This is a genomic window from Pseudomonas neuropathica (assembly GCF_051174785.1).
GTDB lineage: Bacteria > Pseudomonadota > Gammaproteobacteria > Pseudomonadales > Pseudomonadaceae > Aquipseudomonas > Aquipseudomonas neuropathica_A.
This window is the reverse complement of record NZ_CP195111.1, coordinates 1602640-1714636: the sequence shown is the minus strand read 5'-3', so window position 1 is coordinate 1714636 and position 111997 is coordinate 1602640. Positions and strand designations below refer to the sequence as shown.

The following is a 111997-nucleotide window of genomic DNA, read 5'->3' as shown; positions in this document are numbered from 1 at the left end:
GTGTGGCAGCGATCCGGCGGCAGTTCGTAAACGCCGCGCATGATCAGTTGCCATTCCTCGCCGTGGGGCTGAATGCGCTCCCCGAACAGCTGATGGGCGATCAGGTGCGCGACTTCGTGGGCCACGGTCTGCTTGAGGAAGTGTTCGGTGTTTTCCCGGTACAGCTGCGGATTGAAGCGCAGCAGATTCTCGTGCAGATGCGCGACACCAGCTTTTTGCCCGCGCAGCTTGAGACTGACGACAGGGCGTGGGAAAGAACGTTTGAAAAAGGATTCAGCGAGTTGGTAACAGTCTTCGACGCGGGTATTGAGTTGCTCGGGCATGCTTGATGGATCTCCAGAGGCGTCGAGTATGCCGCAACGCTGTGGACTTGCGAATCGTCGAGCTGCCGAATGGTCATTCTTGAAACGACAAGGCCGCCTTGCGGCGGCCTGTGATCAGCCTGTCGAGTCAGTTCGTATACACAGGCCCGACGCCCAGCCCCCAGACAATCACGGTGAATGCCATGATGGCCACCAGCACCACCAGACCCACCGCCAGCACCGAGCTGGAAAACAGGAAGCCCTCGTCCGACGGAATATTCATGAAAGTCGGCAGACCCACATACAGCAGATAAACCGTGTAACAGATGGCCGCCGTGCCGACGATCATCCCCAGCCACATATGTGGATACAGCGCCGCCAGCCCACCGACAAACAACGGTGTCGCGGTGTAGGTGGCGAAGGCCACGCAACGTGCCAGGCTTGGATTGGCGTCATAAGTGCGCGCCATCCAGTGCACGAAAGCGCCCATCACTGCGACCCCGCCGAGCATGGCCAGGTACGACATGATCGTCATCCACAGTGCGCTTTCAAAGGTCAGCATGACCGGCGCGCGATTACCGATCACCCAGCCGACCTGGGTGGTGCCGATAAACGCCGAGATTGCCGGAATCGCCGCCAGGATCAGCGTGTGGGTGAGGTACATGTGGCTGATGCTTTCCTCTTGGTCGCCACGGATTTCCTTCCATTCCTGATCGGGGTGGGTGAAAAGTCCCACTACGTGATGGATCATGCCAGTCACTCCTCTTGTTATTGCCATCGCCCCCCAGCGGAGCGCCTACGGGCCAAGGTGGCCGAGCAAATACAGGTCTTCAGATTGTGTGCGACCTTATGTCGCAGTATAGAAAGGTCTTACCCGCACAGGTATTAGGGGCTTAGAGCAAATCGCGCTGTAAACAGGGCGGGTAATCGCCTCGGGGTCTGTTAACGCGTCGTCGGCTGGCCGCGACAACCTGTGCCCACAACCCCGGGGTTTTTGCGTAAAATGCCGGCCTTTCGTCACACCTCACGGATTTCGCGTCATGGGCACTCTTACGGTCAACCAGAACAAACTGCAAAAGCGCCTGCGCCGTCTGGCCGGCGAAGCGGTCGCCGATTTCAACATGATTGAAGATGGCGACAAGGTGATGGTCTGCCTGTCCGGCGGCAAGGACAGTTACACCATGCTCGACGTGCTGCTGCACCTGCAGAAGGTTGCCCCGATCAAGTTCGAGATCGTCGCGGTGAACATGGACCAGAAGCAGCCGGGCTTCCCTGAGCATGTGCTGCCGGCCTATCTGAAAGAACTGGGCGTCGAGTATCACATCGTCGAGAAAGACACCTACTCGGTGGTCAAGGAACTGATCCCGGAAGGCAAGACCACTTGCTCTCTGTGCTCGCGCCTGCGTCGCGGCACGCTGTACACCTTCGCCGACGAAATCGGCGCGACCAAAATGGCCCTCGGTCACCACCGCGACGACATCGTCGAGACGTTCTTCCTCAACATGTTCTTCAACGGCAGCCTCAAAGCGATGCCGCCGAAGCTGCGCGCCGACGATGGTCGCAACGTGGTGATTCGTCCGCTGGCGTACTGCAACGAGAAAGACATTCAGGCTTACTCGGATTTGAAAGAATTCCCGATCATCCCGTGCAACCTCTGCGGTTCGCAGGAAAACCTGCAGCGTCAGGTGGTCAAGGAAATGCTTCTGGACTGGGAGCGCAAGACCCCCGGTCGAACTGAAAGCATCTTCCGCAGTCTGCAGAACGTGATCCCGTCGCAACTGGCCGACCGCAACCTGTTCGACTTCACCAGCCTGAAGATCGACGAGACCGCAGCTTCGCGCTTCGTCAACGTCGTCAATCTGTAAACCCGATCCATGTGGGGGCGAGCTTGCTCGCGAAGGCGTCGTGTCAGCCGACATCCGTGTTGAATGACAGACCGCTTTCGCGAGCAAGCTCGCTCCCACAGTGTTTTGTGTTCACAGGTAAAATTTCATTTTCAATTCCCAGGAGAGGGCATGCGCGATTACAAGTGGCTGCACGAATACTGTCTGAACCGCTTCGGTTCGGCGGCTGAACTGGAAGCCCATCTGCCCGTTCCCAAGACCCCGACGCAATTGCGCAAGATCAGCGACGACCGCTACCTCTCGACCATGGCCCTGCGCGTATTCCGCGCCGGCCTCAAGCACAGTCTGGTCGACGCCAAGTGGCCGGCCTTCGAGGAAGTGTTCTTCAAGTTCGACCCGGAAAAAGTCGTGCTGATGAGTGCCGAACACCTTGAGCGTCTGATGCAGGATGCGCGGATCATTCGTCATCTCGGCAAGCTGAAAAGCGTGCCGCGCAATGCGCAGTTCATGCTCGATGTGGAGAAGGAGAAGGGCAGTTTCGGCGCGCTGATCGCCGACTGGCCGGTGACTGATATCGTCGGTCTGTGGACGTACCTGAAAAAGCACGGTCATCAACTCGGCGGGCTGTCGGCGCCACGGTTTTTGCGCATGGTCGGCAAAGATACGTTCGTGCCGAGCTACGACGTGGTGGCGGCGCTGAACGCTCAGAAGATCGTCGACAAGGTGCCGACCAGTCTGCGTGATCTGGCGATCGTGCAGGATGCGTTCAACCAGTGGCATGAACAGAGCGGCGGCCGGGCAATGAGCCAGATTTCGATGATGCTCGCTTACACCGTCAACCATTAAGACCGCGTCGCCCCATTCGCGAGCAGGCTCGCTCCCACAGGGGAACACATTCCAAATGTGGGAGCGAGCTTGCTCCGGGCGGCGTTCCGACGAAGGCGTCCGTTTAGGCGACGGAGATCTCGCCTTCACCTGCCAACTTGCGATTCAACTGATACCGCCACCGCACATACAGCAGCGCCGAGCAGAACACCGCCAGGCTCGCAACCATCTCCAGCACGCCAAACCACTGTCGGTTCGGGTCATACGCCGCCAGTGCGCCCTTGATGAAATACAGATTCACCACAAAACACATCCACGAATGCCCACGGGCGCTGCCCATGATCATCGCCGGGGCAAGGACGATCCACGGGATCAACTCGACCAGCAGAATCACCCACGGCCGTGCACCGTGCAGGTCGGCGAAGACCAGATAGTATGCAGCGAGCAATCCGGCCAAAGCGAAAAAGCTCAGCAGGCTGACAACCCGCATCGCTTTCACGCGCGGCGCAAGCCACTCGACACTCGGCAGAATCTTCGGCTTCTTCGCCATCTCAGCCCACCAGTTTCTGAGCGGTTTTCGCCAGCCGCAGACCCAGCGCACGGCACAGCGCCACTTCGTGCTGATCGAGGCCTTTTTTACCGTCAGCCCCAGCGTGATGACTGGCACCGTAAGGCGTACCGCCGCCCTGGGTTTCCAGCAGCGCCGATTCGCTGTAAGGCAGACCGGTGATGAGCATGCCGTGGTGCAGCAACGGCAACATCATCGACAGCAGCGTGGTTTCCTGACCGCCGTGCAGGCTGGCGGTGGAGGTGAACACGCCGGCTGGTTTGCCGACCAGCGCGCCGGTCAGCCAGAGGTTGCTGGTGCCATCGAGGAAGTATTTCAGCGGTGCGGCCATGTTGCCAAAGCGCGTTGGGCTGCCGAGGGCCAGACCGGCGCAGTTCTTCAAATCATCGAGAGTGGCGTAGAGCGCGCCTTCGTCCGGTATGGCCGGGGCCACGGCTTCGCACTCGGTAGAGATTGCCGGCACGGTGCGCAAACGCGCTTCGAGACCGGCCTGCTCGACACCACGGGCAATCTGCCGGGCCATCTCGTTGGTCGAGCCATTGCGGCTGTAATACAGCACCAGAATGTACGGCGCGCTCACGGCAACAACTCCAGGATATTTTCCGGCGGACGACCGATGGCGGCTTTGTCGCCGACTTCGAGAATCGGTCGCTCCATCAGTTTCGGGTGCTGAGCGATGGCTTCGATCAACTCCGCTTCGCTGAGGCTTGCGTCAGCCAGCTGAAGCCTTTTGTATTCATCTTCCCCGGTGCGCAGCAACTGGCGTGCGCCGATCCCGAGCTTGCCGAGCAGGGCCTTGATTTGCGCCGCGCTCAAAGGGGTTTCGAGGTAACGCACGACGTTCGGGGTCAGGCCGCGGGCTTCAAGCAGCTCCAGCGCGCTGCGGGATTTCGAGCAGCGCGGATTGTGATAAAGCGTCAGATCGGTCATGGCGGGTCGCTTCTGGCGTAAAGTGGCGGCTATTCTAACTGTGCAGCGCGCAATCCAGAACCTTCGGAGGCAATGGGTCGCAGGCGCCTTCAAATTTTCACAAGGAACACGACATGACACGGCGATTGGCAGCGGCATTGACGATAATCGGGGCGTTGATGCTGGGGGGCTGCGGCAATGATTACGGTATCGACCAGAATGGTCAGAAAGTTGCGTCCGAGCGTTTGGACAAACAATGGGTAGTGCTCAACTACTGGGCCGAATGGTGCGGCCCGTGCCGGACCGAGATCCCGGAACTCAATCATTTGGCGGATGAGCTGAAGAGCAAGAACGTTGGCGTGTTCGGGGTGAACTTCGACAATGTGCAGGGCGTAGAGCTGAAAGACGCCAGTGAAAAACTGGGCATCAAGTTCACCGTGCTGGCGCAGGATCCGGCAGAGCTGTTCGAGTTGCCGCGCAGTGAAGCGCTGCCGGTGACGTACATCATCGACAACAAGGGCAAGGTGCGTGAACAGTTGATGGGGGAGCAGACGGCGGCTGGAGTGATGGCCAAGCTTGAGGCTCTGCAGGCGACCCAGTAACGTCAAAAGCCCCTCACCCCAGCCCTCTCCCGGGGGGAGAGGGGGCCGACCGAGGTGTCTGGCGAGTTACAGCGACCTGAGAGATCGAGTCGATTGTAGACTCGCCAAAGCAAGATCCAGTCGATTATGGATTCAATTGCACTCGTTCAAGTCGGTGTACCTCTCCAATATCCCCCAATCAGTCCCCTCTCCCCCTGGGAGAGGGTTAGAGTGAGGGCATCGGCGGACTCATCGACCTAAAAGATTCAGCCGATTACGGATTCGGTGAAGACCTTTCAGGTCGGCGTACCTCTCCAATATCCCCCAATCAGTCCCCTCTCCCCCTGGGAGAGGGCTAGGGTGAGGGCATCGGCGGACTAGCCAATCACCCCTCTTCCAGCCACCAGCGCAACGGCTTGCCTTCAGCCGGCCAGAAACGCATCTGCTCGATCGGCGAGATGTCCCAGCGCTCGACATGTTCCAGCGCCTGCAGGAAGCGTTGTTCCTGCTCCATCAGTGCCGGTGCACAAAGTTTGCGGGTCTTGCCGATCTTGCCGAAGCTCAACTTGTCGCCGTCCAGCGTATACGGCGCGAACCAATGGTTGCAGCCACCGTTGCCGTAGGCGCGGCCATCATCGCCCAGGGTCACGGTCAGATGGCTGTAATCCATCAACGGCCGCTCACCGATCCACTCCAGAATGTAGCTGCGGTTCTGTTGCAGTTGCACAGGTTCTGCGGCACAGCCCACCAGGCCGGCACCGACCAGCGCGGTCAGGGCAAGGCGTTTGATCATGCCGACACCTGGCATTTCGGGCACAAGTGCTTGTCGCCAACGGCTTTCCAGCCCAGTTCGGCGATGCGCGCGGTGGCTGCCGGTTTTTCTGCGGTTTTACCGAGTTTGGCGTCCACGGCGAATTCGAAGCTCAGCTCTTTGGCGCAGCTGTCGCAATTGACCTGCCAGGTGTGGATCGCCAGCTCACCGAACACCGGGCCCGTGGTCATCGCGGTCCATTGGCCCGGCGGATTGATCAGGTGGCGGACGGTTTCAACGGTCAGGCACATGGACAAGTCCTTGCTGCCTTTGAGGGTGACCAACAGCGCGTCACCGATGCGAATCGAGCCACCATTGCCGGTGACCTGATAGCGGCCCGGAACGAGGGCGCGGCATTCGGTGAGGGTGTGTTGCGGGTTCATCAGGGTGTAGCGGAAATCGTGTTCGACCATGGGTCCTCCAAATATGCGCGACATGCTAGCACGGGCTTGATTGCAGAATGATGCGCGCGTGCAACCTTCGATCCGGTTCAAATGCCGCGACACTCATGGCAAACTGCCGGCCTCGAATCTGAAGGAACGGAACATGGCGCTGATCGAATGTTATGAATGCAAGAGGAGCATTAGCTCAGTCGCCAGTGCGTGCATTCATTGTGGGGCTCCGATGCTGGAGCAAACCGCTCAAGCCCAAACGCAGACAGGCGCGGCACCCGCCCCGGCTCAGCCTTCGACGATTTCTTTCGGCAGTCTGCCGCGTAACAAGGCAGTGCCCGAAGTCAGTGCTCCAGCGCCTGAACCGCAACCTTTACCGAAAGTCATGCCGGCTGCTGCGCGGCGTCGGCGCCAACAACCAACCGAGCAACCGGCCACTGAGCAGGCCAATGCCGACGGCAGTCGCCCGGTGGAAGGCTGGCTGAAGATCATGATCTTCCTGCTGCCGATGGTTTTCGTCTGGTTCCTGCTGCGCTACGGCCACTCGATGAAACAGCGCTTCTTTGGCTTCGGTTGGCTGGCGTTGTTGATTCTGGCGTCTTCGCTTTCGCCGAAATAGGCCGCCAAACCGTCAACCCTCGACCTGGTTCTGTGGCGTTCCTGCCACCCAGGTCGCGATGTTGTGCAGTGTGGTTGCGGCAATCGCACCCAGTGCTTCACGGGTCAAAAAAGCCTGATGCGCAGTAATGATCACGTTGGGAAAGGTCAGCAATCGCGCCAGCACATCGTCCTGCAAGGGCAGGTCGGAACGATCCTCGAAAAACAGTTGCGCCTCTTCTTCATAGACATCCAGGCCCAGATAGCCGAGCTGGCCGTCCTTCAAGGCGTCAATCAGCGCCGGGGTGTCGACCAGACCACCGCGACCGGTATTGATGAGCATGGCGCCGGCTTGCATGTGTGCCAGCGAGTCGCGGTTGATCAGGTGTTTGCTCTGCCCGTTGAGCGGGCAGTGCAGGCTGATGATCCGCGACTGCGCGAGCAGTTCCGGCAGACTCAGATAGCGTGCGCCCAACGCCAGCACCTCCGGATTCGGGAATGGATCGCAGGCCAGCAACTCACAACCGAAGCCGTGCATGATTTTGGCGAAAGTCGCGCCGATCTGTCCGGTGCCGACAATCCCCACCGTTTTGCCGACCAGATCGAAACCGGTCAGGCCGTGCAGGCTGAAATCGCCCTCACGGGTGCGGTTATAGGCGCGGTGCAGGCGACGGTTGAGGGCGAGGATCAGCGCCACGGCATGTTCGGCCACCGCATGTGGCGAGTAGGCCGGTACACGCACCACGGCCAGTCCCAGACGTTTTGCCGCGAGCAGATCGACATGGTTGTAACCCGCCGAGCGCAGCGCAATCAGGCGCGTGCCACCAGCAGCCAGACGCTCCAGCACCGGTGCACTGAGGTCGTCGTTGATAAACGCGCAGACCACTTCATGGGCCTCGGCCAGCGCTGCCGTATCGAGGCTGAGCCGGGCCGGTTGAAATTGCAGCTCGATATCCGCCGGGCAATCGGCGGCGAGGAAGCTGTCGCGGTCGTAGGTCTGGCTACTGAAAACGAGCGTGCGCATGAAATCCTCCTGGAGCATCGACACGGATTGAATCACCCGAGACCACTTTAGCGTTGCCGGCGTTGGCCGGCATTGCCGTGGATCAGGCGCTGATCTTCGCTTGCGCGGCCAAGCGGTTGATTGCCCGTTCCAGTTCATCCAGCGCCAGCGTGGCTTTCGGATCGTCCTGTTTGAGCAGGGTTTCACTGCGCTGGCAGGCTGCGCGCAATTGCGGCACACCGCAGTAACGTGTGGCGCCGTGCAGGCGATGCACGCGTTCGAGCAAGGCATTCTGGTCGTGGCTGTCACGTGCTGCGCGGATGGCTTCGCGGTCGGCTTCCAGAGAGGCGAGGAGCATGGCCAGCATGTCCGCCGCCAGATCGGCCTTGCCGGCGGCCAGGCGCAAACCTTCCTCGTGATCGAGCACCGGCAGCTCATGGTTGCTCGCGGCACTGTCGCTGATCCGCTCCGGCCCTTGATTGCGCAAGGCCAGGCCGGTCCATTTCAGCACCACCTGCGCCAGTTGCCGCTCGCTGATCGGTTTGGTCAGGTAGTCGTCCATGCCGCTTTGCAGCAGTGCGCGTTTTTCGTTGGCCATGGCGTGGGCGGTGAGGGCGACGATCGGCAGCGGCGTGCAGTGCCGCTCGCTTTCCCACTGGCGAATGGTTTCGGTGCTCTGGCGGCCGTCCATGCCCGGCATTTGCACGTCCATCAGCACCAGATCGAAGGATTCGCTCTGCACCGCTTTGACCGCCGCGTAGCCGCTTTCTACCGCGAGCACCTTGGCGCCCATGTCTTCGAGCAGGGTTTGCACCAGCAGCAGGTTGGCCGGGTTGTCGTCGACACAGAGCACTTTCGGCGCGCGGCTCGACAGCGGTTCGCCCGGCTCATTGCGGGGCTGGCGCGGGTTGACCAGATCGGCCAGGGCGCGACGCAATTTACGCGTGCAGGCCGGTTTCGCTTGCAGTTGGCTGTGCGGATTCGGTACCGATAAATGGAACAACGTCTGTTCGGTGGTCGGGCACAGCACCAGCACTTTGCAGCCGAGGTGCTCGAGGTCCCAGATGTGCTGGTTCAAACGCTCGGGCAGCATGTCGTTGCTGGTGATGCCGATGACCGCCAGATCAATCGCCTGATCGGTCTGGTGGGCGCCGGTGACGCCATTGGTCAAACTTTCGAGGGTGTTGAACGGCGTGACATCGAGGCCACAGTCTTCCAGTTGGTGCTGCAAGGCCTGACGCGCCAGTTCGTGATTTTCCAGCACCGCCACGCGGCGCCCGAGCAGCGGCGCGGCCGGCAAGTCTTCGGCGTCGTCGCGGGTCTTGGGCAGGCTCAGGCTGATCCAGAATTCCGAGCCTTCGCCCGGCGTGCTGTCGACGCCGATTTCGCCGCCCATCTGTTCGATCAGGCGTTTGGAAATCACCAGCCCCAGACCGGTGCCACCTGGCTGGCGCGAAAGCGAATTGTCGGCCTGACTGAACGCCTGGAACAACGCGCGCACGTCCTGGTTCGACAAACCGATACCGGTGTCCTGAATGCTGATGCGCAGTTGCACGCTGTCTTCCTGTTCATCTTCAAGCATCGCGCGGGCGACGATGGTGCCTTCGCGGGTGAACTTGATCGCGTTGCTCACAAGATTGGTGAGGATCTGCTTCAGACGCAGCGGGTCACCGACCAGCGACAGCGGCGTGTCGCGATAGACCAGGCTGACCAGCTCCAGCTGTTTGGCGTGCGCGGCGGGGGCGAGGATGGTCAGGGTGTCCTGCAACAGGTCGCGCAGGTTGAACGGAATGTGGTCGAGCACCAGTTTGCCGGCCTCGATTTTCGAGAAGTCGAGGATCTCGTTGATAATTCCCAGCAGGCTGTCGGCGGACTTTTCGATGGTGCCCAGATAGTCGAGCTGACGCGGAGTCAGTTCGCTTTTCTGCAACAGATGGGTGAAGCCGAGAATGCCGTTGAGCGGCGTGCGGATCTCGTGGCTCATGTTGGCGAGGAATTCGGACTTGATCCGGCTCGCCTCCAGCGCTTCTTTGCGCGCCAGGTCCAGTTCGATGTTCTGGATCTCGATGGTTTCCAGATTCTGGCGGACGTCTTCGGTGGCCTGATCGACACTGTGCTGGAGTTCTTCGCGGGCGTTCTGCAGGGTGCCGGCCATGCGGTTGATGCCGGAGGCCAGCTCATCCAGTTCCTGACTGCCGAGCGGCGGCAGACGCGTTTCCAGATGACCATCCTTGAGCTGCGCGACAGCTTGTTTGATCTGGCTCAGCGGACGATTGATGGTGCGGCCCATGCGCAATGCCAGCAGCGCCGCGCCCGCCAGACCGGCGGCAATCAGCAGCAGGCTGGCAAACAGGCTGCGATAACCGCGCAGCAGCATGCCGTTGTGCGACAGTTCCAATTCGACCCAGCCGAGCAGTCGGTCGGACTCTTGCGGGATCAGTTCGCCGGCGAGGTTGCGATGTTTGCCGAAGACCGGCATCAGGTAACGGGTCGCGTCATTGCCACTGCGCCGTTGCAAAAGCGCGCTGTCGCCGCTGGGCGCCTGATTGAGCATGGTCGGGCCGGCGTGGGCCAGCGGCGAGCGGTCCGGGGCGAGGAAGGTCACCGCGCGCACGTCCGGTTGTTCAAGGGATTGCGTGGCGATGCGCTCAAGCAACTCGCTGTTGCCGTGACCCATGGCAGGGGCCACCAGCGGCGCCAGTTGCTCGGCGATCATTTCACCGCGTTGCATCAATTGGCTCTGCAAGTCGGACTGCTGCGTCCAGGTGAAATAACCACCCAGCACCAGCGCCATCAGGCTGGTCGGCAACAAGGTCAGCAACAACACGCGACCTTTGATTCCCAGTTTCTTGAGCACGCCTATCTCCTGCATCCCGCTGATCTGTTGACTCATGCGTGCATCCGGCACGCGACATGGGCGCAGTGTAGCGATTTGCTCGCGGGCAATCTCCGGAAAAATGCGCTCAGGGGGGGGAGGGCGCCAGTGCTCGTTTGTCAGAAAGGGCAGCCTTGTGTTGCCCGCTGTCCGACAATCTTGAATAATCGCACACAACTGAGAATTACTTGCAGATACTCATGACTCCTGTTTCCGTCAGCCAGCCACGCATTCTTTCTATCGAAGACGATCCGGTCCTCGGTGCCTATGTTCACGAACATCTGGGACGCAGCGGCTTTCAGGTGACCTGGTGCCAGAACGGTCAGGAAGGCCTGAGCATCGCCAAACGCCAGCCGTTCGACGTGGTGCTGATGGATATCCTGTTGCCTGGAATGGACGGTTTGAATGTATTGACGCAATTGCGCCAGAGCCATTCGACCCCGGTGCTGCTGATGTCGGCCCTTGGCGCGGAGGCGGATCGCATCAGTGGTTTCCGGCTGGGCGCCGACGATTATTTGCCCAAGCCGTTCAGCATGACCGAGTTGCATGTGCGCATCGAAGCGATCCTGCGCCGGGTTGCTCTTGATCGGCGTCCAGCCACTCTCGCGGTACCAGTCGCGGCTGGCACGCTGCGTTTTGACGATGAGCAATGCGATGTTTATTTTCGCGAGCACGCTGCCGGGCTGACTCGCAGCGAATACCGTCTGCTGGAAACCCTCAATCGCAATGACGAAGAAGTGCTGAGCAAAGCCTTTCTTTATCAGCACGTTTTGCAGCGTGGTTACGCGGCCCACGACCGCAGTCTCGACATGCACATCAGCCAGATCCGCCGCAAGCTCAAAGCCATCGGCTATACCGAGCGCGAAGTGCGCACGGTGTGGGGCAAGGGTTATGTCTTGAGCGCCTGCGATGAAAATCTCTGAACTGCCGGGCCGGCATTCGCTGTTCTGGAAACTGGCCTGCCTGTTGGTCGCATTCTGTCTGCTGATGATCTGGCTGAGCTGGTCGTGGGGCCGTTACATGGAGGAGCGCAATCAGTTCCTCTCCGACGAGGCTCGCGGGACGCTGACTCGTTACGCCGCGCAAGCGGAACAGGCGTGGCAGCATGGTGGACGCAACGGTGTCGATAGCTGGTTGCAGAGCATGGAATTGCGCGAAGCCAGCTGGGTCGGCGTGATCGGCGGCAACTTGCAGTCGTTGAGCAGTGAGCCGCTGAATGAGCAGGAAATCCAGCACCTGACGTTCTTGCGCGGCCTCGACTGGCCGATTCACAAAAAGAACCGGCCGTGGCTGCGTGTGCCGTTTCCCAAAGAGCCATCTGCCGGCAGCCTGGTGATTGAATTGCCCGAGCGCTTCGTGCCGGGGAAATACCGCGTGTTCTGGCGCGTCATCACTAACGGCGTGATTCCGGGCCTGTTCACCTTGTTGCTGTGTGTCGGTCTCTATCGTTTATTGGTGGTGCCGCTGAACAACCTTCGCGAACAGGCCAACGCCTGGCGCGCCGACCAATTGAATGTGCGGCTGTCGAGCGGTATCACCCAGCGCCCGGATGAACTCGGTGAACTGGCCCGGGCGTTCGACTCGATGTCCGAACGCCTGCAATCGACCGTTGCTCTGCAACAGCAACTGCTGCGTGATTTGTCCCACGAGTTGCGCACGCCGCTGAGCCGACTGCGCGTCGCCAGTGAAAGCGAACAGGGACTGGTGCAGCTACGCGAACGTATCGGTCGCGAAGTTGACGGTATGCAACGTCTGGTCGAAGACACCCTGCAACTGGCTTGGCTCGACACTGACCGCACGCCGCTGCCGGATGAAGCCATTCAAATTCAGGCGCTGTGGGAGATGCTCACGGATAACGCCTGTTATGAAAGCGGCTGGCCGAGTCTGCAATTGCAGTGCGCGGCCGAGTCCTCATGCTGGGTGCGTGGCAACCTGAATACGCTGGCGCAGGCGCTGGAGAACATTCTGCGTAACGCGATTCGGCATTCGCCGGCGGGTGGGATCGTGCGACTGGATGCACGCAGGGATGGCGATTACTGGCACCTGTGGCTGGAAGATCAGGGCGGCGGCGTAGCGGAAGGGGATCTGGAACGGATCTTCTCACCGTTCACCCGACTCGACGGCTCGCGGCCCGGCGACGGTGGATTCGGCTTGGGGCTGAGCATCGCGCGCAATGCCGTGCAGCGTCAGGGCGGAAGTATTTGGGCGGAGAACAGCGGGGCGGGGTTGCGCTTGAATTTGCGCTTGGTAGCGGATGACGGTGGTGCGGCGACTGACGCCTTCGCGAGCAGGCTCGCTCCCACATTGGATCTCGGTTCGCCGCAGATTGTCTGAGTGCCTCAGCGCTTCTGTAGGAGTGAGCCTGCTCGCGATGTAGTCCGCTCGGGCCGCCAATCCTCCGACTTTGCGGGAGCGCTCGCCTTTTTTTGTACGACATTTCCCAAGCTGCATCGGCGGTCATTTCAAGCTTCCTGAAGGGGTTAGGCTCGTGCTTCACCTGATCTTCAAGGAATTGCGCATGACTGTATCCAGCGTTACTGGCAGCCCGGATGGCGAACGTTTCAACGAAGTGCTCGCGCTGATTCACAGTTCCAGACATAAGGCCATGCAAGCGGTCAATACACAGCTGATTGAGCTTTATTGGCAGGTGGGGGCGCATATCAGTCGTAAGATTGAGCAGGCGGAGTGGGGCGATTCTGTTGTAGGTCAATTAGCCGAACATTTGGCTCTGACACAACCGGGATTGCGAGGTTTTACTCGTTCGAACTTGTTTCGTATGCGCCAGTTTTATGAGCTTTATCACGCCGAAGAAAAAGTCGCACCACTGGTGCGACAATTGTCCTGGTCGCACAATTTGACCATTTTCAGCCAATGCAAACGACCAGAGGAGCGCGAGTTCTACGTACGAATGGCCGTTCGAGAGCAATGGTCGAGACGTGAGTTGGAGCGGCAGCTCAAAGCAGCTTTGTTTGAGCGAAGCGTCACCGACCCGGCAAAAGCCTCCATGGCACTGCAGCAATCCCACCCCGAAGCTCTCGAGATATTCCGCGATTCCTACATGGTCGAATTTCTCGATCTGCCCGGCGCTCATTCTGAAACCGATCTGCATCAAGGCCTGCTATCTCGCCTCAAGGAATTCCTGATCGAACTTGGTCGCGACTTCTGCTTTGTCGGTTCCGAATATCCGTTGCAGGTAGGCGGTCGGGATTTCTCTCTCGACCTTCTGTTCTTCCACCGAGGGCTCAACTGCCTTGTAGCCATTGAACTCAAGGTCGGCCGTTTTGAGCCGGAATACCTCGGCAAGCTGGATTTCTATCTGGAGGCGCTGGACCGCAATGTCCGCAAGCCTCATGAAAGCCCGGCCATCGGTGTCCTGCTGTGTGCAAGCAAGGAAGATGAGGTAGTCGAGTACGCCCTCAATCGCAGTCTCTCGCCCGCATTGATAGCGGAATATCAAACCTCTCTGCCGGATAAGCAATTGCTGCAGGCCAAGTTGCATGAGTTTTATGCACTGGATACGGCGCACACAGAAAATAGCGACTAACCGCTGCTTATTCCCATAAACCATAAGCACCGCACTTTGCGTGATATGGCCTGCGCGGGTTTGCCGGTATGATAGGCGCCCCCGCACGTCTGGATTGCGAATACGCCATGACCCTGCAGTACCCAACCATCGCCGATTGCGTCGGCAACACTCCGCTGGTGCGTTTGCAGCGCCTGCCCGGTGCCACCAGCAACACCCTATTGCTCAAGCTCGAAGGGAATAACCCGGCGGGTTCGGTCAAGGACCGTCCGGCGCTGTCGATGATCACTCGCGCCGAGTTGCGCGGGCAGATCCATGCCGGCGATACGCTGATCGAAGCGACCTCGGGTAACACCGGCATCGCACTGGCCATGGCTGCCGCGATCAAAGGTTACAAAATGATCCTGATCATGCCGGACAACTCCAGCGCCGAGCGTAAAGCGGCAATGACCGCTTACGGCGCCGAGCTGATCCTGGTCAGCCAGGAAGAAGGCATGGAAGGCGCCCGCGATCTGGCGCAGCGTATGGAAGCCGAAGGCCGTGGCAAGGTGCTCGATCAATTCGCCAATGGCGACAATCCGGAAGCGCACTACACCACCACCGGCCCGGAAATCTGGCGCCAGACCCAGGGCAGCATCACGCACTTCGTCAGTTCGATGGGTACCACTGGCACCATCATGGGCGTTTCGCGCTACTTGAAAGAGCAGAGCGACAGCGTGCAGATCGTCGGTCTGCAACCGATGGAGGGCTCGGCCATTCCCGGTATCCGCCGCTGGCCGCAGGAATACCTGCCGAAGATCTATCAGGCCGACCGCGTCGACCGTATCGTCGACATGGCGCAAAGCGAGGCCGAGGACGTCACCCGTCGTCTGGCCCGTGAAGAAGGTATCTTCTGCGGCGTGTCCTCGGGCGGTGCGGTGGCAGCGATGCTGCGCCTGTCCAAAGAAGTTGAAAACGCGGTGATCGTCGCGATCATCTGCGACCGTGGCGACCGTTACTTGTCGACCGGCATTTTCGACGCGCCCAACTGATGGCCAAGCACGAGAGAGGCCTGCGCTTCCAGCCCACGGGTGGCAGCAAGGCGCCGCAAATCCCGACCGGCAAAAAGCAGCGTTTGAGCATCGAACGCCTGGCCAATGACGGTCGCGGTATCGCGTTTTTCGAAGGCAAAACCTGGTTCGTCCTCGGCGCCCTTGCCGGTGAAGAGGTCGAAGCGCGGGTGCTCGGCGCCCACGGCAAAGTGGTCGAGGCGCGCACCGAGCGCGTGTTCAAGGCCAGCGAACTGCGCCGCCCAGCACCGTGTCAGCACGCCGGCCGTTGCGGCGGCTGCAGCGTGCAGCATTTGCCCCACGGCGAACAGCTTGCCCTGAAACAGCGCATGCTCGCCGAGCAATTGTCGCGCGTTGCCGGTGTCGAACCTGAAGAGTGGGCAGCACCGCTGACCGGTCCCGAATTCGGCTATCGCCGTCGCGCCCGCATCGCCGTGCGCTGGGACATGAAAGCGAAGAAACTCGAGGTCGGTTTTCGCGCTGCCGGCAGTCAGGACATCGTCGCGATCAGCGAATGCCCGGTGCTGGTACAGCCCTTGCAACCGATCATGACCCGTTTGCCGGAGATGCTTCGTCGTTTGAGCAAGCCGCAAGCGCTGGGGCATGTCGAGTTGTTCAGTGGCTCGTCACTGGCGGTGTTGTTGCGGCACATGGCGCCGTTGTCCGAAGCGGATCTGACGATCCTCAAGGACTTCTGCCAGTTTCATGAAGCGCAATTATGGCTGCATGGTGAGGGCGAGCCACAACCGGTCGATGCGACCCAGTCGCTGGGCTATCGCCTGGAACAGTGGGATCTGGATCTGGCGTACCGCCCGGGTGACTTCATTCAGGTCAACGCCGGCGTCAACGAAGCCATGGTTGCGCAGGCGCTGGACTGGCTGAAACCGCAGGCTGATGAGCGCGTGCTGGACCTGTTCTGCGGCCTCGGCAACTTTGCCTTGCCGTTGGCCAAAAGCGTGCGTGAAGTGGTGGCGGTCGAAGGTGTGCAGACCATGGTCGATCGCGCCGAAGCCAACGCGGCCAGTAACAATTTGCATAACACAAAGTTTTTTCAAGCCGATTTATCCCAGCCTTTGACCGATGCCCAGTGGATCGGAAACGGCTTTTCTGCGGTACTCTTGGACCCACCGCGTGACGGTGCTTTCGAGGTGGTTCGCAAGCTGGCGACCCTGGGTGCCAAACGGTTGGTGTATGTGTCGTGCAACCCTGCAACTCTGGCGCGCGACACGGTCGAATTGATCAAGCAGGGCTACCGGTTAAAACGTGCCGGGATTCTCGATATGTTTCCTCAGACGGCACATGTCGAGGCCATGGCGTTATTTGAAGCGAGCCAGGATGGCTCGTCTGAATCCGCCTGATCTGTCCGCGCAGCGCTCGCTTTAGCCCCGCGAGCGCAAACGCACAATAAGGATCAGCGATTTGACGCATTGAATCTGCGTCGTAGGGAAGGTAAAGCAAGATGGTACAGGTGAGAGCACACCAGCCGATCAACACTGACGGCAGTATCAATCTCGAGGCTTGGCTCGATCACGCGGTCAGTGTCGATCTGGCACTGGATCGCGAAGCTTTGAAGGAAGCCTGCGAGTTCGCTCGCGAGGCCGAACAACAGTCCAATGCCAAGAAGAATCTGTGGGCCGAAGGCTCCGGCAGTTTCAGTACGGGCCTGGAAATCGCCGAGATTCTCGCCGACCTCAAGCTCGATCAGGATTCGCTGGTCGCAGCGGTACTTTATCGCGGCGTGCGCGAAGGCCAGATCGAACTCGCGGCCGTCGGTCAGCGCTTCGGCCCGGTGGTGGCCAAACTGATCGACGGCGTGCAGCGCATGGCGGCCATCAGCGCCAGCCTCAGCCCGCGTCAGTCGATGGTCATGGGCACGCAAGGGCAGGTGGAAAACCTGCGCAAGATGCTCGTGGCGATGGTCGACGACGTTCGCGTTGCGCTGATCAAACTGGCCGAACGCACATGTGCCATTCGTGCGGTGAAAACCGCCGACGACGAAAAGCGTAACCGTGTCGCCCGCGAAGTCTTCGATATCTATGCGCCGCTCGCGCACCGGCTCGGCATCGGTCATATCAAGTGGGAACTGGAGGACTTGTCCTTCCGTTATCTCGAACCCGATCAATACAAACAGATCGCCAAGTTGCTCCACGAGCGACGGCTTGATCGCGAGCGTTTCATCGCTGATGTGATGACTCAGCTCAAGGACGAATTGCAGGCCACCGGCGTCGATGCCGACATCAGCGGCCGGGCCAAACACATCTATTCGATCTGGCGCAAAATGCAGCGCAAGGGTCTGGAGTTCAGCCAGATCTACGATGTGCGCGCGGTACGCGTGCTGGTCCCGGAAATGCGCGACTGCTACACCGCGCTGGGCATCGTGCACACCTTGTGGCGGCACATCCCGAAAGAATTTGACGACTACATCGCCAACCCGAAAGAGAACGGCTACCGCTCGCTGCACACGGCAGTGATCGGCCCTGAGGGTAAAGTGCTTGAGGTGCAGATCCGTACGCACTCGATGCACGAAGAGGCCGAACTCGGCGTCTGCGCGCACTGGCGCTACAAAGGCACCGACGTCAAATCCGGTTCAAACCACTACGAAGAGAAAATCTCCTGGCTGCGTCAGGTGCTTGAGTGGCATGAAGAACTGGGCGACATCGGTGGTCTTGCCGAACAGTTGCGCGTCGATATCGAACCGGACCGGGTCTACATCTTCACCCCCGACGGTCACGCCATCGACTTGCCGAAAGGCGCGACGCCGCTGGACTTCGCTTACCGCGTGCACACCGAGATCGGCCACAACTGCCGTGGCGCGAAGATCAACGGGCGCATCGTGCCGCTCAACTACAGCCTGCAGACCGGTGAGCAGGTCGAGATCATCACCAGCAAACACGGCACGCCAAGCCGTGACTGGCTGAACTCGAACCTCGGTTACGTCACCACCTCGCGGGCGCGGGCGAAGATCGTTCACTGGTTCAAGTTGCAGGCGCGCGACCAGAACGTCGCGGCCGGTAAAACCCTGATCGAACGCGAACTGACGCGCCTCGGTCTGCCGGCGGTGGACTTCGACAAGCTGGCCGACAAGGCCAACATGAAAACCGCCGAGGACATGTTCGCCGCCCTCGGTGCCGGCGACTTGCGTCTGGCGCAACTGGTCAACCTCGCTCAGCAATTGGTCGAGCCGGAACGCGGTAACGAACAGCTGGAACTGATTCCGCGCAAAGCCACCGGTTACAAACCGGGCAAGCGCGGCGATATTCAGATCCAGGGTGTCGGCAACCTGATGACGCAGATGGCCGGCTGCTGCCAGCCGCTGCCGGGCGATGCGATTGTCGGTTACATCACCCAGGGCCGTGGCGTGAGCATTCACCGTCAGGACTGCGCCTCGGTGCTGCAACTGGGCGGGCGCGAGCCGGAGCGGATCATCCAGGTCAGTTGGGGGCCGGTGCCGGTGCTCACCTATCCGGTGGACATTGTCATTCGTGCCTACGACCGTTCCGGTTTGCTGCGCGACGTCTCGCAGGTGCTGCTCAACGAGCGCATCAACGTGCTGGCGGTCAACACCCGCTCGAACAAGGAAGACAACACCGCGCTGATGTCCCTGACTATCGAGATCCCGGGTCTGGATGCGCTGGGTCGTTTGCTGGGGCGGATTTCGCAGTTGCCGAACATCATCGAAACGCGGCGTAACCGTACCCCGTGAACATCGACGCCGATCAACTGTGGGAGCGAGCCTGCTCGCGAAGAGGGTGTGTCAGTCGACATCATTGTTGCAGACACACCGCTTTCGCGAGCAGGCTCGCTCCCACACGGGTTTTGTGGTGAGAGATAAATGATGTACAGCCTTGAAGACCTGCTCCACCTGATGAACCGTCTGCGCGATCCGCAGTACGGTTGCCCGTGGGACATCAAGCAAACCTACGCGACCATCGTTCCGCACACCCTCGAAGAAGCTTACGAAGTGGCCGATGCCATCGAACGCGGCGACTTCGATCATTTGCAGGGTGAACTCGGCGATCTGTTGTTTCAAGTCGTCTATTACAGCCAGTTGGCCAAGGAAGAAGGGCGTTTCGAGTTCGCCGGGGTGATCGACAGCATCACCCGCAAACTGATCCGACGTCATCCCCATGTGTTTCCTACCGGTGATCTGTATGCGCCGCTGGATGTGCCGCGCCTGAGCGAAGAGCAGGTCAAGCAGCGCTGGGAAGAGATCAAGGCCGAAGAGCGTGCGGAGAAATCCACAGCGCCCGAGCAGCTGTCATTGCTCGATGACGTGCCGGCGACGTTGCCGGCATTGTCGCGTTCGGCAAAGTTGCAGAAGCGCGCAGGCCAGGTCGGTTTCGACTGGCCGGATGCTTTGCCGGTGCTCGACAAGGTGCGCGAAGAACTCGATGAAGTCCTCGAAGCCATGTCCGAAAACGATCCCGTCGCCGTGGCTGACGAGATCGGCGACTTGCTGTTTTCCGTGGTCAACCTGGCCCGGCATCTGAAGGTCGACCCGGAAACCGCGCTGCGTGGCGCCAACGGCAAGTTCGAAAGACGTTTCCGATTTATCGAACAGGCATTGCGCGACACCCACCGTCCCATAGAAGATTGCACCCTCGAAGAGTTGGACGCCCTGTGGGGTGAAGCCAAACGTCAGGAAAAGAATGTGCCCGGCTGCGGCTGAGCAACTGCCCAAGTGAGTAAGTCCCATGAGTATTTCCCTTCGCGACCAGTTGCTCAAAGCAGGCCTGGTCAATCAAAAGCAGGCCAAGCAGGTCAGCAAGGACAAGCAGAAGCAGCAGCGTCTGGCGCACAAAGGCCAGATCGAGCTGGATGACTCGCAGCAGCGTGCCGCCCAGGAAGCCATGGCCGAGAAGGTCAAACGCGACCAGGAGCTGAACCGTCAGCAGAAAGAGAAAGCCGAAGCCAAGGCGCGTGCGGCGCAGGTCAAGCAGTTGATCGAAGTCTCGCGTCTACCGAAGCTGACCACCGAGGACTACTACAACTTCGTCGACGACAAGAAGGTCAAGCGCATCTCGGTCAACACGCTGATGCGCAACAAGCTCAGCAGCGGTTCACTGGCGATCGTCCACCATGCCGGCGGCTACGAAGTGATTCCGCGCGAAGCAGCCCTGAAGATCCAGGAGCGCGATCCGCAGCGCATCGTCCAGCTCAACGTGCAGACCGAAGAGGTCAGCACCGAAGATGATCCGTACGCGGCCTATCAGATCCCTGATGATCTGATGTGGTAAACCGATAAAGCTGTAACAACGACAAACCCCGCTCATGGCGGGGTTTGTCGTTTTCAATGCTGTGGTTGAATCAGGAGGAGCGGGCTTCGCGTTGTTGCTCTTGCACTTCGAGTTCGGCCTTGTAGTTGTGGGCATCGATCTCGTTGTGGAACATGCCGACCAGCAAGTCTTGTTGATGCACATCCCAGATGCGGATACCGGCGGCTACGCCTTCGTGGGACATGTGTGAATCGTCGCGTTCAGTTACTTTTACAGTCATCTGCTAGCTCCAAATCTCAAGTTATCTGCAGCAAGGCGTGTGCAGAACTCTGTTATAGAATTTGTTAGCCTGCTAAGTAAACGGCTGATTTGTGCAAGGTGTTGTTGCGTTTTTTGCAACAGTGCTGCAGCCCGCGTAATCCGCGACATTCGGTCGCAGGGGGCAAAGTTTCATGACAGAAGTTTCATTTTCAGAAGCGCCGAAACCCATTGTGGGAGCGAGCCTGCTCGCGAATTCGGTGGGTCAGACGACGATAGGGTGACTGAAATATCGCATTCGCGAGCAGGCTCGCTCCCACAGGGTTTTGCGGTGTACCTGCTATTTTGTTCAGGCAAAAAAAACGCCCCGAACCAGTCGGGGCGTTTTCATGTGTGGCTCAAGCCTGGGACATTACTTGCCTTCCCAGCGCTTCAGTACCAGCGTGGCGTTGGTGCCGCCGAAGCCGAAGCTGTTGCTCATCACGGTATTGATGGTGGCGTTCTCGCGGGTCTTGGTCAGCACCGGCAGATCGGCCACTTCAGGGTCCAGCTCGTCGATGTTGGCGGAGCCGGCAATGAAGTTGCCTTCCATCATCAGCATGCAGTAGATCGCTTCGTGAACGCCAGCGGCGCCCAGGGAGTGACCGGACAGGCTCTTGGTCGAGCTGATTGCAGGTGCCTTGTCGCCGAACACTTCGCGCACACCTTTCATTTCCGCAACGTCGCCGACCGGAGTCGAAGTGCCGTGGGTGTTCAGGTAGTCGATTGGCGTATCAACGGTGGACAGGGCCTGCTGCATGCAACGGATGGCGCCTTCGCCACTCGGGGCAACCATGTCGTAACCGTCGGAGGTTGCGCCGTAGCCAACGATTTCCGCGTAGATCTTGGCGCCACGGGCCAGAGCGTGTTCCAGCTCTTCAACCACGACCATGCCGCCACCGCCAGCGATGACAAAACCGTCACGGTCAGCGTCGTAGGCACGGGAAGCTTGTTCCGGGGTGTCGTTACGCTTGCTGGACAGAGCGCCCATCGCGTCGAACAGGAACGACTGGCTCCAGTGCTCTTCTTCACCGCCACCGGCGAAGACGATGTCCTGCTTGCCCATCTGGATCTGTTCCATGGCGGTACCGATGCAGTGAGCACTGGTGGCGCAGGCAGAAGCGATGGAGTAGTTCAGGCCCTTGATCTTGAATGGCGTGGCCAGGCAAGCGGAAACGGTGCTGCTCATGGTCCGCGTTACACGGTATGGGCCAACGCGCTTCACGCCTTTCTCGCGCAGGATGTCCAGCGCTTCCATCTGGTTCAGCGTGGAAGCACCACCGGAACCAGCGATCAGGCCGGTACGCGGATTGGACACTTGCTCTTCGGTCAGGCCGGAGTCAGCAATGGCGTCTTTCATGGCCAGGTAGGCGTAAGCCGCTGCGTGGCCGACGAAGCGATAGATCTTGCGATCGATCAGCTCTTCAAGGTTGAGGTCGATGGAGCCGGAAACCTGGCTACGCAGACCCATTTCGGCATATTCCGGGTTGAACCGGATGCCAGGGCGGCTTGCACGCAGGTTAGCGGAGACGGTCTCTTTGTCATTGCCCAGGCACGAAACGATGCCCAGACCAGTGATAACGACGCGGCGCATGCGAATAACCCTTAGAAGTTGTCAGTGGAGGTGAACACGCCGACGCGAAGGCCTTCGGCGGTGTAGATTTCGCGACCGTCGACAGTCACCGAACCATCGGCAATGGCCAGGTTCAGCTTGCCCTTGAGGACGCGTTTGATATGAATGTTGTAGGTGACTTTCTTGGCGGTCGGCAGCACCTGACCGAAGAATTTCACTTCGCCCGAACCCAGCGCACGGCCACGGCCCGGCAGGCCTTGCCAGCCCAGGAAGAAACCGACCAGTTGCCACATGGCGTCCAGACCGAGGCAGCCCGGCATCACCGGATCACCTTCGAAGTGGCACGCGAAGAACCACAGGTCAGGGTTGATATCCAGTTCGGCGACCAATTCACCTTTGCCGTACTTGCCACCTTCTTCGCTGATCAGGGTGATGCGATCGACCATCAGCATGTTCGGGGCGGGCAGTTGCGCGTTACCTGGGCCGAACAGCTCACCGCGACTGCAGCGCAGCAGATCTTCCCGAGTAAAGGCGTTTTGTTTGGTCATGCGAGCTCCTCAATAATCCCATGCGGCAGGTGGGGCAAATCTTCCCGACCGTTCGAAGCGTTCATGCCTCGAACCGGCAGCCTACTCATAGACTATTGCGTTGTGGTGAAAGTCACAGCACCAAGGACATGAATGTACACTTGTGCACTGAAATTTTTATTCAAGCCCCTTTTGAGGCTCGTTCGGGTGCCTAAGACTGCCGCACTTTCGCTTTTCACGCCAGTCGCAGATGGTTGAAAGGCCCACACTACGACACCCAGCGCTGCAGAATCTGCTGCAGATCATTACGTTTGAACGGCTTCGCCAGATAATCGTTCATGCCCGCCGACAAACAGGTTTCGCGGTCGCCCTGCAAGGCATTGGCGGTCAGCGCGATGATCGGCACGTCGCTGCGTCCGGGCAGGCGCCGGATCTGCCGGGTGGCCTCATAGCCGTCGATAACCGGCAACCGGCAATCCATCAGAATCACTTCAAAATCGCTGCCCTCGGCACTGCGCACCGCTTGTGCGCCATCGGTGGCGACACTGACAGTAAAGCCCAGACTGCGCAGCATCGCTTCGATAACCGTCTGGTTCACCGGATTGTCTTCCACCAGCAAGACATTGCGTCCTTCACCATGGCTCTTGCTGTTCAGCGCACGCGGCGCGGTTAGTGGTGGCAGCGCCTGCTTATAAAGTGCCAACGGGATTTCCAGGGTGAACACCGAGCCACGACCTTCCTCGCTCTGCGCGCGCAAGGTGCCGCCCATGCGTTCGGCCAGCGTACGGGCGATCGGCAAACCGAGGCCGGTGCCGCCGTAGCGTCGCGAGATCGAACTGTCGGCCTGCTGGAAGGCGTTGAACATCAACTCCAGACTTTCAGAAGAAATGCCGATGCCGCTGTCGCGCACCGAACAGGTGAACCACAGCAATTCGTGATCCAGCGACTGCCATTGCGCCTCGATGCTGACCCGACCCTGTTCAGTGAATTTCAGCGCATTGCCGACCAGGTTGACCAGAATCTGTCTGATCCGCGTCGGATCGCCCTGCACCTGCAAACCGCGCATGTCGTCCGGGATGCGCAGATCCAGCGCCAGCCCTCGCTGCACCGCGCTGTGCTGGAACGACTGCGCGCAGGCGCCAATCAGTTCGGCAAGATTGAACGGGATGTGCTCCAGTTCCAGCTCCGAACGCTCGATGCGCGAGAAATCGAGGATATCGTTGATGACTTTCAGCAAGTGCTCGGTGGACTCCGAGGCGAGCGCGGCGTATTCGACCTGCTCCTCGGTCATCTCGGTGGTTTCCAGCAATTGCAGCATGCCCAGCACGCCGTTCATGGGCGTGCGCAATTCATGGCTCATCATCGCCAGAAAGTCGGACTTGGCGTTGTTGGCTTTCTCCGCTTCCTCGCGGGTCTGGATCAGTTGCGCCATGGCTTGATGTTGCTCGCGGCTGGCCTGTTCCAGCGCCTGGGCGAGGTTATTGATGTGCTGCGACAACGCGCCCAGTTCGGTGTCATCGACGATCGGCAGCGGGGTTTTATAGTCGCCGTCCTGAATGGCCTTGACCGCATCACCGATATCGCGGATCGGCTGCGACAGGCTGCCGGCCAGGCGTCGCGCCAAGACAAAGGTGAAGAGCAGGGCGAACAGCGCGAGAATCCCGGCCTTGAGCAGAATCTCCTGCTGGCGCTGGCTGAACGCGTCGTTGGACAGACCGACGATCACCCGCCCCAGATAATCTTCGCCGGCCGCGCTATTGCTGACCTTGCCGTCCTGGAAGAAATCATTGTGCAGGGCGATGCGTTGCAGGCGTACCGGTGCCTGAAACACTTCGACCTGATGCGGACGACTGTGGGCTGCCGCCGGTTGTTCGACGTACACCAGAATCCGGTTGGCGCTGTCCTGTACTTCAAGAAAACGCACGTTGGGCGTGGCCAGTGTGGCTTTGAGCAGGCTTTCCAGCACTTCGTTGTTGCCGGAAATCACCCCGTATTCGGTGGCGGGCGCCAGTTGGTTGGCGATCAATTGGCCGGTGTGGTTCAGCTCCTGACGCAAATCCTGAATGCGCACGAAGGTAAAGAAGCTGATCAACAGCAAGGTCAGCAACAGCGCCGGGCCCAGGCTGATCAGCTGGGTGCGGGTGTTGATGTCCCAACGGCGACGGAAACTCATGGGCGGCGTTCTCCTTCAGCCAGTGCGCTGGCAACAGATGCGTCGTTCAGCGGTTCGATACCGAGTGAACGAGCGACCTGCGCATTACTTGAGACTTTAAAACGTGCGGGGTAGAGCGCCCGTGGCCAATTGGCCGGCGGTTGATCGAGCAATTGATCGAGGATTGCCAGCCAGTCGTTCTGGTCGCTGTAACTGCTGGCCAGGCTGCCAGCGCGGACGAACGCAATGTTGGGGCCGACCAGTGCGACTTGCCGTGAGTAGCTGCTGAGCAGCAGGTTTTTTGCGGTTTTCGGGTTGTACAGATCGGGGTCGTCGAGCCCCAGCAGCACATCGCTGTTCTTCAGCACGGCTTGCAGAGGGCGGCTGTCGTGGGTGTTGTCCCAGCGCTCGCTGACGATTTGCAGATTCAGCGGCGCGGCGGCGAGATTCAACTCCTTGAGGAGGAATTCGCTGTGCTCATCGAACAGCACGCCGATTCGCCGGGCCTGGGGCAGAATACGGCGGATCAACTGCAACTGGCGGCTCAGCGGCGGATCACTCCAGAGCAAACTCAGATGTGCCGGTTGCGTGCTGCCGAGACGCTGGCGGGCTTGCAGGCGACTGATGCGCAGCACCAGCGTTGGCGGGCCTTGGGTTTCTTGCAGACGCCAGTCGAGACTCGGCAGGTCGAGCAGAATCAGGCGCAGACTGGCGGGCAGTTTTCCCGGTGCAGGCAGGCTGGCCAGCGGCTGGAAACGCACGTTGTCGGTCGGGCGCAGTTCGCTCAGTGCCTGCACGAACGCCTGTACACCGGGGCTTTCCTCGGCACCGGTCAACAGAATATCGGCAGCCTGCACCGCCACGCCGTGCAGCCATGCGGTCAGAAACAGGCAGAACCCGGCCAGCCAGTGGCCAAGGGTTGGCATCTTCCGTGACGGCCAGTAGCTCATCCTAGAACTCCAGCTCGGCACTGAAGTACATCAACCGGCGCTCATCGTAATTGTTGTCGACGAAGGTGGTCGGCTCATGGTCGAGGCGCTGTTGCAGCACGCCAGCGAGTTGTAGCTGTGCTTTGCCCAACGCAATGCGTTTGGCGATGCGTGTGTCGACCCGTTCGAAACGGTAGCCGTTGAGCGCGTTGTCGCCGTAATAGAAGAGGGCACTGTTCCAGCCATGGCCCCAATCGCGTAGCCAACCGGCCGAACCACTGTTACGCGAAGTGAATTGCTGATCCAGCGGATTGCTCGCCTCGGCATCGACGAAGGCGTAAGTGAAACGCAAGCGGTCGGCCAGGCTCACGCGCCAGTCGAGCTGGGTTTCCGTGCCGCGAAAACGCGAGCTGTTGGCGTTGCTCGCAATGTATTGGTTGTTGCGCAGCGGCTCGCTGATCATCCCGGTAATTTCGTCGTAGAACAGCTTTACGTCGAGGGCCAGGCCGAGTTCGGCGAAATAGCCGTTGTAGCCCAGCTCCCGCGAGCGCATGTGTTCCTGGTCGAGATCGCCCGGGCCACGGGTCTTGACGAAGTAGCGCGCCGACGACTGGCCGTAGGCGGACGGGCGCAAGTTGCTGACCTGATAGCTCCAGTTGACATTGTTCTCGAACATGTCCGGCGAGCGGATCGCTTCCGAGTACACCGCGCGCAGGCTGTGGCGCGGGTTGATCAGATAATTGATGGCGAAGCGCGGAGTCAGCGAACTGCCGATCAGTTGCGTGTCTTCAAACATCGCACCGCCCTGCAGCAGCCAGTGTTCCGTGGCGCGCCATTCCAGTTGGCCGAACGCGCGCCACGTAGTGTCGTCCAGCGTGCCATTGAAGTAGGTCTCGGAGTCGGCGCGGTCGTAACGATAGTTCATGCCGCTGACCAGACGCAGGCTGTCGGACAGGCTGAGGGTGTCCTGCAGTTCGAGGTCGTAGCGCGATTCGCGGGCACTCTGGTCAATATCACCGCACAGGGTGCGGCTGGCACCGTTGCGCCATTGATCCAGCACCTGATTGGCCAGGGCCATTTCCTGCGGCGTGCCGGGCGCCGCGCCGGTGCCGGTGAACTGCGTGATATTGCGCGCCAGACGCTCGGTGTAATTCGGATTGAGCTGCCACAGTTGCGTCAGCTCGGGGCTGAATGACACCTCGGCATCGCAGGCGCGCCAGGTTTGCTGACGATCCCAGTGTTGCGCCGAGCCTTGTATATAAAGGCTGTGTTGCGGGTTGATGTCGAGGTTCCAGCGCACCGAGCCGGCGTAATCCTTGGCTACCACGTCGGAATTGTTCCCGGCGTCGGTAATTCCTGAGAACACCGGGCGGTAGGTGTACGGCCGCTGGTTGGTCCCGTCCTTGGCGTTGACCTGCCAGTCGAGGCTCTGGTTATCGCTGAGGGTGTGGCTGACCGCGAGACTGAAGCGATTCAAACGACGGCTGTCGCGGTAATCAGCACCGCTGCGATCGCTGTCGAAGCCATCATCTTCCTGGCCAGACAACGACAGGCGCAAATCACCGCCATTCCAGCCGGTGCCCTGGCTGGCATGGAAATCATTGATGCCGCGCTGACCACGGGTGTACTTCAACCGCGTGCCGTGGCTGTCCGCCGGGTGGCGGGTGATGATGTTGACCACCGCCATCAGCGCGTTGGCGCCGTAACTGACAGTGTTCGGGCCGCGAAATACTTCGATGCGCTCGATGTCTTCCATGGCCACCGGAATATCGCTCCAGTCCACCGTGGACAATCCGGCGCGATACACCGAACGGCCGTCGATCAGCACTTGCATGCGCCGCGCTTCAGTGGCGTTGGTGCCGTGGTAATTGACTGCCGCCTGATTGCCGCTGATGTTGCCGACCATCATTCCCGGCACCAGGCGCAGCAGTTCGCTGATGTCGCGGGCACCGCTGGCGTTGATCAGTTCGCTGTCGAGTACGGTCATGCTCCCCGGCACTTCCGCTGGCGTCTGTTTCAGGCGGGTGGCCGTCAGCACCTGCGGCAGCGCTTCGCTGTCGACAAACAGATCGTCCGCCTGCAAAGCCGGGCTGAGCAGCAGCGCCAGCAACAGAGACGAACGCGGGGGAAGAGTACCGACGGACACGACACAGCCTTGAAAGCAGAGAATTGGCGCGCATGTTAACCGAGGGCAGCGACTTTTCCAGTCACGTTGCAAGCATTTTCCTAGGTTTTATCGGTCTTCTTCCTACAAGTGTCGGTAATTGACGCAGGGGCTGGCCGCCATCGGGTCGCCCCGTATAATGCCGGCATCGCCACTGGTATGGATTAACGGATTGCATATGACTGAACAGCGCCCGATTGCGGTCCTGGGAGGCGGAAGTTTTGGTACCGCCGTGGCCAATCTTTTGGCCGAGAACGGCCATCAAGTCCGGCAGTGGATGCGTGACCCCGAGCAGGCCGAGGCCATCCGGGTCAATCGCGAAAACCCGCGCTACCTCAAAGGCATCAAGATTCTGCCGGGGGTGACCGCCGTCACCGACTTGCAGGCAACCCTCGAAGCCTGTGATTTGTGCTTTGTCGCGCTGCCATCCAGCGCGTTGCGCACGGTGCTCGCTGCCCACGCCGAGCGGTTGAGCGGCAAGATGCTGGTCAGCCTGACCAAGGGCATCGAAGCGCAGACCTTCAAGTTGATGAGCCAGATTCTCGAAGAGATCGCCCCGCAGGCGCGCATCGGCGTGCTGTCCGGGCCGAATCTGGCGCGCGAGATCGCCGAGCACGCGCTGACCGCCACCGTGGTCGCCAGTGAAGACGAAGAACTGTGCAAAGCCGTGCAAGCCGCGCTACACGGTCGCACCTTCCGTGTTTACGCCAGCGCCGACCGTTTCGGCGTCGAACTGGGCGGGGCGTTGAAAAACGTTTACGCGATCATCGCCGGTATGGCAGTGGCACTGGAGATGGGCGAGAACACCAAGAGCATGCTGATCACCCGCGCACTCGCGGAGATGACCCGGTTTGCGGTGAATCAGGGCGCCAACCCGATGACCTTCCTCGGTCTGGCCGGTGTCGGCGATCTGATCGTGACCTGTTCGTCGCCGAAGAGTCGCAACTATCAGGTCGGCTTCGCCCTCGGCCAGGGTTTGAGTCTCGAAGAAGCGGTGTCGCGCCTTGGTGAAGTCGCCGAAGGCGTCAACACCCTCAAGGTGCTCAAGGCCAAGTCTCAGGAAGTCGGCGTGTACATGCCGCTGGTCGCCGGGCTGCACGCGATCCTGTTTGAAGGACGCACGCTGGAGCAGGTGATCGGTCTACTGATGCGAGCCGAACCGAAAACCGACGTCGATTTTATTTCCACCAGCGGTTTCAACTGAAATCAGCACGGAGCAAGTCATGAACGATCCGAAAACCGAAGCCAAGTACGAATCCATCCTCCTGCGCGTGTTGTGGATGATCGTCTACGTGCTGGTCTGGCAAGTGGCACAGTTCATCCTCGGCGCGGTGGTGCTGGTGCAACTGATCTATCGTTTGATCTATGGCGCCCCGAGCGCCAGCCTGATGAACTTCGGCGACAGCCTGAGCCAGTTTCTGGCGCAGATCGGCCGCTTCGGCAGCTTCCACAGCGACCAGAAACCGTGGCCGTTCGCCGACTGGCCAGCGCCGCGTACCCCGGAAGGTGAAGCGCCACACGCCGTTGCCCCTGCACCGCATCCGGTGCGCGATGAGGAACCCAAACTATGAAACTCTGGGTATTGCGTCATGGTGAGGCCGTGCCTCACGGCTCGAAGATCGATTCCGAACGGGAACTGACCGAACACGGGCGTAAAGAAGTCTTGAACAGCGCCGCTCACTTGATGGGACAGCCGCTGACCGCGATCTACGCCAGCCCCTATCTGCGTGCGCAGCAAACCGCGCAGATTGTTCGCGAGGCGCTGGGCTTCGAGCCGGAGATTCGCACGGTCGAGTGGCTGACGCCGGAGGTTGATCCGGACAAGGTCACCGATCAGTTGGTGTCGGTGAGCAATGTGCTGCTGGTCAGCCATAACCCGTTGGTGGGCCATTTGCTCAGTTATCTGCAGCATGGCGCCGGGTATCCGCCGGAGAAGGTCTGCACGGCCGGTCTAGCTGAGCTGGAAAGCCCTGAACTGCTGATCGGCTCGATGACCCTCAACAGCCTCAAACACCCGTAACGCTGATCCCCTGTGGGAGCGAACCTGCTCGCGAAAGCGGCGTGTCATTCACCCTTTATGTGTCTGACAGCCTGTATTCGCGAGCAGGCTCGCTCCCACATTGATTTCCGCAAACCCATGAAATTATTTGTTTGAAAATTCCAACCAAGCACTTGCTTGGTTGACTACGCTTGCTCCAGACCCAAAAAACAGGAGCGAGTCGCATGTCTGCCGCCTTCCGTTTGCCGCTGGACGTGTTCTACGAACGTGAAGCGCGGCACCCGCGCCAGCGCTTTCTCGTGCAGCCCATCGGTGGCGGGCAAGTCGAGACCCTGAGCTGGGCCGACGTCGGTCATCAGGCCCGCTGCGCTGCGCATTGGCTGCGTGCCCGTGAGCTGCCGCAGGGCAGCCACATCGCCCTGATCTCGAAAAACTGCGCGCACTGGATCATTGCCGACCTGGCGATATGGATGGCCGGGCACGTCTCTGTTCCGTTGTATCCCAACCTCACCGCCGAGTCCGTCGCGCAAGTACTCAATCACTCGGAAAGCGTCCTGGCTTTCATCGGCAAACTTGACGACTGGCCGGGCATGGCCAAAGGCGTGCCGGCGGAGCTGCCGACCATCAGCCTGCCACTGCACCCGCCCGGGGATTTCGATTTCAGCTGGGCCGACCTGCAGCGCAGCTCACCGATTCAGGACGATCCGCGCCCGGCGGCCGAGCAACTGGCGACGATCATCTACACCTCCGGCACCACCGGTCTGCCCAAAGGCGTGATGCACAGTTTTGCCAATCTCGGTTTTGCCACGACCCGTGGCACGCAGCTATTCGGGCTTAACGAGAGCGATCGATTGCTCTCGTACTTGCCGCTGTGCCACGTCGCCGAGCGGATGTTCGTGGAACTGGCGTCGATCTACACCGGACAGACCGTATTCTTTGCCGAGAGCGTTGAGACATTTATTACTGACCTGCAGCGAGCGCGGCCGACCGCGATGTTCGGCGTACCGCGCATCTGGACCAAATTCCAGATGGGCGTGTACAGCAAGATCCCGGCCAAGCGCCTCGACTTCCTCCTCGGCCTGCCATTCATCGGCAAGCGGGTCGGGCACAAAGTGCTGGCGGGGTTGGGGCTGGATGCCTTGCGCGTGGCGTTGTCCGGTGCCGCGCCAGTGCCGCAGACCTTGCTTGCCTGGTATCAGAAACTCGGCCTCGATGTGCTGGAGGTCTATGGCATGACCGAGAGCTGCGGTTACTCGCACATCTGTCTGCCGGGGCAATACAAACAGGGCTGGATCGGCAAGCCGTGCCCGGAGGTCGAAGTGCGTATCGATGAGTCGGGCGAAGTGCAGGTGCGCAGTCAGGCGAACATGCTCGGTTATTTCAAGGAACCGCAGAAAACTGCCGAAACGATTACCGAGGATGGCTTCCTGCGCACCGGTGACAAGGGCGAGCAGGATGCCGAAGGGCGCCTGCGTCTGACCGGCCGGCTCAAGGAAATCTTCAAGACCAGCAAGGGCAAATACGTCGCCCCGGCACCGATCGAAAACCGCTTGGCCGTGCATTCGCGGATCGAACAGGTGTGCGTGGTCGGTGACGGTTTGAGTGCACCGCTGGGGTTGTGCGTGCTGTCGAGCGTCAATCAGGAGGAGGGCCGGGCGAGCCTGCATTCAAGCCTGGAAAAACTCCTGGAGGAGGTCAACGCTGTGCTCGACAAGCACGAACGCCTGCGCCGACTGGTGGTGGTCAAGGACAGCTGGGCGGTGGAAAACGGTTTTCTCACGCCGACCCTGAAGATCAAGCGCAACGTCATCGAAGACACTTATGGCGCGCGTTTCGAAGAATGGAGCGAGCGCAGCGAGGCGGTGCTGTGGCAGGATTGAGCGACCACTACAACAACAAAGGAAGTCTGCGATGAGCTTGTGGCGTACCACTCCCGACATCGAGCAATTGAATGCAATCCAGAAGAACACCATTGGCGAAGTGCTGGACATCCGCTTCGAAGCGTTCGACGAAGAATCGCTGACCGCGAGCATGGTCATCGATCATCGCACCCATCAGCCCTACGGTTTGCTGCACGGCGGCGCATCGGTGGTCCTGGCGGAATCCGTCGGCTCGATGGCCAGTTATCTGTGCATCGACGCCAGCAAGTTTTATTGCGTGGGGCTTGAGATCAACGCCAACCATCTGCGCGGCTTGCGCAGTGGCCGGGTGACGGCGGTGGCCAAGCCGATTCACATTGGTCGCACCACTCATGTGTGGGATATCCGTTTGACCAGTGATGAAGGCAAGGCCAGTTGTGTGTCGCGGCTGACCATGGCGGTTGTGCCGTTGGGTGAGCAGCCGCCCTCACCCTAACCCTCTCCCCGAGGGAGAGGGGACTGACCGAGTGGTTTATTCGAAGTACATCGACCTGAGATACCGAGTCGAATACAGATTCGGAAAAACATGGAGATCGGCTCCCTTTCCCCCTCGCCCCTGGGGGAGAGGGCTGGGGTGAGGGGGTAGCGATCCAGCTGACTCACCATAGCCCTGACCAGACTGTCATCATTCCTGGCAGTTACGGTCATTGCTCCAGGATGCGGTCTTACGGACAATCAACACCACGTTTCCCGCTCATGGATTTGCTCGCATGTCGCAACCAATCTTTTTCGCCCACGCCAACGGTTTTCCCTCAGGTACCTATGGCAAGTTATTCGCGGCGCTGGCGCCCGAGTACCGGGTTGCGCATCTGGAGCAGCATGCCCATGACCCGCGTTTTCCGGCGGATGACAATTGGTACAACCTCGTCGACGAGTTGATCCACCATTTGCAGCAACAGGATCAACCGGTGTGGGGCGTTGGCCATTCGTTCGGTGGCGTTCTGCATTTGCACGCGGCGTTGCGTTGCCCTGAGCTGTATCGCGGCGTGGTGATGCTCGATTCGCCGGTGCTGACCCGCACCGATCAGTGGGTGATCCGTGCTGCCAAGCGTTTTGGTTTCATCGACAGACTGACCCCGGCCGGCCGCACCCTTGGCCGGCGCGAAGAGTTTGCCGATCTCGACAGTGCGCGCAGCTATTTTGCTGGCAAGACACTGTTCCGTGGTTTCGATCCGGAATGTTTCGATGCCTACCTGCAGCACGGTTTGCACCAGGTCGGCGACAAGCTGCGCCTGCGCTTCGATCCGGCGACCGAAATCAGCATCTATCGCGGCGTGCCGCACACCAGCCCTGGTCGTACCGGGCAATTGCAGGTGCCGCTGGCAGTGGTGCGCGGGCACAAGAGCCGCGTGGTCATGCGCCATCACACCCGCTTCGTTTCGCGTCTGGCTCAAGGCGAGGCACTGAGCATGCCCGGTGGCCACATGTTTCCACTCGAACGGCCGCAGGACACCGCTCGGTTGTTGAAGAATCTGTTCACCCGCTGGGAAAACCGCCAGGACAAGGATTGCGCATGAGCCCGACCTTCGAAGAAGTGCGCCTGAGCCTGCCGCATATCGAATTGGCAGCGCATTTGTTCGGGCCTGAGGACGGTCTGCCGGTGATCGCGCTGCATGGCTGGCTCGACAATGCCAACAGCTTTGCCCGTCTGGCGCCCAAGCTCAAAGGCCTGCGCATCATTGCCCTGGACATGGCCGGGCATGGGCATTCCGGGCATCGGCCGAATGGCGCCGGCTATGCGCTGTGGGATTACGCCCATGACGTGCTGCAAGTCGCCGAACAACTGGGCTGGAAGCGTTTCGGCCTGCTCGGGCATTCGATGGGCGCCATCGTTTCCATGGTGCTGGCAGGCTCGTTGCCGGAACGCATCAGCCATCTGGCGCTGATCGACGGCGTCATTCCTCCTACAGACAAAGGCGAAAATGCGGCCGAGCGCATGGGCATGGCCCTGCAAGCGCAACTGGATCTGCGCGAGAAGCGCAAACCGGTCTACAACACCCTCGATCGTGCGATCGAAACGCGCATGAAAGGTCTGGTCGCAGTTAGCCGTGAGGCGGCTGAACTGTTGGCTCAGCGCGGCTTGATGCCGGTGCCTGGCGGTTACACCTGGCGCACCGACAATCGCTTGACCCTGCCATCGCCGTTGCGCCTGACCCAGGAACAGGCGATGGCTTTCGCACTGCGGGTCAGTTGCCCGGCGCATCTGGTGGTCGCGGCTGACGGCATGCTGGCCAAACATCCTGAGTTGCTGGAGCGTCTACCCTTTAGCCGGGAACAGCTGGCGGGCGGGCATCATTTGCACCTCAACGACGAGGCCGGTGCCGACCTTGTCGCAGACTGTTTCAATCGGTTCTTCGCCATTCCTTGACTTGCTGCGGGCAACTGTCGAGGCTGGGCGGGTTGAAATGGGAGACAATCACGATGGATTTCTACACCGCTGCGACCTCGAATCATCCAGCATTGCCGATCCGATGAGCCTGACTATGCGCTCACTCAGTCTGTTGGCACTGTGCTGTTTCAGTACCGTTTCGTTCGCCGCCGATGTGCCGGGCAGTCAGGATCTGCAGATCGTGCCGCGTCTGGCTGATGCACAGATCGTCGACTATCGCCCGCCCGTGGAGCTTGAGCGCATCTATCCGCTGGGTTCAATCCGCAAGATCAGTGGCCAGCTGCGTTTCGATGGCCAGATCACCGCTCGCGGCCAGACCACTTCCGTCACTTACGAGCTACCCCCCGAACATTCCGCCACCGAAGCCTTTACCGCTGCTCGCGAAGCCCTGCAAAAACAGGACGCCGAATTGCTGTTCTGGTGCCAGGCGCGTGATTGCGGCGAAAGCAGCCTGTGGGCCAACGAGGTGTTCGGTAACGCCAAACTGTATGGCGCCGACGAGCAACAGGCTTACCTGCTGTTGAGGCTGGCGGCACCGCGTGACAACACGCTGGTGGCGCTTTACAGCATCACCCGCGGTAATCGCAAAGCCTATCTGCATGTCGAACAGTTCGAGGCGGTTGCACCGCTGGGTGAGTTGCTGCCAACTTCGGCGACCTTGTTGCGTCAGCTCAAAAGCACCGGTGGGCTGGACTTTCCTGATCGCGTGAATGAGCCGGATGACACTTGGCTGCGGCTGATTTCCCGTGGTCTCAATCTCGACACGACGTTGCGGGTGACGGTGTCCGGGCCCAAGGCCGAAGCCTGGCGTCAGGCGTTGATCAATCAGGGGGTGCGCGCGGCACGCATGGAAACCGGCAGTGTCGAAGGCTCTGGCCTGCGCATCGATCTGTTGCGTTAAGCTGTTTCAGGCGAGCACGCGCGGCGTGTTCGCCTACTCTTTGCCTGACTGACTTTTTCGAGACTCTACATGCTCAATAACGATCGCCTGCTGGTGCAGATCCTGCTGCTGGTGTTGTTTGGGGCCAGCCTGTGGGTGATGGCGCCGTTCTGGTCGGCGCTGTTCTGGGGTGCGGTGCTGGCGTTTGCCAGTTGGCCGCTGATGCGCCTGTTGACCCGCTGGCTCAATGGCCGGGAATCGCTGGCTGCGGCGATTCTGACGCTGGGCTGGATGCTGTTGGTGGCGGCGCCGCTGGTGTGGCTGGGGTTCAACCTGGCCGATCATGTGCGCGATGCCACGGCGTTTATCAAGGATGTGCAGGTCGACGGTCTGCCGGAAGCGCCGGGCTGGCTGGGGGCTGTGCCATTTGTTGGTGAGCGGCTGGTGGGACTGTGGGACAGCATCGATCAGCAAGGTGCGGCGCTGATGGTCTCGGTCAAACCGTATCTGGGGCAGGTCGGCAACTGGCTGCTGGCGCGCAGTGCGCAGATTGGCGGCGGGATTCTCGAGCTGACGTTGAGCATTGTCTTTGTGTTCTTTTTCTATCGTGACGGGCCACGGTTGGCGGCGTTTGTGCACAGTTTGCTGGAGCGCTTGATCGGTGATCGCGCGGGCTATTACATCGAGCTGGTCGCCGGGACTGTGCAGCGCGTGGTCAACGGGGTGATCGGGACGGCCGCGGCACAGGCGGTTCTGGCGTTGATCGGGTTTTTGATTGCCGGGGTTCCGGGGGCGTTGGTGCTCGGGATTGTTACCTTCCTGCTGAGCCTGATTCCGATGGGGCCGCCGTTGGTGTGGGTGCCGGCGACGGCCTGGCTGGCGTGGAAGGGTGAGTATGGGATGGCGGTGTTTCTCGGGATCTGGGGGACGTTCATCATCAGTGGCGTGGACAATGTGCTCAAGCCGTATCTGATCAGTCGCGGGGGGAATTTGCCGTTGGTGATTGTGTTGCTTGGGGTGTTTGGCGGGTTGATTGCGTTTGGGTTTATCGGGTTGTTTATCGGGCCTACGTTGTTGGCGGTGGCTTATAGTTTGTTGACGGATTGGAGCAAGAGTCAGGGGCGGGTTGAGGAGCGACGCTAGCGGTTTTGGGTTTTGGGTTTTGGGTGAATATCCGTTGCTGCGGTAACGGCTGCTTAGGGTTCCGCCCTTACGGCGGGTCACTTTTGACAAACGCCTCAAAAGTAACCAAAAACGCTTGCTCCTACGTGCGGCCCGCTCGCTGGGGCTCGGGGTTCCTTCGCTCCGGGATCGATCCGGGCGCAGCGCCTACGGTTTGCTTCGCTGCACCTCCTCTCGCTGTGTTTGGCTGCGCCAAACGGTCGCTGCGCTCCCACGCCCGGATCAATCCCTCCACTCAGCCTTCCGACGTCGCCCGTGGATCAAGATCAAGAGCAGGCGAGCTGACACTCGGCCTATTGAGTGGTGAAGAGCATGCGGTCGGCTTTGGTTTTGTGGTGGATTCACCCCTCACCCCAGCCCTCTCCCTAAGGAGAGGGAGCCGATTTGTGAGCCTTTCAGAATCTGAGTTCGACTCGGTATTTCACGGCGGTGTAGCTCTCCCAAACACCTCGATCAGTTCCCTCTCCCTCAGGGAGAGGGCTAGGGTGAGGGGCTTTTGATTGTCTGCAGCAAATAATGTCGTCGTCTCAAGTCGCCACATTCAAGTACTTGCCCACCGGCGCTGCACTATCGAGCGAATACTGCTTGCTCAAATTGGCAATCATACGATTCAGCGCTTCTGTGGTGCTCTGGTTCGAAGCAGTCTGCTCCTCCTCCGGTCGTTCTCTCCCAGCCTGTAATGCCGCTTTCAGCTCATCGCTGCTCACGCCACCACTGCTGTCGCTATCGAGTACCTTGAGCAGTGCTGCGCTGGTGTCGGTGCTGGTCGTTGCAGTGCTGTTGTTGCTGGCTTGCAATGCGCTGCTCAGTTCTGTCGCGGTCACGCTGCCGTCGCCATCGGCGTCGAGTTGGCTGAACAGTTCGTCGCTGTTGATGTGTGGCGGCGGAGGTGGCAGTGGGGAAAACCGGTGGGTGTACCGGCTTATGCAGGGTCAGGGCGCGAGTTGTCCGGGGTTTGTGGGGTTTGTACCGGTTGGTACACACGATGCAATGAACACCGTTGAATCCCTGTGGGAGCGAGCCTGCTCGCGATGAGGGCGGTACATTCAAAAGAGATGTTGGATCAGATGACGCCTTCGCGAGCAGGCTTGCTCCCACATTGGACGGTGGTGTTCTCAGGGGCGCGGCAGGCGAATAACGGCCGTGAGGCCGCCGCCCGGGGTTTCTTCAAGATTGAGCTGGCCACCCAAACGTTGCGCCGCCTCGCGAGCAATGGTCATCCCTAGCCCCACACCGCCGGAATTGCGATTGCGCGAGCCTTCCAGTCGATAGAACGGCTCGAACACCGCTTCACGCTTGTCCTCGGCAATCCCCGGGCCGTGGTCGATCACGCTGATCAGCAGTTGCTCGCGCTGATCGTGCAGTTCAATGCGCGCCTGCCCGGCATAACGCAGGGCATTGTCCAGGAGGTTGTTGATGCATGAACGCAACGCCATCGGCTGCACCGGCAGTGGTGTGCAATGGCCGCGGACCTGCACGTCGGCGCCTTGGTCCTGAGCGTTTTCGCACAGTGACTCGACCAGCGCCTGCACATCCATCAATTGCAAGGCTTCACTGGTGCGCTGTTCGTGCAGGTAGGTGAGCGTGGCGTCGAGCATGCCGATCATGTCGTCCAGATCCTGACGCATCTGGCCTTGCAGCTTTTCATCGCTGATGTTTTCCAGGCGCAGTTTCAGGCGTGACAACGGTGTGCGCAGGTCGTGGGACACGGCACCGAGCATCCGCGCGCGTTGCTGCACCTGTTCGCGAATGCGCCGTTGCATCAGGTTGAAAGTGTGCGCGGCTTGCCGTGCTTCGCGCGGGCCGGACTCGTCGAGCGGCGGACTGTCGAGGTCTTCGCTGAGGCGTTCGGCGGCGTCGCTCAGACGCTGGATCGGACGGCTGAGCAGCTTGGCGCCGTACCAGGCCGCGATCATCAGCGTGATGAATTGAAAGGTCAGCGGGACTATCGGGCCACCAAACCACGGACGCGGTGGCCGTGGCGGGTAGCGTGGGTCTTGCGCCATTGGTTGGCCGTTGGCGCCTTGGGAGAACCCTGGAGGTGGCGGAGGCGGGGGCGGGCCGTAGAGGCGGAACCAGGTGAAAGCCAGCAAGTGCGCCAGGACAATCGCCACGAACAGCACGCCAAACAGGCGCCCGAACAGCGTGTCGAAGCGCGCCCGCATCAGCCGATGTCCCGCGCGTCGAACAGGTATCCCTCACCGCGCACGGTTTTGATCAACTGCGGGGCTTTCGGGTCATCGCCGAGTTTCTGCCGCAGACGCGAGACCAGCAGGTCGATGCTGCGGTCGAACGCTTCGATCGAGCGACCCCGGGCCGCGTCGAGCAATTGCTCGCGGCTGAGCACCCGACGCGGACGTTCGATAAACACCCACAGCAAGCGGAATTCGGCGTTGGACAGCGGCACCACGAGGCCATCGTCAGCGATCAACTGACGCAGGACGCTGTTAAGGCGCCAATTGTCGAAACGAATGTTGGCCCGTTGTTCGGTACGGTCATCACGCACCCGGCGCAGGATGGTCTGGATGCGCGCGACCAGTTCGCGCGGCTCGAACGGCTTGGCCATGTAGTCATCAGCGCCCAGTTCCAGGCCGATGATGCGGTCGGTCGGTTCGCAGCGAGCGGTGAGCATCAGGATCGGAATGTCCGACTCGGCACGCAGCCAGCGGCACAGCGACAAGCCGTCTTCGCCGGGCAGCATCAGGTCCAGCACGACGACGTCGAAATGCTCGGCCAGCAGCGCCTGACGCATCGCCGCACCGTCGGTGACGCCGCTGGCGTGGATGTTGAAGCGCGCGAGGTAGTCGATCATCAGCTCGCGGATCGGCACGTCATCGTCGACGATCAGCGCACGAATGCTCCAGCGCTTGTCGTCTTTAGGCTCATCCGTCGCGGTCATTTGGGTGTTGTGCATGAGGCTGTTCATCTGCCAGTAGGCCGCCAACCACAAAAGATGGGCTGCGAGGTTGTGGTTTCAGCATAGGCGTCCGGCCGTGAGGCGGGAAGTGCTGATGTAAGGACGTGTTGCGGCTGGCGAGGCTAGCGCGGGTGCTTGTTGCTGGCGTGTCGGTTGTGTATCGGAGTCGACACAATAGCAGCGAGCGCTATGCTGATCACGGTCGGCGCGACGATTTACCGATCATCGGGTGCCGCGCCGCCGCCGGTTCCGCTACAATGCGCGCCGATTTCGACCTGCCTGAGAGCCCATTCATGTCCGCCTGCCAGACTCCTATCATCGTCGCCCTGGATTTCCCTACCCGTGACGCCGCACTGAAGCTGGCCGACCAGTTGGACCCGAAACTGTGCCGGGTCAAAGTGGGCAAGGAACTGTTCACCAGTTGCGCCGCAGAAATTGTCGGCACCCTGCGTGACAAGGGTTTTGAAGTATTCCTCGACTTGAAATTCCATGACATTCCCAACACCACCGCGATGGCCGTGAAAGCCGCTGCCGAGATGGGCGTGTGGATGGTCAACGTGCATTGCTCCGGTGGTATGCGCATGATGGCCGCTTGCCGTGAAGAGCTGGACAAGCGCAGCGGCCCGCAGCCGTTGCTGATCGGCGTGACCGTGCTGACCAGCATGGAGCGCGAAGACCTGGCCGGTATCGGTCTGGATATCGAGCCGCAAGAGCAGGTTCTGCGTCTGGCTGCGCTTGCCGAAAAGGCTGGCATGGACGGTCTGGTGTGTTCGGCGCTGGAAGCCACGGCACTGAAAACCGCGCATCCGTCGCTGCAACTGGTGACCCCGGGGATTCGTCCGGCCGGCAGTGCGCAGGACGACCAGCGCCGTATTCTGACCCCGCGTCAGGCGCTGGATGCCGGTTCTGATTATCTGGTGATTGGCCGTCCGATCAGCCAGGCGGCTGATCCGGCACAGGCGCTGGCGTCGGTTGTAGCTGAAATCGCCTAAGCCACACTGAAGATCCAAATGTGGGAGCGAGCCTGCTCGCGAAGAGGGTGTATCAGTCGACGTCAGTATCGACTGAACCACCGCTTTCGCGAGGAGGCTCGCTCCCACATTGGTTTTTGTGCTGGCCTTAAACCTTCAACACCAACTTGCCGAAGTTCTCACCGCTGAACAGTTTCATCAGCGTCTCCGGGAACGTCTCCAGGCCTTCGACGATATCTTCCTTGCTCTTGAGCTGCCCCTTGGCCATCCACCCGGCCATTTCCTGCGCTGCGCTGGCGTATTGCGCGGCGTAATCCATCACCACAAAACCCTCCATCCGCGCGCGGTTGACCAGCAGCGACAGGTAGTTGGCTGGGCCTTTGACCGCTTCCTTGTTGTTGTACTGGCTGATCGCACCGCAGATCACTACACGCGCCTTCATGTTCAAGCGGCTCAACACCGCATCGAGGATGTCGCCACCGACGTTGTCGAAGTACACGTCCACACCTTTCGGGCATTCGCGTTTAAGTCCCGCCACGACATCTTCGGACTTGTAGTCGATGGCACCGTCAAAACCCAACTCATCGATAAGGAATTTGCACTTGTCGGCGCCGCCGGCAATGCCAACCACCCGGCAACCTTTGATCTTGGCGATCTGCCCGGCAATGCTGCCCACCGCGCCCGCCGCGCCGGACAATACAACGGTATCGCCGGCCTTCGGTGCACCGACATCCAGCAGGGCGAAGTAGGCAGTCATGCCAGTCATGCCCAGTGCCGACAAATACACCGGCAGCGGCGCCAGTTTCGGATCGACTTTGTAGAAACCTCTTGGCTCGCCGAGGAAATAATCCTGCACGCCAATGGCACCGTTGACGTAGTCCCCGACAGCAAATCCTGGGTTGTTCGAGGCGATGACTTTGCCGATGCCCAGCGCGCGCATGACTTCACCGATACCCACCGGCGGGATGTAGGACTTGCCCTCGTTCATCCAGCCACGCATGGCCGGGTCGAGGGACAGGTATTCGTTCTTGACCAGAATCTGGCCCGCCGCCGGTTCGCCGACCGGTACTTCCTGATAGGTGAAGGTCTCGCGATTGGCCGCCCCCACCGGGCGTTTGGCGAGCAGGAACTGGCGATTGGTCTGGTTGGTCATGGCAGGCACTCGAACGGAATGAAGCCTTGTTGATAGACCTTCGCCGGCATTGGCGCAAGGTTGGCTGATGCGGCGAATGCACGCCGATCCAGTGCAGTGATGATCACCGGGACGGTTTTATCACTGCGGCGCATGGGCGCATAAACAGCCTTTGGATAGTGCTGACGCTCCTCATACCTCAATGGCTATGCTGCAAATCCCCTGCATCTATCCCTCCGAGGACACAACAATGAGCATGACGTTTTCCGGTGAAGTTGCCGTAGTCACTGGCGCGGCCAACGGCATCGGCCGTGCGACCGCGCAGGCGTTCGCCGCCGAAGGCCTGAAAGTGGTGGTCGCCGATCTGGACGCGGCAGGGGGCGAGGGCACGGTAGCGCTGATTCGTACAGCCGGAGGCGAAGCGACCTTCGTGCGCTGCAACGTTACCGTCGAAAGTGAAGTGAAGAATCTGATGGACGAGGTCATCAACACCTACGGCCGTCTCGACTACGCCTTCAACAATGCCGGCATCGAAATCGAAAAAGGCAAACTGGCCGACGGCTCGATGGATGAGTTCGACGCGATCATGGGGGTCAACGTCAAAGGTGTCTGGCTGTGCATGAAGTACCAACTGCCGCTGTTGCTGGCGCAGGGCGGCGGGGCGATCGTCAACACCGCCTCGGTAGCGGGACTGGGCGCGGCGCCGAAGATGAGCATCTATGCGGCGTCCAAGCATGCGGTGATCGGTCTGACCAAATCGGCAGCCATCGAATACGCCAAGAAGAAAATCCGCGTCAACGCCGTGTGCCCGGCAGTGATCGATACCGACATGTTCCGCCGCGCTTATGAGGCCGATCCGAAGAAAGGCGAGTTCGCCAATGCCATGCACCCGGTCGGGCGTATCGGCAAAGTCGAGGAAATTGCCAGCGCCGTGTTGTACCTGTGCAGCGATGGTGCCGCATTTACCACCGGCCACTCGCTGGCGGTGGACGGCGGTGTCACTGCATTCTGAACATGGCGCAAGAAAAACAGCCCGCATTCGTTGCGGGCTTTTTTATGGATCACGCTCAGTTCCGTGAAGCCCTTTAAACAATGTGTATCAAACAGTTAGAACGGTCGCTTTTGGCGGCGTTGTCGCACAGCCTGTCCGGCGCGGCTGTGATTTACTGCCGCCAGCAAAACGGACAGGAGTTTGCTTGCTCATGGAATTGAGAATTGATCGACAGGCAATGGTGCCGGTCGTGCAGCAGATTGTTGACGGACTGACGGAGTGGATCCTGCAAAGCGGCGTACCGCCGGCCACCCGTTTGCCCTCCGTACGGCAAATCGCCCGGGGCAATCTGCTCAGCCAGTCGTGTGTGGTCGAGGCGTGTGAACGGCTGGTATCGCAGGGCGTTCTGAACTCATGTCAGGGCACCGGCTTCATTGTCGCCGCCGCGCCGCCGACACGGGGTGCAGATGAGGAGTTGGCGGCCTTCGAAGGCCGGTATGCCTGGTGCGATGCCGTGTGTGAGGCAGTTGGCGGTTTGAAGCTGGGCGGCGGTGGGTTGCCGCAAAGCTGGCGCGAGCCTGACGACCTCAGTTATGCCCTGCGCGAGGTGGCGCGTACCGACATGGCCAGCCTGTTCAACTACAGCACGCCCTTGGGGCTTCCAGCGTTGCGCGAGCAGATCGTCAAGCGCCTGAGGTTGCTCAATATCGATGGCCGCAGCTCGCAGCTGCTGAGTACCTGCGGCGCCAGTCATGCGCTGGATCTGATCGTGCGCACCTTGTTCAAGGCCGGCGACTGCGTGGTGGTCGAAACACCCGGGTATGCGCCGCTGTTCGATCTCCTGCGCCTGCATGGCGTGCGCATGCTCGAGGTGCGTCGTACCCCGAACGGGCCGGACATCCAGGCGCTGGAGGCCTTGCTGCAACAGTTTCGGCCCGGTGCGTTGTTCATCAACAGTCATCATCACAATCCTACTGGCAGTTGCCTGTCGCCGAGCGTGGCGCAACGCATCCTGCAACTGAGCAAGGCCTATGATCTGCGGGTGATCGAAGACGACGTCTATGCGGACTTGCATACCGGAAACGGTACGCGACTGGCGGCGCTCGACGATCAGGGGCGGGTCATCTACGTGGGCAGTTTCTCCAAGACCCTGAGCAGTTCGCTGCGAGTCGGGTTCGTTTTCGCCGACAGCGAAACTGTCAGGCGGCTGGCGCAGGTGAAGATGATCAGTGGTTTGGGGGTGTCGAGGTTTTCCGAGGCAGTGTTGGCCAGCCTGATGGTCAGTGGCGCTTACCGCAAACTGGTGCAACGTCAGCGTCAAAGGCTGAATGCCGATCGCGCAGCTGCGCTGCAGGCGCTGGAGGACGCCGATTGGGAGGTATTCGGCAAGCCTGCTGGCGGGGTGTTCATCTGGGCGCGTTCGCGCATGAGCGATCAGGCGCGGGTACGTCGGCAGGCTCAACGCTGTGGCGTGCTGCTGTCCGCGCCTGATGCGTTCAGTCCCAGCGGTGAATCGGGCGACTGGCTGCGCATCAACGTGGCATATGCCTGCGATCCGCGCGCTCGGCAGTTTTTTCGCCACACCGGTTCGGATCGACCTCAAGCGTTCTGAAAACGACGCAGGCGTAGCTTTTTGCCATTATTCCGACGCCAGAGACTTGTGCCGGTGGATGGCCGTTGCGACTCTTCGCTCTACTGACAATGGCAGGGGACTACGCGCAATGATTTCGGCCATGCAAGGACGTTTTGCCAACCTCGGTATGGCAAAAAAACTGGGTATCGGGTTTGTGCTGGTTTTGCTGCTGACCGCACTGGTGGCGGCGATTGGCGTCTGGTCCCTGCAAACCATCAGTCAGCGTTTCGACGGGCTGAAACAGATGTCCTCGCTCAACAGTGGCTTGCTCAAGGTGCGCCTGCTCGAGCAGGAATATGCCTTGCGCGGTGATCCGAAAACCGCCGATGCTCTGCGTAAGGGCGCCGACGAACTGGTTGCTCTGGCTGATCAGCTCAAGGCGCAGTCAGCGGCGAATGTGCCGGTCATGAATGATGTGCAGCAGTCGCTGGCGGCCTATCGCAAGGCGTTCGACGAGTTTGTCTCGTTGACGCAGGCCAAGGATCTGGCACTGGAAATGGCCAGTTGGTCGGTGTCCAGTGTGGCCAACAACCTTGATGTGTTACAGGCCGGGCTTGCCGATGACGGTGCGTATACCTTGAAGGACACCGAGGGCAAGGACGGTGCGCAGTTCATTGAGCAGGCCAGCCAGGTCAGTCAGGTCTCGCGATTGATGCTGCAAGCGATGAACGAAGCGCGGATCCGCCTCGATCAAAGCCGCAAGGGCGATGCCGACGGTGCCGGCAAAGGCAATATCGAACAGGCTGCACAGGCCCAGACGCAGGCCGAAGCACTGAAAACCACGGTCAAGGACGAGGGTTACCTGACCGTGCTCAATGAAGTGTCCGGGCATATCGCCGGTTTCAACGACAAACTGGCCGAGTACACCGGATTGCTCGCGCAGGAAAAAACCGTCTACGAGCAATTGCACCAGCGTGCCGACCAAGTGGTCGAGCGGGTGAATCAGGCTTATGTCGCTGAAGATGGCGCGATGCAGGCGGAACTGAAGAAAAACTCGCTGCTGATCATTGGTTCATCGGCGCTGGCGCTGTTGGTCGGATTGCTGGCTGCGTGGCTGATCACTCGACTGATCGTCGCGCCATTGCGCAGTGTGATTCAGGTCGCCCAGCAGATTGCCGCCGGCGACTTGAGTGCGACCGTGGAGGTGACCCGGCGGGACGAGATCGGCCAGTTGATGTTGGCGATGCAGCAGATGGGAGCTGGGCTGAGTGCGATTGTCAGCGGTTTGCAGGCAGGTATCGAGCAACTGGCCAGTTCGGCGCAATCGCTGTCGGCGGTCACTGAGCAGACCAACCTTGAAGTCAGCAGCCAGAAGGAAGAAACCGAGCAGGTCGCCACGGCGATGAACCAGATGACCGCCACGGTGCATGACGTCGCACGCAATGCCGAAGAGGCAGCGTTGGCCGCGCAAACGGCGGATGACAAGGTCGAGAGTGGTCAGCAGGTGGTGCGCCAGAGCATGGCGCGCATCGAGCAATTGGCTGATTCGGCGACATCGGCCAGTTCCAGCATCGAAAGCCTCAGTGCGGAAATCCAGAATATCGGCACGGTGCTGGGGGTGATCAAAAGCGTCGCTGAGCAAACCAATTTACTGGCGCTGAATGCCGCGATCGAGGCGGCGCGGGCCGGGGAGCAGGGCAGGGGCTTTGCGGTGGTGGCCGATGAGGTGCGCGCGCTGGCTCGGCGCACGCAGCAATCGACCGAGGAAATTGAACGGCTGGTCAGTGCGCTGCGCTCGGCGGCGCATTCGTCGGTGCAGCAGATTCAGAGCAGCGGGGAGTTGGTGAAGCAGGCGGTGAGTGATGCGTTGCAGACCGAGAGTGCGCTGGGGAGTATTGCGGTGGCGGTGTCGTTGATTCAGCAGATGAATCAGCAGATTGCGGCGGCGGCCGAGGAGCAGAGCTCGGTGGCGGAGGAGATCAATCGCAGCGTGACGAGTATTCGTGCGAGTGCGGATCAGTCGTCGATCGCGATGCGCGGGAATGCGGCGTCGAGTGTTGAGCTGGCGCAGTTGGGGAGTGAGTTGCGCGGGATGGTTGGGCATTTTCGGCTTTGACGCTTTGGGCTTGGCGGCCTTTGGGCCGGCCAGGCTCTTGGGGTTTTGGGGGGATATCCGTTGCTTCGGGTGTGGCTGATTAGGGTTCCGCCCTTACGGCGGGTCACTTTTGGCAAACGCCCCAAAAGTAACCAAAAGGTCTGCGCCCTGACGTTCGGCCCACTCGCTGGGGCTCGGGGTTCCTTCGCTCCGGGATCGCTCCGGGGGCATCGCCTACGGTTTGCTTCGCTGCACCTCCTCTCGATGTGTTCGACTTCGTCGAACTGTCGCTGCGCTCCCACCCCCGGATCAACCCCTCCACTCAGCCTGCCGACGGGCTTTCAGATCAAGATCAAGAGCTGCAGCCGAGCTAACGCTCATCCTGTTGAGTGGTAGAAGCAGAAGCAGTGCAGGTTTTGCTCTTGCTCTTCTGTGGGAGCGAGCTTGCTCGCGAAGGCGGCCTGGCAGCCGACCTGTTTCTTGCGGTTGTACTCAATCCCATTGTAGGAGTGAGCCTGCTCGCGATGACGGCCTCACATCCACCGGGTGTCCTTCGTTTTCACTCCCGCGAACCCACAAAAAAGCCACCTCTCGGTGGCTTCTCCTGCAACATCTGCAATCAGTCGTAAATCACTTTCTTCTTCCAGTCGGCATCTGCCTCTGCATCTTTGAGGCCAGCGGTCAGTTGGTTCTCTTCACCCTCAACCGGTGCAATCTTGTCCATGACCTGGGCGTTGGCGCGGGCCAGCAGCTTTTCCAGGTATTGCAGTTGTTCTGCATACACCTGTGGATCCTGCTGTTTGCGCAGGTATTGCACGCCGCGTTCGAAGGCGAGGCGGGCCTGGCCGGGCTGGTTTTGTTGCAGGGACTGTTGGCCGAGGTTGTTGAAGAATTCGATGTGCAGCAGCACCAGAATGTGGCGGACCTCGCGAATCCAGTGTTTGGCTTCGTTCGGCGGCAGGAAGCCGTCGTGGGCGGCGCGGGTGATCTGGCCGTGGAGGGCTTCGAGCAGGAAGCGCACGTCTTTGGCTTTGGCTTCGGTCAGGATCGGTGCCGGTGGGTTATTCACCGGGATCGATTCGCCTTGGGCGACCAGGGCGCTCAGTTCGGTGATGCGTGCTTTGGTGGTGGCGCTGGTTTTTTCCAGGTTCAGCAGGCGCTGGCAGACGTTCAGTTCCAGACGGGTCAGCAGCAGTTTGAGTGCCGGGGTCATGAACTGGCCCGGGAATGTTTCGGTCAGTTCGCCGCAGCGGCGCAGGCGGTCGTTGAGTTCGACCTTGGTGCGGGCCTTCTCCAGTTTGTTGTTTTCCACCACATGGTTCATGTAGCCAATGGCGATCAGAATTGCGATCCCGGCTATGACTAGCAGGGTGATCATGAGTGGTGTCACCGGTAAGACCTCTTTATAGGGTTCGCATGCGAGTGTAGTGGCTGGGCATTTAGCCGCCTAGCGCCGCTCGACGAGTTGGATCGGCAGGCTCAATCTGTATCGGCCGCACGCTGCTTATATGAATGCTGGCGCTGCATGTGCAGATTGCCATCACTGTGGGTGGACTATAGCGTCTTGGCGAGTGGCGGAATATAGGCGTCAATCGTCGGGCGACGGAAAAGCCCGGTTGCCGCCATAAACCAGGTCGAAGTCATTGATTTAAATAAATTTATATCAAGGGGTTGACGACCTCTCAATCCATCCATAGAATGCGCGCCACTTGCAGCGTAAAGCACACAGCGAAGCGCGGCAGGGAGTGAATGTTGTAGTGTGTCCCCTTCGTCTAGTGGCCTAGGACACCGCCCTTTCACGGCGGTAACAGGGGTTCGAGTCCCCTAGGGGACGCCAATGCGGGAATAGCTCAGTTGGTAGAGCACGACCTTGCCAAGGTCGGGGTCGCGAGTTCGAGTCTCGTTTCCCGCTCCAATTTTAAACAGCAGTGCTTTCGGGCGGTGCTGAGTGAAACCAGAACCAAGTCTTCGGACAAGGATCTGGACACCGAAACACACACCATGTGTTCCGGGTAGCGTGTCCCCTTCGTCTAGTGGCCTAGGACACCGCCCTTTCACGGCGGTAACAGGGGTTCGAGTCCCCTAGGGGACGCCATTTGCGGGAATAGCTCAGTTGGTAGAGCACGACCTTGCCAAGGTCGGGGTCGCGAGTTCGAGTCTCGTTTCCCGCTCCAAATTCAAAAAACGCCGCTCAGTGAGCGGCGTTTTTATTAGTGAAAGTTGTAGCCTGTGTCCCCTTCGTCTAGTGGCCTAGGACACCGCCCTTTCACGGCGGTAACAGGGGTTCGAGTCCCCTAGGGGACGCCATTGCGGGAATAGCTCAGTTGGTAGAGCACGACCTTGCCAAGGTCGGGGTCGCGAGTTCGAGTCTCGTTTCCCGCTCCATATTCACAAAAACGCCGCTCAACAGAGCGGCGTTTTTGTATGTGCACGATTTGTGGTTGTGTCATCAGTCATAAAGAAAAAGGCCCGCCGAAGCGATTCGGCGGGCCTTTTTGCGTTTTGCGTCTGCTTACCAGGACAGCATCAGTCGGCCGGCAAACAAAATCAGCACCACGCCCATGGTGCGTTCAAACCAATGCCCCATGCGCATGAACAGCAGGCGCACTTTGCTGCTTGAGAAAAACAGCGCAACGATCACAAACCACAACGCATTTACAAAACACATCCACAAACCATAGAACGCCTGGATTTGCAGAGGTGTTTCGGCGCTGATGATCGTGGTGAAAATGGCCAGGAAAAACAGCGTGGCCTTGGGGTTGGTCGCGTTGGTCAGAAAACCGGTGCTGAAGGCTTTGAACAGCGTTTGCTCGACTACTGGTTCCTCGCTGGTTTTCTCACCTTCAAGTGCCGATTTGGGTTTGCTGCGCAGCAGGCTGACACCCAGATACAGGATGTAGGCACCGCCAATCACTTTGGCGACAGTCAGCAACCACGGGGTGGTGTGCATCAATGCGCCCACGCCAAGCAGTGTGTACAGCACGTGTACGGAAATCCCCGTGCCGATACCCAGCGCCGTGCAGATCCCCACCAGTCGGCCAAATCGAACGCTTTGGCGAATGGTGACTGCGAAGTCCGGGCCGGGAGCAACCACGGCCAGGAAATGGATAGTAGCCAGCGCCAGAAACTCGCCCAGATAATTCGAATACATCTCAGCTCCAGTAGGTCAGGGGTGAGGCATTGCCGCGATAGCCGACAAAAAAAGAAAGACTCAAGCGCGGATCTGCCACACCCGGGGTCACCGAGTGCATGCGCCGCGAATTGAACATGATGAAATCGCCGGGTTGCGGGCGGACTTCGAGGGTGGGCGGGCCGAGCAGCGCCGGTTCGATGCCGTAACTGTCGCCACGCATTTCGTCGAATTGATCCGGGCTGATGTCGTCGTCCCACATCTGCAGCGCACCGCCTTCGGTCGGCATGTTCAGATAGACGTTGCAGGCGAACTGCGCTTCCAGGCTGCGGGCCTGGAAACTGTCCGGGGCGTCCTTGGCGAAAATGTCGTGATGGGCGAGGAAACACACGCCGGGTTTCACCACTCGCGAAAGGCCGACATACATTTTGCGGCCGTAGAGGTTTTCCAGGTGTGCGCCAGCCGGCCAGGACTCGTCGAGCATACAGCGCAAGGTGTCGATCGGTGAGGAGTAGGGCGCGCAGCGATTGCGCAGTTCGGCGATGTTGCTGGTGGCGCGATCGAAGTAATCCTCGATCAGCAGCGGCTGGTTTTCCGCTTCGTAAAAAGCCATGCCGATGCGGCCGATACTCGGTGCGTTGATGTAGCCCTCAAAGCCTGGAGCGAGAATCTTGTCGCCAATCTGAATGGCCAGCGGCTCCGGCAAAAAGCCTTTGACGCGGATGGCGAGGACTTCTTCGTTGGCCAGTTTTTTTATGCACGTCTCATCGAGACGCTCGACGTCTAGCATCATTTTTTAGGTCCATCTATCGATAGTCAACGGAACCTGCGAATGCGGTTCCCCGGCGTCGAACGCTGCGTGAGGCAGCGTCCGAAATGCTCAATCCACGCTGTAGTGGACGGACAACGTGCCTTTCTTCTGCGAAAGGGACGCGATCGTGACTGTGCCCAGATCCTTCAGGCTACGTACATGGGTGCCACCGCAGCCATAGGCCGGCAGTTCACCAAAACCGATTTCCCGCGCACCTTCGCGTAGCGAGGTCAGGCGCGGCAGGTCGTGCTCGATCCACTGGTCGATCCCGTGTTGAACGGTCGCGGCGTCGACTTCCTGCGCAGCATCGCCGGGTTTGAATTGCACGCGACCTTCATCCGGCCAGTGGTGTGCCTTGATCGGCATCCAGCCCAGGGCTTGCACGAAATGCCCGATCAGATGCCCGGCCGAATGCATGCGTGTGTTGAAGCGACGGCGCTCTTCATCGATGCGGATGCAGGTCATGCCAAGCGCCACCGGCTGGTCGACAAAATGAATGATCCGGTCCGGTTCCTGCACCACGCGCAGTACCTGGCTTTCGCCGATCCAGCCGGTATCGCACGGCTGACCACCGCCTTGCGGGTGAAACAGCGTAGCGCGCAATACCACGGCGAATTCGTGCTCTTGGGGCGTGCAGTCGAGGACTTCCACATTAGCCTTGAGGTCATCACTATGGAAAAAGAGGCGAAGCGTCATATTCCATGCCCTTATTAAAGTTTCTGTTTTTATTATATGAATCGTGCAATAACGTGATAATCCGTTCAAACATCAAAGGACTTGTGCGCTGTGAGCATCAATCTGCCGCTACCGCTGCTCGGTGAAATGGCGATTTTCGTCAAGGTTGTGGAGACCGGCAGCTTCTCTGAAGCCGCTCGGCAACTGGGTTCATCGCCATCAGCGGTGAGTCGCAGTATTTCGCGGCTGGAAAAAGCCTTGGCCACGCGGTTGTTGCAACGCACCACCCGCAAGCTGCGTTTGAGTGACGGCGGCGAAGAGGTGTTCAAGCGTTGTCAGGAAATGGTCAGCGCGGCCAAATCGGTGATGGAAATCAGTGGCCAGTTCACCCATGAAGCGGAAGGACTGGTGCGGGTCAGCGTACCGAAAGCAGTAGGGCGCTTTGTGATTCATCCGCACATGCCTGAATTTCTGCGGCGTTATCCGAAGGTCGATGTCGAATTGCTGCTGGAAGATCGCCAGGTCGATTTGATCGACGACCATGTCGATCTGGCGATTCGCATCACCGATCGACCACCGGCCGGGTTGGTCGGCCGGCAATTGCTGACCATCGACCACTTGCTCTGTGCCACGCCGCAATATCTGGCCGAACACGGCACACCGACTCACCCGCATGATTTGCTCAATCACAGTTGTATCTATCTGGGCGAAACCCCGAGCGATGCACGCTGGAAATTCAAGAAGGGCAGCAAAGCGGTAACCGTGGGTGTGCGCGGTCGTTATGCCGCCAATCACACCGGTGTGCGCTTGGGCGCTGTGTTGCAGCACATCGGCATTGGCAGCTTGCCGTATTTCACTGCTCGCTATGCGCTGGAGCAAAAGTTGATTGTGCAGGTGCTACCGGACTGGACCTTCCTCGCGTCCTATCACGGCGGACTGTGGTTGCTGCATTCGCCGACGCGTTATCTGCCACCCAAGTTGCGGGTGTTTATCGACTATCTGGTGGAGTGCCTGGAGAAAGAGCCGACTTTGAGCAAGCCGGGCAAATCAGTGGGAGCGAGCAACACAGCGATGGCGTATGAGTTGCCCGAAAGCGAAGGCCTGCTCTAACGGCAACACAAAAAAAATGCCCGCATGGTTCACCATGCGGGCATGTTCATAACAGCGTGAAAATCAGTGCTTGCTGTCCTGAGCGGACATCGCCAGCAGCTGTTTCTCCTGATTCCAGTCGAACGGTTCATCGTTCTGTTCGGCTTCGTAACGGCGTTCTTCCAGTGCCTGATACATGTCGATCTCTTCATCGGACAGGTAATGCAGACAGTCACCAGCGAAGAACCACAGCAGATCGCGCGGGATCAGGTGGGCGATCTGCGGATAACGGGTAATCACTTGAGTCAGGATGTCCTGGCCCAGGTACTGGCTTTCGATCGGATCGATCGGCAGCGATGCCAGCAGTTCGTCGAAGCGCTCCAGGAACAAGGCATGGCTTTCTTCGGGAACCTGTTCGGCCTCACCTACGGCGACCAGGATACTGCGCAGGTGGTCGAGCAAGACAAGATGATCGGCAACGACGTTGGACACGAGATAAGTCCTCAAGAGCAAAACGGGCGCGGGAGTATAAAGCTCCTGCGCCCTCTTGGACATGGTTGTCAGGATCAGCGGACTTTGCCCTCTGCCAGCGTCAACTCCTCTTTGTCGAAATCATCGACATCGATCACCTTGCGCCGTGCCGCTTCGGCATCGCGCAGACTCTGCGCTTCCACCGGTTGCAATACTCCAGCTTCAAGCGCGGCCTCAATGGCGTGTTCGCCTGCGCCCGGTTTGACCTGACCGCTTTTCAGCGAGGTGTGCAGTTTTTTGTGCAATGGCTGCGCGGCATGCAGCAGATCGCTGGCGTGTTGCAGCGCGCCGACGGCATCGTCTGCCGACTGCGGGCGATAGCAACCGGCAAGCAGTTCTTCCAGCGCCGGATCGCCCTTGGCGCGACCAATCACGTCAGCCACTTCGGCACCGAGTTTGTCCGACGGCCCTTTGTGACGGTGACCGAACGGGAAGACGATGGCTCGCAGCAGGCAGCCAAACACTTTGTTCGGGAAGTTGCGCAGCAATTCATCCAGCGCCCGTTCCGATTGGCCGAGGCTTTCTTCCATCGCCCAGCGGAACAGCGGCTCCATGTACGCCGGCGAATCCAGATCGTGATAACGCTTGAGCGCAGCCGAGGCCAGGTACAGGTTGCTCAACACATCGCCCAGACGCGCCGACAGACGTTCGCGACGTTTCAATTCGCCGCCGAGCAACATCATGCTGAAGTCGGCAAGCATGGCGAATGCCGCTGCCTGACGGTTGAGTGCGCGGAAGTAGCCTTGACTGATCTTGTCGCCCGGCGCGTGTTCGAAGTGGCCGAAGCCGAGGTTCAGCACCAGCGTGCTGGCGGCATTGCTTACGGCGAAACCGATGTGTTTGAGCAGCAGGCCGTCGAACTCTTTCAGCGCCTGATCCTTGTCCTCACGACCGGCCAGAGCCATTTCCTTCAGTACGAACGGATGGCAGCGAATCGCGCCCTGACCGAAGATCATCAGGTTGCGCGAGAGGATGTTCGCGCCTTCCACGGTGATGAAGATCGGCGCACCGTTCCAGCTGCGCCCCAGGTAGTTGTTCGGCCCCATGATGATCGCCTTGCCGCCGTGCACATCCATCGCATGGCTGATGCACTCGCGGCCGCGTTCGGTGAGGTGATACTTGAGGATCGCCGACAGCACCGACGGTTTTTCGCCCAGATCCACCGCGTTAGCCGTGAGCATCCGCGCCGCGTCCATCATCCACGCGTTGCCGCCGATGCGCGCCATAGCCTCCTGAATACCTTCGAACGCCGACAGCGGCACGTTGAATTGCTCACGAATCTGCGCGTACTGGCCAGTGACCAGACTGGTGAATTTCGCCGCGCCCGTACCGACGGCTGGCAACGAGATCGAACGGCCGACCGACAGGCAGTTCATCAGCATCATCCAGCCCTTGCCGAGCATTTCCTGACCGCCAATAAGGAAGTCCAGCGGGATGAACACATCCTTGCCGGAGTTCGGGCCGTTCATGAATGCCGCGCCCAGTGGCAGGTGACGACGACCGATTTCCACGCCGGCGGTATCGGTCGGGATCAGCGCAAGGCTGATGCCGAGGTCTTCCTTGTCGCCCAGCAGATGTTCCGGGTCATAGGCCTTGAAGGCCAGGCCGAGGAGGGTGGCGACGGGGCCAAGGGTGATGTAGCGTTTCTCCCAGTTCAGACGCAGGCCGATGACTTCCTGACCTTCCCACTGACCTTTGCAGATGATCCCGGTGTCGGGCATCGCGCCGGCATCGGAACCCGCGAGCGGGCCGGTGAGGGCAAAGCACGGAATGTCATCGCCCCGGGCCAGACGCGGCAGGTAGTGATTGCGTTGTTCGTCGGTGCCGTAATGCAGCAGCAGTTCGGCCGGGCCGAGTGAGTTCGGCACCATGACAGTGGAGGCGAGGTCACCGCTGCGGGTCGCCAGTTTCATCGCCACTTGCGAGTGCGCGTATGCAGAGAAGCCTTTACCGCCGAATTCTTTCGGAATGATCAGGGCAAAAAAGCCGTGTTCCTTGATGTGCGTCCAGGCTTCGGCCGGCAGGTCCATCGACTGGCCGATCTGCCAGTCAGTGACCATCGCGCAAAGCTCTTCGGTCGGTCCGTCGATGAACGCCTGTTCTTCGTCGCTCAATTGCGCCTTGGGATAGGCCAGCAGTTTGTCCCAGTCCGGACGGCCGCTGAACAGCTCGCCATCCCACCACACAGTACCGGCGTCGATCGCGTCGCGTTCGGTCTGTGACATGGGCGGCAGGGTTTTCTGGAACCAGTTGAACAGTGGCGCAGTGAAATGTTTGCGGCGCAGGTCAGGCAGCAGCAACGGTGCGGCGACCACCGCCAGCAAGATCCACAAAATCCCCAATAACCAGCCCGGTGCATGACTGAAAATACCCATCGCCAGCAGGTAGGCGGCAACGATGCCCAGCGCTGGCAGCGGGGCGATGCGCCGGTGGGCGAGATACGCCACGCCAACGATCAAAACCAGTATCCACAACAACAGCATATTCAGTCCTCCGTGAACCAAGGCAAATCGACCCTCCAGAGCTTAGACGGCATCTGTAAAAGCGGGTGGTCAGACCAAGGTGATTGAAATCGTGGGAAACCCCGGATGGTTTTCGTAGGTTCGGTGGGCAACACGTGTGGGAAATCGTTCGCCGATCCCGCGTCTTTGCGTCCAAGTTTGGCCGAAACGTCGTTATCTCTGTGCTGAAGCTGTCGCTAGACTCGGGGCTCACCCAGGAGATTGCCGTCATGCACGAGTATCTGAGTCCCGGCCGCTTCATCGATAGTGACCACCCGGCGGTGGTGGAGTTCGCCGAACAACATCGGGGTGCCAGCCGCGATCCGCTCGAGCAGGCGATCAGTCTTTATTACGCCGTGCGTGAGGCGGTGCGCTACAACCCGTACACCTTCAGCCGTGATCCGCAGACCTTGCGCGGCAGCTATGCGTTGGCGACGGGGGAGAGTTATTGCGTACCGAAAGCCACGCTGCTGGCGGGCTGCGCGCGGCATTGCGGGATTGCGGCGCGCATCGGTCTGGCCGATGTGAAAAATCACCTGTCGACCCCGCGTCTGCTCGAGTTGCTGAAAAGCGACATGTTCGCCATGCACGGCTATACCGAGTTTTTTCTCAATGATCGCTGGATCAAGGCCACCCCGGCGTTCAACCAGAAGCTCTGCGAGTTGTTCAATGTCGCGCCGCTGGAGTTCGACGGTATCAACGACAGCGTTTTCCACCCGTTCAACCGCGACGGTGCACAGTTGATGGAGTATCTGGTCGATCACGGCCAATTCGCCGATGTCCCCGAATCGTTCTTCTTCGAGCATCTGCAAAAGTGCTATCCGCACCTGTTCACGGAGCAGCAGCCGGCATTGCTCGGCGATATGCAGAGTGATTTGAGACGCGTCTGATCCGGCGTATGCTGCCTGCCCACTCACTTGAAAAGAGGCGGTCATGCTGAAGATCTGGGGACGGAAAAACTCATCGAATGTCAGGAAGCCCTTGTGGGCTGCTGAAGAGCTTGGCCTGGCCTACGAGGCGATCGATGCCGGTGGCGCATTCGGCGTCGTCGACACACCCGAGTACCGGGCGATGAACCCGAACGGCCGGGTGCCGGTGATCGAGGACGACGGTTTTGTGCTGTGGGAATCCAATGCCATCGTCCGCTATCTGCTGGCCAGACATGCGCCCGACAGCAACTGGTATTCGGCCGATCCGCAAGCTCGCGCCATCGCTGACAAGTGGATGGACTGGACCACGTCGAGTTTTGCCGGCCCATTTCGCACGGTGTTCTGGGGTGTGCTGCGCACGCCGGCGGACAAGCAGGACTGGACGGCAATCAACGCAGCGATCAAGGAATGTAACGAGCTGCTGAGCATGGCCGACCATGCCTTGGTCAGCCAGCCGTATCTCTCCGGCAATGACATCGGCATGGGTGATATCCCGCTGGGCAGTTTCATTTATGCCTGGTTCGAGATGCCCATCGAACGCGCTCCGCAACCCCATCTGCAAGCCTGGTACGAGCGTCTGAAGCAGCGTCCGGCCTACCGGAAAGCCGTCATGACCGCGTTGACTTAATACCTACTATCGACACACTTGACTGTACTTGTACGGCGGCGGCAAGCACCATTGCGCACTTGCGCTGCGGTTCGATCCTTCGCCGCCGTCTCCTTTTTCCCTTCAATGGTGCGTAAATCAGATATGAGTTCCGCTCTGTCCATCCGGCAGCTAACCAAAACCTACGGCAACGGGTTCCAGGCCTTGAGTGGTATCGATCTGGATGTCGCCGAAGGTGACTTTTTCGCCTTGCTCGGCCCCAACGGTGCGGGCAAATCCACCACCATCGGCATTCTCTCGACCCTGGTGAACAAGACCAGCGGCACGGTGAATATCTTCGGTCATGACCTGGACAAGAACCCTGCGCAGCTCAAGCGCTCGATCGGCGTCGTGCCGCAGGAATTCAACTTCAACCAGTTTGAGAAGACGTTCGACATCGTCGTCACTCAGGCCGGTTACTACGGCATTCCGGCGAAGGTCGCCAAGGAACGCGCCGAGCAGTACCTGACCCAACTGGGCTTGTGGGACAAGCGTGATGTGCCGTCGCGTTCGCTGTCCGGCGGCATGAAGCGGCGCTTGATGATTGCCCGCGCTCTGGTGCACGAACCGCGCCTGCTGATCCTCGATGAACCGACCGCAGGCGTCGATATCGAGCTGCGCCGTTCGATGTGGACGTTCCTCACCGAGTTGAACCAGAAAGGCATCACCATCATCCTCACCACGCACTATCTGGAGGAGGCTGAGCAGTTGTGCCGCAACATTGGCATCATCGACCACGGCACCATCGTCGAGAACACCAGCATGAAACAATTGCTGGGCCAGTTACACGTGGAAACCTTCTTGCTCGACCTGAAAAACGACTTGAGCGCCGCGCCGCAATTGCTCGGTTATCCGTCCCGGTTGATCGACAGCCATACCCTGGAAGTCCAGGTCGACAAATCCATGGGCATCACGGCGTTGTTCACCCAGTTGGCGCAGCAGCACATCGAAGTGTTGAGCCTGCGTAACAAAACCAATCGCCTCGAGGAGCTGTTCGTGTCCCTGGTGGAGAAAAATCTGTCGAAGGTGGCGGTATGAGTTCCGAATTCCGTCCCAACCTCGTCGCCCTGCAGACCATCGTTTACCGCGAGGTCAAACGCTTCACGCGGATCTGGCCGCAGACGCTGCTGCCGCCGGCGATCACCATGGTTCTGTATTTCGTGATCTTCGGTAACCTGATCGGTCGCCAGATCGGCGACATGGGTGGCTTCACCTACATGGAGTACATCGTGCCGGGGCTGATCATGATGTCGGTGATCACCAACTCCTACGGCAACGTGGTCTCGAGTTTTTTCGGCAGCAAATTCCAGCGTTCCATCGAAGAGCTGATGGTGTCGCCGGTATCGCCGCACACGATTCTGATCGGCTTTACGATTGGCGGCGTGTTGCGTGGCCTGATGGTCGGCGTGATCGTGACCATTCTGTCGCTGTTCTTCACTCATCTGCAGGTGCATCACCTCGGGGTGACCATCCTTGTGGTGGTGCTGACGGCGACGATCTTCTCGTTGCTGGGTTTCATCAACGCCGTGTTTGCGCGCAACTTCGATGATATTTCGATCATCCCGACCTTTGTGCTGACGCCGCTGACGTATCTGGGCGGGGTGTTCTACTCGATCACGCTGCTGCCACCGTTCTGGCAGACCGTGTCGCTGGCCAATCCGGTGCTGCACATGGTCAATGCTTTCCGTTACGGCATTCTCGGTGTTTCGGATATCCGCATCGGTATCGCGATCACCTTTATGCTGGTGGCGACGGTGGTGCTGTATCTCGGCTGTGCACGGCTGCTGGTGAGTGGGCGCGGGATGCGTACCTGACTTAAGACCGAGTCGACTGCTTCGCGAGCAAGCTCGCTCCCACATGGGGTCTGCGTCGTAACACTGATCCAGTGTGGGAGCGAGCTTGCTCGCGAAGGCGTCAATCCAGACAGCAAAAAATAAAAACGGCCTCCCATTGCGGAGGCCGTTTTGCATTCAGCGCATGCGGCTTTTCTTGCGCCGCGCCCATTGCCGCGCGACCCACCAGCGCCAATACATCATCACCAGACAGTAGGCGAGGGCGCCAAGCACCAGCCCTACCACCACCGAACCGAGCAGAAACGGCTGCCACAACGTCGACAACTCGCCGCTGATCCATTCCCAGGTCAGCTCATCCGGCAGATGCCGGGCAGGCACGTCCATCAAAAACGCCCCGGCCTGATAAGTGCAGAAGAACACTGCCGGCATGGTGATCGGATTGGTCAGCCACACCAGGCTGACCGCAATCGGCATGTTCCCCCGCACCATGACGGCGAGGGCGGCGGCCACCAGCATCTGCGCGGGAATCGGCAGGAACGCCGCGAACAGGCCGACCGCCATCGCCCGGGCGACCGAGTGACGATTGAGGTGCCAGAGGTTCGGGTCATGCAGCAACTTGCCGAGAAAGCGTAAGGATTTGTGTTCCCTGATGCTCGTCGGGTCGGGCATGTAACGTTTGAATAAGCGCCGGGGCATAGGGCTTCTCGGTCGGTTAAGGCGGCAAGTATGTCTGGATTCTACGAAGCGCCCATTCAGACTTTGTGACAATTGTTGACGACAGACGTGCCGAATACCCGCTATGCCTGAGTGTGGAACTCTCAAGGACGGGCTTATGCGCACAGGGATGATGGCGCTCGCAGTCGGTCTGCTGGTCGCGGTTTTTATGCCGGCATTACCGCCGGTCTGGTTGATGCTGTTGTTGCCGGTCGTGGCTTTGATGCTGCTGCCGTTTCGCAGCTATCCGTTGGCGTTTTTGCTGTTTGGCTTCACGTGGGCCAGCGTCGGTGCGCAGTGGGCGCTGAATGATCGCTTGCCGGCCGAGCTGGATGGCGAAACACGCTGGCTCGAAGGGCGGGTCGTCGGCTTGCCGCAGAACAGTGACGGCGTGGTGCGCTTCGAACTGGCTGATGCGCGCTCGCGTCACGAAAAACTGCCATCGCTGATGCGAGTCGCCTGGTATGCCGGGCCGCCGGTCAACAGCGGCGAACGTTGGCGCCTGGCGGTCAAGCTCAAGCGTGCGGCTGGTTTACGCAATCCGGACGCTTTCGATTACGAGGCGTGGCTGCTGGCGCAGCGCATCGGCGCCACCGGTACGATCAAGGACGGCCAGCGCCTGAGCGAAGCACGCTGGGCCTGGCGCGACAGTATTCGTCAGCGTTTGCTCGAGGTAGACGCACAGGGCCGGGCCGGGGCACTGGCGGCGTTGGTGCTGGGCGATGGCTCGGGGCTCAGTCGCGAGGACTGGCAGATTTTGCAGGACACCGGCACCGTGCACTTGCTGGTGATTTCCGGTCAGCACATTGGCTTGCTGGCAGCGGTGATGTACATGCTGGTCGCAGGCCTGGCCCGCTTTGGCCTGTGGCCGCTGCGCTGGCCCTGGCTGCCGTGGGCCTGTGGTCTGGCATTTGCGGCGGCGCTCGGTTATGGCCTGCTCGCCGGATTCGATGTGCCGGTACGGCGCGCCTGCGTAATGGTCGGGCTGGTACTGTTGTGGCGCCTGCGCTTTCGTCACCTTGGTGCGTGGTGGCCGTTGTTGCTGGCGTTCAATGCGGTGCTCTTGCTCGATCCCCTGGCCAGTCTGCGCCCCGGTTTCTGGTTGTCCTTTACGGCTGTTGCCGTGTTGATCTTCACGTTTGGCGGTCGGCTGGGCGCGTGGCGTTGGTGGCAAACCTGGACGCGGGCGCAGTGGTTGATTGCCATCGGTCTGTGTCCAGTGTTGCTGGCACTGCATCTGCCGATCAGTCTTAGCGGGCCGTTGGCGAACCTGTTGGCCGTGCCTTGGGTCAGTCTCGTTGTATTGCCGCCAGCACTGCTCGGCACGTTGATGTTACCGGTACCGTATGTCGGTGAAGGTCTGTTGTGGCTGGCCGGCGGTTTGATCGATGCGCTGTTTCGCGTTTTGGCCGTGATTGCCGAGCAATGGCCGGCATGGACAGCCGCCGCCGTGCCGGGCTGGGTCTGGTTGCTCGGCAGCCTCGGCGCCGTGCTGTTGCTGTTGCCGCGTGGCGTGCCGATGCGTGCGCTGGGCTGGCCATTGCTATTGCTGCTGGTCGTGCCGCCCCGCGAGCGTCTGGATGAAGGGCTGGCCGATGTCTGGCAACTTGATGTCGGCCAGGGTTTGGCCATTCTGATCCGCACGCGTCATCACACGCTGCTGTATGACGCCGGGCCGCGCTTTGGCGATTTCGATCTCGGCGAGCGGGTGGTGCTGCCTGCATTGCGCAAACTGAGTGTGGAAAAGCTCGATCTGATGCTGCTCAGTCATGCAGATGCCGATCACGCCGGTGGTGCTTTGGCAGTCATGCGCGGTTTGACCGTCGATCGAGTGATCAGCGGCGACCCGGCGGGACTGCCTGAGCAACTGAGCGCCGAAGCCTGCGAACGTGGTCGGCAGTGGCAGTGGGATGGCGTGCGTTTTCAACTCTGGCAATGGGCGGACGCCCACGACAGCAATCAGCGTTCCTGTGTGTTGCAGATCGAGGCCAATGGTGAGCGACTGCTGCTGACCGGCGATATCGATATCCACGCCGAACGCGTGCTGCTCGAAAGCCCGTTGGCCGTGCCGACGCAATGGCTGCAATCACCCCATCATGGCAGCCGCAGTTCATCGTCAATGGCGCTGCTCAAAGTCTTGAAGCCCGAGTCGGTGCTGATTTCCCGAGGCCACGGCAATTCGTTCGGCCATCCACACCCGACGGTGCTGGCGCGTTACCGCAAACAAGGTCTGCGCATTTACGACAGCGCCGAGCAAGGCGCCATTCATCTGCAACTGGGCCGCTTCAAACCGCCGTGGACGATGCGTCAACAGCGGCGTTTCTGGCGTGATACGCCTGCGCTCGTCCGTTGATCGGTGCCAGCATGGATGTCACATCACGGTCGTCGGGGTGGCGGGTCTTAATCGCGGATCGGTATGGTAAAGTGGCGCACTTTTTCGAGGGGACTGTCACTGTGTGGGAATTGGTCAAATCCGGCGGCTGGATGATGTTGCCGATCATTCTGAGCTCCATCGCGGCCATGGCGATCGTCGCCGAACGCCTGTGGACCCTGCGCGCCAGTCGCGTCACCCCCGAGCATCTGCTGGGCCAGGTCTGGGTGTGGATCAAGGACAAACAGCTCAATAAAGAAAAACTCAAGGAACTGCGCGCCAATTCGCCGCTGGGGGAAATCCTCGCCGCCGGTCTGGCCAACTCCAAGCATGGTCGCGAGATCATGAAAGAGTGCATTGAAGAGGCCGCCGCTCGTGTCATTCACGAGCTCGAACGCTACGTGAACGCGCTGGGCACCATTGCCGCCATGTCGCCGCTGCTGGGGCTGCTGGGCACGGTGTTGGGCATGATCGATATTTTCAGCGCGTTCACCGGTTCCGGCATGACCACCAATGCTTCGGTATTGGCCGGTGGTATCTCGAAAGCGCTGATCACCACTGCGGCAGGCCTGATGGTCGGTATTCCGGCGGTGTTCTTCCACCGGTTCCTGCAACGCCGCATCGATGAACTGGTGGTCGGCATGGAACAGGAAGCGATCAAACTGGTGGAAGTGGTGCAGGGCGACCGTGACGTCGATCTGGCCGAGGGCCGGGTGTGAAATTCCGTCGCAAGCCTCGGGAAACCATCGACATCAACCTCGCGTCGCTGATCGACGTGGTGTTCATTCTGCTGCTGTTTTTCGTCGTGACCACCACGTTTACCCGCGAAACCCAGTTGCGTGTTGATCTGCCTGAAGCGGTCAGCGGCTCGCCGGCCGAAGACCAGCAGCTCAAGCAGATTGACGTGGCAATCAGCGCCGAAGGCGTGTTTTCGGTGAACAACAAGATCCTGCCGAAGAACGATCTGGCGACTCTCATGGAAGCCATGCAGAAAGAGTCCAACGGCGACACCAACATGCCGTTGTCGATCAGTGCCGACGGCAAGACTCAGCATCAATCAGTGATCACCGCCATGGACGCGGCCGGCAAGCTCGGTTTCAGCCATCTGCGCATGACCACGGTTGAGGCAGCGCCAAAATCCTGATGAGCCTGTCCGATCGCTTGCTCGCCGCGTGGTATCAGGGGCACCCGGCCCTGACGCTGCTGCGGCCGCTGGAAATGCTCTATCGCCGCGTGGTGGTCGGTAAACGCCAGCGCTTTCTCGACGGTGAAGGCGAGATTTATCAGCCGCCGGTGCCGTTGATCGTGGTCGGCAATATCACTGTCGGTGGCACCGGCAAGACGCCGATGATTCTATGGCTGATCGAACATTGCCGGCGCAGTGGTTTGCGCGTCGGTGTGGTCAGCCGTGGCTACGGTGCCAAACCACCGCAACTGCCATGGCGCGTTGAGGCGGAGCAAACCGCTGACATTGCCGGTGACGAACCGTTGTTGATCGTCCAGCGCACCGGCGTGCCGCTGATGATCGACCCCGATCGCAGCGCCGCCGTCAAAGCCTTGCTCGCCAGTGAACCGCTGGATCTGATCCTCTCTGATGACGGCATGCAGCATTATCGTCTGGCGCGGGATCTGGAGCTGGTGCTGATCGACGCCGCTCGCGGTCTCGGCAACAAGCGTTGCCTACCCGCCGGGCCGTTGCGCGAGCCGATCGAACGTCTGCAAAGTGTTGATGGTGTGCTGTTCAATGGTGCGACTGAAGACCGTGACGACGGTTTCGCTTTCCGTCTGCAACCGACTGCACTGGTCAACCTGCGCAGCGGCGAGCGCAAGCCGCTCGATCATTTTCCGCCGGGCCAGAGCGTGCACGCCGTCGCCGGGATCGGCAATCCGCAACGTTTCTTCAATACCCTCGAAGCGCTAGACTGGCGAGCAGTCCCCCATGCGTTTGCCGACCATGCCGAATACAGCGTGCAGGCCTTGAATTTCACACCGTCATTGCCATTGGTGATGACCGAAAAGGACGCGGTGAAGTGCCGCGCCTTTGCTGCTGCCGACTGGTGGTATCTGGCCGTCGATGCCGTGCCGTCGCCGGCCTTCGTGGCCTGGTTCGACACACAGCTCATGCGCCTGTTGCCCGATCGGCTTTTGCCTTAACTCTTTACTCAGGGAATGTTCATGGACACCAAATTGCTCGATATCCTCGCGTGCCCGATCTGCAAAGGCCCGCTCAAGCTCAGCGCCGACAAGACCGAGTTGATCAGCAAGGGCGCCGGTCTGGCGTACCCGATCCGCGACGGCATCCCGGTGATGCTTGAAAGCGAAGCGCGCACCCTGACCACCGATGAGCGTCTGGATAAATGACCACAGCCTTCACCGTTGTCATTCCGTCGCGTTACGCCTCGACCCGCCTCCCGGGCAAACCGCTGCTGGACATCGCCGGCAAGCCGATGATTCAGCACGTCTGGGAACAGGCGAGCAAAAGCAGCGCCAGCCGCGTAGTGGTCGCCACTGACGATGCGCGCATCGTCGAGGCCTGCAAGGCCTTTGGCGCCGAAGTGGTGCTGACCCGTGAAGATCATAATTCCGGCACCGACCGTCTGGCCGAAGTCGCGGCGAAACTGGGCCTTGAGCCCGATGCAATCGTGGTCAATGTGCAGGGTGACGAGCCGCTGATCCCGCCAAGCGTGATTGATCAGGTCGCCGCCAACCTGGCTGCTCACACCGAAGCGCGCATGGCCACTTTGGCCGAGCCGATCGAGGACGTCGACACCCTGTTCAACCCGAACGTGGTCAAGGTCGTCAGCGACCTCAACGGTCTGGCGCTGACCTTCAGCCGTGCCACTTTGCCGTGGGCGCGCGATGCCTTTGCCAAAAGCCGCGAGCAATTGCCCGAAGGCGTGCCGTACCGTCGCCACATCGGCATTTATGCCTACCGCGCCGGTTTCCTCCACGATTTTGTGAGCTGGGGCCCGTGCTGGCTGGAAAACACTGAATCGCTCGAACAACTGCGTGCCCTGTGGCACGGCGTGAGGATTCACGTCGCCGACGCGTTGATCGCGCCGCCGACCGGTGTCGACACCGTCGAAGACCTCGAGCGCGTTCGTCGCCTGCTGGGGGCCTGATGCGCGTTCTGTTTGTGTGCCTGGGCAACATTTGCCGTTCGCCCACCGCTGAAGGCGTGTTGCGGTACAAACTGCGTGAAGCAGGGCTGGCGGATCAGGTCGAAGTGGCCTCCGCCGGCACCGGTGACTGGCACGTCGGCAACCCGCCGGACAAACGCAGCCAGGCTGCGGCCAAAGTGCGCGGCTATGACCTGTCGGCGCAACGCGCGCAACAGGTCAGTCGTGCCGATTTCGCCAGTTACGATCTGATTCTGGCGATGGACAACAGCAACCTGCGCAACCTCAAGGCATTGCAACCGTCTACCGGTAAGGCCGAGCTGGATCTGTTTCTGCGTCGTTATGCCGGTGTGGTCGATGAAGTGCCGGATCCGTATTACGACGGCGATCAAGGGTTCGAGCAGGTGCTGGATCTGATCGAAGCCGCTTGTGACCAACTGTTGATCGAAGTGAAGGGCCGGTTATGAGTTTGCAGGTGCAACCGCAGGTTTCCCTGAAACCGTTCAACAGTTTTGGCGTAGATGTGCGCGCGAAACTGTTCGCCGAAGCCCACAGCGATGCCGATGTCCGTGAAGCGCTGGCGTATGCCACCGCGCACGACGTGCCGTTGCTGGTGATCGGAGGTGGCAGCAATTTGCTGCTGACCGCGGACATTGCGGCGCTGGTGCTGCGCATGGCGACGCGCGGGATTCGCGTGATCAGTGATGACGGCAGCCGTGTGGTGATCGAAGCTGAAGCCGGCGAGCCTTGGCATCCGTTTGTTCAGCACACGCTGGCGCTGGGTTTTTCCGGCCTGGAAAACCTCAGCCTGATTCCGGGCACTGTCGGCGCCGCGCCAATGCAGAACATCGGTGCCTACGGCGTCGAGATCAAGGATGTGTTCGCCGGGCTTACCGCGCTGGATCGCCAGACTGGTGAGCTGCGCGACTTCACCCTCGAGGAATGCAACTTCGCCTATCGCGACAGTCTGTTCAAGCAGCAGCCTGGGCGTTGGTTGATTCTGCGCGTGCGCTTCAAACTGGATCGCGTCGCGCACCTGCATCTGGAATACGGCCCGGTGCGTCAGCGCCTGACCGAGCAGGGGATCGAGCAGCCGACGCCAAGTGACGTCAGTCGCGCCATCTGCAGCATCCGCAGTGAAAAACTGCCGGACCCTGCGGTGCTTGGCAATGCCGGCAGCTTCTTCAAGAATCCGCTGGTGTCGGCGGCCATTGTCGCGCAGATCAAAGTGCAGCACCCGGATGTGGTGGCCTATGCGCAACCTGACGGGCAGATGAAACTGGCGGCGGGTTGGCTGATAGAGCGTGCCGGCTGGAAAGGTTTCCGTGAGGCCGATGCCGGCGTGCATAAATTGCAGGCGCTGGTGCTGGTCAACTACGGCGCGGCAACCGGTTTGCAACTGCTTGATCTGGCGCAACGCATCCAGAAAGACATTGCCGAACGTTTCGATGTCGAGCTGGAGATGGAGCCCAACCGCTATTGAGGCTACGCTTTCAAAGCGCCATCCAAAGCCCTGCACAGATGAAAAAGTGCAGGGCTTTTTTGTTAACGCTGGGTTAACTTAGCGAGCTAACGATAACCGTCATTTGCTCCACCAAAGGCCCGGTGCAGACGTTCCCGTCAGCACAAGAGAGCCTGATTAGCCTGAGTCGATCTGCGCGAACCACACCGCTGATTTTCCGGCGGCAGATTGCTCGACCCCATAACCACTAAAAATATGCGGGCGTGCCCATGATTACCCTGAAACTCAACGGTCAAGACCATCCCCTCGATGTCACCGAAGACATGCCGCTGTTGTGGGCGATTCGTGATGTCGCCGGTTACAACGGCACCAAATTCGGCTGCGGCATGGGCCTGTGCGGCGCCTGCACCATTCACATTGACGGTTTGCCGGCGCGCAGTTGCATCACGCCGATCGGCTCGGTGGTCGGCCAGAACGTCACCACCATCGACAACCTGCACGCCGACCCGGTCGGCCAGGTGGTTCAGCAAGCCTGGCTCGACACCGCTGTAGCCCAATGCGGTTTCTGTCAGGGCGGGCAAATCATGTCGGCCACTGCGTTGCTCAAGACCAACCCGAACCCGAGTGACGAGCAGATCGAAGAAGCCATGGTCGGCAATATTTGCCGCTGCGGCACTTACAACCGGATCAAGACTGCGATCCGCCAGGCCTCCACTCACTTGAAGGAGGCCAAGGCATGAGTCGCCTGCCGAATGATTTCGCCCTGAGCAATCTTAGTCGTCGCGGCTTCCTCAAAGGCGTTGGCGCCACTGGCGCGCTGGTGCTGGCGGCGAGTTGGGGCTGGCAGGATGCGTTGGCTGAAGACAAGCCAAAGCAATTCGGCGCCGATGGCATGCCCAACGGCTGGATCGATGATCCGAAGGTCTACGTCAGCATCGCCGCTGACGGCACCGTCACCGTGGTGTGCAACCGTTCCGAGATGGGCCAGGGTGTGCGCACCAGTCTGACCATGGTGGTTGCCGATGAGCTGGAAGCCGACTGGGCGCAGGTCAAAGTGCAGCAGGCGCCGGGTGATGAGGTGCGCTTCGGCAACCAGGACACCGACGGTTCGCGCAGCATGCGCCACTGGTATGAACCGATGCGGCGATGTGGTGCTGCGGCGCGCACCATGCTTGAGCAAGCGGCGGCCGCGCAGTGGAAAGTACCGGTCGGCGAATGCCACGCGCAGTTGCATAAAATCATTCACAAACCGTCCGGCCGTGAACTGGGCTATGGCGAACTCGCCGCAGCGGCAAGTGCGCTGCCTGTACCGGCACGGGACAGCTTGCGTCTTAAGCAGCCGTCGGAGTTTCGCTACATCGGCAAGGAAGGTACCAGAGCCATCGACGGCGCCGACATCGTCAACGGTCGTGCGGTGTTTGGCGCCGATGTGCATTTCGATGGCATGTTGTACGCGACCATCGCCCGTCCGGCGGTGTACGGCGGCAAGGTCAAATCGCTGGATGACAGCGCCGCGCTGAAAGTCCCTGGCGTACTCAAAGTGCTGCAGGTCGAAAGTCGCCCGTTGCCTTCGGAGTTTCAGCCGCTGGGTGGCGTGGCAGTCGTCGCCAGCAATACCTGGGCAGCGATCAAGGGGCGTGAAGCGTTGAAAATCGAGTGGGATGACGGCCCGAACGCCAGTTACGACTCGATCGCCTATCGCAAAGAGCTGGAAGCCGCTTCGCTGAAACCCGGCAAAGTGGTGCGCAATACCGGCGATATCGACAAGGCCCTGAGCGGCGCCGCTAGTACGCTCGAAGCGTCTTACTATTTGCCACATCTGGCACAGTCGCCGATGGAGCCTATGGTCGCCATCGCCCGTTTCAAGGATGGTGTCTGCGAAGCCTGGGCACCGAGTCAGGCGCCGCAAGTGACCCGCGAGCGCATCGGTGAGCGTCTTGGCTTGCCATTCGATAACGTCACTTTCAATGTCACGCTGCTCGGCGGCGGTTTCGGTCGCAAGTCGAAACCGGATTTCGTTGTTGAAGCGGCGATTCTCGCCAAAGAGTTTCCCGGCAAAGCTGTGCGGGTGCAGTGGACGCGTGAGGATGACATCCATAACTCGTATTTCCACACCGTGTCCGCCGAATATCTGAAGGCGGGTGTGGGCAAGGACGGTATGCCGTCCGGCTGGTTGCATCGCACCGTGGCACCGAGCATCACCGCATTGTTCGCGCCGGGCATGAACCATGAAGCGGCGTTCGAGCTGGGTATGGGGTTCACCAACATGGCCTACGCGATTCCCGATGTGCGCCTGGAAAACCCCGAAGCGACCGTGCACACGCGAGTCGGCTGGTATCGCTCGGTGTCGAACATTCCCCATGGTTTCGCGATCCAGAGCTTCGTCGATGAGCTGGCGCACAAGGCCGGTGAGGATCCACTCAAATACCAGATCAAACTGCTTGGCCCTGATCGCCAGATCGACCCGCGCACGCTGAGCGAGGAGTGGAACTACGGCGAATCTCCCGAGCGTTATCCGATCGACACCGGACGCATGCGCACCGTACTGGAAACGGCGGCCAAAGCGGCTGGTTGGGGGCGAAAATTGCCCAAGGGCCGTGGTCTGGGGCTGGCAGTGCATTACAGCTTCGTCACTTATGTGGCGGCGGTGATCGAAGTCGAGGTCAAGGACGACGGTACGCTAATTGTGCACAAGGCTGACATCGCTGTGGATTGCGGGCCGCAGATCAACCCTGAGCGTATTCGCTCGCAGTTTGAGGGCGCCTGTGTGATGGGCCTCGGCAATGCGGTGCTGGGTGAAATCAGCTTCAAGGACGGCAAGGTTCAACAGGACAATTTCCATATGTACGAAGTGGCGCGCATGTCGCTGGCGCCGAAGGAAGTTGCCGTGCATCTGGTGACGCCGCCGGGTGACGTGCCCTTGGGCGGTGTCGGCGAACCCGGCGTACCGCCGATTGCTCCGGCCTTGTGCAACGCGATCTTCGCCGCCACCGGCAAGCGCATCCGCAATCTGCCGGTGCGTTATCAGTTGCAGGGCTGGCAGAAGGCAGAGGCGTAATGGACAGCGTCGATCTCAATGTCCTGCGCAGCGTCCTTGAATGGCGCCGCGCCGGACAGCGGGTGGTGCTGTTCAGCGTGGTGCAGACCTGGGGCACGGCGCCGCGTGCGCCTGGCGCCATGCTCGCCTTGCGCGAAGATGGCGTGGTGATCGGTTCGGTGTCGGGCGGCTGTGTCGAGGATGACTTGATCGCCCGTCTGCACGATGGGCGGATCGCCACGGATGGGCCGCCGGTGCAATTGATCACTTACGGCGTGACCCGTGAAGAGGCGGCGCGCTTCGGTTTGCCTTGTGGCGGCACTTTGCGTCTGACCGAAGAACGGGTCGGCGACCCTGCGTGGGTTGCCGATTTGCTGGCCCGTTGCGAGGCTCACGAGATCGTTGCGCGCGAGTTGAACATCGAAACCGGTGAAGTGGTTTTGACGTCGGCGAGTAAATCCGACTCGCTGGCATTTGACGGCAAAACCCTGCGCGCCATTTACGGTCCGCGTTGGCGCTTGCTGCTGATCGGCGCCGGGCAGTTGTCACGCTACGTGGCGGACATGGCGCGACTGCTGGATTTCGAGGTGCTGATCTGCGATCCGCGCACTGAATTTGTCTACGGTTGGGAGGAGCACCATGGTCGCTTCGTCCCGGGCATGCCGGACGACGCGGTGTTGAGCATTCAGACGGATGAGCGCACGGCGATTGTCGCGTTGACTCACGATCCACGGCTGGATGACATGGCACTGCTGACAGCGCTGGATTCGCCGGCCTTCTACGTGGGGGCGCTCGGTTCACGGGTCAATAGCCAGAAACGGCGAGAGAATCTCGCTCAGCTAGGCTTGTCGGTAGAAGCGATCAATCGACTGCATGGCCCGATCGGTCTGCACATCGGCAGTCATTCGCCAGCAGAAATTGCCTTGTCGTTGTTGGCGGAAATCGTCGCAATCAAGAACGGTGTTGAATTGAAACAGAAGAAAACACTGGAGGGCGCATGAGTCGATCCATTGCAGTTATTGTGCTGGCAGCGGGCGAGGGCAGCCGCTTTCGCCAAGTGGCGGGCGCCGATAAAGACAAGTTGCTGGCGGATTGCACCGGACGTGATGGTGCGGTGCGTTCGGTGATTGAGCAGGTGTTGGTGAGTCTGCCGGCCGATCTTGATAAGCGTGTGTTGGTGACGACTGAGGCGCGGCCGCAAGCCATGCGCATGGCTCAGGCTTATGGCTGTGAGGTTGTTTCGATCGAATCGACCGGGATGGGTGACAGCATTGCCGCAGGCGTTGCCGCTTGCCCGGATGCCGATGGCTGGTTGATTGTGCTGGGGGATATGCCGTTTATCTTGCCGTCGAGTATCGAGCGGGTGGTCTCGGCGATTGCCGATGATGCGGTGAGCGTGCCGGTGCAGGGTGGCGAGTTTGGCCATCCGGTGGGGTTTGGGCGGTCGTTTGGGGCGGGGTTGCAGGCGTTGAGCGGTGATCGCGGGGCCAGGCCTTTGTTCAAGCAGGGCAGGGTGGTGGAGATTGCTGTCGATGACCCAGGTGTTCTGTGGGATATCGATGTGCCTGAGGCTTTGGTTTTTGCCTCGTCATGAGACCTGTGTGAATTCCTTGGAGCCCTCACCCTAGCCCTCCCGAAACGTCGGACCGCCCAGAGGGAGAGGGGACTGACCGAGGTGTTCTTTCGAGGTACACCGACCTGAAACTTCGAGTCGAACTCCGGCCTAGAAGCACACGGAGATCGGCCCCCTTTCCCCCTCGCCCCCTGGGGGCGGTCCGACGTTTCGGGAGGGCTGGGGTGAGGGGGTTGGATCTAGAATCCACCACAAAAAATCGAGGCGTAAAAAAGCCCCGTCAGGTTTTCACCGGGCGGGGCTTTTTAACGGCTTCGGGAGTTACACGAGTGGTTTAGGCTCGTGCTCTTTTTCCTCGGCCTCTTGGTGTTGCTCGACTGCGTCCTGAACGGAGCGTGGTGCTTCAGCGATCACCGCTTCGACAACCACTTCTTCAGCGACCGGGGCAGGCGCTGCCTCGACCACTTCAGCTGCCGGAGCAGCAGCTGCAGCCAGTTCGGCTTCCTTCTGCAGACGCTCTTCTTCACGCTTGCGACGACGCACTTCACGTGGATCGTTCGGCGCGCGGCCGCTTGGTGTCAGAGCGCTGACCGGAGCCGGTGCTTCAACCACTGGAGCTGGCGCCTCAGCAACCACTGGCGCTTCGACAACTGGCGCTGGTTCAGCAACGACCACTGGCTCGGCAACTTTGGTCTCTTCAACCACAGGAGCTTCAACCGCAGGCGCTTCAAACACAGGCTTTTCAACAGCCGGTGCTTCAACCACTGGCGCTGGTGTTTCAGCGACAGCCGGCTCGGCAACCCAGTTGAAAGCAGTCTGCTCTTCGCGAACTTCACGCACGGTTTCGGTCACGGTTTCAGCGACGGTTTCAACCACCGGCTCCGCAGCCACAAATGGCGCTGGCTCTACCTGAGGAAGGGTTTCCTGAACCGGTGCCACTTCGACTTCCGGAGCAGCAACGACTTCTACTGGGGTAGTCGCTTCAACAACCGGCGCTTCCACTGCAGCCGTTTCCTGCACAGCGGCGGTAGCGCGTTCGGCTTGCTCGTGAGCTTGTGCTTCGGCCGGTGCACTGATCACGGTGCTGGCAACAGCGGCGGTAACTGCCAGGCCAGCAGCCAGATCGGCAGTGCTTGGGCCTTCGCCGTTTTCGCCGGCTTCGGATTCTTCCGAACCTTCGATCACGTTGCCGTTGGCATCACGCTGACGCTCACGACGGTTGCTGCGACGACGCTGACCGCGCGAACGACGACGTGGACGATCGCCTTCGGCGTTCTCCGAACCGTCTTCCGGCAGTTGCTCTTCGTTGCTGTTCACTTCTTCTTCAGCGACGGCAGCAGCGGCCTGTTCGGCGCGTGGCTGACGCTCTTCACGCGGCGGACGCGGTGCGCGCTCTTCACGTGGCTGACGGGCCGGGCGCTCTTCAGCAGTGACGGCTACGGCAGCTGCAGCGGCTGGAACGGCGTCCAGTGGCTCGCGCAGTTCACGCACGCGCTCTTCACGCTCGCCACGTGGCTTGCGATCTTCACGCGGCGCACGTGGTGCACGTTCTTCACGCGGAGCGCGTGGTGCGCGTTCTTCGCGAGCAACTGGCGCTTCGGTACGGGCTTCGCGAGGCTCGCGGACTTCACGGGCTTCACGTGGGGCGCGCTCTTCACGCGGCTCGCGTGGCGCACGTTCTTCACGTGGAGCACGTTCTTCGCGTGGCTTGCGTTCTTCATCGCGGCGACCGTTACGGTTGCGGCTCTGCTGACGACCGTTGCGACGCTCTTCGTTGCGGGCCGGACGTTCGCTGGCTGGTTTTTCAACCACAACCGGAGCGGCTGGCTCTTCCTTGGTAGCGAACAGGCTGACCAGCGATTTCACCAGGCCCTTGAACAGGCTTGGCTCTGGTGCGGCAACTGGCGCCGGGGCCGGAGCGGCAGGGGCGGCGGCTTCGGTCGGAACCGGAGCATTGGCGCGAGCCGGAGCAGTCTTGACTGCAGCTTCCTGGCGAACCAGGGTGCGGGTCGCAGCGGCTGGCTGGACTTCTTCGACCTCGGCAGCGGCAGCAGCGATTTCGTAGCTGGACTGGTTGGTCGCGGCTTCCGGGCTGTCGTCACGCAGGCGCTGAACTTCGAAGTGCGGCGTTTCGAGGTGATCGTTCGGCAGAATGATGATGCGAGCACGGGTGCGCAGTTCGATCTTGGTGATCGAGTTGCGTTTTTCGTTGAGCAGGAACGCAGCGACCGGGATCGGCACCTGAGCGCGCACTTCGGCAGTGCGGTCTTTCAGGGCTTCTTCTTCGATCAGGCGCAGGATCGCCAGCGACAGCGATTCAACGTCACGGATGATGCCCGTGCCGTTGCAACGCGGGCAGACGATGCCGCTGCTTTCGCCGAGCGATGGACGCAGGCGCTGACGGGACATTTCCAGCAAACCGAAGCGCGAGATGCGGCCGATCTGCACGCGAGCGCGGTCGGCTTCCAGGCATTCGCGGACTTTCTCTTCCACGGCGCGCTGGTTCTTGGCAGGGGTCATGTCGATGAAGTCGATGACGATCAGGCCGCCGATGTCGCGCAGGCGCAACTGACGGGCGATTTCTTCGGCGGCTTCAAGGTTGGTCTGCAGAGCGGTTTCTTCGATGTCGCTGCCTTTGGTGGCGCGCGCCGAGTTGATGTCGATGGACACCAGAGCTTCGGTTGGATCGATGACGATGGAGCCGCCGGAAGGCAGTTCAACGACGCGCTGGAAAGCGGTCTCGATCTGGCTTTCGATCTGGAAACGGTTGAACAGCGGAACGCTGTCTTCATACAGCTTGATCTTGCTGGCGTACTGCGGCATCACCTGGCGGATGAAGGTCAGGGCTTCGTCCTGGGCTTCAACGCTGTCGATCAGCACTTCGCCGATGTCCTGGCGCAGGTAATCGCGGATGGCGCGGATGATCACGTTGCTTTCCTGGTAGATCAGGAATGGCGCGGAGCGATCCAGCGAGGCTTCTTTGATGGCAGTCCACAGTTGCAGCAGGTAATCGAGGTCCCACTGCATTTCTTCGCTGCTGCGGCCAAGGCCGGCAGTGCGCACGATCAGCCCCATGTCGGCCGGTGCAACCAGACCGTTCAGCGCTTCACGCAGTTCATTGCGCTCTTCGCCTTCGATGCGACGGGAGATACCGCCGGCACGCGGGTTGTTCGGCATCAGCACGAGGTAACGACCGGCCAGGCTGATGAAGGTAGTCAGGGCGGCGCCCTTGTTGCCACGTTCTTCTTTTTCGACCTGAACGATGACTTCCTGGCCTTCGCTCAGGACGTCCTTGATGTTGACACGGCCTTCAGGAGCTTTCTTGAAGTACTCGCGGGAGATTTCTTTGAGGGGCAGGAAGCCATGGCGCTCGGAGCCGAAATCGACAAAGGCAGCCTCAAGGCTTGGTTCGATGCGAGTGATGCGGCCTTTATAGATGTTGGCCTTCTTCTGCTCGCGTGCACCGGATTCGATGTCCAGGTCGTAGAGGCGTTGGCCATCTACCAGTGCAACACGCAACTCTTCGGGTTGAGTTGCGTTAATCAGCATTCTTTTCATGTAGTACCGTCGGTTTCCGGGCTGCCGGAAACGGCGTTCGGCACACACGACTTCTCACGGTCGGTGTCAGGTGCGTCGGGAGTGGTTGGCCATTCCCGTGTCCAGCGATATGCGGCCAATTGGGCCGATATAGCGACGTACGCGTCCTGCTTGCTGTGGCTACTTAAGCACTCAGTCAGGAGGAGGAATCAACCAGCGGCTGTGGACGAGATGAAGCGTCTTGATAAAGCCTATTGCTACACAGTCCAGCGGTTGTGCATCTCCACCCTACACGTATCCCTGATAATTCGGGTGCTGCCGCGCGCAGAATCCGCAGCGGGTTGGCATTTACCGTGAGCTCCGAAAGGGGAGGTCACGCATCATGGCTAATTCAGGCGTTGTTTCCGAAGCATTCGCTCGGGGTCATCTGCAGCTGACTGCACTTTGTGAACTGGCCTTGAATGTGTGCCTGCCAGGCGAGTAAAAACTCTGCTCGGCGGTGTAATTCAGGCCTCATGTCACCTGCGCTTGTTACAACTGCAAACTCCACCGTTACGTAGCGAAAGCCCCGTAGGACGGCCTCGCGTCCTGGTGAATTGCGTTGGTCAGGGCCGGTTTTTGACCGTGGTTCCGCTGTCCAGGCCGCTTTTGGCGGCGTTCGCGACTATAGCAGCAATGATTAAGTGCTTCAATTCCATAAAAATTGTTATCATCCGCGGCATGACAACTACTGCCCCTTCGACTCCAGGCGTTCAATTGCTTGAAGTCTCGCCGGAGTATGCCGGCCAACGAATCGACAATTTTCTCCTCGCCCGGCTCAAAGGCGTGCCCAAGACCTTGATTTACCGCATTTTGCGCAAAGGCGAAGTGCGGGTGAACAAAGGTCGGATCAAGCCCGAATACAAGCTGCAGGCCGGCGATATCGTGCGCGTGCCGCCGGTTCGCGTGCCTGAGCGTGATGAGCCGGTGCCACTGGCTCAAGGCCTGTTGCAGCGCCTCGAAGCCTCGATTGTCTTCGAAGACAAAGCCCTGATCGTTATCAACAAGCCCGCCGGCATTGCGGTTCACGGTGGCAGCGGCCTGAATTTCGGCGTGATCGAAGCCTTTCGTCAGTTGCGTCCCGATGCCAAAGAGCTGGAACTGGTTCACCGTCTCGACCGTGACACCTCCGGCCTGCTGATGATCGCCAAAAAGCGCAGCATGTTGCGTCACTTGCACGAGCAATTGCGCGGCGATGGCGTCGACAAGCGCTACATGGCGCTGGTGCGCGGCAACTGGGCGACCTCGATCAAGAAAGTCAGCGCGCCATTGCTCAAGAGCAATCTGCGTTCCGGCGAGCGCATGGTTGAAGTCAACGAAGAAGGCAAAGAAGCCCTGACCATGTTCAAGGTGCTGCGCCGTTTCGGTGATTTCGCCACCATGGTCGAGGCTAAACCGGTTACCGGTCGTACCCACCAGATTCGCGTGCACACCTTGCATGCTGGCCATTGCATTGCTGGCGACAGCAAGTACGGCGATGAGGATTTCACCAAGGAGATCCGCGATCTGGGCGGCAAGCGTCTGTTCCTGCACGCCTACATGCTGACCGTGCCGCTGCCCGATGGCGGCAAGCTGACCTTGCAGGCGCCGGTCGATGAAATGTGGGCCAAGACCGTGGAGCGATTGAGTGCGCCCATCTGATTACAAACTGCTGATTTTCGATTGGGACGGCACGCTGGCTGATTCCATTCACCGGATTGTCGAGGCGATGCATTCGGCGTCCGGGCGCTCCGGTTTCGAGTTGCGCGATGACTTTGCCGTCAAAGGCATCATTGGCCTGGGCTTGCCCGAGGCGATTCGCACCTTGTACCCGGAAATCAGCGACGCCGAAATGACCTTGTTTCGCGAGTACTACGCCGATCACTACATCGCTGCAGAAGCCGTGCCTTCGCCGTTGTTCGAAGGGGTAGTCGAGTCGATGGCGTCCTTTCGCGAGCAGGGTTATCACCTGGCTGTCGCGACGGGCAAGAATCGTCGCGGGCTGGATCGGGTGCTCAAGGCCAATGGCTGGGAAGATTATTTCGATATCACCCGTGCTGCCGATGAAACTGCGAGCAAGCCGCACCCTCTGATGCTGGAGCAGATCCTTGCGCATTGTGGTGTGCGTGCGGAGCAGGCGCTGATGGTCGGCGATTCGTCCTTCGATTTGCTGATGGCGCGCAATGCGGGGATGGATTCGGTGGCGGTCAGTTATGGCGCGCAATCGATCGAATCGCTGCAGCAGTTCGAGCCGCGCCTGTCGATCGACCGTTTTTGCGAATTGCATGCCTGGCTGGGACAGCAGGCTTAATACGTTTTTGCTGGGGTGGATGGTATGACCGACGAATGGAAAGCACCGGCCAAGGCAAGTGCCGACGACGGTGATCAGAAAAGCTGGAAGCTGTTGGAAAAAACGCTGCTCGCTGGCGTGCAGGAGCAGCGCCGTTCGCGCCGCTGGGGGATTTTCTTCAAGCTGCTGACGTTTGTTTATCTGTTTGTGGCGCTGATTCTGTTCACGCCGCTGATGGACATGGAAAAAAGCGCCACGCGCAGTGATAACTACACCGCGTTGATCGATGTCACTGGCGTTATCGCCGACAAAGAGCCGGCCAGCGCTGACAACATTGTCGGCAGCCTGCGCGCTGCGTTCGAGGACAAGAAGGTCAAGGGCGTCATCCTGCGGATCAACAGTCCTGGTGGCAGTCCGGTGCAGTCGGGTTACGTGTATGACGAGATCAAGCGCCTGCGCGGTCTGCATCCGGAGATCAAAGTGTATGCGGTGATTTCCGATCTGGGCGCGTCCGGCGCTTATTACATCGCCAGTGCGGCGGATCAAATCTACGCCGACAAGGCCAGTCTGGTCGGTTCGATTGGTGTAACGGCGGCGGGTTACGGCTTTGTCGGCACCATGGAGAAGCTGGGTGTCGAGCGTCGTACTTACACCTCGGGCGAGCACAAGTCGTTCCTCGATCCGTTCCAGCCGCAGAAGCCTGAAGAAACGGCGTTCTGGCAGAGCGTGCTGGATACCACGCACAAGCAGTTCATCAATAGCGTCAAGCAGGGGCGTGGTGATCGTCTGAAAGACAAGGAACATCCAGAGTTGTTCTCCGGATTGGTCTGGTCGGGCGAGCAAGCGCTGCCGCTGGGTCTGATCGATGGGCTGGGCAATGCCAGTTCGGTGGCGCGTGACGTGATTGGTGAGAAAGAGCTGGTGGACTTCACCGTTCAGGAGTCGCCGTTCGACCGCTTCTCGAAGAAGCTCGGTGCCAGTGTCGCTGAGCAGTTGGCGATGTGGATGGGTTTCCACGGGCCTTCGTTGCGTTAGTTCGTTGTAAAGATCAAAAGATCGCAGCCTGCGGCAGCTCCTACAGGGTTTTACATTCCCATGCAGGAGCTGCCGAAGGCTGCGGTCTTTTGCTTTTAAGGGATCTGCATGCCCTCAACCAGCAACATGTCGATCAGCCGAATCAGCGGCAAACCGATCAGGCTGGTAGCGTCAGGCCCTTCAGTGGACTGAAACAGACTCACCCCCAACCCTTCAGCCTTGAAGCTGCCTGCGCAGTCGTAAGGCTGCTCAATGTGCAAGTAGCGTTCGATGCTCGCTTGATCCAGTGTGCGCATGTGCACGGTAAATGGCACGCAGTCGACCTGGCACTGCCCGGTCTGGCTATTGAGCAGCGCCAGGCCGGTCAGGAAGGTCACGCTGGCGCCGCTGGCGGCCATCAACTGTTCACGGGCCTTCTCGAAAGTGTGCGGCTTGCCGATGATCTGCTCGCCGAGTACGGCAACCTGGTCCGAGCCGATAATCAGATGGGCGGGATGGCTGTCAGCCAGTGCCCGGGCTTTTTGCTCGGCAAGGCGTTTGACCAGTTCGACGGCTGACTCGCCCGGACGATGACTTTCATCGATATCCGGCGAGCTGCAGACGAACGGCAGGTGCAGGCGGGCGAGCAATTCCCGGCGATAGGTCGAGCTTGAAGCGAGTAATAAAGGCAGCATTCGCGTCTCCTGAGGCAGGTGCGAATTCTAGCGGAGGCACGCAAGTGACGGACAGGGCACAATTTCCTTTGACATGGGTGGGTGCATCCCTATAATGCTGCGCCTATGTTGAATGACCCGATTCCACCTCACGTTGACCCGCGCAAATTGGCTGACCGTGGCACCACCCTTCAAGGTGAACTGCTGCTGGCCGATTTGAAGAGACTCTGCGACCCGCTTTCCGACGATGTCGGTACGGTGCAGGCGAAATTCGTTTTTGAACGAGATGAACGTAAATCTGTGGTGATCCACAGCTTTATCGACACCGAGGTCAAAATGGTTTGCCAGCGTTGTCTTGAGCTGGTCACCCTGCCGATCCATAGCGAATGCAGTTACGCTGTGGTGAAGGAGGGTGCGAATACCCAGTCGTTACCGAAAGGTTATGACGTGCTGGAACTGGGCGAAGATCCATTGGATCTGCAGTCACTGGTCGAAGAAGAGCTTTTGCTCGCTTTGCCTATTGTGCCTGCTCATCATCCGGAAGAATGCCAGCAGCCGGCGGGAGCAGATGAGCCCGAACCGAGCGAGGACGAGGTAACGCGGTCCAACCCGTTCAGTGTATTGGCGCAGTTAAAGCGTGACCCAAACGTTTAGGAGTTAATCAATTATGGCTGTTCAGCAGAACAAAAAATCCCGCTCTGCCCGTGACATGCGCCGTTCGCACGACGCTCTCGAGGCTAGCACCCTGTCTGTAGAAAAAACCACTGGTGAAGTTCACCTGCGTCACCACGTATCGCCAGAAGGCGTATACCGTGGCCGTAAAGTGATCGACAAGGGCGCTGACGAGTAATCACTTGTCCGCTCAAGTCATCGCGATTGACGCAATGGGCGGGGACTTCGGTCCCCGCAGCATTGTTCAGGCCAGCCTTGCTTGCCTTTCTGCTACGCCCTCGCTGCACCTGACCCTCGTCGGTCAACCCTCCCTTCTTGAAGAATTGATCCACGGCCAGTCGGCTGCCGATCGCGCGCGCCTGACAATTGTCCCGGCCAGCGAAGTCATCACCATGGACGAAAAGCCGACCCAGGCTCTGCGCGGCAAACCGGATTCGTCGATGCGTGTTGCTCTTGAGCTGGTGCGTGATGGCAAGGCTCAGGCCTGTGTCAGTGCCGGCAATACCGGTGCGTTGATGGCGCTGTCGCGGTTTGTGCTGAAAACGTTGCCGGGTATTGATCGTCCGGCGATGGTGGCCGCGATACCAACGCAGAAGGGCTATTGTCAGTTGCTCGATCTGGGCGCCAATGTCGATTGCAGTGCCGAGCATTTGCTGCAATTTGCGGTGATGGGCTCGGTGGCGGCGCAGACGCTGGGTATTCATCGTCCGCGGGTCGCACTGCTGAACATCGGCACCGAAGACATCAAGGGCAATCAGCAGGTCAAACTGGCGGCGACGCTGTTGCAGGCTGCGCGCGGCATCAACTACATCGGCTTTATCGAAGGCGACGGCTTGTATCGTGGCGAGGCCGATGTCGTGGTGTGTGACGGTTTCGTCGGTAACATCCTGCTCAAGTCCAGCGAAGGTCTGGCAACGATGATTGCGGCGCGCATCGAGGCGCTGTTCAAAAAGAATCTGGCTTCCCGTGCGGTAGGGGCTTTGGCGTTGCCGCTGATGAAGCGCTTGCAGGCGGATCTGGCGCCGGCGCGACATAACGGCGCAAGCTTTCTCGGATTGCAGGGTATTGTCGTGAAAAGTCACGGTTCGGCTGGGGTTCAGGGCTTTCAGAGTGCTATTTCCCGTGCGCTGATCGAGATCCAGGAAAATCTTCCCGAGCGCCTCCACGGTCGTCTGGAGGATTTGTTGTCTTAGGCGTTTTCGTCGGACAATGCTTAAATGTGACCGCCCGGTTCAAAGGGCCATCCAACTGTCAGTTTCTTGCGTCCCCAAGCGGGGCGTCATTTTCCGACGACAAGATCATTAGGGGCTTGTTACATGTCTGCTTCCCTCGCATTCGTCTTTCCAGGACAGGGTTCGCAGTCCCTCGGCATGCTGGCCGAGCTGGGCGCGGAATATCCGTTGATCCTCGAAACTTTCAAAGAAGCCTCTGAGGCTCTGGGCTATGACCTGTGGGCACTGACCCAGCAGGGCCCGGAAGAACAGCTCAATCAAACCGATAAAACCCAACCGGCCATTCTGACCGCTTCGATCGCCCTGTGGCGTCTGTGGCTGGCCGAAGGTGGTGCGCGTCCGGCATTCGTTGCCGGTCACAGCCTGGGTGAGTACAGCGCGCTGGTCGCTGCTGGCAGCCTGACACTGGCTGATGCGGTAAAGCTCGTTGAGCGTCGCGGTCAACTGATGCAGGAAGCGGTTCCGGCCGGGCAGGGCGGCATGGCTGCCATCCTCGGTCTGGAAGATGCTGACGTGCTGGCTGCCTGCGCTGAAGCTGCGCAAGGTGAAGTGGTCAGCGCGGTCAACTTCAACTCCCCGGGCCAAGTGGTCATCGCCGGCGCCAAAGCTGCCGTTGAGCGCGCCATCGAAGGCTGCAAGGCGCGTGGTGCCAAGCGCGCCATGCCGTTGCCAGTGAGCGTGCCGTCGCACTGCGAGCTGATGCGTCCGGCTGCCGAGCGCTTTGCCGAATCCATCGCTGCCATTGACTGGCAGGCGCCGCAGATTCCGGTCGTTCAGAACGTCAGCGCGCAAGTGCCGGCTGATCTGGAAACCCTCAAGCGTGATCTGCTCGAACAACTGTACAAGCCAGTACGCTGGGTCGAGTCGGTACAGACTCTGGCCGCCAAGGGCGCGACCAATCTGGTCGAATGCGGCCCCGGCAAAGTGCTGGCCGGCCTGAACAAGCGTTGCGCCGAAGGCGTGGCGACTTCCAACCTCAATACCCCAGACGCTTTCGCTGCCGCTCGCGCAGCGCAAGCCTGAATCAGGAGAAACTTGCATGAGTCTGCAAGGTAAAGTTGCACTGGTCACCGGTGCAAGCCGCGGTATCGGCCAGGCTATCGCACTGGAACTGGGTCGTCAGGGCGCCATCGTCATTGGTACCGCGACTTCCGCTTCGGGCGCTGAGCGCATTGCCGCGACCCTGAAGGAAAACGGTATTCAGGGCACGGGTTTCGAACTCAACGTCACCAGCGACGAATCGGTCAGCGCAGTGCTGGCGGGCATTCAGGAGCAATTCGGTGCGCCAGTGGCGATCCTGGTCAATAATGCCGGCATCACCCGCGATAACCTGATGATGCGCATGAAAGACGACGAGTGGTACGACGTGATCGATACCAACCTGAACAGTCTGTATCGCCTGTCCAAGGGCGTTCTGCGCGGCATGACCAAGGCGCGTTGGGGCCGAATTATCAGTATTGGCTCGGTGGTGGGTGCCATGGGCAACGCAGGCCAAGTAAACTATGCAGCCGCCAAGGCCGGTCTGGAAGGTTTCAGCCGTGCGATGGCGCGTGAAGTCGGTTCGCGTTCGATTACGGTCAACTCGGTAACCCCTGGGTTTATCGACACCGATATGACGCGCGAGCTGCCTGAAGCACAGCGTGAAGCCTTGCAGACGCAGATTCCGCTGGGTCGTCTGGGACAAGCTCAAGAGATCGCGTCCGTGGTCGCTTTTCTTGCATCCGACGGTGCGGCATACGTCACTGGGGCTACAATCCCGGTGAACGGTGGGATGTACATGTAAGTAAAATGTGACGGATTGCTTCAAAAAAATGTCATACGAGCTGTCTAAAATCCGTTATAAAGCTGCAATCTATTTATAGGCAGAGGGTCGCAGGGTTTGAGGAGTGAAGCTTTCAGTTGAAAAACCGAAAAGTCTTTCTATACACTTACCCACTGGCCAGCTGCCTGAATTTGTCCATTAGGAGTGAAAACAAGGTATGAGCACCATCGAAGAGCGCGTCAAGAAAATCGTTGCCGAGCAACTGGGTGTTAAAGAAGAAGAAGTGGTCAACACCGCTTCCTTCGTAGAAGACCTGGGTGCCGACTCCCTTGACACCGTTGAGCTGGTGATGGCTCTGGAAGAGGAATTCGAGACCGAAATCCCTGACGAAGAAGCTGAGAAGATCACTACTGTACAAGCTGCAATCGACTACGTTACTAGCCACCAGGCGTAATAGTTTGTAATCGTTGTTTGCTGTCATGGAAAAACCGCACTGCCATCATGGCGTGCGGTTTTTTCTTTAGGCCTGATGCAAAGTCGTCGTCATTTGAAAAAGGAGAGTGCTGTGTCGCGTAGACGCGTCGTAGTCACCGGTATGGGTATGTTGTCGCCACTGGGCACGGATGTGCCGAGCAGTTGGCAGGGCATTCTGGCTGGCCGCAGTGGCATTGGTCTGATCGAACACACCGACCTTTCTGCCTATTCCACCCGCTTTGGCGGCTCGGTAAAGGGCTTCAATGTCGAGGAATACCTGTCGGTCAAGGAAGCGCGCAAGCTCGACCTGTTTATTCAGTACGGTCTCGCTGCAGGCTTTCAAGCCGTACGCAACGCTGGTCTGGAAGTCACCGACGCCAACCGTGAACGCATTGGCGTGGCCATGGGTTCGGGTATCGGCGGTCTGACCAACATCGAAGAAACCAGCCGTACTCTGCATGAGACGGGCCCGCGTCGAATTTCGCCATTCTTCGTACCAGGCTCGATCATCAATATGATTTCCGGTTTCCTGTCCATCCACCTGGGTGCACAGGGACCCAACTACGCCATCGCCACGGCGTGTACCACCGGTACGCACTGCATTGGCATGGCGGCGCGCAACATCATGTACGACGAAGCCGACGTGATGATTGCCGGCGGTGCCGAAATGGCCGCGTGTGGTCTGGGTATGGGCGGTTTCGGCGCGTCCCGTGCGTTGTCGACGCGCAATGACGAACCAACCCGCGCGAGCCGTCCCTGGGACAAGGGTCGTGACGGTTTCGTGCTGTCCGACGGTGCCGGTGCACTGGTTCTCGAAGAGCTGGAACACGCCAAGGCGCGTGGCGCGACCATCTACGCCGAGCTGATCGGCTTCGGCACCAGTGGTGATGCGTTCCACATGACCTCGCCGCCAGCCGATGGTGCCGGTGCTGCACGCTGCATCACCAACGCGCTGCGCGATGCGAAGATCAACGCCGATCAAGTGCAATACATCAACGCTCACGGTACTTCGACTTCGGCTGGCGACCTCGCCGAAGCCAATGCGATCAAGACCGTGTTCGGTGATCACGCCTACAATCTGGCAGTGAGCTCGACCAAATCGATGACGGGTCACCTGTTAGGTGCGGCGGGCGCGGTTGAAGCGATCTTCAGCGTGCTGGCGATCAACAGCCAGGTAGCACCGCCGACCATCAACCTCGATGAGCCGGACGAAGGCTGCGATCTCGATTTCGTGCCGCACACTGCGCGCAACATGGACATCGATGTCGTGCTGTCCAACTCCTTCGGTTTTGGCGGCACCAATGGCACCCTGGCATTCCGCCGGTTTGCAGGCTGATGGACTGCTGGGTCGACGGTCAACCGGCTGACAGTCTGTCGCTGAAAGATCGCGGCCTGGCTTACGGTGATGGTCTGTTCGAGACGATCGCCGTGCGTGGCGGCCAGCCCGTTTTGCTGGATCGACATCTGACGCGACTGGCCGATGGCTGTTTGCGTCTGGCCATCGCCGCCGATATTGGGCTGATCCGCCATGAGCTACTCAGCTATGCGGCAGCGATGGGCGAGGGCGTGCTCAAGCTCATCCTCACCCGTGGCGACGGTTTGCGTGGTTATGCGCCAGATCCCGCAGCGCCGGGTCGACGCATTCTGCAAGGCAATCCTGCGGCGGCTTATCCTGCTGTGCATGCTGAACAAGGCGTTCGCCTGTTTCCATGTAACACGCGACTATCCAAACAGCCGCTTCTCGCCGGACTCAAACATCTCAATCGATTGGAGCAGGTTCTCGCCCGTGCCGAATGGCAGGACAGTGAGCACGCCGAAGGCTTGATGCTCGATCAGGTCGGTCGAGTGATCGAGGGCGTGTTCAGCAATCTGTTTCTGGTAAGCGACGGTGTGCTGATAACGCCGGACCTCAAGCGTTGCGGCGTCGCCGGGGTGATGCGCGCCGAAATATTGTTTCAGGCCGAGTCATTGGCCATCCCCACGCAAATCGCCGATATCAGCCTCGAACAGCTGCAATGGGCCGATGAAGTATTTGTCTGCAACAGCGTGTATGGCGTCTGGCCGGTACGCGCCTGTGCTGCACTGAGCTGGCCGGTTGGCCCGCTCACCCGTAAACTGCAAACCATTGCCCGCGCCCTACTGGATGCCTGATTTGTGAGACGTAAACTTTTGCTGCTGCTGGAAACCGGACTGGTTCTGGCAGGGCTGTTGATGGGCGCCAGCGCCTGGAAGATTCACTCTGCACTGGAACAGCCTTTGAACATCAAGCAGGAAGAACTGCTGGATGTGCCGAAAGGCTCTACACCGACCCGTACTTTCCTTGGACTCGAAACCGATGGCGTCATCAAGGATGCGTTCTGGCTGCGGGTTTACTGGCGTTTCAATCTCGCCGGCACGCCGATCCACAGCGGTGAATATCGCATGCAGCCGGGCATGACCGTCAATGGTCTGATCGATTCGTGGAAACGTGGTGAAGTGGTGCAGTACAGCCTGACGCTGGTCGAGGGCTGGAACTTCCATCAAGTGCGCGCCGCACTGGCCAAAGATGAAAAGATCGAGCAGACACTGAACGGTTTGAGCGACAGCGACGTCATGGCGAAAATCGGCCATAAAGGGCTGTTTCCGGAAGGACGGTTTTTCCCCGATACCTACCGCTTCGTGCGCGGCATGTCCGACGCCGAACTGCTGAAAAAGGCTTTCGATCGTCTCGACGAAGTATTGGCCAAGGAATGGGAAAGTCGTTCTGCCGATGTGCCGTATACCGAACCGTATCAAGCGCTGATCATGGCGTCGCTGGTCGAAAAGGAAACCGGCGTACCGCAGGAGCGTGGTCAGATTGCCGGGGTCTTCGTACGCCGCATGGCGCTGGGCATGCAGCTGCAGACCGATCCGACGGTGATTTACGGTTTGGGCGATCGCTACAACGGCAAGCTGACCCGTGCTCACTTGAAGGAGCCGACGGCGTATAACACTTACGTGATTCCCGGGTTGCCGCCAACACCGATTGCGATGGTCGGGCGTGAAGCGATTCACGCAGCGCTGAATCCGGTGGAAGGCAGCAGTCTGTACTTCGTTGCACGTGGCGACGGTAGTCATGTGTTCTCGGACGATCTCGACGCGCATAACAATGCCGTGCGTGAGTACCAGCTCAAGCGCCGAGCGGATTACCGTTCCAGCCCTGCGCCAACGGTGACGCCGGAAGCGGCGCCGGCAGCGGAAGAAGCGATTCCTGCGGCATCACCGGATACCGCGCCGGAAGCCTTGCCGCAGGTTCCCGCGCAAGAGCCTGAGCCGACCCCGGCACCGGAAGCCTCCTCCCCACAAAACATGCAATGACTTTGATTAAGGACTGCCTGTGACTGGCTTGTTTATTACCCTGGAAGGCCCGGAAGGCGCCGGCAAAAGCACCAACCGCGAATACCTCGCCGAGCGCCTGCGCGCCGCCGGTATCGAGGTGGTGCTGACCCGTGAGCCAGGTGGCACGCCATTGGCCGAACGGATTCGCGATGTGCTGCTGGCGCCGGCCGACGAGGTCATGAACCCGGACGCCGAGCTGCTACTGGTATTCGCCGCGCGTGCTCAGCACTTGGCTGAAGTGATCCGTCCGGCGCTGGCCCGTGGCGCGGTGGTGCTGTGTGATCGCTTCACCGATTCCACTTACGCCTATCAGGGTGGCGGGCGCGGTCTGTCGCTAGAGCGCATCGCAATGCTGGAAACTTTCGTGCAGGGCGATCTGCGCCCGGATCTGACGCTGATTTTCGATCTGCCGGTGGAAATCGGCCTGGCCCGCGCCAGTGCCCGTGGTCGTCTGGATCGTTTCGAGCTGGAAGGCCGGGCGTTTTTCGAGGCGGTGCGCAATGCGTTTCTGAAACGTGCTGAAGCCGATCCTGCGCGCTATGTGCGCATCGATGCCGGCCAGCCGTTGGCCAAGGTTCAACAATCGCTGGATACCTTGCTGCCGAATTTGCTGGAGCTGGCCCGTGGCTGAGGCCTATCCATGGCAGGACAGTCTCTGGCAACAACTGGCCGGGCGTAAGCAGCACGCTCACGCCTATCTACTGCATGGCCCGGCCGGGATCGGCAAGCGAGCATTGGCCGAACGCCTGATGGCCAGTCTCTTGTGCCAGCGACCGACGCCGGAAGCTTGCGGCGAGTGCAAGTCCTGTCTGCTGCTCAAGGCCGGCAGTCACCCGGATAATTACATCCTCGAACCGGAAGAAGCCGACAAGGCCATCAAGGTCGATCAGGTGCGCGATCTGGTCAGCTTCGTGGTGCAGACCGCACAGCTTGGCGGGCGCAAAGTGGTGCTGATCGAGCCGGTCGAGTCGATGAACATCAACGCCGCCAACGCCTTGCTGAAAAGCCTTGAAGAGCCTTCCGGCGATACCGTGTTGCTGTTGGTCAGCCATCAGACCAGTCGTTTGCTGCCGACGATCAAGAGTCGTTGCGTGCAGCAGGCCTGTCCGCTGCCCGGCGAAGCGATGAGCCTGCAGTGGCTGGCTCAGGCGTTGCCGGATTGCTCCGAAGATGAACGTGTCGAATTGCTGACGCTGGCGGCCGGCTCGCCGTTGATGGCGGTCAGTCTGCAGTCTCAGGGCGTGCGCGAGCAGCGTGCACAAGTGGTCGAAGGCGTGAAAAAACTGCTCAAGCAGCAGCAATCGCCAACACAACTGGCCGAAGAGTGGAAAAGCATTCCGATGCTGCGTCTGTTCGACTGGTTCTGCGATTGGTCTAGCCTGATCCTGCGTTATCAATTGACTCAGGATGAAGCGGGTCTCGGTCTGACCGATATGCGTAAAGTCGTGCAGTACCTCGCGCAGAAAAGTGCGCAAGGCAAAGTCCTCGAGATTCAGGACTGGATTCTCGCCCAGCGCCAGAAAGTCCTGAGCAAGGCCAACCTCAATCCGGCCTTGCTGCTGGAAGCGTTGTTGGTGCAATGGGCGGGATTGCCTGGTCAAAGATAAGAATGTGTACCTAGACTCTGAACATCAGCAGTGGAGGTCAACATGAATGAACCTGTCAGCCCGGGCCCGCGTAACGGTATTTTGTCCCTGACCATCAAGGACAAGTCGGTGCTTTACGCCGCTTACATGCCGTTTATCAAGAACGGTGGCTTGTTCATCCCGACCAACAAAAGTTACAAGTTGGGTGACGAGGTGTTCATGCTGCTCAACCTGATGGACGAGGCCGAGAAGATCCCGGTGGCCGGCAAGGTCGCCTGGATCACCCCGAAAGGGGCGCAAGGCAATCGCGCTGCCGGTGTCGGCGTGCAGTTCAACGACGGCGACAACACCGCGCGCAGTCGCATCGAAACCCATTTGGCCGGAGCGCTTAAATCCGACCGTCCCACTCATACGATGTAAGTAGCCGTATTTTTTATGCTCGTAGATTCCCATTGTCACCTTGATCGCCTCGACCTCGCCGCCCATGACGGCTCGCTGGATGCTGCACTCGATGCGGCCCGTGGGCGCGGAGTAGGGCACTTCCTGTGCATCGGCGTGAGTGCTGACAACGCCGCCGATGTCAAAGCTCTGGCTGAGCGTTATGACGATGTCGATTGTTCGGTCGGCGTGCATCCGCTCGATGTGCAACCCGGCGCAGCCCCGGCGCTGGACTGGCTGCTGCACGAACTCAACCACCCGAAAGTGGTGGCGATCGGTGAAACCGGTCTGGATTATCACTACGAGCCGGAAGCCGCCGAGCTGCAGCAGGAATCATTCCGTCTGCACCTGCAAGCGGCGCAGCAGACCGGCAAACCGGTAATTATCCACACCCGTGGCGCCCGTGCCGATACCCTCGAATTGCTGCGCGAAGCGGCGTTGCCTCAGGCCGGTGTGCTGCATTGCTTCACCGAAGACTGGGACATGGCCAAAGCCGCGCTGGACATGGGTTATTACATTTCCCTGTCGGGTATCGTCACGTTCCGCAATGCCGATGCGTTGCGCGATGTCGCGAGCAAGGTCCCGGCGGATCGCTTGCTGGTGGAAACCGATTCACCCTATCTGGCGCCGATCCCTTATCGCGGCAAGCCCAACTTGCCGCAGTACGTGCGCGAAGTGGCGGAATTCCTGGCGATGCTGCGCGGGGAAAACTACGAGCGTTTTGCCGAGCAGACCACTGAGAACTTCAAGCGGCTGTTTCCGCTGGCGAGTGTTAAATCTGCCCTGTAGCCGCTGGTCAAATCGCAGGCAAAAAAAACCCGGGTTCTGGGGGGTGAATCCGGGTTAAGACCATTAGGAGTAAAACAAAGGCACGCGGTCCCTTGGTACCTTTATCGACGCGACACTTGGGGGAGATGTCGCCCGACAGTTCAAGTATTGATCAGTCTGGCGTGCAGTCCAGTTAGCCGGTCGGGGTTTTTAAACAAATTTGGAATACGTTCGCTTCAGTTGAGTTCTCATTGCGCCCAAAACGTTCTCAAAATGAACAAGAAACACATATATGGTCGGATGATCCGTGCATTTTTGCGCAAGTTAGGCATAATACGCGGCTTCGAATTTTGACCCTTCAGACCTTTTCTTATGCACAAAGAACCTCGTAAGGTCCGTGAGTTTCGTCGCCGCGAGCAAGAAATTCTCGATACCGCGCTCAAGCTGTTCCTCGAACAAGGTGAAGACAGTGTCACCGTCGAGATGATTGCTGATGCCGTGGGTATCGGCAAAGGCACGATCTACAAGCACTTCAAATCCAAGGCCGAGATCTATCTGCGCCTGATGCTCGATTACGAGCGCGATTTGAACGAGCTGTTGCATTCGGCCGATGTCGACAAGGACAAGGAAGCGCTGTCCCGCGCCTACTTCGAATTCCGCATGCGCGACCCGCAGCGCTATCGCCTGTTCGACCGCCTCGAAGAGAAGGTCGTAAAAGGCAATCAGGTGCCGGAAATGGTCGAGGAGCTGCACAAGATCCGCGCCTCGAACTTCGAACGCCTTACCCTGCTGATCAAGGGCCGCATCAGCGAAGGCAAGCTCGAAGACGTGCCGCCGTACTTCCATTACTGCGCATCCTGGGCGCTGGTGCACGGCGCTGTCGCGCTGTATCACTCGCCGTTCTGGAGCAATGTCCTGGAAGATCAGGAAGGTTTCTTCCAGTTCCTGATGGACATCGGTGTGCGTATGGGCAACAAGCGCAAGCGCGATCCGGAAACGCCGAGCAGCTGAGCCATTCAGCTACCTTATTGCGCCATGATTTCGCTACATGTCGCAGTACCGCAGGAATATACTCAGGCATAGGGCTTGCTAAAACTTGATTTGTGAGTCAAGTTTTAGCGGCTCGAAATCCTTTCGCCGGAGTGATCATGATCGTTGACCGTCAAGGCAGGCGTTTTCGCAATTTGCGGATCAGTCTGACCTCAGCCTGCAATTACGCGTGTACCTACTGCGTGCCCAACGGCAAGCGGTTGGTGGCTGCGCAGGATGAATTGTCGGCCGAAGCCATGGCCCGCGGCGTGGCGTATCTGATCGAAGCGGCCGGCATTGAACGGTTGCGTATCACCGGCGGCGAACCGCTGGTCAGCCCTAAACTCGAATCGTTCATGACCGCCGTCGGCAAGATGGGCCTGGACGACATCAGCCTGACCACCAACGGTCAACTCCTCGCTAAAAAACTGCCGCTGCTGGTAGATGCCGGCCTGCGCCGGATCAACGTGTCCCTCGATACCCTCGACGCCGGTGCTTTCCGCAGTATCGCCCGTGGCGGCGATCTGGCCACTGTGCTCGATGGGATGGATCAGGCGAAAGCGGCAGGGATGAAGATCAAGGTCAATATGGTGCCGTTGCGCGGACAGAACCTTGATCAGGTGATGCCGTTGCTGGATTACTGCCTGGAACGTGGATACGAATTGCGCTTCATCGAGCTGATGCGCATGGGGCATCTGGCCAAGGACAACAATGCGTTCCTGCAACAGTTCGTCAGCCTGCAGCAGTTGCTGGAGCTGATTGGCGAACGCTACGAGTACGCGCAAACCGATGCCCCCGTAGACGCCACCGCCGTGCGCTATGCGATACCCGGCCTGGGCAACTTTGGCGTGATCGCCAACGAAAGCGTGCCGTTCTGCCGGACGTGCTCGCGTTTGCGCCTGTCGTCCACAGGTTGGCTGCATGGCTGCCTGTCGTCGAGTAACCGTCATTATGTCGGTGATCTGCTCGACAAGCCGCGCCATCAGGCACTGCCGGCGCTCCAGCGTTTGCTGGTCAAAGCGTTGGGCGACAAGCAGGAAGTGGCGTTCTCAGGTGGCGCGACAGTGATGAAAATTATCGGCGGCTGATCAACCGCTTTCGCGAGCAGGCTCGCTCCCACCCTGGAATGTATTCCCCCTGTGGGAGCGAGCCTGCTCGCGAATACGATCCAACAATCAACGAATTTCCCGAGCTGGCGCAAAAGCTGCATCCAACGGCCATTCGCCGGTTTTCCGTCACCGGCCTCTGGAGGAATAGGATGCGTAGCCTGGTTTTGCTGCTGGCCGTTTTGGCGCTTGGCGGCTGTATGACTGTCAGCGATATGGCCGAAGGCACTCGCTACCAGATGAGCGACGCGGGCTTGCTGGATCACAGCGATAGCCGTCGCGTGAACAATTTCCGCATTCAGCCGGACTCGTTTATCTACATTGCCCAAGGTGCGTTCGCGCCGCCGGGTGGTTCTTATCCGCGACCGAATGTGGTTGCAGAAGAAGCCTTCAAAGGTTTCGTCGAATACTTCCCGATGGTCCGCCGTGCTCGCGCGCCGGAAGGCCTCGATCAGGCGATGGGCGAAGCTCGCGATGCCGGTGCGCACTATCTGCTGTACACCCGTTTCGCCAAGGCTGACGACCGCATCGGCAACTCCGATGAATGGCTCGATGAGGAGGCGGTTGATCGCCTTGGCATCGATGGCGGCGTGATTCAGATCATGTTGATCGAGACCAGCACCCAGTATTTGATTGATACTGCACGGATCAAGAGTCGTGGCGGTTTACTGACGTTCCACGACAGCAAACCCGAAGACCTGATCGGCCCGCCGCTGGCACAGTACGCGCGCAGTCTGTTGGGAGTCGGCGACCAATAATTCAAGGAGAACGCCATGAGTGGCCAGCAAAAAGCCAATGACCTGTTGGGACAGATCCCGAAAACCAAAGGCTTGCCGCCGGTGCACTTGTGGAACCCGGACTTCTGCGGCGACATCGACATGCGCATCGCCCGCGACGGCACCTGGTATTACCTGGGCACGCCGATAGGGCGCAAGCCGATGGTCAAATTGTTCTCCACGATCATGCGCCGCGACGGCGATGATTATTTCCTGATCACGCCAGTCGAGAAGGTCGGGATCAAGGTCGATGATGCGCCGTTCGTGGCGATTGCGGTCGAGGTTGAAGGCGAGGGGGAGGCGCAGCTGTTGCGCTTCACCACCAACGTCGAGGAAACCGCCGAGGCCGGGCCGGAGCATCCGATCCGCGTCGAGATTGATCCGACGACGCAAGAGCCAGCGCCCTACGTGCATGTGCGTACCAACCTTGAAGCGCTGATTCATCGCAATGTGTTCTATCAACTGGTGGAGCTGGCGGTGAGTCGTGAAATCGACGGCCAGCGCTGGCTCGGTGTGTGGAGCGGCGGCGAGTTCTTCCGCATCGGCCTCGAACCTTAAAAGATCGCAGCCTTCGGCAGCTCCTACATGGCGTACATCTGTAGGAGCTGCCGAAGGCTGCGATTTTTTGTCGTTGACAGCTAATCGTATGATGATTAGCTTGATCACCCATCGCGATCCGCTTTGAGGTGTTCATGTCCAGCAGTTTTCATGCGTCGACAGTTGACTGGCTGGGCAGCTGGATCGCCGCCGGCCAGGTCAAACCGGGGCAGACCATCAAGGTCGAGGCTGATCTGGGCGAACAGCTCGGGGTCAGTCGCACGGTAATTCGCGAAGCAATCAAAACCCTCGTCGCCAAAGGCATGCTCGAAGTCGGGCCGAAAGTCGGCACGCGCGTGCTGCCGGTGCGGCGCTGGAACCTGTTCGATCCGCAAGTGGTCGGTTGGCTGTCGCGCAACGGGCTGCCGGAAAACTTTGTCGACGACTTGCTCGACCTGCGCCGCACCATCGAACCCATGGCCGTGCGCTGGGCCTGCGAGCGGGCGACCCTGGAACAGATCGAGGCGGTGCAACTGGCCTACAACGCCCTTGAGCGCGCGGTCGACAGCGGCATCGATTACAACCGCGCCGATCAGGTCTTCCACGAATGCATCCTCGCGGCCAGCCACAATCAATTCATCGAACAAATGGTCCCGGCGCTCGGCGCATTGCTCGCGGTGTCATTTGAAGTTTCTGCGGCCGACCCGGATGAACTGCGCCGCACTTTGCCGATCCACAAGGACATGGCCGACGCCATCGCTGCCCGTGATTCCGCGCGCGGGGTGTGGGCGTGCATGACCCTGATCGACAACGCGGATCTGGCGATCAAACGCTTCTACCCGAAAGTCATGGCCGACAAAAAAGCCAGTTAATACAAATTTCCCTGTGGGAGCGAGCCTGCTCGCGAAGGCGGTGTATCAGGTAAATCATGCATCGACTGACACGACGCTTTCGCGAGCAGGCTCGCTCCCACATTAAATAACAACAAGATCCGAGGAGTTGATATGCCGTGGACCGCCCTGACCCAACACCGCGCCCAACTCGGTGAAGGCCCGTTCTGGGACGCGCCAACCCAGGCGCTGTACTGGGTCGACATCGCTGGCAAACAGGCCCTGCGTCTGATCGGCCAGAACGTGCAGATCTGGCAGATGCCTGAGCACGTCTCCGCGTTCATCCCCTGCGCCAGCGGCGACGCACTGGTAACCCTGAGCAGCGGCGTCTACCGCCTCGATCTCGCCTCCCCGGGCCTTGAGCCACGTCTGACACTGTTCTGCGTCGCCGACCCGCAACCGGGCAATCGCCCCAACGAAGCGCGCTGCGATGGCCAAGGTCGTTTGTGGCTCGGCACCATGCAAAACAACATCGGTGAGCAGGGCGAAGATTTGCCGATCATCCGTCGTTCCGGTGGCCTGTTCCGGATCGATCCGGATAAGCGCGTGACGCCGTTGTTGCTCGGCCTGGGCATTCCCAACACGCTGTTGTGGAGCGATGACGGCACCACGCTGCTGTTCGGTGACAGCCTCGACAGCACGCTGCACCGCTATTTCATTCACACCGACGGCCACCTTGATGCCGCTCAAGTCTGGTACGGCCCCGACCAGCAGGGTGGCCCGGACGGCTCTGCGATGGATGCCGAAGGCTACATCTGGAATGCCCGCTGGGACGGCAGTTGCCTGCTGCGGTTAACGCCTGAAGGCAAAGTCGATCGCAAAATTGATCTGCCCGTCAGTCGCCCGACCAGTTGTGTATTCGGCGGTGAAGACCTGCAAACCCTGTTCATCACCAGCGCCCAAAGCCCGCACAACCATCCATTGGATGGCGCGGTGCTGTCGATGCGCGTGGATGTTGCAGGAAAACTCTGTACGCGGTTTGCGAATTAAATCCCAAAATATGGGATGCAAAATTATATATTGAGATTATTCGGCGGTCGGGTTTATAGTCGGCTCCAGCAGTAACACGCACTCACACTTAAAAAGAACAAAACAGGTGAAGTGATGCAGCGAATGTCTATCGCACTCCCGCGTGGAGTCCGCGTCTCGCAACGGCTCGATGCCGTCGGCCGCGCCTGCCTGTTTCGTTCCAACCACCTTCCAGACCGGACATCGGCAGATGCCCGGTTTTTTTGTGCTTGCGAAACAGGAGTCCTGATCCATGGCTGAACCTCTTTCCCTGCCGCCGGTGCCCGCACCGCCGAAGGGCGAGCGCCTGAAAAACAAGGTCGTGCTGCTCACCGGTGCTGCGCAAGGTATCGGCGAAGCCATTGTCGCTGCCTGCGCCTCGCAGCAAGCGAAACTGCTGATCAGCGATATTCAGGCTGATAAGGTCGAAAAGGTTGCCACCCATTGGCGTGAGCAGGGGTACGACGTGCAAGCGCTGCAGGCAGATGTCTCGCGTCAGCCCGATCTGCACGCCATGGCCAAGCGTGCCGTTGAACTGCACGGGCGCATCGATGTGCTGATCAACTGTGCCGGGGTCAACGTGTTCCGTGATCCGCTGGAGATGACTGAAGAAGACTGGCGTCGCTGCTTCGCCATCGATCTGGACGGCGCCTGGTTCGGTTGTAAAGCGGTACTGCCGCAGATGATCGAACAGGGCGTTGGCAGCATCATCAATATCGCGTCGACCCATTCCAGCCACATCATTCCCGGCTGTTTCCCGTACCCGGTGGCCAAACACGGTTTGCTCGGCCTGACCCGCGCACTCGGCATCGAGTACGCCGCGAAAGGCATTCGCGTCAACGCCATCGCCCCGGGCTATATCGAAACGCAACTGAACGTCGATTACTGGAACGGTTTCGCCGACCCGCACGCCGAGCGTCAGCGCGCCTTCGATCTGCACCCGCCGAAACGCATCGGTCAGCCGCTCGAAGTGGCGATGACGGCGGTGTTTCTGGCCAGCGATGAAGCACCGTTCATCAATGCGTCATGCATCACCATCGATGGTGGTCGCTCGGTGATGTACCACGACTGAGCACAGCGGCTTTCACGCGGATAAATCCGTTTGCAATCCAATCATCATACGATATGACTATTGTCAGAAGATTTTTGCAGGAACACGCTTTAACGCTTTTCAAACATTGCTCAAAAAAAATAACAAGGAGTCAGCTTATGAAACGTCGTTTCGGGATTCGTACCCTGTGCAGTACCGCCCTAGCGGTCACCGCGTTCAGCCTGAGCAGCGCGCTGCTCGCTGCCGACACCGTGAAAATTGGTTTCCTGGTCAAGCAGGCGGAAGAACCGTGGTTCCAGACCGAGTGGGCCTTTGCCGAGAAAGCCGCCAAGGACAAGGGCTTTGAACTGATCAAGATTGCCGTGCCGGATGGCGAGAAAACCCTCTCGGCCATCGACAGCCTTGCCGCCAACGGCGCCAAGGGCTTCGTCATTTGCCCGCCGGACGTGTCGCTCGGCCCGGCGATCATGGCCAAAGCCAAACTCAACGACCTGAAAGTGATTGCCGTCGATGACCGTTTCGTCGACGCCAACGGCAAATTCATGGAAGACGTGCCATACCTCGGCATGGCCGCGTTCGAAGTCGGCCAGAAGCAGGGCAACGCGATGGTCGCCGAAGCGAAAAAGCGTAACTGGGACTGGAAAGACACCTACGCGGTGGTTAACACCTACAACGAACTCGATACCGGCAAGAAACGCACCGACGGCTCGGTGAAGTCCCTCGAAGACGCCGGCCTGCCGAAAGACCACATTCTGTTCGCCGCGCTGAAAACCCTCGATGTGCCGGGCAGCATGGACGCCACCAACTCGGCGCTGGTGAAACTGCCGAGCGGCGCAAAAAACCTGATCATCGGTGGTATGAACGACAACACCGTGCTTGGCGGCGTACGCGCGACCGAAGCCGCCGGTTTTGCCGCGACCAACGTGATCGGCATCGGCATCAACGGCACTGACGCCATCGGCGAACTGAAAAAGCCCAACAGCGGTTTCTTCGGTTCGATGCTGCCAAGCCCGCACATCGAAGGCTACAAGACCGCAGAGATGATGTACGAGTGGGTCACCACCGGCAAAGAACCGCCGAAGTACACCGCGATGGACGACGTCACCCTGATCACCCGCGAGAACTTCAAGCAAGAGCTGGAAAAAATCGGCCTGTGGAACTGATGCCGCGACGGCCCGGGCAGCCGGGCCGTATGTCGGTGTGAAGAGGTGGCTTTATGCACGCGCAAGTACAGACACAACAACACAGCTCAAGCGGCAGCCTGCGCTTTCGCGGGATCGGCAAAACCTTTCCCGGCGTGAAAGCGCTGGACGCGATCAGCTTCGTCGCCCATCCAGGGCAGGTTCATGCCTTGATGGGCGAGAACGGTGCCGGCAAATCGACCCTGCTGAAAATCCTTGGCGGCGCTTACATCCCGAGCAGCGGCGAGTTGCAGATCGGCGAGCAGACCATGGCGTTCAAATCGACCGCCGACAGCATTGGCAGCGGCGTCGCAGTGATTCACCAGGAGCTGCATCTGGTGCCGGAAATGACCGTCGCCGAAAACCTGTTTCTCGGCCATCTGCCGGCGAGTTTCGGTTTGATCAATCGCGGCGTTCTGCGTCAGCAAGCGTTGAATTGCCTTAAAGGTCTGGCCGATGAAATCGATCCGCAGACCAAAGTCGGACGCCTGTCGCTCGGCCAGCGGCAATTGGTGGAAATCGCCAAAGCGCTGTCGCGCGGCGCCCATGTGATCGCCTTCGACGAACCGACCAGCAGCCTTTCGGCCCGCGAAATCGATCGCTTGATGGCGATCATCGGCCGTCTGCGTGACGAGGGCAAAGTGGTGCTCTATGTTTCCCATCGCATGGAAGAAGTGTTCCGCATCTGCGACGCGGTGACGGTGTTCAAGGACGGTCGCTACGTGCGCACTTTCGAGGACATGAGCCAGTTGACCCATGATCAACTGGTGACCTGCATGGTCGGCCGCGACATTCAGGACATCTACGATTACCGCCATCGTCCACGCGGCGCCGTGGCGCTGAAGGTATCTGGGCTGCTCGGCCCGGGCCTGCGCGAGCCGATCAGTTTCGAGGCGCACAAAGGTGAAATCCTTGGTCTGTTCGGACTGGTCGGGGCAGGGCGCACCGAGTTGTTTCGTCTGCTCAGCGGGCTGGAACGCAACACGGCCGGACGCCTCGAATTGCGTGGCCATGAGCTCAAATTGCGCTCACCGCGTGACGCGATTGCGGCGGGGATTCTGCTGTGTCCGGAAGATCGCAAGAAGGAAGGCATCATCCCGCTGGCCAGCGTCGCCGAGAACATCAACATCAGTGCACGCGGCGCGCATTCGGGTCTCGGTTGCCTGATTCGCGGTCTGTGGGAAAAGGGCAACGCCGACAAACAGATCAAAGCCCTGAAAGTGAAAACCCCGCACGCCGGCCAGCAGATCAAATTCCTTTCCGGTGGCAACCAACAGAAGGCCATTCTCGGTCGTTGGTTGTCGATGCCGATGAAGGTCTTGCTGCTCGACGAACCGACGCGCGGCATCGACATCGGTGCGAAAGCGGAGATCTACCAGATCATCCATAACCTCGCCGCCGACGGCATTTCGGTGATCGTGGTGTCCAGTGATCTGATGGAAGTGATGGGTATTTCCGACCGCATTCTGGTGCTTTGCGAAGGCGCCCTGCGCGGCGAAATCAGCCGCGACCAGGCCAATGAATCCAACTTGCTGCAACTGGCTTTGCCGCGCCACCGCGCTGACGGCGTGGCGAACTGAGAGGTGACTATGATGACAACCCAAAACGAAACCCTGCCCAAAGAGCGCAAACCGCTGGACATGCGCCGCTTCCTTGATGACTGGGTAATGCTGCTGGCGGCGGTGGGCATTTTCGTTGCCTGTACGCTGCTGATCGACAACTTCCTTTCGCCGCTGAACATGCGTGGCCTGGGCCTGGCGATTTCTACCACCGGGATTGCCGCGTGCACAATGTTGTATTGCCTGGCGTCGGGGCATTTCGACTTGTCGGTAGGCTCGGTGATTGCCTGCGCTGGCGTGGTCGCGGCGGTGGTGATGCGTGACACCGACAGTGTGTTTCTCGGTGTCAGTGCAGCGTTGGTGATGGGCCTGATTGTCGGGCTGATCAACGGGATTGTGATTGCGAAGTTACGCGTCAATGCGTTGATCACCACGTTGGCGACCATGCAGATTGTTCGCGGTCTGGCTTACATCTTTGCCAACGGTAAGGCGGTGGGCGTGTCGCAGGAATCGTTCTTCGTGTTTGGTAACGGCCAATTGTTTGGTGTGCCGGTGCCGATTCTGATCACCATCGTTTGCTTTCTGTTTTTTGGCTGGCTGCTGAATTACACCACCTACGGGCGCAACACCATGGCCATTGGTGGTAACCAGGAAGCGGCGTTGCTGGCGGGTGTGAACGTTGATCGGACCAAGATCATTATCTTTGCCGTGCATGGGGTGATTGGTGCGCTGGCGGGGGTGATTCTGGCGTCGCGGATGACCTCGGGGCAGCCGATGATTGGTCAGGGTTTTGAACTGACGGTGATCTCGGCTTGCGTGTTGGGCGGGGTGTCGTTGAGCGGCGGGATCGGCATGATTCGTCATGTGATTGCCGGGGTGTTGATTCTGGCGATCATTGAGAATGCGATGAACCTGAAGAATATCGATACGTTTTATCAGTATGTGATTCGTGGGTCGATCCTGCTGTTGGCCGTCGTGATTGACCGTCTGAAGCAACGCTAAAATCAAGAGCCCCTCACCCCAGCCCTCTCCCGGAGGGAGAGGGAGCCGACCGAGGTGTCTTGCGTGATACATCGACCTGAAAGATTGTGTTGATTATGGATTCAGCAAGGCGCTTTCAGGTCGATTGTAGATTCGGTGAAGCACTTTCAGGTCGATGTATCTCCCAAATATCCCACATTCAGTCCCCTCTCCCTTTGGGAGAGGGCTAGGGTGAGGGGAAGGGCCGACCGAGGTGATCCGTCGACCTGAAAGGGGTCGTCGATTGTGGATTCGGTGAAGTACTTTCAGGTCGATGTATCTCCCAAATATCCCCCATTCAGTCCCCTCTCCCTCCGGGAGAGGGCTAGGGTGAGGGGCTTTTGATTCTCCCGCCTTTCGTCACTATCCCCAAATATTCCTTGCCCGTTCGTACCCGTTTCGGGTATCAATTTGTACATGATTAGACAGGTACGATTTGACAAGAAACAACGGGTGGTCGACGAACTCGTCCGGCGCATCGAAAGCGGCCTCATGGAGGACGGCTTTCTGTTGCCCGGCGAGCATCAGTTGGCTCAAGAATTCCAAGTCAGCCGAGGCACGCTGCGCGAAGCGCTGGCCGAACTGAAACGGCGTAACTACATCGCCACGCAAAGCGGCGTCGGTTCCATCGTCACTTTCGACGGTGTCGCCCTCGACCAGCGCAGCGGCTGGGCGCAGGCCTTGGCCGATAGCGGGGCGATGATCAATACCGAAGTGTTGCGTCTGGAAGCCGTGACCCGGCCAGACCTGCTATCGCGGTTCGGCACTGACCAATTCATCACTCTCGACCGTCGCCGCCGCTCCAACGAAGGCACGCTGGTCTCCCTCGAACGCTCTTTGATGCCAGCCACCGGCGGCCTGGAAAGCCTGCCGCGCGTCGGTCTGATCGACAATTCCCTGACCATCACCCTGGCCGCCTATGGCTACATCGGCGAGCGCGGCGATCAGTGGATCGGCGCCGAACCGTTGAATGCCGAAGACGCCGAGTTGCTCGGCCGGCCAGAAGGCACGGTATTCCTCAAAGCGCTGCGTACCACTTACGACCGCCAGAACCGTTTCATGGAGCTGGTCGAAAGCCTGCTCGACCCGGTGCATTTCCGTCTGCACCTGCAATTTGGAGAATCGAAATGACCGCGCTCAACCGTGCCCTCGGTGCGTTTTATGGCCTGGCCCTCGGTGATGCGCTGGGCATGCCGACGCAATCGCTGAACCGCGAAACCATCAAGACCCGTTTCGGCCAGATTACCGATCTGCAGGATGCCGGACCCTTGCAGCCGATCGCCGCGAACATGCCCAAAGGCTCGATCACCGACGACACCGAACAGGCGATTCTGGTCGGTGAGTTGCTGATCGAAGGCAAGGGCCGCATCGAACCGGCAATCCTTGCGCAACGCCTGATCGAGTGGGAAGCCGAGATGCAGGCCAAGGGCTCGCAGGACTTGCTCGGGCCGTCGACCAAACGCGCGATCGAAATGATCCTCGCCGGTCACTCGCCGGAAGAAGCCGGGCGTTACGGCACCACCAACGGCGCGGCGATGCGCATTACACCGGTGGGGATCGCTGCAGATGTTGCCGATCCCGAGCGCTTTATTGCGGCGGTGGTGCAGGCCTGCCAAGTGACGCATAACACCACGTTGGGGATTTCCAGTGCTGCGGCGGTGGCGGCGGTGGTGTCTGCCGGCATCAATGGCGTGGATCTGGGCGAGGCGCTCAACCTCGGCCAGCAAATCGCTCAGCAAGCGGAGGCGCACGGTCACTGGGTCGCCGGTGGTCGCATCGGTTCGCGGATCAGTTGGGCGCGCAGCATCAGTGTTGATAGCGACAAAGCGCTGCTGGCGGATCTGCTCTACGACGTGATCGGCACTTCGGTGGCATCGCAGGAGTCGGTGGTGGTCTCGTTCGCGCTGGCGCAGCAAGTGGCGGTGGGTGAGATGAGCGCGTTTGATGCGCTGTGCATGGCTGCCAGCCTTGGCGGTGACACTGACACCATCGCGGCGATTCTCGGCGCGATGCTGGGAGCCTGCCTGGGTCTTGAGAGCTGGCCTGGCGACATGATCGAGACGGTTAAGGCCGTTAATCATCTGGAGCTTGAGCCGTTGGTGCAGGGGCTGTTGGCGTTGCGTTGATCGGGCTGACGTCTTCGCGAGCAGGCTCGCTCCCACAGGGTTTATGCGAACGCCACAAATCCAGTGTGGGAGCGAGCCTGCTCGCGAAGGCCGCACTGCAAATCTTGAATACTTACCCGCAATGGATCGCGCAGACAGGCCGAGGAAGGCCGCGATGTCTTGTCGTTTTGCATCATTGCCACAACCACAATAAAGGCAAACAGGAGCACCTTCATGAGTTCATCAAACGCCGGGCAAAGCGCCGGGCAACTGGAAACCCGCGGCATCGAACCGGTTCCGGAAGCCGAGTGTAACGGCCATCCGCTGCAACTGTTCTGGGTCTGGTTCGCTGCCAACATTTCCATCCTCGGCCTGCCGCTGGGCGCCACGCTGGTGGCGTTTCGCGGGCTGGCGATCTGGCAGGCGATCATCGTTGCAATCATCGGCGCTGCCGGTTCGTTCGCGGTGGTCGGGATCATCTCGATTGCCGGTCGCCGTGGCCGCGCGCCGAGCCTGACGCTGTCGCGGGCGATCTTCGGCGTACGCGGCAATATCGGCCCGACGCTGGTCTCGCTGATGTCGCGCCTGGGTTGGGAAACGGTCAACACCACTACCGCCGCATTCGTATTGCTGTCGCTGTGCTCGATCCTGTTCGGCTCGCCAGTGGAAGCGAAAAGCGCGCCGATACTGACGCTGATCTTCATCGCGATTTTCGTCCTGCTGACCTTGTCGGTTTCCGGCCTCGGCCATGCGACTTTGTTGGTGATCCAGAAGTGGGCGACCTACGTCTTCGGTGCGCTGAACATTCTCGTCGGCGGTTTCCTCTGCGCGACCATCGACTGGAGCGCGGTGTTCAACGCCACGCCCGCGCCGATGAGCGCAATGATCATTGGTATCGGCACCATGGCTGCAGGCACCGGGATTGGTTGGGCCAACGCTGGCGCTGACATGTCGCGCTATCAGCATCGCAGCGTCAAAGCCGTGCGTCTGGTTGCATCCGCTGCATTCGGCGCGGGCATTCCACTGGTGTTGCTGATCACCCTCGGCGGGCTGCTGTCGGTGGGCAATAACGATCTTGCTTCGGCGACTGACCCGATCGTGGCGATCCGCGACATGCTGCCAACGTGGATGGCCGTGCCGTACCTGATCACCGCATTCGGTGGCCTGCTGTTGTCGAACAACCTGTCTGTTTACTCCGCCGGTTTGACCACGCTGACCCTTGGCTTGAAGGTCAAACGCGTCTACGCCGTGGTAGTGGATATCGTCGCGATCTTCGCCGGTTCGATCTACTTCATGCTGATCGCCGACAGCTTCTACGGTCCGTTCATTACCTTCATTTCCCTGCTGGCGGTGCCGATCACCGCGTGGGTCGGGATCTTCGTGGTGGACCTGATTCACCGTCACTACTACAGCCCGACAGATTTGCTCGACGTCAGCCCAAGCAGTGCCTATTGGTATCGCGGCGGTATCGAATGGCGTGCATTTGGCGCGTGGGCGATTGCCATCGTCCTCGGCTTCAGCTTTACCACCATCGGCACCACTGCCGAGAACGTCTGGTTCAAAGGCTTCCTGTCCGACTCATGGCTAGGCCATAACGGCCTTGGCTGGATCGTGACCTTTGTCGTGGCCGGTGGCATTTACTTCGTCCTCGGCGGGGCGAAAGATCGCCGCGCCGCGCAAACCGAGAATGCTCATGCCTAAGATGTTGCACACCGGCCAGGTCATCATCGACCTGGTCATGGCCGTGGATAAGCTGCCGCAGATAGGCGGTGATGTGCTGGCGCAGTCGGCTGGTTTTGAAGCGGGTGGCGGATTCAACGTGATGGCGGCGGCGGTGCGTAATGGTTTGCCGGTGGTTTATCTTGGCCGGCATGGCACCGGACGTTTCGGCGATCTGGCGCGTCAGGCGATGAATGCCGAGGGGATTCACATCGGCATCACCCAACCCGCACTGAAAGACACCGGTTTGTGTGTGGCGCTGACCGATGCGTCGGCCGAGCGCAGCTTCATTTCTTATATCGGCGCTGAAGGTGAGGTGACTGAAGAGGATTTGAACGGCGTCGCGGCCGAGGCGGGCGATTACGTTTATCTCAGCGGCTACAGCCTGCTCCACGAAGGCAAAGCGCAGGCATTGCTCGATTGGACGTTGGCGTTGCCGGTGACAATCAGCGTGGTGTTCGATCCGGGCCCGTTGGTGGAGTCGCCGGATTCGTCGCTGATGAAAGCGTTGCTGCCGCGCATTGATGTTTGGACCAGCAACAGTGTTGAAGCGCTGCGGTTTACCGGGGCTGAAGACATCGCGGTCGCGCTGGATCGGCTGGCTGAGCATCTGCCCGAAAAGGTGTTAATGATCGTGCGTGACGGGCCGCAGGGTTGCTGGATTAAACAGGCCAACGAGCGTCAGCATGTGCCGGGGTTTGCCGTGAAAGCCGTGGACAGCAATGGCGCGGGTGATGCGCATGCCGGGGTGTTTGTTGCCGGGTTGGCGCAGGGTTTGTCTGCGCATGATGCGGCGCTGCGGGCGAATGCGGCAGCGGCGTTGGCAGTGACACGCTGGGGGCCGGCGACATCGCCGGGGGCGGCTGAAGTGGATGCGTTTATCCGCGAGTCCGGCGCCGCCTGATAGATAGCTTTCGCGAGCAAGCTCGCTCCCACATTTGAAATGTATTCCAATGTGGGAGCGAGCTTGCTCGCGAAGGGGCCATTGGTTTCAACACAAAATTCAATGCTGGATACCGCTCGCTGCATCAGCAGCGAGCGGCCGCATGACTATTGCAGATCCAGCTTGCGCGCTGCTTCAACGCCAGCAGCACTGAGCTTGATCGGCAGGTTCAACGAATGTTCGCCGGCCTCGTTGCAGGTCACATGACCATGGTGAATCAGTCCGCGATCCTGCAGGGCGGCGAGGGCGCTGGCCACGACTTTCTCGCCCCGGTAATTGTCCAGCACCTCCTTGCCCAGACCACTCGGATGGGCGTGCAGCAGGCGGGTGAGGACTTCTTTTTCCAGGTTTTTATCGACGTTCATGGTTACCTCTTCATTGGATTGAATAGGACGCTCGCGTCGGCGAACTACTGACCGGAGCCTTCGGAACCGGAGCCACCAGTGGTGGTTTTGGAGCCGACGCCGGGGCCTGCGTTGTCTGGCGTGACGGGGGCGTCGGGAGTGTTCATGCCGCCCTGACGACCCGGATCACTGCCCTGCGTGCGCGGATCGGTACCCGTCGCAGGAGGCTGATTGATCAGGGGTACGCCGGAGCCATCGGTGTTCATACCGGGGGCACTGTTGATGGCGGGTGCGCGTGGCGGGGTCGGGTCGGTAGGGCCAGTGCCCGCAGCGGTGGCGGATGCGGCGAAAACCGCAGGGCAGAGCAGGGCGCTGAATACGAAAGCGGTCAACCTTGACGGGATCATAGGGCGTCTCCAGTGATTGGAATCCTTACCTGTCGTTGGTCTGCCCTCTGAGCGGTTTGGTGCCTGATGAACGACGAACGGTCTAAATCGCTGGTGCGGTTTTGACATTCAGTCGACGCCAGAGCAGGCGACCAAGGGTGATCAGCCAGTTCATCAACGCCACTGCCAACACAGTGTGCAAAAGCGCTGCCATGCCGTGTTCGACAATGATTTTGCCAGCGAGCAACGGGAAGCCGAATACGCCGATGAAGTACGCCAGACTGAACAGCAACAACGCCTGGGATGTGGTGCCGGCCGGTGCTTCGTTGGCGGCCAGACCGTTGATCACCGAATACGTCAGGCCATAACCAACACCCAGCATCACTGCCGCCAACAGGTAAGTGAAGCCGCCGTGCACGCCGAACGCGAACAGCACAATCGAACTCAACATCAGCCCTGACAGCAGGCACGACGCGCGCAGCGGATCACGTTTGACTACATAACCTGCGATCAACATTCGACTGCTGATCGCCGCACTCATGAAGCCGACAAAGAACAGCGAATAATCCAGCGAGCGCGCAGCGGCATAGCTGGTCTGAAAGCTCGACAGGCCACCGAATACGCAACCGCCGAGACCGACCATGATGATCGGGAACACGGCGCGCGAGCCCAGCACTTGAGTGGTTGCTTGCCAGCTGATTTTCGCGGCGGTTGTCGCCTGTGTGCTTTTCAGTTTTACGCCAAGTTGCCAGAGCAACAGCACGCCGATCAGGCTTGCCAGCGCCGCCAGATAAAACGCCGAGGTCACAGGCATACCCAACGCACTGGCGGCGCGCCCGAGTAACGGTCCGCTGCCGATGCCAGTCATCATGCTGCCCGACAGCAACGCGAAATAACTGGCCCATTGCGCCGGCGTCACCAGACTGGCAACGATGATCGGTCCCAAGGTGTAAAACACGCCCCAGCCCAGGCCCAGTAACAAACCAAAAAACAACAGCAGGCGACCGAATCCCGGCGTCATTGCAAAGCCCAGGCTCGCCGCGACCAGCAACAGACCGAACAGGGCAATTGCGCGCGCCGCACCGAGCCAGTCCGACAGATGCCCGGACACCAGCACCGCGACAAACGTACTGAGCATCGCCGCTGAAATCACACTCCCGGCATCGTGTTCATTACCGCCGCGAGAGACGATCAACAGCGACAGCAAAAACGTTGAGCCGTAGGACAGCGACAGCAGATAACTGGCGAAGCAGAACAGGCCGAACAACTTGCCTGAGACCTTGGGTGTTGCTGGCGACATGACGCGGTTCCTTGACCGGAAGAATTCAGCGTCATCTGTTTAGCATGCCAGGTGAGCGGGTTAGGTCTGAAGTTGGCGAAGTCAGGTTCAGCGCACTCCGGAGTAACGGCTTAAATGATGCCGATCTCTTCCTTGAACTGCTCCATAAAACCCTTCAGGCGTTGATGACGAACCTGCGCGAGATGCCGGCCGGCGGCGGTCTGGAAACCGTCGGCGAGGTGTAGCAGCTTCGTCTGGAAATGATCGAGGCAAAAACGCGTGTCATCGTAATCGCGTTGTTTCGCTTCGGGATCCTGCGGGTCGTACAGCGCCGAACCCATGCGCCCGGCAATGTAGAAGGTACGGGCGACGCCGAGCATGCCCAGCGAGTCGAGGCGATCGGCGTCCTGGACGATTTTCGCTTCGAGGGTGAGCGGGGTGATGTTGGCGGAGAAACTGTGGGCTTCGATGGCGTGAGCGACGGCCGTGATTTTTTCTTCGGGCCAATTCATTTCGGCGAGCACCGATGAAGCTTTTTCCGCCGCCAGTCGCGAGGCTTGCGCGCGCAGTGGCGAGTTTTTCTCGACAGCCACGCAATCGTGCAGCAGCACGGCGGCCAACAGCACCTCAAGATCACCGCCTTCTTCTTCATGCAGCGTACGCACGTTGTGCCAGACCCGCTGCAGGTGGGCGAGGTCGTGAGCACCGTCGTCGGACGGCTCCAATGCATGCGGCAGCAACTCTGCTGCCAGCGCCTCCACGGGTGTAAAACTATCTAAGTTCATAAGCATCCTTTCAGATTGTCGAAGTCCCTGTGGGAGCGAGCTTGCTCGCGAAGGCGTCCTTCCAGCCACCTGCATTGTTGAATGACAGAATGTATTCGCGAGCAGGCTCGCTCCGACGGGGAACTGCAATGTTTGCAACATTGCGCAGGGTAGTATGTGTTTTGCCATGTGACGAGCGCCGCTCACCGCCTTAGTATGGCGTTTTCCTTTTTCCGACAAGGCCCGTCCATGACGATCGACATCCGCCCGGCGACCCCCAGCGATGCTCCGCAAATACTTGCCTTCATTACTGAACTCGCTGATTTCGAAAAGGCCCGTCACGAAGTCATCGCCAGCGTCGCCGACATCGAACGCAGCCTGTTCGGCGAAGGCGCCACCGCCCACGGTCTGATCTGTCTGCGCGATGGACTGCCGATCGGTTTCGCGGTGTTCTTCTTCAGCTATTCGACTTGGCTGGGCAGTAACTGTCTGTACCTCGAAGACCTCTACATCACGCCGGAGCAACGCGGCGGCGGTGCCGGCAAAACCCTGCTGCGCCACCTGGCGAAAATCGCCTGCGACAACGACTGCGGCCGCTTCGAATGGAGCGTGCTGGACTGGAACACCCCGGCGATCGAATTCTACAAATCCCTCGGCGCGCAACCTCAGGAGGAGTGGGTGCGCTACCGCATGGATGGCCAGGTCCTGCGTGAGTTTGCCGAGGGCTGAACACGATGATGGCAATACGGCAGTAATTCGATTGTCGCCAGCGCTCTAGTCCGGCATTCTACGCGCCATTTTTGCGCGCTCACGGACGACACCTGCAATGCCTCTGGCACCATTTTTCCACGCCCGTGGAGCTTTAGCTGCGTCAACGAGTGACCGGCGATGAGCGGACTGCGGGCTTCAATGCGTCTTTATGGCCTGATGAAAAACTCAGGCTCGAGCGACAACCCCCAGCGCCAACCGGTCGACATTCTGTGCATGACAAATCGTGCGGGCGGCAGCGCCATTCGTGCGTTCGTGTCACGTCTTGATGCCGAGTTGATGAGGCGCAGTACCGGTCTTGCGGATTACCGCGTGATACCGCTGTGCACTTTCGATCCGACGGCGTTATCAACGCCCATCAAGGCTGGCTGACGCTTCACGTCTGTTGCGGTTTTGTCGCCCCTGCCGTGCATTCGCTGCTCGAGGACGGTGGGTTGATGCCGAAGGGCTGGTACGCAAGTGGGATATCGAATCCGGTCCGGATGTCATGGGGATCGTCAAATTTAACCATTACTCGGCGTTGAGATTGTATGAGTCCCGCCTGGAGTGCGGGCAGTCGGCATTAGATTTGTCGGCGAGTTCAATTGCTGGTTACTTGAGGGAAGGTGCATGAGATGGGTATTGCTGATCGCTGTGTCGTTATTGTGCGTTGCCTGCGCAAAGTCTCATGACATCACCCCCGCGTCATTGGGCTATGAATCGATTACGCCGCGCTCGAATAGCGTTTTTTTTGAGGTCAATTTCAATTCGGATGTGGAACTGCTGGAGATTTTCTGGCGGGAAAAGAAAGCGAACAGCTTTGATCAGGTCTTTATCTGTGCTTTGGGTGATGACACCGACTTTTCCATTGAGCATACGATATCGAAAGCAGCAATGGGTTTGGTCAGGGAAAACAAGGAGCGTTTGCATACGGCCGGATTCGGATACACCGCGAGCATCGCTTTCAAGGACGTTGGTGAAAAGAAAAGAACCTCACATTACTTGAGTCGTGACGCCATAAAAGGCTTGTTGAAAGACAAACAAATGATTCCGTGCAAGGTGGTGGTTACGGCAACGGGTTATGAAGCGTATTACACCAAATCACTGTTCATCCCCGTTGCAGATGTTTTTTCTGCCTTGTCGGACTACGACAGTTTTCGATGACGCGCCCAGCAGCTGGCTTTTGGAGTGGTAATGGCAAGGTTGCTTTTGGTTTGTTTGTTTGCGTTGTGTTCCTCCTGCATGCACTTGGATGTGCCCCCCGCCAGGCTTGAATTTGTCTCGATCAATCACGAGATATCTTCCTCTTACGACCTGCGTTTCACTTCAGACCGAAACCTCATTGACCTGTATGAGGATCATGGGCGAGGAGGGCAGATTGGTACCTGGATCCATTGCTCGTTGAATGGCGATGCGGATTTTTCCATCGAACATGAAATCGTCCTGGAAGCCTCGGGAATCGTCAGCGGCATGCGCTTGATCGAAGGCGATCGTCGCTATGAGATGTTCGCGAATATCAGTGTCGAGAATCACGCCGTCAACGACGGCCGTAACCACATCCGACCGGTTGAGTTGGTGCAGATCCTCAAACCGCAGGAATACATTCCGTGCAAGGTGGTAATAACCGCGTTCCCGTTCGTGGCGTATTACTCGAAAGTCATGTACATGCCCACATCGCGGTTCATTGCCGCAATAGAACATCCGCGCGTGGCACCCGCGCGTATTTCGCTCAAACAGCCCGACCAACCAAGGTCGTTGCTGCCTTTTGCCTCAGTGTGCATCGTCCGCTGGCGCTATGACCTGGCGCTCGGCTATGACCAGATTGACAGCCTCGGACTCTGTAGCGACGTGCCCTATGCCGGCATGTTGGCTTCGTTTGCACCGAACAACACGAAGCTGAAGGTTGTTTCAGGTTCAGAGGAAAACCCGGCACCCTTCGCGGCGTACACCATTATTCGCGCTGACGGACGCCGGGAGCCTGGAATAACTGACGACAAGGGCCACACACATGAGGTGGGATCCAGCGAGTACGAAACAATGAGGATCCTGATCAACAATAATCTGGATGTCGTTCAGCGTTGGACAAAATGGATTGATGCCGTCCCAGAATATGGGATGTAAAATTACATATTGAGATTTCCCGTCTGAGAGGTCTATAGTCCGTCGCACTCACTGCCAAAAACAAAACAGGTGAAGCGATGCTGGCGCAATTGATCGCGCTCGATTGGGGGACAACCTCATTACGTGCTTACAAACTCGCGGCGGGCGGTGTGGTGCTGGAGCAGCGCGCGCTGTCGTCCGGGATCATGCAACTGCCGAAGACCCCACGAAACATCAACGGTCGCGAATGCACCGATGGTTTTGAACTGGCGTACGACGAGGCCTGCGGTGACTGGCTCGATGCGCAGCCGAATCTGCCAGTGATTGCCTGCGGCATGGTTGGCAGCGCACAGGGCTGGCGTGAAGCGGCCTACTGCGAGACGCCGGCGAACGTCGCCAATCTCGGAAACTCCCTACAAACAGTTGTCAGCCTGCGCGGCACGGTCGTGCATATCGTGCCAGGTGTGATTCAGCGTTCGCGTCTGCCGAATGTGATGCGCGGCGAAGAAACTCAGGTCCTTGGCGTGCTGCAGAATCTGCCGGTCGAGGCGGGCGCCGATCTGTTGATCGGTCTGCCGGGCAGCCACTCGAAATGGGTCGACGTGGTCGATGGCTGCATCACTCATTTCGATACGTTCATGACCGGCGAAGTGTTCGCCGTGCTCAGCGAGCACAGCATTCTCGGCCGGACCCTGAAGCAAGGTGCGACGTTCGATGCTTTGGCGTTTGACCGTGGTGTGCAGGTTGCTCTGTCGGCGGACGGCGAACTCGGCGTGCTGTCGACGTTGTTCAGCGCCCGTACCCTGGGCCTGACCGGCGAACTCAGCCCGACCGCGCAGGCGGATTATCTGTCCGGCCTGATGATCGGCCATGAATTGGTGGCACTTGCCAGCGCTCAACGTCGCCGTCGCAACACCCCGAATCTTCCTTCGATCATCCTCATCGGCAACGCGCAACTCTGCGCGCGCTACAGCCGTGCCCTCGATGCCTGCGGTTTCGCTGAAGTGACCCTGGCCGAGCAGGCCACCGAGCGTGGCTTGTGGCAACTGGCGCTGGCCGCCGGACTGATCGATTCCTCATCCCGTTAACCCTGACTGGAGGCCTGACATGCTCAAGCAAGCATTGGCGCAAAACGGTCTGATCGCGATCCTGCGTGGCCTGCATCCGCAGGAAGCCGCCGCTGTCGGAGAAGTCCTGTATGTAGCCGGATTTCGCGTCATCGAAGTACCGCTCAATTCCCCTTCGCCGTACGAAAGTATCCGCATCCTGCGCAAGACCTTGCCCGCCGATTGCCTGATCGGTGCCGGTACGGTGTTGACCCCGGAACAGGTCGAGTTGGTGAAAGAGGCCGGCGGCCAAGTGATCGTCATGCCGCACAGCGATGCCAAGGTCTTGCGCGCGGCAAAAGCGGCGGGACTGTACTTATCGCCGGGTGTTGCCACGCCGACCGAAGCCTTCGCGGCGCTGGAGGAGGGCGCGGACATTCTCAAGCTGTTTCCGGCCGAGCAGATGGGCCCGGCGGTCGTCAAAGCCTGGCTCGCGGTGTTGCCGGCCGGGACGGTACTGGCACCGGTCGGTGGTATCACGCCGGACAACATGCAGGCGTTTATCGACGCAGGCGTCAAAGGTTTCGGTCTTGGTTCCGGCCTGTTCAAACCGGGCATGACCCCGGAGCAAGTGGCGGTGAATGCCAAGGCCTATGTGGCCGCGTGGAAGGCGCTTCGCTAAGACTTTATTGGCGCTGCGTGCGCTGCATCTATAAGAGAGACAAAAAGATGAAAATCACCAAACTAACGACCTTCATCGTCCCGCCGCGCTGGTGTTTCCTCAAAGTCGAAACCGACGAAGGCGTGACCGGTTGGGGCGAGCCCGTGGTCGAGGGCCGCGCGCACACCGTGGCCGCTGCCGTTGAAGAATTGTCCGACTACCTGATCGGCAAAGACCCACGCAATATCGAAGACATCTGGACCGTGCTGTATCGCGGTGGCTTCTACCGTGGCGGCGCGATCCACATGAGCGCACTGGCCGGTATCGACCAGGCGCTGTGGGACATCAAGGGCAAGGCGCTCGGGGTGTCGGTGAGTGATCTGCTCGGCGGGCAAGTGCGCGACAAGATTCGTGTGTATTCGTGGATCGGCGGCGATCGTCCGGCCGACACCGCGCGTGCGGCGAAAGAGGCGGTGAGCCGTGGTTTTACCGCGGTGAAAATGAACGGCACCGAAGAGCTGCAATTTCTCGACACCTTCGAAAAAGTCGATCTAGCGCTGGCCAACGTCGCCGCCGTACGTGATGCGGTCGGGCCGAACGTCGGCATCGGTGTCGACTTCCATGGCCGGGTGCACAAGCCAATGGCCAAGGTGCTGATGAAGGAACTCGATCCGTACAAACTGATGTTTATCGAAGAACCGGTGCTCAGCGAAAACTACGAAGCGCTGAAAGAGCTGGCGCCGCTGACCAGCACACCGATTGCCCTCGGCGAGCGCTTGTTCTCGCGTTGGGACTTTAAACGCGTGTTGAGCGAAGGCTATGTCGACATCATCCAACCGGATGCTTCCCACGCCGGTGGCATCACCGAAACTCGCAAGATCGCCAACATGGCCGAAGCCTACGATGTCGCGCTGGCGCTGCATTGCCCGCTGGGGCCGATTGCGCTGGCGGCATGTTTGCAACTGGACGCGGCTTGTTACAACGCGTTTATCCAGGAACAGAGCCTGGGCATCCATTACAACGAGAGCAATGACTTGCTCGACTATGTGAAGGACCCGCGCGTCTTCGATTACGACAAAGGTTTCGTGAAGATCCCGAACGGACCGGGGTTGGGCATCGAGATCAACGAGGAATACGTGATCGAGCGTGCGGCGGTCGGGCATCGCTGGCGCAACCCGATCTGGCGCCATGCCGATGGCAGCTTTGCCGAGTGGTGATTTGTCTCTGACACACCACATCCCCCTGTGGGAGCGAGCTTGCTCGCGAATGCGGCAGGTCAGTCACATTGATGCCGGATGTGCCGCCGTCTTCGCGAGCAAGCTCGCTCCCACAGAGTGCAGTGCAGGCCTCAGGCCGAC

111 protein-coding genes, 6 tRNA genes and 2 pseudogenes (1 of these 119 cut by a window edge) are annotated in these 111997 nt (G+C 59.7%); 86 read left to right on the top strand and 33 right to left on the bottom strand.

Going from position 1 to position 111997, the window contains the following annotated elements; all coding sequences use genetic code 11:
- Positions 1-323: the 5' portion of a SprT family zinc-dependent metalloprotease gene (locus ACRRSD_RS07790; RefSeq protein ID WP_007917517.1), read on the bottom strand. 172 nt of this gene lie to the left of the window's left edge; 323 of the gene's 495 nt are visible here — the first part of the coding sequence; its start codon is at positions 321-323; the stop codon falls past the left edge of the window.
- 127 nt (positions 324-450) lie between these two features.
- Entirely contained in the window at positions 451-1053 is a 603-nt protein-coding gene (locus ACRRSD_RS07785) for a Yip1 family protein (RefSeq protein ID WP_102901694.1), read from the bottom strand.
- Between the two features lie 289 nt (positions 1054-1342).
- On the opposite strand from ACRRSD_RS07785, the gene ttcA reads away from it, so the two are divergent.
- Entirely contained in the window at positions 1343-2167 is an 825-nt protein-coding gene (gene ttcA, locus ACRRSD_RS07780; protein ID WP_038367448.1) for a tRNA 2-thiocytidine(32) synthetase TtcA, read from the top strand.
- Between the two features lie 150 nt (positions 2168-2317).
- Complete coding sequence (locus ACRRSD_RS07775; protein WP_435037703.1) at positions 2318-2992, top strand: DNA-3-methyladenine glycosylase I; 675 nt, start codon at positions 2318-2320, stop codon at positions 2990-2992.
- Between the two features lie 103 nt (positions 2993-3095).
- Here ACRRSD_RS07775 and ACRRSD_RS07770 read toward each other — a convergent pair whose 3' ends face one another.
- Genes ACRRSD_RS07770 through arsC form a run of 3 tightly spaced genes read right to left on the bottom strand, consistent with a single transcriptional unit; the run spans position 3096 to position 4469 of the window.
- Entirely contained in the window at positions 3096-3521 is a 426-nt protein-coding gene (locus ACRRSD_RS07770) for a DUF2069 domain-containing protein (RefSeq protein WP_095123039.1), read from the bottom strand.
- Between the two features lies 1 nt (position 3522).
- Complete coding sequence (gene wrbA, locus ACRRSD_RS07765; protein ID WP_093442184.1) at positions 3523-4119, bottom strand: NAD(P)H:quinone oxidoreductase; 597 nt, start codon at positions 4117-4119, stop codon at positions 3523-3525.
- The gene (gene arsC, locus ACRRSD_RS07760; RefSeq protein ID WP_435037702.1) at positions 4116-4469 is read right to left on the bottom strand and encodes an arsenate reductase (glutaredoxin); all 354 of its coding nucleotides are present in this window, start codon (positions 4467-4469) and stop codon (positions 4116-4118) included. Before arsC ends, wrbA begins: the two co-directional genes overlap by 4 nt.
- 113 nt (positions 4470-4582) lie before the next feature.
- On the opposite strand from arsC, the gene ACRRSD_RS07755 reads away from it, so the two are divergent.
- Positions 4583-5050 carry a TlpA disulfide reductase family protein gene (locus tag ACRRSD_RS07755; protein WP_102901697.1) on the top strand — a complete coding sequence of 156 codons (468 nt, stop codon included), beginning with the start codon at positions 4583-4585 and terminating at the stop codon, positions 5048-5050.
- A 364-nt stretch (positions 5051-5414) separates the two neighbouring features.
- On the opposite strand, the gene ACRRSD_RS07750 is transcribed toward ACRRSD_RS07755, so the two are convergent.
- Both ACRRSD_RS07750 and ACRRSD_RS07745 read right to left on the bottom strand, forming a co-directional pair.
- The gene (locus ACRRSD_RS07750; protein ID WP_435038485.1) at positions 5415-5819 is read right to left on the bottom strand and encodes an META domain-containing protein; all 405 of its coding nucleotides are present in this window, start codon (positions 5817-5819) and stop codon (positions 5415-5417) included.
- On the bottom strand, positions 5819-6253 hold the full coding sequence (locus ACRRSD_RS07745) for a hypothetical protein (protein WP_435037701.1): 435 nt from the start codon (positions 6251-6253) through the stop codon (positions 5819-5821). The genes ACRRSD_RS07750 and ACRRSD_RS07745 overlap by 1 nt, the downstream gene beginning before the upstream one ends.
- 133 nt (positions 6254-6386) lie before the next feature.
- Here ACRRSD_RS07745 and ACRRSD_RS07740 point away from each other — a divergent pair, with 133 nt between their 5' ends.
- Positions 6387-6851: a hypothetical protein gene (locus ACRRSD_RS07740; RefSeq protein ID WP_435037700.1), complete on the top strand. Its 465-nt coding sequence runs from the start codon at positions 6387-6389 to the stop codon at positions 6849-6851.
- 12 nt (positions 6852-6863) lie between these two features.
- Here the strand turns inward: ACRRSD_RS07740 and ACRRSD_RS07735 are convergent, their stop codons facing one another.
- Together ACRRSD_RS07735 and ACRRSD_RS07730 are read right to left on the bottom strand one after the other, a co-directional pair.
- Positions 6864-7853, bottom strand: a complete 990-nt coding sequence (locus ACRRSD_RS07735; RefSeq protein WP_435037699.1) for a 2-hydroxyacid dehydrogenase — start codon at positions 7851-7853, stop codon at positions 6864-6866.
- 82 nt (positions 7854-7935) lie between these two features.
- Positions 7936-10689: a response regulator gene (locus tag ACRRSD_RS07730; protein WP_435038484.1), complete on the bottom strand. Its 2754-nt coding sequence runs from the start codon at positions 10687-10689 to the stop codon at positions 7936-7938.
- Positions 10690-10907: 218 nt separating this feature from the next.
- Between ACRRSD_RS07730 and ACRRSD_RS07725 the strand changes: the two genes are divergently transcribed.
- From ACRRSD_RS07725 to ACRRSD_RS07690, 8 genes are all read left to right on the top strand, one after another.
- Positions 10908-11630 (top strand): response regulator transcription factor, encoded by a 723-nt coding sequence (locus ACRRSD_RS07725; protein WP_435037698.1) that lies wholly within the window; start codon positions 10908-10910, stop codon positions 11628-11630.
- Positions 11617-13041 (top strand): histidine kinase sensor domain-containing protein, encoded by a 1425-nt coding sequence (locus tag ACRRSD_RS07720; protein WP_435037697.1) that lies wholly within the window; start codon positions 11617-11619, stop codon positions 13039-13041. Before ACRRSD_RS07725 ends, ACRRSD_RS07720 begins: the two co-directional genes overlap by 14 nt.
- A 184-nt stretch (positions 13042-13225) precedes the next feature.
- Positions 13226-14251 carry a PDDEXK nuclease domain-containing protein gene (locus tag ACRRSD_RS07715; protein WP_435037696.1) on the top strand — a complete coding sequence of 342 codons (1026 nt, stop codon included), beginning with the start codon at positions 13226-13228 and terminating at the stop codon, positions 14249-14251.
- A gap of 107 nt (positions 14252-14358) precedes the next feature.
- The gene (cysM, locus tag ACRRSD_RS07710; protein WP_163004698.1) at positions 14359-15261 is read left to right on the top strand and encodes a cysteine synthase CysM; all 903 of its coding nucleotides are present in this window, start codon (positions 14359-14361) and stop codon (positions 15259-15261) included.
- The gene (rlmD, locus tag ACRRSD_RS07705) at positions 15261-16637 is read left to right on the top strand and encodes a 23S rRNA (uracil(1939)-C(5))-methyltransferase RlmD (protein ID WP_435037695.1); all 1377 of its coding nucleotides are present in this window, start codon (positions 15261-15263) and stop codon (positions 16635-16637) included. Before cysM ends, rlmD begins: the two co-directional genes overlap by 1 nt.
- 101 nt (positions 16638-16738) lie before the next feature.
- Positions 16739-18982, top strand: a complete 2244-nt coding sequence (gene relA / locus ACRRSD_RS07700) for a GTP diphosphokinase (RefSeq protein WP_007917476.1) — start codon at positions 16739-16741, stop codon at positions 18980-18982.
- Between the two features lie 132 nt (positions 18983-19114).
- Positions 19115-19948: a nucleoside triphosphate pyrophosphohydrolase gene (gene mazG, locus ACRRSD_RS07695; RefSeq protein ID WP_435038483.1), complete on the top strand. Its 834-nt coding sequence runs from the start codon at positions 19115-19117 to the stop codon at positions 19946-19948.
- 25 nt (positions 19949-19973) lie between these two features.
- Complete coding sequence (locus tag ACRRSD_RS07690) at positions 19974-20516, top strand: DUF2058 domain-containing protein (RefSeq protein ID WP_016987455.1); 543 nt, start codon at positions 19974-19976, stop codon at positions 20514-20516.
- Positions 20517-20586: 70 nt separating this feature from the next.
- On the opposite strand, the gene ACRRSD_RS07685 is transcribed toward ACRRSD_RS07690, so the two are convergent.
- The 6 genes from ACRRSD_RS07685 to ACRRSD_RS07660 all read right to left on the bottom strand — a co-directional run bounded on the left by ACRRSD_RS07685 (position 20587) and on the right by ACRRSD_RS07660 (position 28119).
- Positions 20587-20775 (bottom strand): hypothetical protein, encoded by a 189-nt coding sequence (locus ACRRSD_RS07685; RefSeq protein WP_034155814.1) that lies wholly within the window; start codon positions 20773-20775, stop codon positions 20587-20589.
- 390 nt (positions 20776-21165) lie between these two features.
- On the bottom strand, positions 21166-22386 hold the full coding sequence (fabB, locus tag ACRRSD_RS07680) for a beta-ketoacyl-ACP synthase I (protein WP_007957797.1): 1221 nt from the start codon (positions 22384-22386) through the stop codon (positions 21166-21168).
- Between the two features lie 11 nt (positions 22387-22397).
- The gene (gene fabA, locus ACRRSD_RS07675; RefSeq protein ID WP_003227150.1) at positions 22398-22913 is read right to left on the bottom strand and encodes a 3-hydroxyacyl-[acyl-carrier-protein] dehydratase FabA; all 516 of its coding nucleotides are present in this window, start codon (positions 22911-22913) and stop codon (positions 22398-22400) included.
- Positions 22914-23160: 247 nt separating this feature from the next.
- On the bottom strand, positions 23161-25065 hold the full coding sequence (locus ACRRSD_RS07670) for a response regulator (RefSeq protein WP_435037694.1): 1905 nt from the start codon (positions 25063-25065) through the stop codon (positions 23161-23163).
- Positions 25062-25994 (bottom strand): ABC transporter substrate-binding protein, encoded by a 933-nt coding sequence (locus ACRRSD_RS07665; RefSeq protein WP_435037693.1) that lies wholly within the window; start codon positions 25992-25994, stop codon positions 25062-25064. Before ACRRSD_RS07665 ends, ACRRSD_RS07670 begins: the two co-directional genes overlap by 4 nt.
- 1 nt (position 25995) lies before the next feature.
- Positions 25996-28119: a TonB-dependent receptor plug domain-containing protein gene (locus ACRRSD_RS07660; RefSeq protein ID WP_435037692.1), complete on the bottom strand. Its 2124-nt coding sequence runs from the start codon at positions 28117-28119 to the stop codon at positions 25996-25998.
- Between the two features lie 196 nt (positions 28120-28315).
- Between ACRRSD_RS07660 and ACRRSD_RS07655 the strand changes: the two genes are divergently transcribed.
- The 9 genes from ACRRSD_RS07655 (at position 28316) to ACRRSD_RS07615 (ending at position 36467) form a co-directional block, all read left to right on the top strand.
- On the top strand, positions 28316-29341 hold the full coding sequence (locus tag ACRRSD_RS07655; protein ID WP_435037691.1) for an NAD(P)H-dependent glycerol-3-phosphate dehydrogenase: 1026 nt from the start codon (positions 28316-28318) through the stop codon (positions 29339-29341).
- A gap of 19 nt (positions 29342-29360) precedes the next feature.
- Positions 29361-29708, top strand: a complete 348-nt coding sequence (locus tag ACRRSD_RS07650) for a DUF4389 domain-containing protein (RefSeq protein ID WP_122592244.1) — start codon at positions 29361-29363, stop codon at positions 29706-29708.
- A complete protein-coding gene (gene sixA, locus ACRRSD_RS07645) occupies positions 29705-30157 on the top strand; it encodes a phosphohistidine phosphatase SixA (RefSeq protein ID WP_435037690.1) in 453 nt (150 codons plus the stop codon). The genes ACRRSD_RS07650 and sixA overlap by 4 nt, the downstream gene beginning before the upstream one ends.
- Before the next feature lie 203 nt (positions 30158-30360).
- Positions 30361-32016: an AMP-binding protein gene (locus ACRRSD_RS07640; RefSeq protein WP_435037689.1), complete on the top strand. Its 1656-nt coding sequence runs from the start codon at positions 30361-30363 to the stop codon at positions 32014-32016.
- A gap of 31 nt (positions 32017-32047) precedes the next feature.
- Entirely contained in the window at positions 32048-32491 is a 444-nt protein-coding gene (locus tag ACRRSD_RS07635) for a hotdog fold thioesterase (protein WP_064391574.1), read from the top strand.
- A 274-nt stretch (positions 32492-32765) separates the two neighbouring features.
- Entirely contained in the window at positions 32766-33572 is an 807-nt protein-coding gene (locus tag ACRRSD_RS07630; RefSeq protein ID WP_435037688.1) for an alpha/beta fold hydrolase, read from the top strand.
- A complete protein-coding gene (locus ACRRSD_RS07625) occupies positions 33569-34423 on the top strand; it encodes an alpha/beta hydrolase (RefSeq protein ID WP_435037687.1) in 855 nt (284 codons plus the stop codon). The genes ACRRSD_RS07630 and ACRRSD_RS07625 overlap by 4 nt, the downstream gene beginning before the upstream one ends.
- A gap of 115 nt (positions 34424-34538) precedes the next feature.
- Complete coding sequence (locus ACRRSD_RS07620) at positions 34539-35345, top strand: DUF4892 domain-containing protein (RefSeq protein WP_435037686.1); 807 nt, start codon at positions 34539-34541, stop codon at positions 35343-35345.
- A gap of 69 nt (positions 35346-35414) precedes the next feature.
- On the top strand, positions 35415-36467 hold the full coding sequence (locus ACRRSD_RS07615) for an AI-2E family transporter (RefSeq protein WP_435037685.1): 1053 nt from the start codon (positions 35415-35417) through the stop codon (positions 36465-36467).
- Positions 36468-37033: 566 nt separating this feature from the next.
- Here ACRRSD_RS07615 and ACRRSD_RS07610 read toward each other — a convergent pair.
- The 3 genes and pseudogenes from ACRRSD_RS07610 to ACRRSD_RS07600 form a co-directional block, all read right to left on the bottom strand.
- A pseudogene (locus ACRRSD_RS07610) lies at positions 37034-37408 on the bottom strand (EF-hand domain-containing protein); the annotation flags it as partial.
- A 213-nt stretch (positions 37409-37621) separates the two neighbouring features.
- Positions 37622-38671 carry a sensor histidine kinase gene (locus ACRRSD_RS07605; protein WP_435037684.1) on the bottom strand — a complete coding sequence of 350 codons (1050 nt, stop codon included), beginning with the start codon at positions 38669-38671 and terminating at the stop codon, positions 37622-37624.
- The gene (locus ACRRSD_RS07600) at positions 38671-39420 is read right to left on the bottom strand and encodes a response regulator (RefSeq protein WP_016983639.1); all 750 of its coding nucleotides are present in this window, start codon (positions 39418-39420) and stop codon (positions 38671-38673) included. The genes ACRRSD_RS07605 and ACRRSD_RS07600 overlap by 1 nt, the downstream gene beginning before the upstream one ends.
- Before the next feature lie 296 nt (positions 39421-39716).
- Between ACRRSD_RS07600 and pyrF the strand changes: the two genes are divergently transcribed.
- Positions 39717-40415, top strand: coding sequence for an orotidine-5'-phosphate decarboxylase (gene pyrF, locus ACRRSD_RS07595; RefSeq protein ID WP_162483045.1), 699 nt, complete (start codon positions 39717-39719; stop codon positions 40413-40415).
- A 127-nt stretch (positions 40416-40542) separates the two neighbouring features.
- Here pyrF and ACRRSD_RS07590 read toward each other — a convergent pair whose 3' ends face one another.
- On the bottom strand, positions 40543-41547 hold the full coding sequence (locus ACRRSD_RS07590; RefSeq protein WP_435037683.1) for an NADP-dependent oxidoreductase: 1005 nt from the start codon (positions 41545-41547) through the stop codon (positions 40543-40545).
- Positions 41544-41681: a hypothetical protein gene (locus ACRRSD_RS07585; RefSeq protein WP_435037682.1), complete on the bottom strand. Its 138-nt coding sequence runs from the start codon at positions 41679-41681 to the stop codon at positions 41544-41546. Before ACRRSD_RS07585 ends, ACRRSD_RS07590 begins: the two co-directional genes overlap by 4 nt.
- A gap of 95 nt (positions 41682-41776) precedes the next feature.
- On the opposite strand from ACRRSD_RS07585, the gene ACRRSD_RS07580 reads away from it, so the two are divergent.
- The 4 genes and pseudogenes from ACRRSD_RS07580 to ACRRSD_RS07565 all read left to right on the top strand — a co-directional run bounded on the left by ACRRSD_RS07580 (position 41777) and on the right by ACRRSD_RS07565 (position 46206).
- Complete coding sequence (locus tag ACRRSD_RS07580) at positions 41777-42538, top strand: SDR family oxidoreductase (protein ID WP_038364530.1); 762 nt, start codon at positions 41777-41779, stop codon at positions 42536-42538.
- Between the two features lie 190 nt (positions 42539-42728).
- Positions 42729-44129, top strand: coding sequence for a PLP-dependent aminotransferase family protein (locus tag ACRRSD_RS07575; protein ID WP_435037681.1), 1401 nt, complete (start codon positions 42729-42731; stop codon positions 44127-44129).
- Positions 44062-45345: pseudogene (locus ACRRSD_RS07570) on the top strand (HAMP domain-containing protein); the annotation flags it as partial. The gene ACRRSD_RS07575 and the pseudogene ACRRSD_RS07570, both read left to right, overlap by 68 nt.
- Positions 45325-46206, top strand: coding sequence for a methyl-accepting chemotaxis protein (locus ACRRSD_RS07565; protein ID WP_435038482.1), 882 nt, complete (start codon positions 45325-45327; stop codon positions 46204-46206). The pseudogene ACRRSD_RS07570 and the gene ACRRSD_RS07565, both read left to right, overlap by 21 nt.
- Positions 46207-46804: 598 nt before the next feature.
- Here ACRRSD_RS07565 and ACRRSD_RS07560 read toward each other — a convergent pair.
- Positions 46805-47563: a hypothetical protein gene (locus tag ACRRSD_RS07560; protein WP_038364524.1), complete on the bottom strand. Its 759-nt coding sequence runs from the start codon at positions 47561-47563 to the stop codon at positions 46805-46807.
- 383 nt (positions 47564-47946) lie between these two features.
- On the opposite strand from ACRRSD_RS07560, the gene ACRRSD_RS07555 reads away from it, so the two are divergent.
- The 6 genes from ACRRSD_RS07555 (at position 47947) to ACRRSD_RS07530 (ending at position 48570) form a co-directional block, all read left to right on the top strand.
- Positions 47947-48022: transfer RNA gene (locus ACRRSD_RS07555), tRNA-Glu, on the top strand.
- 2 nt (positions 48023-48024) lie between these two features.
- Positions 48025-48100 (top strand) — tRNA-Gly (locus ACRRSD_RS07550).
- A 104-nt stretch (positions 48101-48204) separates the two neighbouring features.
- Positions 48205-48280 (top strand) — tRNA-Glu (locus tag ACRRSD_RS07545).
- Positions 48281-48283: 3 nt separating this feature from the next.
- Positions 48284-48359: transfer RNA gene (locus ACRRSD_RS07540), tRNA-Gly, on the top strand.
- 57 nt (positions 48360-48416) lie between these two features.
- Positions 48417-48492 (top strand) — tRNA-Glu (locus tag ACRRSD_RS07535).
- Positions 48493-48494: 2 nt separating this feature from the next.
- Positions 48495-48570, top strand: a tRNA-Gly gene (locus ACRRSD_RS07530).
- A gap of 127 nt (positions 48571-48697) precedes the next feature.
- Here ACRRSD_RS07530 and ACRRSD_RS07525 read toward each other — a convergent pair.
- The 3 genes from ACRRSD_RS07525 to ACRRSD_RS07515 form a co-directional block, all read right to left on the bottom strand.
- Entirely contained in the window at positions 48698-49336 is a 639-nt protein-coding gene (locus ACRRSD_RS07525; RefSeq protein WP_435037680.1) for a LysE family translocator, read from the bottom strand.
- A 1-nt stretch (position 49337) separates the two neighbouring features.
- Positions 49338-50108: a 2OG-Fe(II) oxygenase gene (locus ACRRSD_RS07520; RefSeq protein WP_435037679.1), complete on the bottom strand. Its 771-nt coding sequence runs from the start codon at positions 50106-50108 to the stop codon at positions 49338-49340.
- An 87-nt stretch (positions 50109-50195) separates the two neighbouring features.
- Positions 50196-50822 (bottom strand): alanyl-tRNA editing protein, encoded by a 627-nt coding sequence (locus ACRRSD_RS07515; RefSeq protein ID WP_435037678.1) that lies wholly within the window; start codon positions 50820-50822, stop codon positions 50196-50198.
- A 90-nt stretch (positions 50823-50912) separates the two neighbouring features.
- On the opposite strand from ACRRSD_RS07515, the gene ACRRSD_RS07510 reads away from it, so the two are divergent.
- Positions 50913-51911, top strand: a complete 999-nt coding sequence (locus ACRRSD_RS07510) for a LysR substrate-binding domain-containing protein (protein WP_435037677.1) — start codon at positions 50913-50915, stop codon at positions 51909-51911.
- 63 nt (positions 51912-51974) lie between these two features.
- On the opposite strand, the gene ACRRSD_RS07505 is transcribed toward ACRRSD_RS07510, so the two are convergent.
- Together ACRRSD_RS07505 and ACRRSD_RS07500 are read right to left on the bottom strand one after the other, a co-directional pair.
- Positions 51975-52382, bottom strand: a complete 408-nt coding sequence (locus ACRRSD_RS07505; RefSeq protein WP_008087850.1) for a PA2817 family protein — start codon at positions 52380-52382, stop codon at positions 51975-51977.
- 74 nt (positions 52383-52456) lie between these two features.
- The gene (locus tag ACRRSD_RS07500) at positions 52457-54904 is read right to left on the bottom strand and encodes an acyl-CoA dehydrogenase (RefSeq protein WP_435037676.1); all 2448 of its coding nucleotides are present in this window, start codon (positions 54902-54904) and stop codon (positions 52457-52459) included.
- Between the two features lie 248 nt (positions 54905-55152).
- Between ACRRSD_RS07500 and ACRRSD_RS07495 the strand changes: the two genes are divergently transcribed.
- The 4 genes from ACRRSD_RS07495 to ACRRSD_RS07480 all read left to right on the top strand — a co-directional run bounded on the left by ACRRSD_RS07495 (position 55153) and on the right by ACRRSD_RS07480 (position 58311).
- Positions 55153-55812, top strand: coding sequence for a transglutaminase-like domain-containing protein (locus tag ACRRSD_RS07495; RefSeq protein ID WP_435037675.1), 660 nt, complete (start codon positions 55153-55155; stop codon positions 55810-55812).
- Between the two features lie 43 nt (positions 55813-55855).
- Positions 55856-56479 (top strand): glutathione S-transferase family protein, encoded by a 624-nt coding sequence (locus ACRRSD_RS07490; protein ID WP_435037674.1) that lies wholly within the window; start codon positions 55856-55858, stop codon positions 56477-56479.
- 123 nt (positions 56480-56602) lie between these two features.
- On the top strand, positions 56603-57535 hold the full coding sequence (locus ACRRSD_RS07485) for an ABC transporter ATP-binding protein (protein WP_435037673.1): 933 nt from the start codon (positions 56603-56605) through the stop codon (positions 57533-57535).
- Complete coding sequence (locus ACRRSD_RS07480) at positions 57532-58311, top strand: ABC transporter permease (protein ID WP_007908200.1); 780 nt, start codon at positions 57532-57534, stop codon at positions 58309-58311. The genes ACRRSD_RS07485 and ACRRSD_RS07480 overlap by 4 nt, the downstream gene beginning before the upstream one ends.
- Before the next feature lie 156 nt (positions 58312-58467).
- Here the strand turns inward: ACRRSD_RS07480 and ACRRSD_RS07475 are convergent, their stop codons facing one another.
- A complete protein-coding gene (locus tag ACRRSD_RS07475) occupies positions 58468-58986 on the bottom strand; it encodes a DUF2062 domain-containing protein (protein WP_007908202.1) in 519 nt (172 codons plus the stop codon).
- A gap of 136 nt (positions 58987-59122) precedes the next feature.
- Between ACRRSD_RS07475 and ACRRSD_RS07470 the strand changes: the two genes are divergently transcribed.
- The 12 genes from ACRRSD_RS07470 (at position 59123) to ACRRSD_RS07415 (ending at position 70587) form a co-directional block, all read left to right on the top strand.
- The gene (locus ACRRSD_RS07470; protein WP_435037672.1) at positions 59123-61357 is read left to right on the top strand and encodes a DNA internalization-related competence protein ComEC/Rec2; all 2235 of its coding nucleotides are present in this window, start codon (positions 59123-59125) and stop codon (positions 61355-61357) included.
- A 101-nt stretch (positions 61358-61458) separates the two neighbouring features.
- Entirely contained in the window at positions 61459-62094 is a 636-nt protein-coding gene (locus tag ACRRSD_RS07465) for a MotA/TolQ/ExbB proton channel family protein (protein ID WP_038364506.1), read from the top strand.
- Positions 62091-62519: an ExbD/TolR family protein gene (locus tag ACRRSD_RS07460; RefSeq protein WP_007908223.1), complete on the top strand. Its 429-nt coding sequence runs from the start codon at positions 62091-62093 to the stop codon at positions 62517-62519. The genes ACRRSD_RS07465 and ACRRSD_RS07460 overlap by 4 nt, the downstream gene beginning before the upstream one ends.
- Positions 62519-63529, top strand: a complete 1011-nt coding sequence (gene lpxK / locus ACRRSD_RS07455) for a tetraacyldisaccharide 4'-kinase (RefSeq protein WP_435037671.1) — start codon at positions 62519-62521, stop codon at positions 63527-63529. The genes ACRRSD_RS07460 and lpxK overlap by 1 nt, the downstream gene beginning before the upstream one ends.
- Before the next feature lie 21 nt (positions 63530-63550).
- Positions 63551-63736: a Trm112 family protein gene (locus tag ACRRSD_RS07450; protein WP_003174668.1), complete on the top strand. Its 186-nt coding sequence runs from the start codon at positions 63551-63553 to the stop codon at positions 63734-63736.
- Complete coding sequence (kdsB, locus tag ACRRSD_RS07445) at positions 63733-64497, top strand: 3-deoxy-manno-octulosonate cytidylyltransferase (RefSeq protein ID WP_435037670.1); 765 nt, start codon at positions 63733-63735, stop codon at positions 64495-64497. The genes ACRRSD_RS07450 and kdsB overlap by 4 nt, the downstream gene beginning before the upstream one ends.
- Entirely contained in the window at positions 64497-64961 is a 465-nt protein-coding gene (locus ACRRSD_RS07440) for a low molecular weight protein-tyrosine-phosphatase (RefSeq protein WP_435037669.1), read from the top strand. Before kdsB ends, ACRRSD_RS07440 begins: the two co-directional genes overlap by 1 nt.
- Entirely contained in the window at positions 64958-65977 is a 1020-nt protein-coding gene (gene murB, locus ACRRSD_RS07435) for a UDP-N-acetylmuramate dehydrogenase (RefSeq protein ID WP_435037668.1), read from the top strand. The genes ACRRSD_RS07440 and murB overlap by 4 nt, the downstream gene beginning before the upstream one ends.
- A 248-nt stretch (positions 65978-66225) precedes the next feature.
- Positions 66226-66696 (top strand): (2Fe-2S)-binding protein, encoded by a 471-nt coding sequence (locus ACRRSD_RS07430; protein WP_095048621.1) that lies wholly within the window; start codon positions 66226-66228, stop codon positions 66694-66696.
- Entirely contained in the window at positions 66693-69014 is a 2322-nt protein-coding gene (locus ACRRSD_RS07425; protein ID WP_435037667.1) for a molybdopterin cofactor-binding domain-containing protein, read from the top strand. Before ACRRSD_RS07430 ends, ACRRSD_RS07425 begins: the two co-directional genes overlap by 4 nt.
- The gene (locus ACRRSD_RS07420) at positions 69014-69994 is read left to right on the top strand and encodes an XdhC family protein (protein WP_435037666.1); all 981 of its coding nucleotides are present in this window, start codon (positions 69014-69016) and stop codon (positions 69992-69994) included. The genes ACRRSD_RS07425 and ACRRSD_RS07420 overlap by 1 nt, the downstream gene beginning before the upstream one ends.
- A complete protein-coding gene (locus tag ACRRSD_RS07415) occupies positions 69991-70587 on the top strand; it encodes a nucleotidyltransferase family protein (RefSeq protein WP_435037665.1) in 597 nt (198 codons plus the stop codon). The genes ACRRSD_RS07420 and ACRRSD_RS07415 overlap by 4 nt, the downstream gene beginning before the upstream one ends.
- Positions 70588-70887: 300 nt before the next feature.
- Here ACRRSD_RS07415 and rne read toward each other — a convergent pair whose 3' ends face one another.
- Positions 70888-74124, bottom strand: a complete 3237-nt coding sequence (rne, locus tag ACRRSD_RS07410) for a ribonuclease E (protein WP_435037664.1) — start codon at positions 74122-74124, stop codon at positions 70888-70890.
- Between the two features lie 699 nt (positions 74125-74823).
- Between rne and rluC the strand changes: the two genes are divergently transcribed.
- Genes rluC through sppA form a run of 3 tightly spaced genes read left to right on the top strand, consistent with a single transcriptional unit; the run spans position 74824 to position 77446 of the window.
- Positions 74824-75783, top strand: coding sequence for a 23S rRNA pseudouridine(955/2504/2580) synthase RluC (rluC, locus tag ACRRSD_RS07405; RefSeq protein WP_038364486.1), 960 nt, complete (start codon positions 74824-74826; stop codon positions 75781-75783).
- Complete coding sequence (locus tag ACRRSD_RS07400) at positions 75770-76432, top strand: HAD-IA family hydrolase (RefSeq protein WP_016986033.1); 663 nt, start codon at positions 75770-75772, stop codon at positions 76430-76432. Before rluC ends, ACRRSD_RS07400 begins: the two co-directional genes overlap by 14 nt.
- A 24-nt stretch (positions 76433-76456) precedes the next feature.
- Positions 76457-77446, top strand: coding sequence for a signal peptide peptidase SppA (gene sppA / locus ACRRSD_RS07395; protein WP_435037663.1), 990 nt, complete (start codon positions 76457-76459; stop codon positions 77444-77446).
- Positions 77447-77541: 95 nt separating this feature from the next.
- On the opposite strand, the gene ACRRSD_RS07390 is transcribed toward sppA, so the two are convergent.
- On the bottom strand, positions 77542-78120 hold the full coding sequence (locus tag ACRRSD_RS07390) for a Maf family protein (RefSeq protein ID WP_435037662.1): 579 nt from the start codon (positions 78118-78120) through the stop codon (positions 77542-77544).
- A 105-nt stretch (positions 78121-78225) separates the two neighbouring features.
- Here ACRRSD_RS07390 and ACRRSD_RS07385 point away from each other — a divergent pair, with 105 nt between their 5' ends.
- The 27 genes from ACRRSD_RS07385 (at position 78226) to ACRRSD_RS07255 (ending at position 103273) form a co-directional block, all read left to right on the top strand.
- Positions 78226-78753, top strand: coding sequence for a YceD family protein (locus ACRRSD_RS07385; protein ID WP_038364482.1), 528 nt, complete (start codon positions 78226-78228; stop codon positions 78751-78753).
- A 13-nt stretch (positions 78754-78766) separates the two neighbouring features.
- Positions 78767-78949 (top strand): 50S ribosomal protein L32, encoded by a 183-nt coding sequence (gene rpmF / locus ACRRSD_RS07380; protein WP_003179396.1) that lies wholly within the window; start codon positions 78767-78769, stop codon positions 78947-78949.
- 4 nt (positions 78950-78953) lie between these two features.
- Positions 78954-79964: a phosphate acyltransferase PlsX gene (plsX, locus tag ACRRSD_RS07375; protein ID WP_435037661.1), complete on the top strand. Its 1011-nt coding sequence runs from the start codon at positions 78954-78956 to the stop codon at positions 79962-79964.
- Positions 79965-80087: 123 nt separating this feature from the next.
- Positions 80088-81026, top strand: a complete 939-nt coding sequence (fabD, locus tag ACRRSD_RS07370; protein ID WP_038364480.1) for an ACP S-malonyltransferase — start codon at positions 80088-80090, stop codon at positions 81024-81026.
- 16 nt (positions 81027-81042) lie between these two features.
- Positions 81043-81786: a 3-oxoacyl-ACP reductase FabG gene (gene fabG, locus ACRRSD_RS07365; protein WP_038364479.1), complete on the top strand. Its 744-nt coding sequence runs from the start codon at positions 81043-81045 to the stop codon at positions 81784-81786.
- 196 nt (positions 81787-81982) lie between these two features.
- Complete coding sequence (gene acpP, locus ACRRSD_RS07360) at positions 81983-82219, top strand: acyl carrier protein (protein WP_003175607.1); 237 nt, start codon at positions 81983-81985, stop codon at positions 82217-82219.
- Positions 82220-82330: 111 nt separating this feature from the next.
- Positions 82331-83575: a beta-ketoacyl-ACP synthase II gene (fabF, locus tag ACRRSD_RS07355; protein WP_435037660.1), complete on the top strand. Its 1245-nt coding sequence runs from the start codon at positions 82331-82333 to the stop codon at positions 83573-83575.
- Complete coding sequence (gene pabC / locus ACRRSD_RS07350; RefSeq protein WP_435037659.1) at positions 83575-84390, top strand: aminodeoxychorismate lyase; 816 nt, start codon at positions 83575-83577, stop codon at positions 84388-84390. Before fabF ends, pabC begins: the two co-directional genes overlap by 1 nt.
- 3 nt (positions 84391-84393) lie before the next feature.
- Positions 84394-85575 carry an endolytic transglycosylase MltG gene (gene mltG, locus ACRRSD_RS07345; RefSeq protein ID WP_435037658.1) on the top strand — a complete coding sequence of 394 codons (1182 nt, stop codon included), beginning with the start codon at positions 84394-84396 and terminating at the stop codon, positions 85573-85575.
- A 19-nt stretch (positions 85576-85594) separates the two neighbouring features.
- Positions 85595-86227, top strand: a complete 633-nt coding sequence (gene tmk, locus ACRRSD_RS07340) for a dTMP kinase (protein ID WP_435037657.1) — start codon at positions 85595-85597, stop codon at positions 86225-86227.
- Positions 86220-87203 carry a DNA polymerase III subunit delta' gene (locus tag ACRRSD_RS07335; RefSeq protein ID WP_435037656.1) on the top strand — a complete coding sequence of 328 codons (984 nt, stop codon included), beginning with the start codon at positions 86220-86222 and terminating at the stop codon, positions 87201-87203. Before tmk ends, ACRRSD_RS07335 begins: the two co-directional genes overlap by 8 nt.
- Positions 87204-87245: 42 nt before the next feature.
- Complete coding sequence (locus ACRRSD_RS07330) at positions 87246-87602, top strand: PilZ domain-containing protein (RefSeq protein ID WP_007950801.1); 357 nt, start codon at positions 87246-87248, stop codon at positions 87600-87602.
- Positions 87603-87617: 15 nt separating this feature from the next.
- A complete protein-coding gene (locus ACRRSD_RS07325; protein WP_435037655.1) occupies positions 87618-88409 on the top strand; it encodes a TatD family hydrolase in 792 nt (263 codons plus the stop codon).
- Between the two features lie 351 nt (positions 88410-88760).
- Entirely contained in the window at positions 88761-89399 is a 639-nt protein-coding gene (locus ACRRSD_RS07320; protein WP_007950805.1) for a TetR/AcrR family transcriptional regulator, read from the top strand.
- 137 nt (positions 89400-89536) lie between these two features.
- Entirely contained in the window at positions 89537-90505 is a 969-nt protein-coding gene (locus ACRRSD_RS07315) for a GTP 3',8-cyclase MoaA (RefSeq protein ID WP_034155348.1), read from the top strand.
- Positions 90506-90675: 170 nt separating this feature from the next.
- Positions 90676-91281: a DUF4823 domain-containing protein gene (locus ACRRSD_RS07310; RefSeq protein WP_007908280.1), complete on the top strand. Its 606-nt coding sequence runs from the start codon at positions 90676-90678 to the stop codon at positions 91279-91281.
- Between the two features lie 15 nt (positions 91282-91296).
- Positions 91297-91857 carry a DUF1285 domain-containing protein gene (locus tag ACRRSD_RS07305; protein WP_435037654.1) on the top strand — a complete coding sequence of 187 codons (561 nt, stop codon included), beginning with the start codon at positions 91297-91299 and terminating at the stop codon, positions 91855-91857.
- Positions 91858-91991: 134 nt separating this feature from the next.
- Complete coding sequence (locus ACRRSD_RS07300) at positions 91992-92708, top strand: FadR/GntR family transcriptional regulator (protein WP_127929329.1); 717 nt, start codon at positions 91992-91994, stop codon at positions 92706-92708.
- Positions 92709-92840: 132 nt separating this feature from the next.
- Positions 92841-93716, top strand: coding sequence for an SMP-30/gluconolactonase/LRE family protein (locus ACRRSD_RS07295; protein WP_435037653.1), 876 nt, complete (start codon positions 92841-92843; stop codon positions 93714-93716).
- 271 nt (positions 93717-93987) lie between these two features.
- Positions 93988-94806 carry an SDR family oxidoreductase gene (locus ACRRSD_RS07290; RefSeq protein ID WP_435037652.1) on the top strand — a complete coding sequence of 273 codons (819 nt, stop codon included), beginning with the start codon at positions 93988-93990 and terminating at the stop codon, positions 94804-94806.
- Positions 94807-94943: 137 nt separating this feature from the next.
- Positions 94944-95948, top strand: coding sequence for a substrate-binding domain-containing protein (locus ACRRSD_RS07285; protein ID WP_435037651.1), 1005 nt, complete (start codon positions 94944-94946; stop codon positions 95946-95948).
- A gap of 53 nt (positions 95949-96001) precedes the next feature.
- Positions 96002-97546: an L-arabinose ABC transporter ATP-binding protein AraG gene (araG, locus tag ACRRSD_RS07280; protein ID WP_435037650.1), complete on the top strand. Its 1545-nt coding sequence runs from the start codon at positions 96002-96004 to the stop codon at positions 97544-97546.
- Between the two features lie 12 nt (positions 97547-97558).
- The gene (gene araH, locus ACRRSD_RS07275) at positions 97559-98527 is read left to right on the top strand and encodes an L-arabinose ABC transporter permease AraH (protein WP_261736494.1); all 969 of its coding nucleotides are present in this window, start codon (positions 97559-97561) and stop codon (positions 98525-98527) included.
- A gap of 435 nt (positions 98528-98962) precedes the next feature.
- Positions 98963-99676 (top strand): GntR family transcriptional regulator, encoded by a 714-nt coding sequence (locus tag ACRRSD_RS07270; protein WP_435037649.1) that lies wholly within the window; start codon positions 98963-98965, stop codon positions 99674-99676.
- Positions 99673-100671 (top strand): ADP-ribosylglycohydrolase family protein, encoded by a 999-nt coding sequence (locus ACRRSD_RS07265; RefSeq protein ID WP_435037648.1) that lies wholly within the window; start codon positions 99673-99675, stop codon positions 100669-100671. Before ACRRSD_RS07270 ends, ACRRSD_RS07265 begins: the two co-directional genes overlap by 4 nt.
- 213 nt (positions 100672-100884) lie before the next feature.
- Positions 100885-102351, top strand: a complete 1467-nt coding sequence (locus ACRRSD_RS07260; RefSeq protein ID WP_223027102.1) for a purine-cytosine permease family protein — start codon at positions 100885-100887, stop codon at positions 102349-102351.
- The gene (locus tag ACRRSD_RS07255) at positions 102344-103273 is read left to right on the top strand and encodes a PfkB family carbohydrate kinase (protein ID WP_435037647.1); all 930 of its coding nucleotides are present in this window, start codon (positions 102344-102346) and stop codon (positions 103271-103273) included. Before ACRRSD_RS07260 ends, ACRRSD_RS07255 begins: the two co-directional genes overlap by 8 nt.
- 146 nt (positions 103274-103419) lie before the next feature.
- On the opposite strand, the gene ACRRSD_RS07250 is transcribed toward ACRRSD_RS07255, so the two are convergent.
- The 4 genes from ACRRSD_RS07250 to ACRRSD_RS07235 form a co-directional block, all read right to left on the bottom strand.
- Complete coding sequence (locus ACRRSD_RS07250) at positions 103420-103677, bottom strand: hypothetical protein (RefSeq protein WP_016986009.1); 258 nt, start codon at positions 103675-103677, stop codon at positions 103420-103422.
- A gap of 44 nt (positions 103678-103721) precedes the next feature.
- Positions 103722-104063, bottom strand: a complete 342-nt coding sequence (locus ACRRSD_RS07245; RefSeq protein ID WP_435037646.1) for a hypothetical protein — start codon at positions 104061-104063, stop codon at positions 103722-103724.
- A gap of 82 nt (positions 104064-104145) precedes the next feature.
- Complete coding sequence (locus tag ACRRSD_RS07240; protein WP_435037645.1) at positions 104146-105342, bottom strand: MFS transporter; 1197 nt, start codon at positions 105340-105342, stop codon at positions 104146-104148.
- 110 nt (positions 105343-105452) lie between these two features.
- Complete coding sequence (locus ACRRSD_RS07235) at positions 105453-106106, bottom strand: HD domain-containing protein (protein WP_435037644.1); 654 nt, start codon at positions 106104-106106, stop codon at positions 105453-105455.
- Positions 106107-106334: 228 nt separating this feature from the next.
- Here ACRRSD_RS07235 and ACRRSD_RS07230 point away from each other — a divergent pair, with 228 nt between their 5' ends.
- The 7 genes from ACRRSD_RS07230 to dgoD all read left to right on the top strand — a co-directional run bounded on the left by ACRRSD_RS07230 (position 106335) and on the right by dgoD (position 111856).
- Entirely contained in the window at positions 106335-106814 is a 480-nt protein-coding gene (locus ACRRSD_RS07230) for a GNAT family N-acetyltransferase (RefSeq protein ID WP_038364457.1), read from the top strand.
- Positions 106815-106973: 159 nt separating this feature from the next.
- Positions 106974-107225, top strand: a complete 252-nt coding sequence (locus tag ACRRSD_RS07225) for a hypothetical protein (protein WP_435037643.1) — start codon at positions 106974-106976, stop codon at positions 107223-107225.
- A gap of 237 nt (positions 107226-107462) precedes the next feature.
- On the top strand, positions 107463-107996 hold the full coding sequence (locus ACRRSD_RS07220; protein WP_435037642.1) for a hypothetical protein: 534 nt from the start codon (positions 107463-107465) through the stop codon (positions 107994-107996).
- Positions 107997-108026: 30 nt separating this feature from the next.
- Positions 108027-108953, top strand: coding sequence for a hypothetical protein (locus ACRRSD_RS07215; protein ID WP_435037641.1), 927 nt, complete (start codon positions 108027-108029; stop codon positions 108951-108953).
- Between the two features lie 77 nt (positions 108954-109030).
- Positions 109031-110020, top strand: a complete 990-nt coding sequence (locus ACRRSD_RS07210) for a 2-dehydro-3-deoxygalactonokinase (RefSeq protein ID WP_435037640.1) — start codon at positions 109031-109033, stop codon at positions 110018-110020.
- Between the two features lie 19 nt (positions 110021-110039).
- Complete coding sequence (locus ACRRSD_RS07205) at positions 110040-110660, top strand: 2-dehydro-3-deoxy-6-phosphogalactonate aldolase (RefSeq protein WP_435037639.1); 621 nt, start codon at positions 110040-110042, stop codon at positions 110658-110660.
- A 47-nt stretch (positions 110661-110707) separates the two neighbouring features.
- Entirely contained in the window at positions 110708-111856 is a 1149-nt protein-coding gene (dgoD, locus tag ACRRSD_RS07200) for a galactonate dehydratase (protein WP_007908327.1), read from the top strand.
- Positions 111857-111997: the final 141 nt, after the last annotated feature.

Coding starts and splice junctions, on each gene's coding strand:
- ACRRSD_RS07245 (WP_435037646.1), bottom strand. CDS start 104,063: ATGATCCCGTCAAGGTTGACCGCTTTCGTATTCAGCGCCCTGCTCTGC.
- ACRRSD_RS07755 (WP_102901697.1), top strand. CDS start 4,583: ATGACACGGCGATTGGCAGCGGCATTGACGATAATCGGGGCGTTGATG.
- ACRRSD_RS07330 (WP_007950801.1), top strand. CDS start 87,246: ATGAATGAACCTGTCAGCCCGGGCCCGCGTAACGGTATTTTGTCCCTG.
- ACRRSD_RS07325 (WP_435037655.1), top strand. CDS start 87,618: ATGCTCGTAGATTCCCATTGTCACCTTGATCGCCTCGACCTCGCCGCC.
- araH (WP_261736494.1), top strand. CDS start 97,559: ATGACAACCCAAAACGAAACCCTGCCCAAAGAGCGCAAACCGCTGGAC.
- ACRRSD_RS07210 (WP_435037640.1), top strand. CDS start 109,031: ATGCTGGCGCAATTGATCGCGCTCGATTGGGGGACAACCTCATTACGT.
- ACRRSD_RS07690 (WP_016987455.1), top strand. CDS start 19,974: ATGAGTATTTCCCTTCGCGACCAGTTGCTCAAAGCAGGCCTGGTCAAT.
- ACRRSD_RS07635 (WP_064391574.1), top strand. CDS start 32,048: ATGAGCTTGTGGCGTACCACTCCCGACATCGAGCAATTGAATGCAATC.
- ACRRSD_RS07440 (WP_435037669.1), top strand. CDS start 64,497: ATGCGCGTTCTGTTTGTGTGCCTGGGCAACATTTGCCGTTCGCCCACC.
- ACRRSD_RS07315 (WP_034155348.1), top strand. CDS start 89,537: ATGATCGTTGACCGTCAAGGCAGGCGTTTTCGCAATTTGCGGATCAGT.
- ACRRSD_RS07520 (WP_435037679.1), bottom strand. CDS start 50,108: ATGATGCTAGACGTCGAGCGTCTCGATGAGACGTGCATAAAAAAACTG.
- dgoD (WP_007908327.1), top strand. CDS start 110,708: ATGAAAATCACCAAACTAACGACCTTCATCGTCCCGCCGCGCTGGTGT.
- sixA (WP_435037690.1), top strand. CDS start 29,705: ATGAAACTCTGGGTATTGCGTCATGGTGAGGCCGTGCCTCACGGCTCG.
- ACRRSD_RS07630 (WP_435037688.1), top strand. CDS start 32,766: ATGTCGCAACCAATCTTTTTCGCCCACGCCAACGGTTTTCCCTCAGGT.
- ACRRSD_RS07285 (WP_435037651.1), top strand. CDS start 94,944: ATGAAACGTCGTTTCGGGATTCGTACCCTGTGCAGTACCGCCCTAGCG.
- ACRRSD_RS07525 (WP_435037680.1), bottom strand. CDS start 49,336: ATGTATTCGAATTATCTGGGCGAGTTTCTGGCGCTGGCTACTATCCAT.
- ACRRSD_RS07585 (WP_435037682.1), bottom strand. CDS start 41,681: ATGCGCCGCAGTGATAAAACCGTCCCGGTGATCATCACTGCACTGGAT.
- ACRRSD_RS07470 (WP_435037672.1), top strand. CDS start 59,123: ATGCGCACAGGGATGATGGCGCTCGCAGTCGGTCTGCTGGTCGCGGTT.
- cysM (WP_163004698.1), top strand. CDS start 14,359: ATGACCCTGCAGTACCCAACCATCGCCGATTGCGTCGGCAACACTCCG.
- ACRRSD_RS07515 (WP_435037678.1), bottom strand. CDS start 50,822: ATGACGCTTCGCCTCTTTTTCCATAGTGATGACCTCAAGGCTAATGTG.
- ACRRSD_RS07490 (WP_435037674.1), top strand. CDS start 55,856: ATGCTGAAGATCTGGGGACGGAAAAACTCATCGAATGTCAGGAAGCCC.
- ACRRSD_RS07260 (WP_223027102.1), top strand. CDS start 100,885: ATGAGTTCATCAAACGCCGGGCAAAGCGCCGGGCAACTGGAAACCCGC.
- ACRRSD_RS07650 (WP_122592244.1), top strand. CDS start 29,361: ATGAACGATCCGAAAACCGAAGCCAAGTACGAATCCATCCTCCTGCGC.
- ACRRSD_RS07575 (WP_435037681.1), top strand. CDS start 42,729: ATGGAATTGAGAATTGATCGACAGGCAATGGTGCCGGTCGTGCAGCAG.
- pyrF (WP_162483045.1), top strand. CDS start 39,717: ATGTCCGCCTGCCAGACTCCTATCATCGTCGCCCTGGATTTCCCTACC.
- ACRRSD_RS07415 (WP_435037665.1), top strand. CDS start 69,991: ATGAGTCGATCCATTGCAGTTATTGTGCTGGCAGCGGGCGAGGGCAGC.
- araG (WP_435037650.1), top strand. CDS start 96,002: ATGCACGCGCAAGTACAGACACAACAACACAGCTCAAGCGGCAGCCTG.
- ACRRSD_RS07625 (WP_435037687.1), top strand. CDS start 33,569: ATGAGCCCGACCTTCGAAGAAGTGCGCCTGAGCCTGCCGCATATCGAA.
- acpP (WP_003175607.1), top strand. CDS start 81,983: ATGAGCACCATCGAAGAGCGCGTCAAGAAAATCGTTGCCGAGCAACTG.
- ACRRSD_RS07735 (WP_435037699.1), bottom strand. CDS start 7,853: ATGCGCACGCTCGTTTTCAGTAGCCAGACCTACGACCGCGACAGCTTC.
- ACRRSD_RS07250 (WP_016986009.1), bottom strand. CDS start 103,677: ATGAACGTCGATAAAAACCTGGAAAAAGAAGTCCTCACCCGCCTGCTG.
- ACRRSD_RS07425 (WP_435037667.1), top strand. CDS start 66,693: ATGAGTCGCCTGCCGAATGATTTCGCCCTGAGCAATCTTAGTCGTCGC.
- ACRRSD_RS07495 (WP_435037675.1), top strand. CDS start 55,153: ATGCACGAGTATCTGAGTCCCGGCCGCTTCATCGATAGTGACCACCCG.
- ACRRSD_RS07500 (WP_435037676.1), bottom strand. CDS start 54,904: ATGCTGTTGTTGTGGATACTGGTTTTGATCGTTGGCGTGGCGTATCTC.
- ACRRSD_RS07205 (WP_435037639.1), top strand. CDS start 110,040: ATGCTCAAGCAAGCATTGGCGCAAAACGGTCTGATCGCGATCCTGCGT.
- ACRRSD_RS07770 (WP_095123039.1), bottom strand. CDS start 3,521: ATGGCGAAGAAGCCGAAGATTCTGCCGAGTGTCGAGTGGCTTGCGCCG.
- ACRRSD_RS07715 (WP_435037696.1), top strand. CDS start 13,226: ATGACTGTATCCAGCGTTACTGGCAGCCCGGATGGCGAACGTTTCAAC.
- ACRRSD_RS07785 (WP_102901694.1), bottom strand. CDS start 1,053: ATGATCCATCACGTAGTGGGACTTTTCACCCACCCCGATCAGGAATGG.
- ACRRSD_RS07605 (WP_435037684.1), bottom strand. CDS start 38,671: ATGCGGGCGCGCTTCGACACGCTGTTCGGGCGCCTGTTTGGCGTGCTG.
- ACRRSD_RS07665 (WP_435037693.1), bottom strand. CDS start 25,994: ATGAGCTACTGGCCGTCACGGAAGATGCCAACCCTTGGCCACTGGCTG.
- relA (WP_007917476.1), top strand. CDS start 16,739: ATGGTACAGGTGAGAGCACACCAGCCGATCAACACTGACGGCAGTATC.
- ACRRSD_RS07620 (WP_435037686.1), top strand. CDS start 34,539: ATGCGCTCACTCAGTCTGTTGGCACTGTGCTGTTTCAGTACCGTTTCG.
- ACRRSD_RS07270 (WP_435037649.1), top strand. CDS start 98,963: ATGATTAGACAGGTACGATTTGACAAGAAACAACGGGTGGTCGACGAA.
- ACRRSD_RS07225 (WP_435037643.1), top strand. CDS start 106,974: ATGAGCGGACTGCGGGCTTCAATGCGTCTTTATGGCCTGATGAAAAAC.
- ACRRSD_RS07740 (WP_435037700.1), top strand. CDS start 6,387: ATGGCGCTGATCGAATGTTATGAATGCAAGAGGAGCATTAGCTCAGTC.
- ACRRSD_RS07420 (WP_435037666.1), top strand. CDS start 69,014: ATGGACAGCGTCGATCTCAATGTCCTGCGCAGCGTCCTTGAATGGCGC.
- ACRRSD_RS07725 (WP_435037698.1), top strand. CDS start 10,908: ATGACTCCTGTTTCCGTCAGCCAGCCACGCATTCTTTCTATCGAAGAC.
- rpmF (WP_003179396.1), top strand. CDS start 78,767: ATGGCTGTTCAGCAGAACAAAAAATCCCGCTCTGCCCGTGACATGCGC.
- ACRRSD_RS07385 (WP_038364482.1), top strand. CDS start 78,226: ATGTTGAATGACCCGATTCCACCTCACGTTGACCCGCGCAAATTGGCT.
- fabB (WP_007957797.1), bottom strand. CDS start 22,386: ATGCGCCGCGTCGTTATCACTGGTCTGGGCATCGTTTCGTGCCTGGGC.
- ACRRSD_RS07485 (WP_435037673.1), top strand. CDS start 56,603: ATGAGTTCCGCTCTGTCCATCCGGCAGCTAACCAAAACCTACGGCAAC.
- ACRRSD_RS07295 (WP_435037653.1), top strand. CDS start 92,841: ATGCCGTGGACCGCCCTGACCCAACACCGCGCCCAACTCGGTGAAGGC.
- rluC (WP_038364486.1), top strand. CDS start 74,824: ATGACAACTACTGCCCCTTCGACTCCAGGCGTTCAATTGCTTGAAGTC.
- ACRRSD_RS07565 (WP_435038482.1), top strand. CDS start 45,325: ATGTTGGCGATGCAGCAGATGGGAGCTGGGCTGAGTGCGATTGTCAGC.
- ACRRSD_RS07300 (WP_127929329.1), top strand. CDS start 91,992: ATGTCCAGCAGTTTTCATGCGTCGACAGTTGACTGGCTGGGCAGCTGG.
- ACRRSD_RS07290 (WP_435037652.1), top strand. CDS start 93,988: ATGGCTGAACCTCTTTCCCTGCCGCCGGTGCCCGCACCGCCGAAGGGC.
- ACRRSD_RS07220 (WP_435037642.1), top strand. CDS start 107,463: ATGAGATGGGTATTGCTGATCGCTGTGTCGTTATTGTGCGTTGCCTGC.
- ACRRSD_RS07215 (WP_435037641.1), top strand. CDS start 108,027: ATGGCAAGGTTGCTTTTGGTTTGTTTGTTTGCGTTGTGTTCCTCCTGC.
- ACRRSD_RS07320 (WP_007950805.1), top strand. CDS start 88,761: ATGCACAAAGAACCTCGTAAGGTCCGTGAGTTTCGTCGCCGCGAGCAA.
- ACRRSD_RS07590 (WP_435037683.1), bottom strand. CDS start 41,547: ATGACCAACCAGACCAATCGCCAGTTCCTGCTCGCCAAACGCCCGGTG.
- ACRRSD_RS07450 (WP_003174668.1), top strand. CDS start 63,551: ATGGACACCAAATTGCTCGATATCCTCGCGTGCCCGATCTGCAAAGGC.
- ACRRSD_RS07640 (WP_435037689.1), top strand. CDS start 30,361: ATGTCTGCCGCCTTCCGTTTGCCGCTGGACGTGTTCTACGAACGTGAA.
- fabG (WP_038364479.1), top strand. CDS start 81,043: ATGAGTCTGCAAGGTAAAGTTGCACTGGTCACCGGTGCAAGCCGCGGT.
- ACRRSD_RS07230 (WP_038364457.1), top strand. CDS start 106,335: ATGACGATCGACATCCGCCCGGCGACCCCCAGCGATGCTCCGCAAATA.
- ACRRSD_RS07235 (WP_435037644.1), bottom strand. CDS start 106,106: ATGAACTTAGATAGTTTTACACCCGTGGAGGCGCTGGCAGCAGAGTTG.
- ACRRSD_RS07240 (WP_435037645.1), bottom strand. CDS start 105,342: ATGTCGCCAGCAACACCCAAGGTCTCAGGCAAGTTGTTCGGCCTGTTC.
- ACRRSD_RS07560 (WP_038364524.1), bottom strand. CDS start 47,563: ATGATCACCCTGCTAGTCATAGCCGGGATCGCAATTCTGATCGCCATT.
- ACRRSD_RS07475 (WP_007908202.1), bottom strand. CDS start 58,986: ATGCCCCGGCGCTTATTCAAACGTTACATGCCCGACCCGACGAGCATC.
- rlmD (WP_435037695.1), top strand. CDS start 15,261: ATGGCCAAGCACGAGAGAGGCCTGCGCTTCCAGCCCACGGGTGGCAGC.
- ttcA (WP_038367448.1), top strand. CDS start 1,343: ATGGGCACTCTTACGGTCAACCAGAACAAACTGCAAAAGCGCCTGCGC.
- ACRRSD_RS07775 (WP_435037703.1), top strand. CDS start 2,318: ATGCGCGATTACAAGTGGCTGCACGAATACTGTCTGAACCGCTTCGGT.
- ACRRSD_RS07670 (WP_435037694.1), bottom strand. CDS start 25,065: ATGAGTTTCCGTCGCCGTTGGGACATCAACACCCGCACCCAGCTGATC.
- murB (WP_435037668.1), top strand. CDS start 64,958: ATGAGTTTGCAGGTGCAACCGCAGGTTTCCCTGAAACCGTTCAACAGT.
- ACRRSD_RS07720 (WP_435037697.1), top strand. CDS start 11,617: ATGAAAATCTCTGAACTGCCGGGCCGGCATTCGCTGTTCTGGAAACTG.
- ACRRSD_RS07310 (WP_007908280.1), top strand. CDS start 90,676: ATGCGTAGCCTGGTTTTGCTGCTGGCCGTTTTGGCGCTTGGCGGCTGT.
- sppA (WP_435037663.1), top strand. CDS start 76,457: ATGACCGACGAATGGAAAGCACCGGCCAAGGCAAGTGCCGACGACGGT.
- ACRRSD_RS07255 (WP_435037647.1), top strand. CDS start 102,344: ATGCCTAAGATGTTGCACACCGGCCAGGTCATCATCGACCTGGTCATG.
- mazG (WP_435038483.1), top strand. CDS start 19,115: ATGTACAGCCTTGAAGACCTGCTCCACCTGATGAACCGTCTGCGCGAT.
- ACRRSD_RS07655 (WP_435037691.1), top strand. CDS start 28,316: ATGACTGAACAGCGCCCGATTGCGGTCCTGGGAGGCGGAAGTTTTGGT.
- fabD (WP_038364480.1), top strand. CDS start 80,088: ATGTCTGCTTCCCTCGCATTCGTCTTTCCAGGACAGGGTTCGCAGTCC.
- ACRRSD_RS07600 (WP_016983639.1), bottom strand. CDS start 39,420: ATGCACAACACCCAAATGACCGCGACGGATGAGCCTAAAGACGACAAG.
- fabA (WP_003227150.1), bottom strand. CDS start 22,913: ATGACCAAACAAAACGCCTTTACTCGGGAAGATCTGCTGCGCTGCAGT.
- lpxK (WP_435037671.1), top strand. CDS start 62,519: ATGAGCCTGTCCGATCGCTTGCTCGCCGCGTGGTATCAGGGGCACCCG.
- ACRRSD_RS07265 (WP_435037648.1), top strand. CDS start 99,673: ATGACCGCGCTCAACCGTGCCCTCGGTGCGTTTTATGGCCTGGCCCTC.
- rne (WP_435037664.1), bottom strand. CDS start 74,124: ATGAAAAGAATGCTGATTAACGCAACTCAACCCGAAGAGTTGCGTGTT.
- ACRRSD_RS07305 (WP_435037654.1), top strand. CDS start 91,297: ATGAGTGGCCAGCAAAAAGCCAATGACCTGTTGGGACAGATCCCGAAA.
- pabC (WP_435037659.1), top strand. CDS start 83,575: ATGGACTGCTGGGTCGACGGTCAACCGGCTGACAGTCTGTCGCTGAAA.
- ACRRSD_RS07745 (WP_435037701.1), bottom strand. CDS start 6,253: ATGGTCGAACACGATTTCCGCTACACCCTGATGAACCCGCAACACACC.
- ACRRSD_RS07580 (WP_038364530.1), top strand. CDS start 41,777: ATGAGCATGACGTTTTCCGGTGAAGTTGCCGTAGTCACTGGCGCGGCC.
- ACRRSD_RS07685 (WP_034155814.1), bottom strand. CDS start 20,775: ATGACTGTAAAAGTAACTGAACGCGACGATTCACACATGTCCCACGAA.
- ACRRSD_RS07615 (WP_435037685.1), top strand. CDS start 35,415: ATGCTCAATAACGATCGCCTGCTGGTGCAGATCCTGCTGCTGGTGTTG.
- arsC (WP_435037702.1), bottom strand. CDS start 4,469: ATGACCGATCTGACGCTTTATCACAATCCGCGCTGCTCGAAATCCCGC.
- kdsB (WP_435037670.1), top strand. CDS start 63,733: ATGACCACAGCCTTCACCGTTGTCATTCCGTCGCGTTACGCCTCGACC.
- ACRRSD_RS07430 (WP_095048621.1), top strand. CDS start 66,226: ATGATTACCCTGAAACTCAACGGTCAAGACCATCCCCTCGATGTCACC.
- ACRRSD_RS07390 (WP_435037662.1), bottom strand. CDS start 78,120: ATGCTGCCTTTATTACTCGCTTCAAGCTCGACCTATCGCCGGGAATTG.
- ACRRSD_RS07480 (WP_007908200.1), top strand. CDS start 57,532: ATGAGTTCCGAATTCCGTCCCAACCTCGTCGCCCTGCAGACCATCGTT.